Origin of the sequence: Haladaptatus caseinilyticus (assembly GCF_026248685.1) — an archaeon.
GTDB classification, from domain to species: domain Archaea; phylum Halobacteriota; class Halobacteria; order Halobacteriales; family Haladaptataceae; genus Haladaptatus; species Haladaptatus caseinilyticus.
This window is the reverse complement of record NZ_CP111036.1, coordinates 2343902-2452942: the sequence shown is the minus strand read 5'-3', so window position 1 is coordinate 2452942 and position 109041 is coordinate 2343902. Positions and strand designations below refer to the sequence as shown.

General features: G+C 58.3%; 123 protein-coding genes, 5 tRNA genes and 2 pseudogenes (2 of these 130 only partly in view). 80 read left to right on the top strand and 50 right to left on the bottom strand.

Annotation, left to right across the window (positions count from 1 at the left end; translation table 11 throughout):
• The 5 genes from OOF89_RS13280 to OOF89_RS13260 all read left to right on the top strand — a co-directional run.
• Positions 1–391, top strand: the final stretch of a protein-coding gene (locus tag OOF89_RS13280) for a Cdc6/Cdc18 family protein (RefSeq protein ID WP_266076976.1). Its footprint begins 824 nt before the window's first position; the window shows 391 of its 1215 coding nt (coding positions 825–1215); its start codon lies off the left edge, out of view; its stop codon occupies positions 389–391.
• A 77-nt stretch (positions 392–468) separates the two neighbouring features.
• Complete coding sequence (locus OOF89_RS13275) at positions 469–1257, top strand: sugar phosphate isomerase/epimerase family protein (protein ID WP_266076974.1); 789 nt, start codon at positions 469–471, stop codon at positions 1255–1257.
• A 185-nt stretch (positions 1258–1442) separates the two neighbouring features.
• Positions 1443–2402, top strand: a complete 960-nt coding sequence (locus tag OOF89_RS13270; protein WP_266076972.1) for a carbohydrate kinase family protein — start codon at positions 1443–1445, stop codon at positions 2400–2402.
• Positions 2403–2479: 77 nt separating this feature from the next.
• Complete coding sequence (locus OOF89_RS13265) at positions 2480–4039, top strand: uracil-xanthine permease family protein (RefSeq protein WP_266076970.1); 1560 nt, start codon at positions 2480–2482, stop codon at positions 4037–4039.
• A 94-nt stretch (positions 4040–4133) separates the two neighbouring features.
• On the top strand, positions 4134–4427 hold the full coding sequence (locus OOF89_RS13260; protein ID WP_266076967.1) for a hypothetical protein: 294 nt from the start codon (positions 4134–4136) through the stop codon (positions 4425–4427).
• Here OOF89_RS13260 and OOF89_RS13255 read toward each other — a convergent pair.
• Positions 4420–4794, bottom strand: coding sequence for a secondary thiamine-phosphate synthase enzyme YjbQ (locus OOF89_RS13255; protein WP_266076964.1), 375 nt, complete (start codon positions 4792–4794; stop codon positions 4420–4422). The two genes, OOF89_RS13260 and OOF89_RS13255, sit on opposite strands and share 8 nt — an antisense overlap.
• Positions 4795–5155: 361 nt before the next feature.
• Between OOF89_RS13255 and OOF89_RS13250 the strand changes: the two genes are divergently transcribed.
• The 8 genes and pseudogenes from OOF89_RS13250 (at position 5156) to OOF89_RS13215 (ending at position 14432) form a co-directional block, all read left to right on the top strand.
• Positions 5156–6394, top strand: a complete 1239-nt coding sequence (locus OOF89_RS13250; RefSeq protein ID WP_266076961.1) for an ABC transporter substrate-binding protein — start codon at positions 5156–5158, stop codon at positions 6392–6394.
• Positions 6394–8847, top strand: a complete 2454-nt coding sequence (locus tag OOF89_RS13245; RefSeq protein ID WP_266076959.1) for a methyl-accepting chemotaxis protein — start codon at positions 6394–6396, stop codon at positions 8845–8847. The genes OOF89_RS13250 and OOF89_RS13245 overlap by 1 nt, the downstream gene beginning before the upstream one ends.
• Before the next feature lie 88 nt (positions 8848–8935).
• Complete coding sequence (locus OOF89_RS13240; protein ID WP_266076956.1) at positions 8936–9415, top strand: YbaK/EbsC family protein; 480 nt, start codon at positions 8936–8938, stop codon at positions 9413–9415.
• Between the two features lie 48 nt (positions 9416–9463).
• Positions 9464–9700 carry a DUF4149 domain-containing protein gene (locus tag OOF89_RS13235; RefSeq protein WP_328517179.1) on the top strand — a complete coding sequence of 79 codons (237 nt, stop codon included), beginning with the start codon at positions 9464–9466 and terminating at the stop codon, positions 9698–9700.
• A pseudogene (locus tag OOF89_RS13230) lies at positions 9666–9905 on the top strand (DUF123 domain-containing protein); the annotation flags it as partial. The gene OOF89_RS13235 and the pseudogene OOF89_RS13230, both read left to right, overlap by 35 nt.
• A 60-nt stretch (positions 9906–9965) precedes the next feature.
• On the top strand, positions 9966–12068 hold the full coding sequence (locus OOF89_RS13225) for an acetate--CoA ligase family protein (RefSeq protein WP_266076954.1): 2103 nt from the start codon (positions 9966–9968) through the stop codon (positions 12066–12068).
• The gene (locus OOF89_RS13220; RefSeq protein ID WP_266076952.1) at positions 12065–13171 is read left to right on the top strand and encodes a phosphotransacetylase family protein; all 1107 of its coding nucleotides are present in this window, start codon (positions 12065–12067) and stop codon (positions 13169–13171) included. The genes OOF89_RS13225 and OOF89_RS13220 overlap by 4 nt, the downstream gene beginning before the upstream one ends.
• A gap of 1 nt (position 13172) precedes the next feature.
• On the top strand, positions 13173–14432 hold the full coding sequence (locus OOF89_RS13215; protein ID WP_266076949.1) for an FAD-dependent monooxygenase: 1260 nt from the start codon (positions 13173–13175) through the stop codon (positions 14430–14432).
• Here the strand turns inward: OOF89_RS13215 and OOF89_RS13210 are convergent.
• On the bottom strand, positions 14422–15444 hold the full coding sequence (locus tag OOF89_RS13210) for an NAD(P)-dependent alcohol dehydrogenase (RefSeq protein WP_266076947.1): 1023 nt from the start codon (positions 15442–15444) through the stop codon (positions 14422–14424). The genes OOF89_RS13215 and OOF89_RS13210 overlap by 11 nt on opposite strands.
• A 113-nt stretch (positions 15445–15557) precedes the next feature.
• Between OOF89_RS13210 and OOF89_RS13205 the strand changes: the two genes are divergently transcribed.
• On the top strand, positions 15558–16151 hold the full coding sequence (locus OOF89_RS13205) for a TetR/AcrR family transcriptional regulator (protein WP_266076944.1): 594 nt from the start codon (positions 15558–15560) through the stop codon (positions 16149–16151).
• Entirely contained in the window at positions 16148–17617 is a 1470-nt protein-coding gene (locus OOF89_RS13200; RefSeq protein ID WP_266076942.1) for an MATE family efflux transporter, read from the top strand. The genes OOF89_RS13205 and OOF89_RS13200 overlap by 4 nt, the downstream gene beginning before the upstream one ends.
• A gap of 22 nt (positions 17618–17639) precedes the next feature.
• Here OOF89_RS13200 and OOF89_RS13195 read toward each other — a convergent pair whose 3' ends face one another.
• Positions 17640–18590: a phytoene/squalene synthase family protein gene (locus OOF89_RS13195; RefSeq protein ID WP_266076940.1), complete on the bottom strand. Its 951-nt coding sequence runs from the start codon at positions 18588–18590 to the stop codon at positions 17640–17642.
• Positions 18591–18764: 174 nt separating this feature from the next.
• Here OOF89_RS13195 and OOF89_RS13190 point away from each other — a divergent pair, with 174 nt between their 5' ends.
• Positions 18765–19466: a rhodanese-like domain-containing protein gene (locus OOF89_RS13190; RefSeq protein ID WP_266076938.1), complete on the top strand. Its 702-nt coding sequence runs from the start codon at positions 18765–18767 to the stop codon at positions 19464–19466.
• A 64-nt stretch (positions 19467–19530) separates the two neighbouring features.
• Positions 19531–19746, top strand: a complete 216-nt coding sequence (locus tag OOF89_RS13185) for a hypothetical protein (protein ID WP_266076935.1) — start codon at positions 19531–19533, stop codon at positions 19744–19746.
• Here the strand turns inward: OOF89_RS13185 and OOF89_RS13180 are convergent.
• Positions 19734–20837, bottom strand: a complete 1104-nt coding sequence (locus OOF89_RS13180) for a CNNM domain-containing protein (RefSeq protein WP_266076933.1) — start codon at positions 20835–20837, stop codon at positions 19734–19736. The genes OOF89_RS13185 and OOF89_RS13180 overlap by 13 nt on opposite strands.
• A 169-nt stretch (positions 20838–21006) precedes the next feature.
• On the opposite strand from OOF89_RS13180, the gene OOF89_RS13175 reads away from it, so the two are divergent.
• From OOF89_RS13175 to OOF89_RS13150, 6 genes are all read left to right on the top strand, one after another.
• Complete coding sequence (locus OOF89_RS13175) at positions 21007–21264, top strand: hypothetical protein (protein ID WP_266076931.1); 258 nt, start codon at positions 21007–21009, stop codon at positions 21262–21264.
• Positions 21248–21757 (top strand): S8 family serine peptidase, encoded by a 510-nt coding sequence (locus OOF89_RS13170; RefSeq protein ID WP_266076929.1) that lies wholly within the window; start codon positions 21248–21250, stop codon positions 21755–21757. Before OOF89_RS13175 ends, OOF89_RS13170 begins: the two co-directional genes overlap by 17 nt.
• Before the next feature lie 204 nt (positions 21758–21961).
• Entirely contained in the window at positions 21962–25000 is a 3039-nt protein-coding gene (locus OOF89_RS13165; protein WP_266076927.1) for an MMPL family transporter, read from the top strand.
• A 1-nt stretch (position 25001) separates the two neighbouring features.
• The gene (locus tag OOF89_RS13160; RefSeq protein ID WP_266076926.1) at positions 25002–25739 is read left to right on the top strand and encodes a TrmB family transcriptional regulator; all 738 of its coding nucleotides are present in this window, start codon (positions 25002–25004) and stop codon (positions 25737–25739) included.
• A gap of 40 nt (positions 25740–25779) precedes the next feature.
• Positions 25780–26178 (top strand): hypothetical protein, encoded by a 399-nt coding sequence (locus OOF89_RS13155; RefSeq protein WP_266076924.1) that lies wholly within the window; start codon positions 25780–25782, stop codon positions 26176–26178.
• Between the two features lie 41 nt (positions 26179–26219).
• Positions 26220–27218: a DUF7544 domain-containing protein gene (locus OOF89_RS13150; protein WP_266076921.1), complete on the top strand. Its 999-nt coding sequence runs from the start codon at positions 26220–26222 to the stop codon at positions 27216–27218.
• Here OOF89_RS13150 and OOF89_RS13145 read toward each other — a convergent pair.
• From OOF89_RS13145 to OOF89_RS13135, 3 genes are read right to left on the bottom strand one after another with little or no spacing between them, the layout of a single operon-like run.
• Entirely contained in the window at positions 27215–27667 is a 453-nt protein-coding gene (locus tag OOF89_RS13145; RefSeq protein WP_266076918.1) for a DUF7552 domain-containing protein, read from the bottom strand. The two genes, OOF89_RS13150 and OOF89_RS13145, sit on opposite strands and share 4 nt — an antisense overlap.
• Before the next feature lie 49 nt (positions 27668–27716).
• A complete protein-coding gene (locus tag OOF89_RS13140) occupies positions 27717–30032 on the bottom strand; it encodes a DEAD/DEAH box helicase (RefSeq protein WP_266076915.1) in 2316 nt (771 codons plus the stop codon).
• Between the two features lie 38 nt (positions 30033–30070).
• Positions 30071–30448, bottom strand: a complete 378-nt coding sequence (locus tag OOF89_RS13135; RefSeq protein WP_266076914.1) for a DUF7344 domain-containing protein — start codon at positions 30446–30448, stop codon at positions 30071–30073.
• A gap of 244 nt (positions 30449–30692) precedes the next feature.
• Here OOF89_RS13135 and OOF89_RS13130 point away from each other — a divergent pair, with 244 nt between their 5' ends.
• The gene (locus OOF89_RS13130) at positions 30693–31643 is read left to right on the top strand and encodes a DUF7504 family protein (protein WP_266076911.1); all 951 of its coding nucleotides are present in this window, start codon (positions 30693–30695) and stop codon (positions 31641–31643) included.
• Positions 31644–31713: 70 nt separating this feature from the next.
• Entirely contained in the window at positions 31714–33789 is a 2076-nt protein-coding gene (locus OOF89_RS13125) for a hypothetical protein (protein WP_266076909.1), read from the top strand.
• A 3-nt stretch (positions 33790–33792) separates the two neighbouring features.
• Here OOF89_RS13125 and OOF89_RS13120 read toward each other — a convergent pair whose 3' ends face one another.
• Positions 33793–33927 carry a DUF7503 family protein gene (locus tag OOF89_RS13120; RefSeq protein WP_266076906.1) on the bottom strand — a complete coding sequence of 45 codons (135 nt, stop codon included), beginning with the start codon at positions 33925–33927 and terminating at the stop codon, positions 33793–33795.
• Between the two features lie 466 nt (positions 33928–34393).
• On the opposite strand from OOF89_RS13120, the gene OOF89_RS13115 reads away from it, so the two are divergent.
• Together OOF89_RS13115 and OOF89_RS13110 are read left to right on the top strand one after the other, a co-directional pair.
• A complete protein-coding gene (locus tag OOF89_RS13115) occupies positions 34394–35512 on the top strand; it encodes a pyridoxal phosphate-dependent aminotransferase (protein WP_266076903.1) in 1119 nt (372 codons plus the stop codon).
• Between the two features lie 61 nt (positions 35513–35573).
• Positions 35574–35864 (top strand): PRC-barrel domain-containing protein, encoded by a 291-nt coding sequence (locus tag OOF89_RS13110; protein WP_266076900.1) that lies wholly within the window; start codon positions 35574–35576, stop codon positions 35862–35864.
• Here OOF89_RS13110 and OOF89_RS13105 read toward each other — a convergent pair.
• Positions 35861–37306 carry a DHH family phosphoesterase gene (locus OOF89_RS13105; protein ID WP_266076897.1) on the bottom strand — a complete coding sequence of 482 codons (1446 nt, stop codon included), beginning with the start codon at positions 37304–37306 and terminating at the stop codon, positions 35861–35863. The two genes, OOF89_RS13110 and OOF89_RS13105, sit on opposite strands and share 4 nt — an antisense overlap.
• Before the next feature lie 393 nt (positions 37307–37699).
• On the opposite strand from OOF89_RS13105, the gene OOF89_RS13100 reads away from it, so the two are divergent.
• A tRNA-Lys gene (locus OOF89_RS13100) sits at positions 37700–37773 on the top strand.
• A 178-nt stretch (positions 37774–37951) separates the two neighbouring features.
• Here OOF89_RS13100 and OOF89_RS13095 read toward each other — a convergent pair.
• Complete coding sequence (locus tag OOF89_RS13095) at positions 37952–39550, bottom strand: M14 family metallopeptidase (RefSeq protein WP_266076895.1); 1599 nt, start codon at positions 39548–39550, stop codon at positions 37952–37954.
• 449 nt (positions 39551–39999) lie between these two features.
• Positions 40000–41493 (bottom strand): IMP dehydrogenase, encoded by a 1494-nt coding sequence (gene guaB / locus OOF89_RS13090; protein ID WP_266076893.1) that lies wholly within the window; start codon positions 41491–41493, stop codon positions 40000–40002.
• Positions 41494–41970: 477 nt separating this feature from the next.
• On the opposite strand from guaB, the gene OOF89_RS13085 reads away from it, so the two are divergent.
• The 5 genes from OOF89_RS13085 to OOF89_RS13065 all read left to right on the top strand — a co-directional run bounded on the left by OOF89_RS13085 (position 41971) and on the right by OOF89_RS13065 (position 45330).
• Positions 41971–42900 carry a DUF5794 domain-containing protein gene (locus OOF89_RS13085; protein WP_266076890.1) on the top strand — a complete coding sequence of 310 codons (930 nt, stop codon included), beginning with the start codon at positions 41971–41973 and terminating at the stop codon, positions 42898–42900.
• Between the two features lie 68 nt (positions 42901–42968).
• The gene (locus OOF89_RS13080; protein WP_266076887.1) at positions 42969–43193 is read left to right on the top strand and encodes a DUF5795 family protein; all 225 of its coding nucleotides are present in this window, start codon (positions 42969–42971) and stop codon (positions 43191–43193) included.
• 43 nt (positions 43194–43236) lie between these two features.
• Positions 43237–43411, top strand: a tRNA-Trp gene (locus OOF89_RS13075).
• Between the two features lie 141 nt (positions 43412–43552).
• Entirely contained in the window at positions 43553–43753 is a 201-nt protein-coding gene (locus tag OOF89_RS13070) for a hypothetical protein (RefSeq protein WP_266076884.1), read from the top strand.
• A gap of 251 nt (positions 43754–44004) precedes the next feature.
• Positions 44005–45330: an LVIVD repeat-containing protein gene (locus tag OOF89_RS13065; RefSeq protein WP_266076882.1), complete on the top strand. Its 1326-nt coding sequence runs from the start codon at positions 44005–44007 to the stop codon at positions 45328–45330.
• A 34-nt stretch (positions 45331–45364) separates the two neighbouring features.
• On the opposite strand, the gene OOF89_RS13060 is transcribed toward OOF89_RS13065, so the two are convergent.
• From OOF89_RS13060 to OOF89_RS13045, 4 genes are all read right to left on the bottom strand, one after another.
• Complete coding sequence (locus OOF89_RS13060; protein ID WP_266076880.1) at positions 45365–45937, bottom strand: metal-dependent hydrolase; 573 nt, start codon at positions 45935–45937, stop codon at positions 45365–45367.
• A gap of 170 nt (positions 45938–46107) precedes the next feature.
• A complete protein-coding gene (locus tag OOF89_RS13055; protein WP_266076878.1) occupies positions 46108–46323 on the bottom strand; it encodes a hypothetical protein in 216 nt (71 codons plus the stop codon).
• A gap of 418 nt (positions 46324–46741) precedes the next feature.
• The gene (locus OOF89_RS13050; protein WP_266076875.1) at positions 46742–47053 is read right to left on the bottom strand and encodes a HalOD1 output domain-containing protein; all 312 of its coding nucleotides are present in this window, start codon (positions 47051–47053) and stop codon (positions 46742–46744) included.
• 262 nt (positions 47054–47315) lie between these two features.
• The gene (locus OOF89_RS13045; RefSeq protein ID WP_266076873.1) at positions 47316–47648 is read right to left on the bottom strand and encodes a HalOD1 output domain-containing protein; all 333 of its coding nucleotides are present in this window, start codon (positions 47646–47648) and stop codon (positions 47316–47318) included.
• Between the two features lie 181 nt (positions 47649–47829).
• Here OOF89_RS13045 and OOF89_RS13040 point away from each other — a divergent pair, with 181 nt between their 5' ends.
• Together OOF89_RS13040 and OOF89_RS13035 are read left to right on the top strand one after the other, a co-directional pair.
• Positions 47830–49182 (top strand): DNA polymerase Y family protein, encoded by a 1353-nt coding sequence (locus tag OOF89_RS13040; protein ID WP_266076870.1) that lies wholly within the window; start codon positions 47830–47832, stop codon positions 49180–49182.
• A gap of 86 nt (positions 49183–49268) precedes the next feature.
• On the top strand, positions 49269–49544 hold the full coding sequence (locus OOF89_RS13035; protein ID WP_266076867.1) for a hypothetical protein: 276 nt from the start codon (positions 49269–49271) through the stop codon (positions 49542–49544).
• Here the strand turns inward: OOF89_RS13035 and tpiA are convergent.
• The 3 genes from tpiA to OOF89_RS13020 form a co-directional block, all read right to left on the bottom strand.
• Positions 49541–50185 carry a triose-phosphate isomerase gene (tpiA, locus tag OOF89_RS13030; protein WP_266076865.1) on the bottom strand — a complete coding sequence of 215 codons (645 nt, stop codon included), beginning with the start codon at positions 50183–50185 and terminating at the stop codon, positions 49541–49543. The genes OOF89_RS13035 and tpiA overlap by 4 nt on opposite strands.
• 374 nt (positions 50186–50559) lie before the next feature.
• Complete coding sequence (locus OOF89_RS13025; RefSeq protein WP_266076862.1) at positions 50560–51513, bottom strand: TIGR03557 family F420-dependent LLM class oxidoreductase; 954 nt, start codon at positions 51511–51513, stop codon at positions 50560–50562.
• Positions 51514–51638: 125 nt separating this feature from the next.
• A complete protein-coding gene (locus tag OOF89_RS13020) occupies positions 51639–51998 on the bottom strand; it encodes a hypothetical protein (protein ID WP_266076860.1) in 360 nt (119 codons plus the stop codon).
• Positions 51999–52093: 95 nt separating this feature from the next.
• Between OOF89_RS13020 and hisC the strand changes: the two genes are divergently transcribed.
• The 5 genes from hisC (at position 52094) to OOF89_RS12995 (ending at position 56047) form a co-directional block, all read left to right on the top strand.
• Positions 52094–53167: a histidinol-phosphate transaminase gene (hisC, locus tag OOF89_RS13015; RefSeq protein WP_266076858.1), complete on the top strand. Its 1074-nt coding sequence runs from the start codon at positions 52094–52096 to the stop codon at positions 53165–53167.
• The gene (locus OOF89_RS13010; protein WP_266076855.1) at positions 53164–53688 is read left to right on the top strand and encodes an adenylate kinase family protein; all 525 of its coding nucleotides are present in this window, start codon (positions 53164–53166) and stop codon (positions 53686–53688) included. The genes hisC and OOF89_RS13010 overlap by 4 nt, the downstream gene beginning before the upstream one ends.
• Complete coding sequence (locus OOF89_RS13005; protein WP_266076854.1) at positions 53685–54290, top strand: CDP-alcohol phosphatidyltransferase family protein; 606 nt, start codon at positions 53685–53687, stop codon at positions 54288–54290. The genes OOF89_RS13010 and OOF89_RS13005 overlap by 4 nt, the downstream gene beginning before the upstream one ends.
• A 51-nt stretch (positions 54291–54341) precedes the next feature.
• On the top strand, positions 54342–54872 hold the full coding sequence (locus OOF89_RS13000; RefSeq protein WP_266079793.1) for a multiprotein bridging factor aMBF1: 531 nt from the start codon (positions 54342–54344) through the stop codon (positions 54870–54872).
• A 236-nt stretch (positions 54873–55108) separates the two neighbouring features.
• Complete coding sequence (locus tag OOF89_RS12995) at positions 55109–56047, top strand: DUF4349 domain-containing protein (RefSeq protein WP_266076851.1); 939 nt, start codon at positions 55109–55111, stop codon at positions 56045–56047.
• Here the strand turns inward: OOF89_RS12995 and OOF89_RS12990 are convergent.
• The 5 genes from OOF89_RS12990 to OOF89_RS12970 form a co-directional block, all read right to left on the bottom strand.
• The gene (locus OOF89_RS12990) at positions 56044–57651 is read right to left on the bottom strand and encodes a GMC family oxidoreductase (protein WP_266076848.1); all 1608 of its coding nucleotides are present in this window, start codon (positions 57649–57651) and stop codon (positions 56044–56046) included. The two genes, OOF89_RS12995 and OOF89_RS12990, sit on opposite strands and share 4 nt — an antisense overlap.
• Entirely contained in the window at positions 57648–58181 is a 534-nt protein-coding gene (locus OOF89_RS12985; protein ID WP_266076846.1) for a gluconate 2-dehydrogenase subunit 3 family protein, read from the bottom strand. The genes OOF89_RS12990 and OOF89_RS12985 overlap by 4 nt, the downstream gene beginning before the upstream one ends.
• 130 nt (positions 58182–58311) lie before the next feature.
• Positions 58312–58746 carry a DUF7313 family protein gene (locus tag OOF89_RS12980; protein ID WP_266076843.1) on the bottom strand — a complete coding sequence of 145 codons (435 nt, stop codon included), beginning with the start codon at positions 58744–58746 and terminating at the stop codon, positions 58312–58314.
• 53 nt (positions 58747–58799) lie between these two features.
• Complete coding sequence (locus OOF89_RS12975) at positions 58800–59537, bottom strand: NAD(+)/NADH kinase (RefSeq protein WP_266076841.1); 738 nt, start codon at positions 59535–59537, stop codon at positions 58800–58802.
• Between the two features lie 115 nt (positions 59538–59652).
• Entirely contained in the window at positions 59653–60963 is a 1311-nt protein-coding gene (locus OOF89_RS12970) for a M28 family metallopeptidase (RefSeq protein WP_266076839.1), read from the bottom strand.
• Positions 60964–61174: 211 nt separating this feature from the next.
• On the opposite strand from OOF89_RS12970, the gene pdhA reads away from it, so the two are divergent.
• Both pdhA and OOF89_RS12960 read left to right on the top strand, forming a co-directional pair.
• Positions 61175–62236: a pyruvate dehydrogenase (acetyl-transferring) E1 component subunit alpha gene (gene pdhA, locus OOF89_RS12965; protein WP_266076836.1), complete on the top strand. Its 1062-nt coding sequence runs from the start codon at positions 61175–61177 to the stop codon at positions 62234–62236.
• An 84-nt stretch (positions 62237–62320) separates the two neighbouring features.
• Complete coding sequence (locus OOF89_RS12960) at positions 62321–62557, top strand: hypothetical protein (RefSeq protein ID WP_266076834.1); 237 nt, start codon at positions 62321–62323, stop codon at positions 62555–62557.
• On the opposite strand, the gene OOF89_RS12955 is transcribed toward OOF89_RS12960, so the two are convergent.
• The gene (locus OOF89_RS12955; protein WP_266076831.1) at positions 62558–62812 is read right to left on the bottom strand and encodes an MTH865 family protein; all 255 of its coding nucleotides are present in this window, start codon (positions 62810–62812) and stop codon (positions 62558–62560) included.
• 113 nt (positions 62813–62925) lie between these two features.
• On the opposite strand from OOF89_RS12955, the gene OOF89_RS12950 reads away from it, so the two are divergent.
• Both OOF89_RS12950 and OOF89_RS12945 read left to right on the top strand, forming a co-directional pair.
• Positions 62926–63972 carry a M42 family metallopeptidase gene (locus OOF89_RS12950; protein ID WP_266076829.1) on the top strand — a complete coding sequence of 349 codons (1047 nt, stop codon included), beginning with the start codon at positions 62926–62928 and terminating at the stop codon, positions 63970–63972.
• Positions 63973–64116: 144 nt separating this feature from the next.
• Entirely contained in the window at positions 64117–64722 is a 606-nt protein-coding gene (locus tag OOF89_RS12945) for a plastocyanin/azurin family copper-binding protein (RefSeq protein ID WP_266076826.1), read from the top strand.
• A gap of 73 nt (positions 64723–64795) precedes the next feature.
• On the opposite strand, the gene OOF89_RS12940 is transcribed toward OOF89_RS12945, so the two are convergent.
• Complete coding sequence (locus OOF89_RS12940; RefSeq protein ID WP_266079791.1) at positions 64796–65269, bottom strand: SRPBCC family protein; 474 nt, start codon at positions 65267–65269, stop codon at positions 64796–64798.
• An 85-nt stretch (positions 65270–65354) separates the two neighbouring features.
• On the opposite strand from OOF89_RS12940, the gene OOF89_RS12935 reads away from it, so the two are divergent.
• Positions 65355–65939, top strand: a complete 585-nt coding sequence (locus OOF89_RS12935; RefSeq protein ID WP_266076823.1) for an arsinothricin resistance N-acetyltransferase ArsN1 family B — start codon at positions 65355–65357, stop codon at positions 65937–65939.
• Here OOF89_RS12935 and lrpA1 read toward each other — a convergent pair.
• The 3 genes from lrpA1 to OOF89_RS12920 form a co-directional block, all read right to left on the bottom strand.
• Entirely contained in the window at positions 65932–66360 is a 429-nt protein-coding gene (lrpA1, locus tag OOF89_RS12930; protein WP_266076821.1) for an HTH-type transcriptional regulator LrpA1, read from the bottom strand. The two genes, OOF89_RS12935 and lrpA1, sit on opposite strands and share 8 nt — an antisense overlap.
• 104 nt (positions 66361–66464) lie before the next feature.
• Positions 66465–67400, bottom strand: a complete 936-nt coding sequence (locus OOF89_RS12925) for a thiamine pyrophosphate-dependent enzyme (RefSeq protein WP_266076819.1) — start codon at positions 67398–67400, stop codon at positions 66465–66467.
• 1 nt (position 67401) lies between these two features.
• Positions 67402–69291, bottom strand: coding sequence for a 2-oxoacid:acceptor oxidoreductase subunit alpha (locus tag OOF89_RS12920; RefSeq protein ID WP_266076817.1), 1890 nt, complete (start codon positions 69289–69291; stop codon positions 67402–67404).
• A gap of 297 nt (positions 69292–69588) precedes the next feature.
• On the opposite strand from OOF89_RS12920, the gene OOF89_RS12915 reads away from it, so the two are divergent.
• Together OOF89_RS12915 and OOF89_RS12910 are read left to right on the top strand one after the other, a co-directional pair.
• Entirely contained in the window at positions 69589–72948 is a 3360-nt protein-coding gene (locus OOF89_RS12915) for a PKD domain-containing protein (RefSeq protein ID WP_266076814.1), read from the top strand.
• Positions 72949–73451: 503 nt separating this feature from the next.
• Entirely contained in the window at positions 73452–73934 is a 483-nt protein-coding gene (locus OOF89_RS12910; protein WP_266076811.1) for a hypothetical protein, read from the top strand.
• A 23-nt stretch (positions 73935–73957) separates the two neighbouring features.
• Here OOF89_RS12910 and OOF89_RS12905 read toward each other — a convergent pair whose 3' ends face one another.
• Positions 73958–74185: a hypothetical protein gene (locus tag OOF89_RS12905; RefSeq protein ID WP_266076808.1), complete on the bottom strand. Its 228-nt coding sequence runs from the start codon at positions 74183–74185 to the stop codon at positions 73958–73960.
• 3 nt (positions 74186–74188) lie between these two features.
• Positions 74189–75229, bottom strand: coding sequence for an Mrp/NBP35 family ATP-binding protein (locus OOF89_RS12900; protein WP_266076805.1), 1041 nt, complete (start codon positions 75227–75229; stop codon positions 74189–74191).
• A gap of 191 nt (positions 75230–75420) precedes the next feature.
• Between OOF89_RS12900 and moaA the strand changes: the two genes are divergently transcribed.
• From moaA to OOF89_RS12810, 18 genes are all read left to right on the top strand, one after another.
• Positions 75421–76380, top strand: a complete 960-nt coding sequence (gene moaA / locus OOF89_RS12895; protein ID WP_266076803.1) for a GTP 3',8-cyclase MoaA — start codon at positions 75421–75423, stop codon at positions 76378–76380.
• A 73-nt stretch (positions 76381–76453) separates the two neighbouring features.
• On the top strand, positions 76454–77236 hold the full coding sequence (locus OOF89_RS12890) for a M99 family carboxypeptidase catalytic domain-containing protein (protein ID WP_266076801.1): 783 nt from the start codon (positions 76454–76456) through the stop codon (positions 77234–77236).
• A complete protein-coding gene (locus OOF89_RS12885) occupies positions 77233–77514 on the top strand; it encodes a hypothetical protein (RefSeq protein WP_266076798.1) in 282 nt (93 codons plus the stop codon). The genes OOF89_RS12890 and OOF89_RS12885 overlap by 4 nt, the downstream gene beginning before the upstream one ends.
• A 79-nt stretch (positions 77515–77593) precedes the next feature.
• Positions 77594–77678 (top strand) — tRNA-Ser (locus OOF89_RS12880).
• A gap of 16 nt (positions 77679–77694) precedes the next feature.
• Positions 77695–78198, top strand: a complete 504-nt coding sequence (locus OOF89_RS12875; protein WP_266076795.1) for a 30S ribosomal protein S13 — start codon at positions 77695–77697, stop codon at positions 78196–78198.
• On the top strand, positions 78198–78719 hold the full coding sequence (locus tag OOF89_RS12870) for a 30S ribosomal protein S4 (protein WP_266076792.1): 522 nt from the start codon (positions 78198–78200) through the stop codon (positions 78717–78719). Before OOF89_RS12875 ends, OOF89_RS12870 begins: the two co-directional genes overlap by 1 nt.
• Entirely contained in the window at positions 78716–79102 is a 387-nt protein-coding gene (locus tag OOF89_RS12865; RefSeq protein WP_266076789.1) for a 30S ribosomal protein S11, read from the top strand. The genes OOF89_RS12870 and OOF89_RS12865 overlap by 4 nt, the downstream gene beginning before the upstream one ends.
• A 3-nt stretch (positions 79103–79105) precedes the next feature.
• A complete protein-coding gene (locus OOF89_RS12860; RefSeq protein WP_266076786.1) occupies positions 79106–79852 on the top strand; it encodes a DNA-directed RNA polymerase subunit D in 747 nt (248 codons plus the stop codon).
• Between the two features lie 144 nt (positions 79853–79996).
• Positions 79997–80081: transfer RNA gene (locus OOF89_RS12855), tRNA-Leu, on the top strand.
• A 30-nt stretch (positions 80082–80111) separates the two neighbouring features.
• The gene (locus OOF89_RS12850; protein ID WP_266076784.1) at positions 80112–80465 is read left to right on the top strand and encodes a 50S ribosomal protein L18e; all 354 of its coding nucleotides are present in this window, start codon (positions 80112–80114) and stop codon (positions 80463–80465) included.
• Entirely contained in the window at positions 80462–80899 is a 438-nt protein-coding gene (locus OOF89_RS12845; protein ID WP_266076782.1) for a 50S ribosomal protein L13, read from the top strand. Before OOF89_RS12850 ends, OOF89_RS12845 begins: the two co-directional genes overlap by 4 nt.
• On the top strand, positions 80893–81288 hold the full coding sequence (locus OOF89_RS12840) for a 30S ribosomal protein S9 (RefSeq protein WP_266076779.1): 396 nt from the start codon (positions 80893–80895) through the stop codon (positions 81286–81288). Before OOF89_RS12845 ends, OOF89_RS12840 begins: the two co-directional genes overlap by 7 nt.
• 13 nt (positions 81289–81301) lie before the next feature.
• Complete coding sequence (locus OOF89_RS12835; RefSeq protein ID WP_266076776.1) at positions 81302–81502, top strand: DNA-directed RNA polymerase subunit N; 201 nt, start codon at positions 81302–81304, stop codon at positions 81500–81502.
• Positions 81502–81684 (top strand): DNA-directed RNA polymerase subunit K, encoded by a 183-nt coding sequence (locus OOF89_RS12830; RefSeq protein ID WP_266076773.1) that lies wholly within the window; start codon positions 81502–81504, stop codon positions 81682–81684. Before OOF89_RS12835 ends, OOF89_RS12830 begins: the two co-directional genes overlap by 1 nt.
• Complete coding sequence (gene eno / locus OOF89_RS12825; RefSeq protein WP_266076770.1) at positions 81681–82886, top strand: phosphopyruvate hydratase; 1206 nt, start codon at positions 81681–81683, stop codon at positions 82884–82886. The genes OOF89_RS12830 and eno overlap by 4 nt, the downstream gene beginning before the upstream one ends.
• A complete protein-coding gene (rpsB, locus tag OOF89_RS12820; protein ID WP_266076767.1) occupies positions 82883–83659 on the top strand; it encodes a 30S ribosomal protein S2 in 777 nt (258 codons plus the stop codon). Before eno ends, rpsB begins: the two co-directional genes overlap by 4 nt.
• A gap of 454 nt (positions 83660–84113) precedes the next feature.
• Positions 84114–85097, top strand: coding sequence for a mevalonate kinase (mvk, locus tag OOF89_RS12815; RefSeq protein ID WP_266076765.1), 984 nt, complete (start codon positions 84114–84116; stop codon positions 85095–85097).
• A complete protein-coding gene (locus OOF89_RS12810) occupies positions 85094–85834 on the top strand; it encodes an isopentenyl phosphate kinase (RefSeq protein WP_266076763.1) in 741 nt (246 codons plus the stop codon). The genes mvk and OOF89_RS12810 overlap by 4 nt, the downstream gene beginning before the upstream one ends.
• Before the next feature lie 41 nt (positions 85835–85875).
• On the opposite strand, the gene OOF89_RS12805 is transcribed toward OOF89_RS12810, so the two are convergent.
• From OOF89_RS12805 to OOF89_RS12770, 8 genes are all read right to left on the bottom strand, one after another.
• Positions 85876–86130: a DUF7314 family protein gene (locus OOF89_RS12805; RefSeq protein ID WP_266076761.1), complete on the bottom strand. Its 255-nt coding sequence runs from the start codon at positions 86128–86130 to the stop codon at positions 85876–85878.
• On the bottom strand, positions 86123–86506 hold the full coding sequence (locus OOF89_RS12800; protein ID WP_266076758.1) for a DUF7315 family membrane protein: 384 nt from the start codon (positions 86504–86506) through the stop codon (positions 86123–86125). The genes OOF89_RS12805 and OOF89_RS12800 overlap by 8 nt, the downstream gene beginning before the upstream one ends.
• Positions 86507–86522: 16 nt before the next feature.
• On the bottom strand, positions 86523–87281 hold the full coding sequence (locus OOF89_RS12795) for a cytochrome b family protein (protein WP_266076755.1): 759 nt from the start codon (positions 87279–87281) through the stop codon (positions 86523–86525).
• A gap of 4 nt (positions 87282–87285) precedes the next feature.
• Positions 87286–88080: a cytochrome b gene (locus OOF89_RS12790; protein ID WP_266076754.1), complete on the bottom strand. Its 795-nt coding sequence runs from the start codon at positions 88078–88080 to the stop codon at positions 87286–87288.
• Complete coding sequence (locus tag OOF89_RS12785) at positions 88081–88929, bottom strand: Rieske 2Fe-2S domain-containing protein (RefSeq protein ID WP_266076751.1); 849 nt, start codon at positions 88927–88929, stop codon at positions 88081–88083.
• A 3-nt stretch (positions 88930–88932) separates the two neighbouring features.
• Positions 88933–89319 (bottom strand): DUF7318 family protein, encoded by a 387-nt coding sequence (locus tag OOF89_RS12780; RefSeq protein ID WP_266076748.1) that lies wholly within the window; start codon positions 89317–89319, stop codon positions 88933–88935.
• Positions 89320–90006 (bottom strand): plastocyanin/azurin family copper-binding protein, encoded by a 687-nt coding sequence (locus OOF89_RS12775; RefSeq protein ID WP_266076745.1) that lies wholly within the window; start codon positions 90004–90006, stop codon positions 89320–89322.
• 88 nt (positions 90007–90094) lie between these two features.
• Positions 90095–90883: a DUF7319 domain-containing protein gene (locus tag OOF89_RS12770; RefSeq protein WP_266076743.1), complete on the bottom strand. Its 789-nt coding sequence runs from the start codon at positions 90881–90883 to the stop codon at positions 90095–90097.
• 89 nt (positions 90884–90972) lie between these two features.
• On the opposite strand from OOF89_RS12770, the gene OOF89_RS12765 reads away from it, so the two are divergent.
• On the top strand, positions 90973–91458 hold the full coding sequence (locus OOF89_RS12765; RefSeq protein ID WP_266076740.1) for a DUF7321 family protein: 486 nt from the start codon (positions 90973–90975) through the stop codon (positions 91456–91458).
• 13 nt (positions 91459–91471) lie between these two features.
• Here the strand turns inward: OOF89_RS12765 and nth are convergent, their stop codons facing one another.
• Positions 91472–92158: an endonuclease III gene (gene nth / locus OOF89_RS12760; RefSeq protein WP_266076738.1), complete on the bottom strand. Its 687-nt coding sequence runs from the start codon at positions 92156–92158 to the stop codon at positions 91472–91474.
• On the opposite strand from nth, the gene OOF89_RS12755 reads away from it, so the two are divergent.
• The 3 genes from OOF89_RS12755 to OOF89_RS12745 all read left to right on the top strand — a co-directional run bounded on the left by OOF89_RS12755 (position 92147) and on the right by OOF89_RS12745 (position 94679).
• Complete coding sequence (locus OOF89_RS12755; protein WP_266076735.1) at positions 92147–92461, top strand: hypothetical protein; 315 nt, start codon at positions 92147–92149, stop codon at positions 92459–92461. The two genes, nth and OOF89_RS12755, sit on opposite strands and share 12 nt — an antisense overlap.
• 71 nt (positions 92462–92532) lie before the next feature.
• Complete coding sequence (mvaD, locus tag OOF89_RS12750; RefSeq protein ID WP_266076733.1) at positions 92533–93507, top strand: phosphomevalonate decarboxylase MvaD; 975 nt, start codon at positions 92533–92535, stop codon at positions 93505–93507.
• Positions 93508–93548: 41 nt separating this feature from the next.
• Positions 93549–94679 (top strand): NAD(P)/FAD-dependent oxidoreductase, encoded by a 1131-nt coding sequence (locus tag OOF89_RS12745; protein WP_266076732.1) that lies wholly within the window; start codon positions 93549–93551, stop codon positions 94677–94679.
• On the opposite strand, the gene OOF89_RS12740 is transcribed toward OOF89_RS12745, so the two are convergent.
• Entirely contained in the window at positions 94676–95032 is a 357-nt protein-coding gene (locus OOF89_RS12740) for a hypothetical protein (RefSeq protein WP_266076730.1), read from the bottom strand. The two genes, OOF89_RS12745 and OOF89_RS12740, sit on opposite strands and share 4 nt — an antisense overlap.
• Positions 95033–95163: 131 nt before the next feature.
• Between OOF89_RS12740 and OOF89_RS12735 the strand changes: the two genes are divergently transcribed.
• Positions 95164–95379, top strand: coding sequence for a hypothetical protein (locus OOF89_RS12735; RefSeq protein ID WP_266076727.1), 216 nt, complete (start codon positions 95164–95166; stop codon positions 95377–95379).
• Positions 95380–95430: 51 nt separating this feature from the next.
• On the opposite strand, the gene OOF89_RS12730 is transcribed toward OOF89_RS12735, so the two are convergent.
• The 4 genes from OOF89_RS12730 to OOF89_RS12715 form a co-directional block, all read right to left on the bottom strand.
• Positions 95431–95787: a hypothetical protein gene (locus OOF89_RS12730; RefSeq protein ID WP_266076724.1), complete on the bottom strand. Its 357-nt coding sequence runs from the start codon at positions 95785–95787 to the stop codon at positions 95431–95433.
• Between the two features lie 102 nt (positions 95788–95889).
• Positions 95890–96177 carry a DUF6360 family protein gene (locus OOF89_RS12725; RefSeq protein WP_266076721.1) on the bottom strand — a complete coding sequence of 96 codons (288 nt, stop codon included), beginning with the start codon at positions 96175–96177 and terminating at the stop codon, positions 95890–95892.
• Between the two features lies 1 nt (position 96178).
• The gene (locus tag OOF89_RS12720) at positions 96179–97957 is read right to left on the bottom strand and encodes a nitrite/sulfite reductase (protein ID WP_266076718.1); all 1779 of its coding nucleotides are present in this window, start codon (positions 97955–97957) and stop codon (positions 96179–96181) included.
• Positions 97958–98082: 125 nt separating this feature from the next.
• On the bottom strand, positions 98083–98385 hold the full coding sequence (locus OOF89_RS12715; protein WP_266076716.1) for a hypothetical protein: 303 nt from the start codon (positions 98383–98385) through the stop codon (positions 98083–98085).
• Positions 98386–98698: 313 nt separating this feature from the next.
• Between OOF89_RS12715 and OOF89_RS12710 the strand changes: the two genes are divergently transcribed.
• From OOF89_RS12710 to OOF89_RS12685, 6 genes and pseudogenes are all read left to right on the top strand, one after another.
• Positions 98699–98824, top strand: a complete 126-nt coding sequence (locus OOF89_RS12710) for a hypothetical protein (RefSeq protein WP_266076714.1) — start codon at positions 98699–98701, stop codon at positions 98822–98824.
• Positions 98821–99588 (top strand): annotated as a pseudogene (locus OOF89_RS12705) (CbiX/SirB N-terminal domain-containing protein); the annotation flags it as partial. The gene OOF89_RS12710 and the pseudogene OOF89_RS12705, both read left to right, overlap by 4 nt.
• The gene (locus OOF89_RS12700) at positions 99571–100692 is read left to right on the top strand and encodes a DR2241 family protein (RefSeq protein ID WP_266079789.1); all 1122 of its coding nucleotides are present in this window, start codon (positions 99571–99573) and stop codon (positions 100690–100692) included. The pseudogene OOF89_RS12705 and the gene OOF89_RS12700, both read left to right, overlap by 18 nt.
• Positions 100664–101524 (top strand): uroporphyrinogen-III C-methyltransferase, encoded by an 861-nt coding sequence (cobA, locus tag OOF89_RS12695; protein ID WP_407661569.1) that lies wholly within the window; start codon positions 100664–100666, stop codon positions 101522–101524. Before OOF89_RS12700 ends, cobA begins: the two co-directional genes overlap by 29 nt.
• Positions 101521–102567 (top strand): anthranilate phosphoribosyltransferase, encoded by a 1047-nt coding sequence (locus OOF89_RS12690; RefSeq protein ID WP_266076710.1) that lies wholly within the window; start codon positions 101521–101523, stop codon positions 102565–102567. Before cobA ends, OOF89_RS12690 begins: the two co-directional genes overlap by 4 nt.
• Positions 102564–102860, top strand: coding sequence for a ferredoxin (locus tag OOF89_RS12685; RefSeq protein WP_266076708.1), 297 nt, complete (start codon positions 102564–102566; stop codon positions 102858–102860). Before OOF89_RS12690 ends, OOF89_RS12685 begins: the two co-directional genes overlap by 4 nt.
• Here OOF89_RS12685 and OOF89_RS12680 read toward each other — a convergent pair.
• From OOF89_RS12680 to OOF89_RS12670, 3 genes are read right to left on the bottom strand one after another with little or no spacing between them, the layout of a single operon-like run.
• A complete protein-coding gene (locus OOF89_RS12680; protein ID WP_266076707.1) occupies positions 102847–103512 on the bottom strand; it encodes a precorrin-2 dehydrogenase/sirohydrochlorin ferrochelatase family protein in 666 nt (221 codons plus the stop codon). The genes OOF89_RS12685 and OOF89_RS12680 overlap by 14 nt on opposite strands.
• Positions 103513–103570: 58 nt before the next feature.
• The gene (locus tag OOF89_RS12675) at positions 103571–104413 is read right to left on the bottom strand and encodes a BKACE family enzyme (RefSeq protein ID WP_266076704.1); all 843 of its coding nucleotides are present in this window, start codon (positions 104411–104413) and stop codon (positions 103571–103573) included.
• Positions 104410–104601 (bottom strand): hypothetical protein, encoded by a 192-nt coding sequence (locus OOF89_RS12670; protein ID WP_266076701.1) that lies wholly within the window; start codon positions 104599–104601, stop codon positions 104410–104412. The genes OOF89_RS12675 and OOF89_RS12670 overlap by 4 nt, the downstream gene beginning before the upstream one ends.
• 241 nt (positions 104602–104842) lie before the next feature.
• Between OOF89_RS12670 and OOF89_RS12665 the strand changes: the two genes are divergently transcribed.
• A complete protein-coding gene (locus tag OOF89_RS12665) occupies positions 104843–105358 on the top strand; it encodes a hypothetical protein (protein ID WP_266076699.1) in 516 nt (171 codons plus the stop codon).
• A gap of 137 nt (positions 105359–105495) precedes the next feature.
• Here the strand turns inward: OOF89_RS12665 and OOF89_RS12660 are convergent.
• Positions 105496–105570: transfer RNA gene (locus OOF89_RS12660), tRNA-Arg, on the bottom strand.
• Positions 105571–105673: 103 nt separating this feature from the next.
• Between OOF89_RS12660 and OOF89_RS12655 the strand changes: the two genes are divergently transcribed.
• The 3 genes from OOF89_RS12655 to OOF89_RS12645 all read left to right on the top strand — a co-directional run bounded on the left by OOF89_RS12655 (position 105674) and on the right by OOF89_RS12645 (position 107830).
• Positions 105674–106564, top strand: coding sequence for a geranylgeranylglycerol-phosphate geranylgeranyltransferase (locus OOF89_RS12655; RefSeq protein WP_266076696.1), 891 nt, complete (start codon positions 105674–105676; stop codon positions 106562–106564).
• Positions 106565–106701: 137 nt separating this feature from the next.
• A complete protein-coding gene (locus OOF89_RS12650) occupies positions 106702–107343 on the top strand; it encodes an RAD55 family ATPase (protein ID WP_266076694.1) in 642 nt (213 codons plus the stop codon).
• A gap of 76 nt (positions 107344–107419) precedes the next feature.
• Entirely contained in the window at positions 107420–107830 is a 411-nt protein-coding gene (locus OOF89_RS12645; protein WP_266076692.1) for a CoA-binding protein, read from the top strand.
• A gap of 32 nt (positions 107831–107862) precedes the next feature.
• Here OOF89_RS12645 and OOF89_RS12640 read toward each other — a convergent pair whose 3' ends face one another.
• Positions 107863–108843: a PLP-dependent cysteine synthase family protein gene (locus OOF89_RS12640; RefSeq protein WP_266076689.1), complete on the bottom strand. Its 981-nt coding sequence runs from the start codon at positions 108841–108843 to the stop codon at positions 107863–107865.
• 35 nt (positions 108844–108878) lie between these two features.
• Positions 108879–109041, bottom strand: the 3' portion of a protein-coding gene (locus tag OOF89_RS12635; protein ID WP_266076687.1) for a DUF5798 family protein. 131 nt of this gene lie beyond the right edge of the window; the window shows 163 of its 294 coding nt (coding positions 132–294); the start codon falls outside the window, past its right edge — the gene reads right to left on this strand; its stop codon occupies positions 108879–108881.

Below are 109041 nucleotides of genomic sequence, written 5' to 3'. Positions count from 1 at the left end.
ACACGTTCGTAGAGGTCGCGACCTCCTCGAGCGAGAGCAGGTCGCCCGCGGAATCGCCGACTTGAATGACCACGAACGTCTCGTCGTCTACGCGCTCGCAACGCTTGAGGCTGAGAGCGAAACACCAGCTCGCTCACGCGAAATCTACTCCCGATACAAAGCACTCTCGGAGGCAGCCCAGCGTGAAGCACTCACCGCCCGGTGGCTCCGGGAGCATCTCGATGACCTCTCGATGCTCGGTATCCTCTCGGTTTCCGAAATCAACGAAGGCTCCGCGGGTGGAAAGTACCGCGAATACGCTCTCCAGCAGGATTTGGCGGTCGTGCTCGATGCACTCGAAGAAACGCTCGAAGCAATGGGTGTTCACACGAGCGTCAAAGGCTACGTCTGACGTCGTATCGGACTCGATTGCTGCCACGAAATGTGAGCCTCCATCAGAGCTAACATGCCACCCGATGAGCAACGGATATGGACGCGAAGGTGGGATTCGTCACGCAGATCGGAATGGAGTATGAGGAAGCGTTCGACGTTGCGGCGGACCTTGGTTTTGATTACGTCGAACTGATGATGGATGGACCGACTGAGCGTCGACACCTCGACCCTGATGCAGTCAGGACACGTGCAAGCGAGTGTGACATCGAACTCGCGGTTCACCTACCGTTTACGCTCGATATCGGTTCGCCCTTCGAACACGTCCGGGAGGGAGCAATTCGAGAGATACAGCCCGCCATCGAAACGGCGAGCGAGTTCGGAGCGACGAAGGGTGTTCTCCACGCGAGTTCGAATGCGTGGAAGCCAGCATGGAACGCGGAAACCGTCGGGTCGAACATCGTCGAATCGATACGCATCCTCGATGAGTTCGCCCGCAAACGGGGATTCGAAATTTGTGTCGAGAACATTCCGCGTGGGTGGTTCACGATTCACGACTTCGACCGAATTTTTGACGAAACTGCGGCCTCGATGACGTTGGATACGGGCCACGCACGAATCGATGGGGTGGACTCAGAAGGAATGGCGACGTTCGTCGGCAGACACGGAGACCGGATTTCGCATTTCCACCTCAACGATACACGACGGGCGAAAGACGAACATCTTCCTTTCGGGTCGGGTACTATCGATTTCCGCACGATTTTCGCCGCCCTGCCGGACGACTGGGGAGGAACACTCTCACTCGAAGTATTCACACTCGATTACGGCTACATCGAGACGAGCAAAGCGAATTTGGATGAAGTGCTTCGAGGGATCGAAAGGAGGTAGGGTTCGTCACGGCTGAGATGGAGACCCTATTGTAACCACAGCGAGCTTACCGTAACACCACCCGCGAAATGCGAACAAAACCGGGTTTCTCTGCAATGTTCGCCGAATCGAGGGTTATTTCGAAACCGTGACAAACCACGTCGCGTAAGCAAATCCTTTCCTATTGGCCTCCCCACGAAGGAACTGTGACCGATACATCGACGCCGAAAATCCTTGTCTCGGGGGAAACGCTTGTAGATTTTCTGCCGGAACAACCTGGCTCTCTCTCCGACGTATCGACCTTCGAACGGAGACCGGGTGGCGCACCCGCGAACGTCGCAGTCGCGCTGTCGAAACTGGACGAAACACCGTGGTTCTGGACGCGTATCGCCACGGACCCCTTCGGTGACTTTCTCGCAGACACCATCACGAAGTCGCTCCCCGACCGGTTCATCGAACGCGACACGGACGCGAAAACGACCCTCGCGTTTGTGACCCACGATTCGACAGGCGACCGCGAATTTACGTTCTATCGTGACGAGACAGCGGACACTCGACTCCGCCCCGGTGGCGTGCCGGACGACGTGCTCGCCGACGTCGATTGGGTATACGTGGGTGGTGTGATGTTGGCCTCAAATCCCGGTCGTCGGGCCACGCTCGACCTCGCGGAACGCGCAAAAAGAGCGGGATGTTCGGTCGTCTTCGACCCGAATGCGCGGCCCGAACTCTGGCCGGAAAACGGATTTCCGAACATGATTGCGGAGATGCTGACACTCTCCGACGTGGTGAAAGCAACGCCCGACGACCTCGAAATGGCCGGATTCGACGCGGAAGACCCGGCTACCCTCGCCGAGGATGTCTGCGGTGCTGGACCACACACCTGTCTGATTACGCTCGGTGGAGACGGCGCGTACGCCCATGCGACTGAGAACGCGCCGTGGGGCGAACAGTCCGTACGCCACGATGCCTACGACGTTTCAGTTGCGGACACCACAGGTGCGGGAGACGCGTTCACTGCGGGTGCGTTGGCGGCGCTCGCTTCGGGGCGTCCGCTCGACGACGTTCTCGCGTTCGCCAATGCGGTTGCTGCTTTGACGACGACCGAACCGGGCGCGATGACCGCGCTTCCGACCCGGCCGGCAGTCACTCAGTTACGAGAATCGTAATATTCTCTGCGGAGTTCGTAACGGCACTTTTAAGGCTATTACGAGGTATCCGAACAACAGACCGCGACTGAGAAGGCATGACAGGAACGACAGGAGACACGAACGAGGAGGCGACGCTCGAGGAAGCGTCGTTCGTGGAGTACGGGATCGAAGACAAACCACCGATCGGGGAGTCGGTTCTACTCGGTTTTCAGCACTACCTGACGATGATCGGCGCGAACATCGCCGTTCCGTTGGCATTGGCGGGTGCGATGGGGATGCCGGAGGCGCAAACGGCGCGGTTCGTCGGCACGTTCTTCGTCGTCTCCGGCCTCGCCACATTGGCTCAGACGACGTTCGGAAACCGGTATCCGATCGTACAGGGGGCGACGTTTTCGATGCTCGCACCTGCGCTGGCCATCATCGGTGTCATCGGTGCTGGCTGGCAAACGACCCTTCTCGAACTACAAGGAGCCGTTATCGCGGCGGCTGCAGTCGAGGTGGTGGTCGGCTATTTGGGGTTGATGGGCCGATTGAAAAAGTACCTCTCACCGGTCGTCATCGCACCCACTATCGCGCTCATCGGGTTGTCACTGTTCGGTGTCCCACAGATTACCGATGTGAATCTCGCAACCCCTGCCCCCGAACAGAACTGGTGGCTCGTCGGTCTCACGCTTGGACTCATAATCCTCTTTTCGCAGTATCTCGACAACCACCGCGCGTTTCGTCTCTTTCCCGTTCTCATCGGCGTCGTTTCCGCGTGGACTATCGCCGCGGTACTGTCGGTGACGGGCTTTTACGCCCCCGGAACGCCGGGGTACGTGCCTCTCGGGCAGGTAGCGAGTGCGAAGCCGATTCAACCAGTGATGCCGCTGCAGTGGGGGATGCCGAAGTTCACGCTCCCGTACATCATCGGCATGTTTGCGGGGGTCGTCGCCTCGATGATAGAGAGTTTCGGGGACTATCACGCCGTCGCCCGGTTGTCGGGTGTCGGTGCGCCGAGCAGAAAACGAATCGATCACGGGATCGGAATGGAGGGAATCGCTAGCGTTTTCGCCGGAATCATGGGTACCGGAAACGGTTCGACATCCTATTCGGAGAACATCGGCGCGATCGGCCTGACGGGCGTGGCCTCGCGTTACGTCGTTCAAATCGGTGCTGGTCTCATGCTCGTCGTCGGCTTCGTCGGCTACTTCGGCCAACTCGTCGCAACTATTCCAACGCCGATCGTCGGCGGCCTGTTCATCGCTATGTTCGGACAGATCGCCGCCGTCGGTCTGTCAAACTTGAAATATATCGACTTGGATTCCCAGCGGAACCTCTTCATCGTCGGGTTCGCCCTGTTCGCGGGGCTCTCGATTCCGGCGTACATCGGCGGCGTCGATGCGGGTGCCTTCCAGCAGGGGATGGCGAACGTTGCCGTCCTCGGCCCGGTGCTGGGAACTGATCTCGTTTCACACACGCTGTACGTCGTCCTCGGAACCGGAATGGCCGTCGGTGGTCTCGTCGCGTTCGTCCTCGACAATACGGTGGCGGGTACTCGAAAGGAACGTGGTCTCGAAGCGTGGGATGCGATCACGGAAGACGAGGGCGACTTCAAAAGCGCAGTCGAACGATTCGGTTCCGGTAGCGGTTCCGACCCGACAAAGGCGGACTGACGGTCCGATTCACATCCGACTCGGGATTTTTGCCCACACGTTTTTGTTCTCCCCCGTATTGAGTAGAGATAGCACGAAACAAGGATAGATTTCTATGACGACAAACGAATCGGAGACCACGACGGATACCGCCGATGACCCACGCGCGAGCGACGATTTGCGAGAACTCCAATCGCAAGTCGAAGCACTCCGCGACGAACTCCAAGCGACGAAAGAACGCCTCCACAGCGCCGAAAAAAACCTGCGTTGGATGGCGCAGCATCAGGCGAGCGAGACCGGAAAGAGCGTCTGTCCGGAGTGTAACTCCGGCGGTTCGCTCTCGGTCGAGCGAACCGCCACAGGCAAAAAGAAAGTCGAGTGTCGGAACTGCGGCAAACGCCTCACCTAACGAGAACGCGGCGAGTTCGCGGTCCGTCACAGTCCACGAACAGAATCGATTGCCACGTCCCGAGCGCCAGCTCGCCGGATTCGACCGGAATCGAGACGTGGGACCCGAGTAACATCGCTCGGAGGTGTGCGTCGGCGTTGTCGTCCAGTTCGTCGTGTTGATACCCCTTTTCCTTCGGTACGAGCGTCGAAAGCGCGTCTTCGAGGTCGGTGAGCAGGCGGGATTCGTTTTCGTTGATAACCACGCCGGCAGTTGTGTGGGGGACGAAAACGGTACATGTTTCGGCGTTCGAGTACGTTCGTCTATTTACCTGTTCGGTGATGTCCACGACGTCCACGCGTTCTGTGGTACTGACTTCGAATTCCATACACTACCTTCGACCCGTAGGGTCTAAATCATCGGTTCGAAAGTACAACGATACGAGCGAACAACGAATCGTCGCACGGTTCCTCGCGGAACACGAAACGGACGCCCCGCCAGCTTCTCGATCGTTCGACCTCGCGGGGAAATCAGAGACGCAGGGTAAAACTGTGAATCGAGTTGTTCTCGATACCGATCGAGTCGGTTCGAAGCGGTTTTTTTGACAATATATATTTCACCTATCATTTACCACAGACAGCTATCGTCCTCGAGAAACGGGACAAAAATCCAACAAGCGTCCTGCTGATTATCACAATCGATAGGTGAATCGAAAGGATTAACCTCGATTTGCTTATCCATGAGTATATATGAATACTTATGTGTCGAGGCGCGGATATCTACGTCTCGCTAGCACGCTCCCAGCAACTGGTGCGCTCGCCGGTTGTCTCGGTGGCAGACTCGGTCGGTCACCGATTCAACTCGGTGCAGTCCTTCCGCTTTCGGTAGATGGTTTCCTCGGAACCGTCGCCGAACATCACCAACGAGCGGTCGAACAGGCAGTCGCCGACGTGAATCGAGCGGGTGGACCGCTCGGACGTGAAATCGAACTGATGGTCGAGGACACGGAACTCAACCCGAAGCGGGCACGGAAGGCGCTACAAACACTTTCCGATGCGGGAGCGATTGGATTCGTCGGCCCCGTCGTCACTGACATCTCGATGGTGCTTGCGGATGAACTTCCGAAAAAAGACATGTTCGCCGTCAGCCCGTCGAGCACGCATCCAGCGCTCGCGAGCGCGGGAATGTCCGGCGGGACGAAGTTTTTCGGTCGAACCGCGGCGAACGATATCCAGCAAGCACTCGTGATGGCGAAAGTACTCAATAGCGACCATTACGTGGGGGCAGATACGGTTGCCACCCTGTACGTGGACAACAGTTTCGGGAAGGGACTCGCGGACACCATCGAATCCAACGTTTCCGGCGATGTAGTTGCATCCGTACCGTTCCCGACGGACCGGGAAACGTATTCGATGCAAGTAGCAGAGATCGTAAACTCCGGAGCGGATGCGGTGGCGTTCGCCAGCGAACCCGGAAATACGACCGTACTCGAACGTCTGACGGAAAGTTCCTACGGAGGTGAGTACGTGCTGAGCGAGGGGCTTATTCCGACCGAGATACCCCCGCATCTCGACGGGATGTACAGTGCCTCGGTGGCCGCCACGAACACGACTGGTGCCATCGAACTTCGTCAGAAGCTCCGCGACATCGCGCCACTCGCACCCTACACGCAACACGCCTACGACGGGCTTTTCCTGATGGCACTCGCGATACATCAGGCCGGAACGGCGACCGCAACCGCGATTAGCGACAATCTCGTTTCCGTCTCGGGCGGCCGGGGACAGACCGTTTCGGTCGACGACTTCGAGCGAGCCACGACGCTCCTCGACGCTGGGCGGGACGTGAACTATCAAGGTGCATCGAGTTCGGTCGATCTGAACGCGAACCTCGAACCGCTCAATGCGTATCTCATCGGGCAAGTGGACGGGGCCACGATTGCCGAACTCGAACTCCTCAGAGCGTCCTTTTTCGAAGGGAGGATGGACTGATGTTCGAGCCGGACGGCTCCGGGGGCGATTCGTTCAGAGAACGCATCGAGGGATCGTTGCCGATGCGAATCAGGAGAAGCTATGCGGCGAAGTTCGGAGCGGTGTTGTTCACGATACTGGTCCTCATCTCGGCGATCGGCTTCTACATCCACTTCGACACCAAGCAACTCGTGCAGGACGAAAACCGGATGGAGATAAACAACGCCGCGAAGGGCGAGGCGGAGGCACTGCATAAATGGGTCACGAAGAAGCGTTCGACGACTCGCTTCCTTGCGGAGTCGCTATCCGCAAATCGGACCGACGCACAACGACAGGCACTCGTCGAACGGAAACTCATCGACCTTCCGAACGACGTGCAGGCGATTCACTACATTGATAAACGGAGCGGAACGGTGCTCGCCAGTACGACCGATGAATTGGTCGGAACGACACCTTCCGAAACCGACGCCGCGTGGGCGAACGAATCGCTGTCGTTCTCCGGCTCGGACTCCGTCCAACTGATGAAACCATACGAGGAGAACGGAGAACCGGTGACGGCGTTCGTCGCCCCGACCGACGAACCGAACCGGATCGTCGTCATGACGACTTCGTTGACACAGCGTTCGCACGCCCTCTCGTCCCCGATTGCGACCGGCGACATCACCGTCGTCGATGGAGACGGAACCGTGGTTCTCGACAATCAGAACGCCCGTGTCTTGACGGACTATGGCAACGTCGCGAGTGCGGCTATCGCGGATGGTCTCTCCGGAAATAGTGACATCAAGCGAGTGACCGGTGCGAACGACAAGTCGGCCGTTATGGCGTACACGCCCGTCATCGGGACGGACTGGGTACTGCTGTATCAGGTTCCGATCGATTCCGCGTTCGCACTGCAAACGCACGTCACACAGAACATCGGCGTGCTCGTGGCGATGGCGGTGCTCATGCTCGTCGTCGTTGGATTGTCCATCGGTCGGGGAACCGCACAGTCGCTTGCAACCGTCTCGAAGACGGCGGACGAGATTTCCGCCGGACGACTCGACGCCGAACTCCCGCAAACGAAACGCGAGGACGAAATGGGAACGCTGTTCGGTTCGTTCGAGTCGATGCACGAGTACCTGAACACGGTTGCCGATCAGGCGGACGCCCTTGCCAGAAAGGAGTTCGACGCACCGGTGTTCGAAAAGGAAGTCCCCGGCGAGTTTGGCGAGACGTTGGAGGAGATGCGCCACGACCTCCGGACGATGGTGACCGACATCGAACGGGCCCGCACCGAAGCCGAAACGGCGCAGAAGGAAGCGGAAGCGTCGCAGGCGAAGGCGGTTGAGGCACGGCAGGAGGCCGAGCAGCTCAACACTGCGCTTCAGCGAAAGGCGAACGAGTTCAGCACCGTGATGGGCGAGGCTGCCGACGGCGACCTCACTCGACGAATGGCGACCGAGAGCCCGACACAACCGATGACCGACATCGCCCGCGAGTTCAACCAGATGATGGACGAACTCGAAGCGACGATACACGACGTTCACGAGTTCGCGGAAACCGTCGCGGCAGCGAGTCAGGAAGTGACGGCGAGCACCGACGAGATAGAACGAGCGAGTCGCCAGGTGACGGAATCGACACAGTTGATGTCCGAAGGGGCAGTCGAACAATCCGAGCGTCTCGAACACACTGCCGGGGAGATGAGTGAACTGTCCGCAACGATAGAGGAAATCGCGGCATCCGCTGATCAGGTAGCCGAATCGGCGCGCCACTCCGAGACGCTCGGACAGGACGGCAGGGAAGCCGCTCAGGCGGCTATCGAGGAGATGGCGGCCATCGAATCGGGAACCGAAACGACGGTCGAACACATCGAAGAGTTGGAGTCGGAAATCGTGCGTATCGGTGACGTGGTCGAACTGATTCGGTCCATTGCCGATCAGACGAACATGCTCGCGCTGAACGCGAATATCGAGGCGGCGAGCGCGGATGGCTCCACCGAGGGCTTCGAAGTCGTTGCGAACGAAGTGAAGGAACTCGCCAACGAAACGAAAGAGGCGGTTGGCGATATCGAACAGCGCATCGAAACGGTTCGTACGCGGGCCGAAGTGACGGTCGAGGACATCCGGAAGACGCACGATGCCGTCGAAGATGGTGTCGTGACCGTTCACGAGGCGCTGGAGTCGCTGGAAGCGATCGTGAACAACGTAGAGGAGACGAGCGTTGGCGTCGAAGAAATCAACGAGGTGACGGACGAGCAGGCGGCGACGACCGAGGAGGTCGTCGCCATGGTAGACGACGTGAGCCGAATCGGCGACGAAACTGCGGAAGAGGCTGAGGATGTTGCGGCCGCGGCCGAGGAACAGACCGCTTCCCTCGGTGAGGTATCCCAGAGTGCCGAATCGCTCGCCCGACAAGCCGAGTCGCTTGCAGCAACGGTTGACGACTTCGAAGTCAGTCGTCGCGAGGATGCGGACGATTCGGACGATATGCTGTAGTACCGGCTCTTTACTCTTCTCCGACGCGACAGCGGTTTTGGATTACCGCCACCACCATCGATTTGAGGTTCCGAACGACACTTCTGTTATGCACGAACGAGCCAGCGAGTTCGAAGAGCGCGCCCAAAACGAGTTCGGCTTCGACGTGGACGTTCACGAGTTTCCCGAAGGGACGAAAACCGCAGAGGACGCCGCAAATGCGATCGGTTGTGACGTGGATCAAATCGCCAGCAGTCTCGTCTTTCGTACCGCTGAAGATGACCTCGTCGTGGTCGTCACCAGCGGCGGGAACCGAGTGAGCGAAGAAAAACTCGCGACGTTGCGCGACCTCCCTGAAACCAACGTCGGGATGGCCGACGCCGACGAGATTCGGAAAACAGTCGGGTGGTCGATTGGCGGCGTGCCGCCGTTCTGCCACGACACCGACCTGCCCGTCTATCTGGACGAGACGCTCACGGAGTTCGAAACGGTGTGGGCGGCGGCGGGAACGCCACAGGCCGTCTTCCCGATCATGCCCGAGAAGTTGGGCGAGTTGTCGGGAGCGACGGTTGCCGACGTGAGCGAGTGAGAAAGAGCAAGCGAAACACCGATTTTCACCCCGTCACAAATTTTCGCCATGACTCTCCTCGAAACCGGATTGCTGGTGGTTCTGGACGTTAGCCTCGGAATGTGGCTCGGGGCAATGGTGTTCTTCTCGTTCATCGGCGCGCCGACGACGTTCGACGTGTTGGACACCGATGCCGGACCGGTGGTGAACCGGGCAGGGCGGTTTCTCGCGCGTTGCACGCCACGCGCGAGTCGCGTCCGGGGAAAACGACGCTCGACACTGGCACATCGATTATCTGTTGGGTAGTTCCGAATCACGATTGGCTGACGACGTCCGAACCGCCAGGAACGACGTCGAGTGTAAGGTCGCTCAAACACTCGATACGGAAGTGCAGCGGATCTCGGGAATCGGGGCGTCGGACTGCGACTGTGCTACGCATCTCCATTTCGCACTCGAAAAAGACGCACTCGAATCGGCAGTTCGCGACGCGCATAAGATGGCAGAACACTGACCATCACGAGCGGGACGGCGGACACTACTTTTAATCCCGTTGCCGACGGATTCTCAAGCGATGGGTGACCGCGTACTTTCGAACCTTTTCTCGCCGTCGCGTGTCGCAGTCGTCGGCGCGACGGAAAGCGAGGGTTCCATCGGTCGTGCTATCGTGACGAACCTACGCGAGGACTTCGACGGGGAGACGGTGCCGGTGAACCCGAACTACGACGACGTGTTCGGGCTGGATTGCTACCCGGACCTCGCGTCCGCGCCGGACGTAGACCTCGCGGTGGTGGTCGTTCCGCCCCACATCGCGGTCGATGTAGTTCGCGACGCGGGCGAGGCGGGCGTGCAAAACGTCGTCGTCATCACCGCCGGGTTCGGCGAGACCGGGAGCGACGGTGCCGAGCGAGAACGGGAGTTACAGGAGGTGGCTGAGGAGTATACCATCAACCTCGTCGGCCCGAACAGCCTCGGGGTGATGAGCACCCCTCTCGGTTTGAACGCGACGTTCGGACCGGAGAACGCCCTGTCGGGGTCGATGTCGTTTATGAGCCAGTCGGGGGCGTTCATCACCGCCGTCCTCGACTGGGCCAACGACGAGGGACTCGGCTTCAAAGACGTCGTCTCGCTCGGCAACAAAGCCGTGTTGGACGAAACCGATTTCGTCCGGGCGTGGGGCGACGACCCCGACACGGACGTCATTCTGGCGTATCTCGAAGGCGTCGAGGACGGCGGTGAGTTCATCTCGTCCGCTCGCGAGGCGACCAGCAACACGCCGATCGTGATGGTCAAATCCGGACGAACCGACGCTGGAGCGCAGGCCGTTTCGTCGCACACCGGAACCTTGGCGGGAAGCGACCGGGCCTACGAAGCCGGACTCGAACAGGCGGGCGTCCTTCGGGTGGACAACGTCGAAGAACTGTTCGACTTCGCCCAGATTCTGGCGGGGCAACCGCTTCCCGAACGCGACGACGTGGCAATCGTCACGAACGCGGGGGGACCGGGCGTGATGACGACCGACGCGGTAGGCGATTCGAACCTCTCGCTCGCCTCCTTTTCGGAGGAAACGCTGTCCGAACTCTCCGACGCCATGCCCGAGGAGGCGAACATCTACAATCCGATCGACACGATTGGAGACGCTGACATCGACCGCTTCGCGGAGGCAATCGACCTCGCGCTTGCCGACGATACCGTCGGCTGCGCAGTCGTGCTGTCGGCACCAACCGCGGTGCTCGATTACCGGGAACTCGCCGAGGTAATCGCTGACCTGCAGGTGAAGCACGGAAAACCGGTCGCATCAGCGATGATGGGGGGCGAACGAACTGCGGACGCGAAGGAAATCCTGCGCGAGGACGGGATTCCGAACTACTTCGACCCGGCCCGTGCGGTGCGAAGCCTGGAGGCTCTTGCCACGTATCGGGACATCAGCGGACGCGAGTACGAGGAACCGACCCGGTTCGAAGTGGATACCGAGCGCGCAAATGAAATCCTTTCTCGTGCGAAGGAGCGTGGTGACAACCGACTCGGCGTGGAGGCGATGGATCTACTTTCAGCATACGGAATACCCACGCCCGAAGGTACCATCGCGGACGCACCGGAAGACGCGGTGGCTGCCGCACAGGATATCGATGGTGATGTCGTGATGAAAATCGTCAGCCCAGACATCCTCCACAAATCAGATATCGGCGGCGTAAAAGTGGGCGTTCCGAACGAGGAGGTGTACGACGCTTACGAAGACTTGGTGACCCGGGCGAGGAACTACCAACCGGACGCGACGATTCTCGGCGTGCAGGTGCAGGAGATGGTGGACCTCGATTCGGGTACGGAGACCATTATCGGGATGAACCGTGACCCGCAGTTCGGACCGCTCCTGCTGTTCGGTCTGGGTGGCATCTTCGTGGAAATCATCGAGGACACGACGTTCCGAGTCGCACCCGTGAGCGAACGCGAGGCCCGGGAGATGGTGAACGACATCGAAACCGCACCGCTGCTTCGCGGAGCGCGAGGACGTGACCCCGCGGACGTCGAGAGCATCGTCGAAAGCATCCAACGACTCTCACAACTGGTTACGGACTTTCCAGCGATTCTGGAACTGGACGTCAACCCCCTCGTTGCTACGCCCGACGGCGTGCAAGCTATCGACATTCGACTGACCGTGGACACCGACGAACTATGAACACGATACTCGTTACTGCAACCGAAGAAAGCACAGGCAAGACTGCCGTCGCCCTCGCTCTGGCGCGACTCGCACAGGAGCGGGGACTGTCGGTGGGCTACATGAAACCGAAGGGGACCCGGCTCCAGAGCAACGTCGGCAAGACATTGGACGAAGACCCGATGCTGGCCCGCGAACTACTCGGGTTGGATGCGGAGATGCACGAACTCGAACCCATCGTCTACTCGCCGACGTTCATTCAGCAAGCGATTCGAGGCCGCGAGGATCCGGACGAACTCCGCGAACAGATCCGCGAAAGTTTCGACTCGTTGGCCAAGGGGCACGATTTGATGGTGGTCGAAGGCGGCGGTGAACTCACCACCGGCGGAATCGTCGAACTCACCGACCCTGACGTGGCTGAACTACTGGATGCGTCGGTACTGCTCATCTCGCGATATCGAAATGGAAGCGACGTTGACGACCTGCTCGCCGCGGTTACCGACGTGGGCGACCGACTCGATGGCGTGCTGTTCAACGCCGTCGAGAACGCGAACTTCGACCCCTTGGATACCGACGTGATTCCGTTCCTCGAAGGACGGGGTATTCCGGTTCTCGGCGTCGTTCCGCGCCGACGGGAACTGGCGGGCGTGACGGTGGGGCAGTTAGCTACCGAACTGAACGCCGACGTGCTGACGGGGGCCGATACGGACGCCTTCGTGGAACGCTTCCTCGTCGGCGCAATGAGCGGCGACAAGGCGCTTCATCACCTCCGCCGGACGAAAGACGCAGCCCTGGTCACCGGCGGCGACCGTCCGGATTTGCAGACCGTCGCGCTGGAAGCACCCGGCGTAAAATGTCTGATTCTGACCGGTGGATTCCGCCCTCCCGGAGCGGTTATCGGAAAGGCGGAGGAGAAGGATGTCCCAATCCTGCTCGTGCAGGGCGACACGTTGACAGCCATCGAACGCGCGGAGGACGTGGTTCGCAGCGGCCGAACCCGTGACGAAGAGACGGTCGAACATATGCGGAGACTGCTTCACGACCACGCCGATGTGGATGCACTGCTCGACGACGCGGACAGCGATTCGACGGAACCCGAAGAAAGCGGAAAAAGCGGAGAGTAACATGCCCGGGGACGGGGATGGTGCGACCACTCGAGACACTGACGTGGTCATCGTCGGGGCCGGTCCGGGTGGTTGCGTGTTGAGCTATCTCCTTGCAAGAAGCGGCGTCGATACCGTCCTGTTGGAGCGTCATACCGACCTCGACCGCGAGTTTCGGGGGTACTTGTTTCAACCACTCGTCCTCCGACTGTTCGACCAGATGGGAGTTTTAGACGACGTTCGACTGCTCGACCACGACGAAGTCCGCCGACCCCTCCTGACGGTGTTCGGCCATCCCTACGAAGTCGTGGATTTTTCTCGACTACCGAAACCGTACGATTACGGCATTTTGATGGAACAACCGCCACTACTTCGTCTACTCATCGACCGGTCGAACGAGTTCGAAAACTTCGAATTCCATCCCGCGACGACCGTTACCGACCTCCTGACGGACGGTGGTGACGTGGTCGGCGTGACGGCGACCGACCGCGGACACGACGAAACGCTCGAACTGCACAGCAGCCTCGTCGTCGGTGCTGACGGGCGCTATTCGACGGTTCGAGAGGTTGCCGGAATCGACCCCGGTCTGTTCGACTCGCAGGTGGAACTGCTGTGGTTCAGGCTTCCTGCGGACGCCGTCCACTCGGCCGCACAGGGCCGTATCGAGAGCGACGGAATCGTACTCTACTTCGGACTGGGTGAGGAGGAGGCACAGGCCGGATGGTTCATCCAGAAGGGGGCGTACCCCGAAATTCGAGAGCGTGGAATCGACGACCTCCGCCGACGGATCGGTGCCGTCGAACCGACGCTCGCCCGTCATCTCGTAAGCTTCGACCAGTGCTCACTCCTCCACATCGAACCCGGACTGGCCGAGAGATGGGTGTCCGATGGCTTGCTACTGCTCGGCGACGCGGCACACGTCGCCTCGCCAGTCGGCGGACAGGGGAACGGACTGGCGATTCAGGACGCGGTCGTCGCCCATTCGACGATCGTGGGCGCACTAGATGGAGCCGACGGTGTTATTCCAGCGGCGCGACTTCGCCGGTTCGAATCGATTCGACGGCCGGCCGTCGAAGAAGTGGTGCGACTCCAGCGACGGGGTGAACGAGCGTTATCATGGTACGTCCTCAATCACGACTCGATTCCGGGGTGGGTCGCCGCGCCGTTCGCTCGGTTGCTGTTCGCGGTGGCCCCGAAAACACCCGGTTTCCGGCGGGCGTGGGAGACGTTCGCGCTCGGTGCAGAGGATGTTTCCGTGGAGGACGCGCCGTTCACGTCGTGATCATCCCTTTCACGGTGGTTGCTTCCCGTGCTCGCTCGAACGCCACGCCGATATCCTCCAACGCCCGTTCGAAATCGACGATGCCTTCGACATCGACGATGCCGTCGGCCAACAACTCGACAGCCGCGCGATACGTATTCCGGTAGCGAAACGAGCCGAACATATCGAGTTCGTTGTCGATGATTTTGCCCGTGTCCAGCGGCACTTCCGCGTCCTGCGCGAGGCCGATGAGGACGACGGTTCCACCGCGTCGAACCGCATCGATGGTCGAGCGAATCGCTGGCTCCGAACCGGAGGCTTCGATGACGATATCGACACCCTCTCCGTCGGTGTGTTCCGCGACTGCATCGATGAGGTCCGTCCCTCGAACGTCGAACGTTGCGTCCGCACCGCGCGACTCGGCTACCTGCAGCTTTTCGGGCACCACGTCGGAGATGAACACCTCGGTCGCTCCGGCAGCGCGCACTACCTCCATCGCCAGCAGACCGATTGGTCCACAGCCAGTGATGAGAACGGAATCGCCGACGCCGACGTTGCCACGGCGGGCGGCGTGAATCCCGACGCTCAGCGGTTCACAGAGCGCGCCTTCGCGCAGCGACACCGAATCGGGAAGCCGATAGGCGAAGTCGGCGGGCCACGCGACGAACTCGGCGAACGCGCCGTTGTCCGGTGGGGTCGCCATGAACGTCACGTCCGGGCAGAGGTTGTACTCCCCGCGTTTGCAGTGTTCGCAGCGACGGCAGGGGACGCCGGGTTCGAGGGCCACACGCTCACCCGGCTCGAAATCGGTGCTTTCGCCGACTGCGGCCACCTCGCCCGCGCTCTCGTGACCGAGGACGAGCGGGGATTCGACCACGTAGTCACCGATTTTCCCGTGCTCGTAGTAGTGGACATCCGACCCACAGATGCCGATTTCACGGATGTTGACCAGCAGTTCGTCCGGTTCGGGTTCGGGACGCTTGCGCTCTTCGACGCGGAGCGTTCCCGGCTCGTCGAGGACTGCGACTTGCATGGTAGTTCGATTGTAGCATTCGAAGGATACTGAACGTTGAGACTAATCCCCAGTTCCGGGCGTTTCTCCGTAAACGAAACCTACTTCCGACGTCCTGACTGACTAGTCAGTTAATGGGCCAGCGGAACGAATCGTCGGATACTCGTGAATCGATCATGCGTGCTACCTACTGCGCGCTTTGCAAACACGGGTACGCCGATTTGACGATGCAGGATATCGCGGCGGAGTTCGAAAAGAGCAAATCGCTCATCCACTACCACTACGAGACGAAAGAGGACCTCTTCGTCGCGTTTCTGGATTATCTGCTCAACCATTTCCGCGATCACATCGATTCCATCGAGAGTGATGATCCGGCGGAGCGCCTTCGCCGACTACTCGAACTCTTCCAGTCGGGGCCGTCCGACGACGAGAAGCGCGATTTCCACGTCGCGCTTCTCGAAATCCGGGCGCAGGCACCCTACAGCGATGCCTACCGCGAACAACTTCGACGGAACTCGGACGACCTTCACGAACTCGTCGCCGCCATCGTGCGAGAAGGTATCGAAAACGGCCGGTTCGACGAGATCGATCCCGACGAGGCCGCCACGGTTCTGCTGGCGGCGACAGACGGGACGCGGATTCGAAACGTGACACTTGGCGGGGATGACGACGGTGAAGCCATCGATGGGTTGCTCGCTCGGTATCTCGGCTGGGAGGACGCGGAATGAGCACGAAAAACTTCGACGTCGATCTGACCGAGGGTGAACTGCTTAAACCATTGCTCGTGCTCTCCTTCCCCATCGTCCTCTCGCAGTTGATGCAGGTCGCCTACAACCTCGCGGACACGTTTTGGGTCGGCCGTCTCGGACAGGACGCCGTGAGCGCGCTTTCGTTTTCGTGGCCGCTCGTCTTCCTCATGATCTCGGTCGGTGGCGGGTTCACGGTTGCCGGAACAGTGCTCGTCGCCCAGAACAAGGGTGCGGGCAATCACGACCGTGTGGACCACATCGCGGGGCAGACGATCGCGTTCGTCATCGCGATCGCAGTCGGCTTTTCCGTTCTCGGGTGGTTTCTCGCGCCGACGCTTCTGTCGCTCATCGGGACGACACCGGGCACGCGGATTCATACCTACTCGGTCGAGTACACGCGGACCATCTTCCTCGGCGTGTTTTTCATGTTCGGGTTCTTCATTTTTCAGGCGCTCCTGCGCGGGTGGGGCGACACGAAGACGCCGATGTATCTGATGGCGTTCGGTGTCGTCATCAACGTCGTCTTGGACCCGTTTTTCATCCTCGGATTTCAGGGCAACCCGCTGTTCGGGTATCTCGGGATGCGCGGACTCGAGACCGCGCTGTTCGATGCCACCGGTTTCACCGGGTTCGGCGTGCAGGGTGCGGCATTCGCCACCGTCCTCTCACGTGGTGTCGGTGCCGTGGTCGGGTTTGCCCTCCTGTTCTCCGGCAGAGTTGGCATTCATCTTTCACTGGACGATCTGCGACTGCGTACCGAGTCGGTTCGAAAGATCGTCGAAATCGGAGGACCCACGAGCATCGAACAGAGCACTCGTGCACTCGGTATCACGGCAATGACCGCTCTCGTCGCGCTAGCCGGAAGTGACGCGGTCGCGGCGTTCGGTATCGGCAACCGACTCACGTCGCTCGTCTTCCTACCCGCACTCGGACTCGCACAGGGAACCGAAACCGTGGTCGGCCAAAACCTCGGTGCCGAAAAGATCGAACGAGCGAAACGTGCGGTCTATCTCGCAACCGGAATCATCACCGCGGTTCTCGCCGTCATCGGCACGATAGCGTACGTCTTTGCGGAGCCTATTACGAGCGTTTTCATCACCGGTGAGGGATCGAGACGGGTCGTCGAAATCGGTGGCGACTATCTCCGAATCGTCGGTCCCACGTTTTTCGGTATCGGTGTGTTCAGAATAGTCTCCGGTGGGTTCCGGGGAAGTGGGAGCACGCGGGTGGCGATGATACTCTCCATCCTCTCGCTGTGGGTGTTCCGATTGCCGCCCGCTTACGCGTTCGTCGAGTGGTACGACAGGGGTGCGATGGGTATCTGGTACGGAATCGCGTTGTCGAACGTCTTGACCGCGGTCGTTGCCGTCGCGTGGTTCCTTCGTGGAACGTGGACCGATTCGGTCGTCGAACCGTCGAAGAAACCGACTGTCGCCGACGACTGACGTGAGCGTACTGATTTTTGTCCTACCGTGTTGGAAGGGTGTCCCGACGTTCGAAGTCAGCCTGTTTGTGCTCCGAAGGGGAAACGGAACTTACGGCCCGGAAGACGGTTTCCGGGTCGCGAGTCTTCCGCCAGTGCCAACGCGTCGTGGCGATGAGTGAGAGTTTTCGCAGGGTTCCGAGGGTCGGTTCCGTGGAGAGAACGTCGTATCCCTGTGTACGAATCACGCGATGATAATCGGCGTAGAGAACCGCCGAAACCAAGACGGCGAACTGGCAATCTTCGGGGAGGAACTGGATGCCAGCGACCCCATCACTGTATAGCGATTCCGCTCGATGGAGTTCGTCACGCATCGCGTCGGCGAACCCCTCGGAAAACTCGAAAGACCCGATTTCCCCGTCGGTGACGCCGTATCGGGAAAGCGTCGTTCGTGGCAGGTAGATTCGGTTGCGGTCTTCGATGTCTTCGCGCACGTCGCGGAGGAAGTTGGTCAGTTGGAACGCCTCCCCCAGCGCCGTCGCGTGTGGCAGGGCACGTTCGGCGTCTTTAGGATTCATTATCGTCGTCATCATCCGACCGACGGCGGCCGCGGACCCTCGCATGTACGTTTCGAGTTCGTCGTAGGTCTCGTATCGCGATTTGGTGATGTCCGATTCCATGGCGTCGATGAAGAGTGTAACCTCTTCGTCCGAGATGCCGTGGGATGTACGGAGTTGTTGAAATGCTTCGAGGACCGGGTCGTCAGGTTCGACGGTTCCGAGCGCTTGCGCCCGGAACGATTCGAGTTGCGCCTTCTGCTCTTTGGGTGGTATGTCCGCTGCGTCGTCGACTACTTCGTCGCAAATCCGGAAGAAACCGTACAATACGTACGTCGGGTGGCGTACTCGCTTCGGCAAGAGTCGCGTGGCGAGGTGGAACGTCTTTCCAGTCCGTTGTTGTATCGACTTTCCCGTCCGTACGTGTGTGTCCTTCATTGCATGTGCGCCCCGAGAATAGTAGATGGTACGTCGGTAGTCTGAAAAAAGACGATGCCAAACCAGTTCGGGTACCGACGGATTCAAATCATCAATCGACTTTTCTCCGTGAAATTTCGTGTGGAAATACCATGATAAAATTGATACGCTGCTGGTCACTACGGCTGTGTAACGATGAATCGACGAACGTTCCTCGCGGCGGGGGCAGTCTCGGTCGCTGGATTGAGTGGCTGTCTCGGACTAGGTGGGGGTTCGGGAAAGAACAGCGACGGATACGAGACGGTCGAAGAGTATGGACAACAGGTCCCACTCGCACCGCTTTCCGATACGTATCAGTGGTACAAGAACGACAGCGCGCGATTCGTGGACGCCCGCGGTAAGCGACAGTACGAAACATCACACATCAAGGGTGCGGTGCTCAGTCCCGCGCCTGATGGATTGAAACAGAACGACCCGGTCTCGTCCTGGTCGAAGGATCAGAAAATCGTTTGCTACTGTGGCTGTCCTCACCATCTCTCTTCGATGCGCGCGGGCAAACTGATCAAAAACGGGTACGAAAACGTCTACGTCATCGACGAGGGCTACTGGGCATGGCACGAGAAAGGGTATCCGATTCGTGGACAGAACACGGAAGCATCCCCCAATGCCTACATCATCGACGGAATCGCCGACCCGGCGTTCGTCGGCGAGACTGCATGGGCGCGTCATCTCGCATCCGGTCAAAAGGAGGCGACCGACATTCTCGGGGACGGGACCTACTCGCTCCGAATCAAGTTCCACGACGTAACGCCGGATAGCGTGCTCTCCGTCCAGACGCCGGAATACGAGGTTGAAGGAACCATCGGCGAACTATCCTCTCACGTCGTCACCGGATAACGTCACTTCCTGACGATGTCGTTTCTGAAGGTTTATATCCACTACGGCGAGTGAACGATACTCAATGATACGGTGCAGTCAGCGAGAGTGCGGTTGGGTTGCCGTCGCCCCCTCGGAGCAGGCGGCATGGAGACAGTACGAATCACACCTCTTGCGCGAACACGTCGAAACGGTCGAGATGGAGATGGATATTCCGGACGGCTACGTACAAGTGCGAACCGACGACGACGAATGGGAGACGATGACTCCCGAGGAAGCGCGACAGTTCTACGACGAGTGAACCGCGGATTCCCTGTCCGTCGGGTCCTCTAATTCGCCGAGGACGGCTTCGAAAGCGTCCGTCGCAGTCACCACCCCGACGACTTCCTCCCCATCCAGTACGAGCGCGAGTTCCTGGTTTTCAGCTTGGAACAGGTCGATTGCGTCGGCAACGCTGGTATCCCCCGCAATCGACATCGGTTCGTGGGCGATATCGGTGAGCGATATCTCTCCCGCTCTGAGTGCGTCGTACTGGCTCACAACGCTCGGTGTGTAGACGATTCCGCGATATTCGTCGAACGATTCGCCGATGACAGGGAACCGAACGAGTGGATTCGCTTCCATTCGTTCGAGGTTTTCTTCGATACTGTCGTTGGTCGACAGTGCGACGATGTCTTCCCGAGGGACCATGATATCCCGAATCGGAACCATTTCGATCTCCATGGCGGCTAAGATCTCCTCTTCCCGTTCCTCCGAGAGGTGGTCCACCTGGCTGAGCACGTCACCCATCTCACGGTGGAGGTCGGCACGACTGACGATTTCTCCACCTGCGCCGCCGTCCTCACCCTCTTCGGCCTCCGTCCACGACCGCGTGATTTTGACGCCGAACAGACCGAGCAGTGCTTTGGCGACTTTGTCGGCGACGACGATGACGGGGTACAGGAGCTTCGCCCACCAGTAAAGCAGCCCGGAACCGTGTCGTGCGACGAATTTCGTTCGCTCAATGCCGAGGTAGGTCGGCGCTTGCTCACCCACGATGACGTGGAGGAGGTTAATGAGGCCCAGCGCCAAAATGGCCGAAAGGGCATGTGTCGAACCCTGCCCCAGTCCGACGGCCTTCACGAGCGGCGTGAACAGTTTCGCAACTGCAGGCTCCGCAACGACACCCAGTCCGACGCTGGCGATGGTAATACCGAGCTGACAGCCGGACAGATAGATTTCGAGACGGTCGGTCATCTCCCACGCTCGTCGAAGACCGGATGATTCGCCGAACTCCTGTTCGTCGAACTGTCGAACCCGCGTCATGGCGAATTCGATAACGACGAAGTAAGCGTTCATCAACAGGAGAAACAGGCCACCGAAGGCACGAAGTATCGTTACGACATCTACCATTGGGTGGTTCTCTTCCGTGAACCGTCCTAACTCTGGTGGGCACCTGGATACCGGAAACGTTCTGCAATAATGACGCTATGATAACATAGGAGAGTAGAATCGTTTGCAAATGCAGGCATTTATAAATTAGAGAAGTAGAATAATAGAAATAATTATATCTGGTGAACACATGTTCCGTGTTGAGTCGCAACAAACACGGCGGTCATTTCTGAAGATTAGCGGAACAGTAATGGGTGGCATCGCGGTTGGGACCACGGTAACCGCGGCGAAATCCACGGACCGTTTTATCGTCAAATCGAACACGGTTTCCTCGGCCGATCTCGAATCGAACGGCGTCGAAGTCGTTCATGACCTGAGTGCTGTCGACCTGCTGGTCGTCAGCGGACTACGGCCGAACCCTCAACAAGACGATGGCCTACGCACGTAGAAACGGGATGCTCGTGGTCACGGCCGCAGGAAACGACGCTGCCGATCTCCAGCACGATGGGAACGTCATCAGCGTGCCCAACGAAGCGTCGAACGTCATGAGCATCAGCGCGACCGGTCCAATCGGATTCAACTGGGGCGACGAGGGTCTCGAAGCGCCGACGACGACCCCGGCAAAGTACACCAACTACGGAACGAACGCCATCGATATCAGCGCGCCCGGCGGAAACTACGCTGCCGGGTTCCCCGAAAACTACTATTACGACCTCGTCTTCAACACGATTCCAACGTGGATGGGAAGCTATGCGTGGCTCGCCGGAACGAGCATGGCGTCGCCGCAGGTCGCCGCCGCCGCCGCGATGGTCAAAAGCGTCAATCCGAACTACAACGCGAACCAGATCCGAAAGACGCTCCGCAACACTGCCGACCGCGTCGGTGAGAAAAAGTACCACGGGAAGGGCCATCTCAACACCGATGCAGCAGTGCGCGAATAAGTAACAAACGGTCATTTCGACTGCTTTTTTACTGCTTTGCTTTCGGTGATGTGTCCGATCGTTTCTCGTATGCGAAACCTGAGCGACCGCTCTCCGGACTTATGTCTCACCAGACAAAACAAACCACTATCTTTTTGCCAATGCTGTTAGTAGGATTCTAACAACAGCAATGGTTCGAACGTACTACAAACACGGAGGGCGGTTGTGAGCCGTCTGGACCGGATTTTTGCGAACGTAACGGCCCACTCGCGAGTGATAATCGCCGTACTACTCCTTCTGACCGTCCTCGTCGGAGCGGGCGCACCGATGATAGACCAATCGTCGTCCTTGGACCAGTTCCAGAGCGACAGTGAGGCGGCAGAGAAACTGGATTACATCGATTCCAACTTCACCACGGGGCGGGAGAATACGACGGCGGTGCAGGTGATCGTCCGCGGTGACGATGTGCTGTCGAAAGAAGCGTTGGTGAACTCGCTCCAGTTCCAACAGCGACTTCGTGAAAACCAAACGGTCAACGAGACGCTGGTGTCGGAAAACCCGACCAGCGGTGTGGCGAACGTTATCGCAATCAGCGCGATACAACAGGAGAAGGTATCCGAAATCCGTTCCGATGGTGCACGACTCCAACAGCGGAGTCAACGACTGAACCAGACTGCGGCACGATTGAGCGAGGCGCTGAACCGGACACGGGACCTCCAAGCGCAGTACGACCAGCTAAATGCCTCCCGGCAGGCCGGGGACATCGACAACGAAACGTATCGCCAGCGGGCGACCGAGATCGAATCCCAACTACAAAGCGTACAAGCGAACGCGACGACCGAACTCTCCGGGAATCAGTCCGAGACGTTCAACAAATCCGCACAGCAGGCTCGCGACTTGCAAGCACGACTCGATCAAGTGAACGCCTCCTACCAGCAGGGCAAAATCAACCAATCGACCTACCAGCGACGTGCTGGCGAGGTCCGGTCGCAGTTCGAACAGGTGTACAAACTCGGCACGCAAGGCGTGCTGGCGGAGGAGTACGAACAACTCCAAAAGCGGAGTGAGAACCTGCAAGCCAAGCAGGAAGGTCTCAAGAACGCCTCGCTTCCGTCGCTCTCCCGCCAAATCCAGCAGTTGGAGTCGATGAACCAGTCACAGGTCGATAGCCTGGCGAAGTCGGTGCTTTCCGCGAACTCCAGTTCCGGTGGGATGGACGGCCAAGCACTGGCATTCATGCCGACCTCCTACGAACCCGGTGTGACTGACGCAAACGCGACGATGCTCATCGTCTTCCAAGAACAGGGCGGCCAGTCGATGCAACAGGGACAAGCCTCCGATACGCTCGTCGCCTCACAGTCGGCTATCCAATCGGTCGCAAAGGAGGAATTCGACCGGGAAGCGGTCGTCTTCGGAAGCGGCATTATCAGCGAAGAGATCAACCAATCGATGGCGGACAGTCTGGCCATCGTCGGTCCGCTCGCCCTCCTGTTCGTCATCCTAACCCTGCTCGTGGCCTACCGCGATTTACTCGACATTCTGCTCGGCGTCGTCGGTATCGTCTTCGTGTTAGTGTGGACGTTCGGCTTCATGGGCTGGGTCGGTATCACCTTCAACCAGATGTTCATCGCGGTACCGGTCTTGCTCATCGGGTTGTCCATCGATTACGCGATTCACGTCTTCATGCGCCATCGCGAGGAGCGAGAGGAGAATCCCGACATGGGCGTTCGCGGTTCCATGCGCGTTGCCCTCGTGAGCGTCGGCGCGGCCCTGACGTGGGTGACTGCGACGACGGTTATCGGTTTCCTCTCGAATCTGGTCAGTCCGCTTCCACCGATTCAGGACTTCGGTATCGTCAGCTCTGTCGGTATACTCGCGGCCCTGCTCGTCTTCGGCGCGCTGATTCCCGCGCTGAAGGTCGAACTCGATTCTGTTCTCGAATCTCGTGGCTTCGACCGCGACAAGCGCGCGTTCGGTACCGGCGGTGGCGCACTGGCACGTGCCCTCGCTGTCGGTGCAGTCGCGGCACGAAAGGCTCCACTCGTCGTCATCCTCCTGACCGTGGTCGTGAGTGCTGGCGGTGCCTACGGCGCGACGAAAGTCGATACCAGTTTCTCACAGGAGGACTTCCTCGCAGAAGACCCACCGGGGTGGACGAAGGAACTCCCGGAGCCGTTCAAACCAGGCGACTATTCGGCGAAGAAGCATCTAGACTACGTGAACGATAACTTCGTTCGCGAGGACTCGCAGGCACAAATCCTGATACAAGGAAGTGTAACACGGGACGACGCGCTCGAACAGCTACAGCAGGCCCGTCAGAAGGCCGCGAAAAAGGAACCGACCCTCGTCCTTTCGAACGGCGAGCCCGAGGTTACGAGTCCGATTTCGGTGATGCAAGGGGTTGCAGCACAGAACCAATCGTTCAACCGAACGTTCGTTTCGGCGGATACGGACGGTAACGGCGTCCCCGACCGGAATCTGAAAGCCGTGTACGACAAACTGTACACGGTCGCGCCCGACCAAGCCGCGAGCGTCGTTCACCGCGAGGACGGCGAGTATCACGCACTCCGGATGTCGATTTCGACGAAGGGAGGCGCGTCGAGTGCCGCAGTTACCGAGCAGATGCGTGACGTGGCTGGCTCCTTCGACAATCTCGAAGCGACCGCAACCGGACAGCCAATCGTCTTCGAAATCGTCCAAAAGCAGCTGCTCGACACGGTTATCCAGAGTCTCGTCATCACGATGGTCGCAGTCTTCGTATTCTTGATGCTCATCTACCGCATCACGGAGGGCAGTGCGGCCCTCGGTGCCGTTACACTGCTCCCCGTCGTGTTCAGCGTGGCGTGGATTCTAGGAACGATGTACCTCATCGGGATGCCGTTCAACATCCTCACGGGCATGATCACGAGCCTCACCGTCGGGCTAGGTGTCGCCTACAGTATTCACCTGTCCGAGCGATACAACGTGGAACTGGAACGCCGTGGCTCCGTCTGGGAGGCGATGAACGTCGCACTCGCCGGTACCGGCGGTGCACTGCTCGGCAGTGCGGCGACGACGGTCGGTGGCTTCGGCGTCCTCGCGTTCGCCATCCTGCCCGCACTCCAGCAGTTCGGCATCATCACGGGACTGACGATCATCTACGCCTTCATCGCCAGCGTGCTGGTGCTTCCCAGCCTGCTCGTGGTCTGGACACGATACTTCGGACCCGGCGCTCGTGGGACCATGGAGACGAAACCGGCGACCACGACATCGGGGGAGGATTGAGATGGACGAATCAGACGCCATCAAGGCACTGTCGGACCTCGGCTTGTCGAACTACGAGGCCAAGGTGTTCGTCGCGCTCCAAAAATTAGGCACGGGAACTGCCCGAGATATCAACAGCGTCACTGATGTTCCACGGTCACAGGTGTACGGTGCGGCCGAGACGCTTCAGGAACGTGGTCTGGTGGAACTCCAGCAGTCGAAGCCAATCCAGTACCGCCCGGTGAGCCTAGAGGCTGCGAAATCGCTCCTGAAGGAGCGATTCGAACGAACGCAGGAACGGGCGTTCGAGTACTTGGAAACCGCACAGAACGAGTTCGTTGACGGTGACGAGGAACGGGAAGACGTATGGTCGGTCGATGGCCGTGACGCCGTCAGCAGTCGTATCGAGCAACTCATCGAAGCGGCCGAGTCGAGAATCGTTTTCGCCGTTCACGATGCCTCCCTGTTTACCCGTCCCCTCGCCGACGCGTTGCGAGAGCGTGCTGACGCCGGGGTCAGTATCCTCGTCGTCAGTGACGATGCGGACGTTCACGACCGGTTTGATGACGTTCCGGTTATCGAAATGCCCGACGGCCCGGCGGAACACCGAGCTGGACGAGTGTTGGTCATCGACGGCGATACGGTTCTCATCAGCGTTCTCGGTGACGAAGAGTCCGCCATCTGGAGTTCCGAGACCGGTTTCGCGGCGATTCTCAGTCAATTCATCGACGCGCGGCTCGAAGGTGCGACGCGGAACTGACGCCGATACACGTTTTTTGCTCCGGTAAAAATCGTCGAGTATGGGGCCGAATCGTCGTTTAGCCAGAAACTTGCTGTCAGAATCGCGTGCATATGGCTACACGCTCTCAGTCTGGGGAGGTGGCGGATTGTTGCTGTCACGGGTTGGAACGCCGTCCGCGCTCGAAGTGTTCGCCTACGTCGGCGGCGGGGTTGCGGCCTTCGGCGTGCTCGCACTCGGGGTATTTGGCCACCTATCCATCGTTCCTGATGAAGATCGGAAAACGAGGGCAACACCGCTAGTTCACGTCGTTGCGACATTGGGTAATTTACTGATCAGTTATCTTCTCCTGTTCGTTTTTCACGGGGGCGCTGCCTACCTCATCATCGGCGTACAGACGACGTTTACGTACAACGTTCTCCTTTTGTTCGAGGGCCACGTCGCGGAGTGGGCGAGCTGATTTGCACGACGGTTAACTATCACGACACCGAATCGTTCGGTATGCCGTGGTATGCCGTCGAAGCCCTGGACGATGCGATCGAGGCCACGAAGGAACTCTTGCTCCCCGTCGAGGTTCGAGCGTGGCTCAAACTCAGCATCATCGTTCTCTTCCTCGGTGGAACGAGCATCTCACCACCAACGGGTGGCAAAAACTATCAACTCTCGGGTGAATTCGGGGGGCCGTTTCCGGATATCCCGATTTCGATGGACACCCTCATTACGTTCACCGTTGCTATCGTCGCAGTAGCGATACTCCTCTGGGTAGTCTTCGCTGGTGTCGGGTCGCTGATGGAGTTCGCGTTCGTCGAGTCGCTTCGCTCGCAGGACGTTCACGTCCGTCCGTATCTCCGCCGATATTTCGGGCAGGGACTTCGTCTCTTCGGGTTTCGACTCGTCCTCTTCACGCTCGTTCTTCTCCCGATAGTCGGATTTCTACTCGTTTTTATCCCATCGATACTCGACGGTTCGAGTAGTCTTGCTCTCGGCGCCCTGTTCCTCTTCTTGCCGGTCGTGGTAGTACTCGGACTCTTCGTCGGGTTGGTGGACGGGTTGACGACGAACTTCGTCGTCCCGGTAATGGTGCTTCGCGGTGGCGGCGTCGTAGCTGGTTGGCGTACGTTTTGGCCGACGCTTCGACGAGAGTGGAAGCAGTATGGTGTGTACGTGTTGCTTCGGTTCGCTCTCAGCATCGCCGCAGGAATCGCCGTCTCCATCGTCGGTGGAATCCTCAGCTTCGTGGCTTTGATTCCGTTCGCAATCGTCGCTGTCGGGCTATACATGACCGCCGGGTTTCCCGTGCCGCCAGCAATCGTATCGAACACGCCACTGTTGGTTTCGTTCGGCCTGGTCGCTCTCCTCTACATCCTCCTACTGGTGTTCGCCTTCGCCGTCATTCGAGTACCAGTTCAGACGTATCTCCGGTATTTCGCGCTGCTCGTACTCGGCGATACGAACCATGAACTCGACCTCATACCCGAACTGCGAGAAGAGGTCCGCTAAAGCTTCGAGTCGAGTTGTCTACCGACTGCATCGTCGCCGACGGGACCACAATCACGTGCGAGGTGAACGAGCGGTGCATTCTCCATCCTGAGCCATTCCCCTTCGCCGTCGCTGGCTACCGTGACGGAGCGCTGCGTTTGCGGAAGCCCGTTGGCGCGCGTGCCATCGGTTCGTTCGCGGACGCCCGCCATCTGTAGCGGACGGGCAGGCTCCTCGGTAACGACGAATCGATAGTGGGGTATTTTCGGGTCGTGCTCGCGGAGTGCGTTCCGATATCCACGAGCGAGTTCGGCAGCGCGGGACGCATCGTCGTGACTTTCGAACTGATTTCCCGTTAGCGGCATCGGACACTCACCGGAGTCCGCACAAACGACCGAAAATCCACCCTGACCGCTTTCGACCGCTAATGCTTCGATTTTTCTGCGTGTCTGCCGGAGGATGTCGTCCATGTTTAGGCTAACCTAATTTAGGTTTAGGCTGTCCTAAAAAGGTTGCGACTCATTCCGTGAGCAGTGAGAGCAGATGGGAAGAAAGGCGTTTGTCGAGCGGTTCGTTGGCGTTTCCACAATGTGGCGATTGGATGCAAGACGGGCATCCGGAGTCGCAGTTGCAGTCGCGAATCATCTCGCACGTATTGCGCATGAGCGACTCGACCGTCTCGTAGCCTTCGCGGGTGAGACCGACACCGCCTGGATACCCGTCGTAGATGAAGATGGTACTCACACCGGTGTGTGGGTGTACCGGCGTGGAGAGGCCGCCGATGTCACGACGGTCACATAGCAGTTCCAGCGGAAAGAGCGAAATCATCCCGTGTTCCGCGGCGTGAATCGCGCCGTCGAACTCCCCGTCCATGGCGCGGAGTTCGCGCTCAACATCGTCCGGTATCGTGAAATAAAGCGCCTTTGTCCGGAGCGTGAGTTCCGGCAGGTCGAGTGATTCGCTTCCGAGCGTCTCACCGCGTTTCGCGTCCCGCCGCTCGAACCCGGTGATACGTTTTCTCATCGTCACGTCGGCGAATCGTACGATACAGTCGGACCGAGTCGAGAGTGTCTTTTCGTCTACATCTTCTTCGACCGTAATCCCCTTCTCGTGGAGCGTTTTCGTGTGGTAGTCCGCCCACGTGGGGGACAGTTCTGCCACGTCCTTCGTCAAATCCAGGTCGACCACCTCGTACGACTGCCCTTGGTGATGATAGATGGCACCGGGATGGGCATCGTTCAGTGCGTCGCTGAAGGGCAATGAGGAAATAACATCGTCACGGGAGCGGTCGAGCAGGTCGATTTCCCGCTCGTCGATCGTTCGCAGGCTCATTTCGTGCTGTGGGCTGCCATCGCCATCGAACACCCAACGAACGCCGGTATCCGTCCGTCGGCGTTTCAGTTCGCCATCCGATTCGAGATCGGCGACGAGACCGGGAAACTCCTCGCCAAAGTACCGCTCGTCGTCGGGCGAAAGCCACGATTCGCGAGCGGCGGATGTAACGTGGTCCGGTAGCAGTTCTTCGTTTCTCGGATTTGCCACCGCTCGTTCAGGCTCGCCCGAAAAGAATTCGTCGGGATTCCGCATCAGGAACTGGTCTAACTGATCTTCGCCGGCGACGAGGGTGACGAGGCAGGCGTCAGTTCCCCGACCTGCTCGCCCGGCCTGCTGGAACGCCGCCATCCGCGTCCCGGGATAGCTATCGAGCAAAACGGCATCGAGACCGCCGATATCCACGCCGAGTTCCAGCGCGTTCGTGCTCCACGCGCCGCGAACGTCGCCGGAGTGGAGTCCCGACTCCAGCTCCTGTCGCCGGTCGTTTCGAAGCGCGGCTTGATACGCCGATATTTCGGAGGCGGCATCCTGTTCCCCTCGCCGCCGGAGTTCGTCCGCACTCTCCATCGCGTAGCGTTCCGCGGCCTGTCTGGCTCGGGTGAACACCAACGTTTGATAGTCCTGAGTGACGAGGTCGGTGAACAGTCGCTTCGTCTCGCCGTGACTCGACTTTCTGCGTCCACTACCGCGATTTTCGTCCTCGTATTCCGGAGGATTCCACAGCACCCAGTGGGTCGGGCCCGTCCGACTCGTGTCGTCGTCCACGAGGTGAAACGTCGGTTCGGGGTGGCCGGTGACCGCACTGGCGTGTTCGACCGGATTACCGATAGTCGCCGAACAGCAGACGAACTGCGGGGATGAATCGAACCGGTCGCAGATCCGCGCGAGCCGTCCGAGGACGAGTGCCACGTGACTGCCGAAGACGCCGCGATATTCGTGTACTTCGTCGACGACGACCGTCTCCAACCCCTTGAAAAACCAATCCCAGAGACGATGGGCGTACGGCAGGAGGGCATAATGAAGCATATCGGGCGTCGTGAGTAGGACGGTTGGATGGCGGTCACGGACCGCTCGTTTCTCGTTTTTGTCGAGTCGTCCGGTGTACTGGTCTACCGAGACCCGACTGCCAAAGCCCAGGTCGCGAGCGAGTTCCGACAAGTTCTCCTCTTGGTCGTTGATGAGGGCATTCTGTGGAGCGATGTAGAGGGTTCTGCCCCCATGATCCATCGCCCGTTCGAACGCCGGAATCGTGTATGCGAGGCTCTTGCCACTCGCGGTTTGGGTGGCGATGACGATGTTTTTCCCCGCCCGGAACTCTTCGACGGCCTCGGCTTGATGCCGGTAGAGTCGGTCGATGCCGCGGTTCGCAAGGGCTGATTCGAGACGCGATTCGAGGGAAATTGCTCGAAACTCGCCATCGTGACCGGGAATCGTCTCGTGTCGAGCGATTTGCCCTTCGTAGTACGGTCGCCCGCGAAGCCAGTCGATTGTATCCTGCACTGAGGAGATGTTTGGGGTGGAAGTTCTAACCGGTTTCGTCACTCCTCCTCCGATGGGAGTGTCGCCGGTAGTGGATCCACCATCTCGTCACCGTATTTCCAGGAGAGAATGCCGTAATCAGCAAGCCGTGGGAGATGTTCCTGTTCAAGACGGATACGTGTTCGTTCCTGTTCGGAAGGAGTAACCTCGGTAAAGGGAGTAGCGTTACAACGGCTCGTGACCTCCATTGCGACCCGTGAAAGCGGTGTCGCGGTTTCCTGTTCCGTAAGATAGAGGATGAGATGCCGTCGTTGTTCTTTTTTCAGTAGCGTATACACCATCTCGGAAGTGGAAATGAGAACATCGGGATCAACGGTTTCCAAGAATTTCAGCAACTCTATGAGAACCTGCTCCCGGTCGTTCGGTGTATCGCTCATACACTATTATTGTCGTAGCAATGTATGAATCACGTGATTTTGCTATTTGGTCACTTTCACCGTCGTTTACTCACACTTTGTGAATTAAAAAGCGCCTTCCTATACTATATAAATTTTCTTATCACAAGTGTTCGGAATTAATAAGGATTCCATACGGCAGGAATTACTAAAAATAATGTTCTGTGATAGCATTTCAAAACAGCACATGGACTTTTGACCGTTGAGGTAGTAACGGTACAAGAGTATGAGTATTCAAGACGACGATGCCACCTCCCCGTTCATGTGTGGTGTGGAGGCACCCATAACGTTCCAATACGATTGGACGAGCGAGGATAGCTTAACTGCACTCATCATTCAACAAATGGCGGAGGAAGCCAAAGTCGGGTCTGCCGAGGTCCCCGAGTCGTTGTATCAATGTATTGACCCGGACGCGCTAGAGGATATATTCCAACCGCTTCAAGATGGAACGCCTCGCACGAGTGGGTGTGTCACCTTCCATCTCGCTGGTCACTACGTCACTGCAGACAGCGATGGCACCGTCGAGATCGAATCGGAACTCGGACGATTGAAACGATCCGGCGGAAATTTACTCCTCACTGGTGACGTGCCAACGGACGTTTTCGAGCAGTTGAGCGCACAGTTTTTGGGAGGTGTAGCTCGCGACCGAACCCACCTGTTCGCCCTCTACGGACGCGACATCGACGTTGCTCGGACGAGACTCTCACGGGCGAATGCGAACCTCGACCACGCACATCTCCTGACGTACGAAGCTGCGGTGCGGTCGGCCGCACAAGCACAGACCAGTGACAGCCCGAGTCAGCTATCGACATCGCCCGTGTATGGGTCTCTCGACGACTTCGAAGCGGAGATTCGAACGGAAATATTCGAACTGCAGCGCCGACAAATGGGATTCGAACCGGGAGAACTTCGTTTTTGTTTCGACTCACTACAAATACTCTCCAGCGAGGAAGATGACCGGACCGTAACCGATTTCTTGCAAACGGTCACCGAGACAGTGGAGGAAGTCTCCGGAATGGGTCAGTACATCCTCCCGCAAGCATACGAATCGTCCTCGGTTCAAGCGGTCGAATCACTGTTCGACGTGACTATCGAGCTGAAAATTGGCAAAGACGGGCCGGAACAGCGGTGGCATCTACACGATACGAACTACACCACGACGTGGTTCTCGATCTAACGACGTCGTTGAACGCGAGCATTCATCCTCCACGAAGGCAGAGCCAAAATCGTTGCACATCAATGAAACAATGAAACCGATATTTCGGCCCGATACCGACGCCCCCGGTATAACGGTCATCGACCCCATTCAGCGGCGGCAGTTCCCAATTCAGACTTCGACACCTGTCCAACCGACTTCGACCGGCGTCGATCAATTTTCGTTCCCCATCGACAACGCGGCCGAAATCGCGACCAACAAGCTCGTTTTACCGCACATCGTTATCGCATATGTCCGAAGTGCGGACGGGGATGTGTTGACAAAAGTCGAAGATTTTGCATACGAACAACTTCCGAAAGGGGACTATTTGATCGAACTCAACGCCCCGATCAAGATATATCTGAGAATGACTAGCGAAGCCACCATCGCTACGTCAGCGGATCGAATGGAGTTCGATTTTGGGGCGGAAACACGGGTTCGAATCGGGGCACGCTCGTATCACGAACAGCCAGGAGCGACGGTGACGACGACGGCAGACCCACGTGACGTGATGGCTGCTTTTTCGACGTTCGGTTCGGCACTCAAGACACGGAGTTGCGAGCGGTCGCTTCCCTCGCTCAGGGGACATCCTCCCAAAATCGAACTCGATGACCGATTTCACATCCCGAACGAAATTTCACGTCCGGAGACGGGTGTTCGAATCGAACTGCCTCCCGAACTGTCGATGATCTATCCGTCGAGCACCCTCGCATACTATTTGGGCGCGAATATCGTTCCGGGTGACGAACCGACGCTCGTCACGGATGATGGCTTCGCTCATTCCCTCACCCATCCAGAGAGAGGCTTCGAAGGCGAGATCGAACGCGTACTCAAACAGACTCTTTTCCTCGATTGTATCACACGAACTGAGGGGTTCTATCAGATACCGCTCCACGAACGGCAAATGATCGAGTCGGACCTCGATTTCGCCTTCGACGAGTTGTACGAACGGAGCCTCTCGGAGCAAATCGAAGCTTACCTCGACGTTCCGTTTGATACGATAAAAGAGCATGTTCCGACGTGGTTACTCTCGACGACCGTCTCCGAGGACGTGACGAACCTCGAAGCGATTCCGTATCTCGTGAATAACCTCTCCCTCATCTCGACGAAGGGCGAAAAACGTCGCAAACCGTCGCCCGAAACACCGGAGCCAATCGATAGCTTCTTCCGCGGGACGAAAGCAAAACACCGTGGACAGCAACAAGCGCACCACTCCTACGTTGCGCCGAATCGAACGGACTCCTTGGAACACGCGTGGCTCGGTGGCGGGATGCCCATCGGTGCGAACAAACTAATCAAACAGTCGTTCGAGAACAAACTCGGACGGTCATCATCGACGGGCGAAATCGATATCACCGTCGTCTGTAACGAGCAAGAAATGAGCCCGGAGTACGATGGTGGAAACAATCTCTATGGAAAACGTCAGGAGCTTCGATTCGATATCGACGTACATCGCAACCTTTCCGTCCGTGAATTGGAATCGGTTCTCACCGCTTCCACCGATTTTCTGCACTACATCGGCCACGTCAAGGATGGAAAATTCATCTGCCATGATGGCGAACTCGATGTTGGTACGATCGATGACGTTGGGGTCGAGACGTTCCTTTTGAACGGTTGTCGGTCCTACGAACAGGGATTGGAACTGATCGAATCCGGCAGCATCGGAGGAATAGTCACGTACAGTGAAATCGCTAACAAAAGCGCGATTCAAATCGGGCGTACCATCGCTCGGCTTCTCAATCGAGGATTCTCCCTCCGATCCGCCCTTACCATCGCCCGGAACCGACAGATAGTCGGTAATCAGTACATCGTCGTCGGGGATGGGAGCATCGAAATCGCGCAGAGTGAAAGCGGTACGCCGATTCTGTGTGATGTCACCACTGAAACGGATACCGACGACGAGTACGACGTTCAACTCATAACCTATCCGACGGTCGAGCGAGGGATGGGATCCATCATCACCCCGTTTATCGAAAACATCGAAACGTACTTTTTGAACGGTGGTTCGACGCCAAAGCTATCCGTCGATCGGGATACGCTAGTCCAGTTCTTCCGACTGGAACAGATTCCTGTAATCGTCGATGGTGAGTTCGGTTGGTCGACCGATATCGGCCTCGAAAAGTTGTAGCGATTATCCGATCGTTCCGCAGCACGCTGCCGTCGCGTTTCCGGTTTGTGTGAGTAGCAGACAGATGGTGAACAGGACGCCAGCCATTCGTGGATTCTCCGCGAGGTACGCCGTTAACGTGTCATTACTTTCCGTCATCGCATTCGAGACGTGGGAGGCATTGAGAATAGCTTTTTCTAAATGATGTCGATAGGAAATTAATTGGAATATTTGTTCATGTCCCAAGAGAAACCAGCCCTTGGCGGAAAAGGGGGTTGTAACGGACGAAATAATCGGCCATAGCGAACACCCCTTCGGGGGACTGACTTTGCGAGTAACACATTATCCCCGGTTCGTATTGAGTAACCACCGGTTACTCGCCCATTTGCCGTTGAGACTCGCTCGCTTGAATCAGCGAAGACCTCTGTTACGGTGTCCTTACCGGCGTCCCCTTTTCTACTTTTCGAGACTTCGCCGATAACTGAAACTGAGAGTATCCGTTTCAATATATGTGTGAATACCACACATGCAAACCGAGCAAACACCGTTCATGTGAAAAATACAAATATTGCTCCGTTTTGCAACCTTCCCGAACGTTAATACACTCGTTGTCGTAGCATCCAGCGTGTTCCCTGATATCGAATATCTCGACTGGCTTTCTGATCGCCCCGAGACGACGGTGCACGATCTCGGGTCGAGCGACCTTCGCCGAACGATGCCTAAACCGGACGGTGTTGTCCCGCCGGAACTCGCCGACCTTCCGGCACCGCCGGAAGATCTCGACCTCGAAACGATCATCGCCGAGGAATACGATGTCGAAACGGAGAACGTCCTCGTCACTGCGGGGGCAACACACGCGAATTTCATCGCAGTCGCCGCTACGATAAATGGTGTAGCCGGTGGGACGAAAACGGACGACGAGAACGATGAGAACGAGCCACGCGTCCTCGTCGAAAAGCCGGGCTACGAGCCCCTCGTCCAAACACCGAAGGGGCTGGGGGCCGTCGTCGACCGATTTCGACGACCGGCCGAAAACGACTACGCGCTCGATCCCGACCGAATCGAATCCGCGACGACCGATGATACGGAATGTATCGTCATCACGAACCGTCACAACCCCAGCGGAAGTCGTGCAACGAGAAACACAATCGCCGACGCCAGCCGAGTCGCCGCTGACCACGATGCACACCTTCTCGTCGACGAGGTGTACGCTCCGTTCTGTGATAGCAACGAGCCCTCAGTTTTCGGCGGGCCGACGGCGGTAGATCTTCCGAACACGATCATTACGAACTCGCTGACGAAGTTCCACGGGTTCGGGTCGGTTCGAGTCGGGTGGCTCGTCGCGGATGCCGAGTTCGTATCCCGTGCCAAATCCGTCATGTACCACGTGCCAGCTATTTCGGGGCCTGCGATGGCATTGGCCCGCCGAGCACTCTACAACGATGACCACCTCGCAAAGCAGTCACGCGAACGAATCATCGAAAATCGCGAACTGCTCGCGGAGTTCGTCTCGGGGCGGGACGATCTCACGGGTACCGCCTCACCGGGGTGTACCTACGGCTTCTTCCAGCACGAGTCGGCGGACGGTAACGAAGTATCCGAGGCCGCATGGGAGGAGGGCGTGCTCGTCGTTCCGGGGCGGTTTTTCGATGACAGGAGCCGGTTCCGCTTGAGTCTAGGTCTCGACTCCGAGACGGTTCGGGAGGGGTTGGACGTGTTCGGGTCCGTTCTGGATGAGTTGTAGTTTCGATTGGTCATAAAACGTCTACCAAGAGTTAAGACCCGCGCATACAATCGTCGTGCATATGGACGGTAACCCTGAAGAAATCACGACGCTTGTCGGACGGGAGGTGTACTCCAACAACGGTGTATTTGTCGGAGAGGTAGACGATGTACGCCTCAATCTGGACGAAACGGCCGTGACGGGTCTCGCACTTGGCGGCATCAACGACGAACTGTTCGGCAACCAAATCGAACCGGGACGGGGGGTCGTCGTCCCTTATCGCTGGGTACGCGCGGTCGGCGACGTCATCCTCGTCAACGACGTTGTCGAGCGGATGAAAGGTACTGAAGAGGAAGAAGAAGCGGCCGTTTAATTCCCGTTCGTCTCGCCATCGACGCCCATCGCGTCGAACAGCTTCTTTTTCACAGCTTCCTCGGTGAGCGACAGCAGGGTATCCCGGTTGTTTTCGTTCGATTCGATACCCGTGAAGATGCCGAGTGGAATTTCCGCACTCGCTTGGGTGGAATGGCCTGCCGCTTCGCCGATATCCTCGAAGGCATCCTGCAGAACGTTGCCGATGTTCATGCGAATGTCTTTCGAACGAGCGGCGAGGTAGATCGTATCGTCCGCGATTCCGAAGACAGCAGTCGTCGTGATGCCTTCCAGGTTGAGTAGATGCTGGGCGGCCTGTGTCAGCGCGTCCCGGTCACGAATGAATCCCGCGTTGGTGACGAGATGGCTCCCCTGAACGTCCCGACTGGTGATGGCTTCGGCCAATACGTCGAGCGTTTCGGGCGACATCGACGGCGATTCGACCTGTTCGAGCGTATCATGATTGGCGAACGGGTAAAGATAGGCCGCCGCAGTGAGGTCGGCAGGCGTGGTATCGCGTTTGAAATCCAGCGTCTCCGCACGGATTCCGTACAGGAGTGCCGTGGCAACTTCCTCGCTCAGGTTGATGTCGAACTCCTGAACGTACTTCGTCATGATGGTCGATGTGGAGCTGACATTCGGACGAACGTCCGAGAACTCGGCCTCGTACTCACCCTCGGGTTCGTAGTGGTCGATGAGGATATCGACCGGATGATCGAGTTCGGGTTCGCTCGCACGCATGTGGTCGACGAGCGCGAAGGTATCGTACTCGTCGATATCGACCTCGTCTCGCTGCAGCAGTTCGATACCGAGGAGATTGACGAACGCTCGGTTCTCCTGATGACCGATTTCACCGTGATAGAGGATATCGGCCTCGACACCGAGGCTTTCGGCAATCGACTGCAAGGCGGCGGCGCTGGCGATGGAGTCCGGGTCGGGGTTGTCGTGTGTGAGGATTGCGAGTTTATCGGGAGTGCCCTCGATAACCGTCGAAAGCTGTCTCGCATTGTATTCTAACTCGCCCGATTCGAGCGACCGGAGCGCGGAATTCGCGATGACCGTGGATGGATTGATAACGATGTCCGCGCCCATCTCGGTGAGCTCGTCCGCCGAAACGGGGTCGCTCGCCCGAACGACGATGAATCGCTCGCCACCACGGGCTTGGAGGTTCGATACTGCTTCCTTGTTCGCGGCAACGTCCGAAGAGAGGATGAGGACGACGTCTCGCCCGCCAACGACTTCCGCAACCGATTCGTCCCTGATATCCCCTGCCTGCGCGTTCAGGTCTTGGTCGCGAAGCGCCTCGACCCGATCGGTATCCCGGTCTACGATAAGGACTTCCTTACCCTGTTCTACGAGTTCCTCGGCGACGGCGTAGCCGACGCTTCCACAGCCGAGAATGGCGTACGAAGACATCGAAGAAATAGGTATCCCGGCGCTCATTACTATTGGTCCGTTATCTGGGCCGGTACTTAATCCTCCCGAAGCCACCGCGAAACCAGCCCATCGCCGTGTTTTCCTTACGATGTAGTTTTATGGATTCATCACAAATAGCTTTCGAATAATACTTGCCCGTTACGCAATCGGACATCGACGGTCAGCGAAAACGGTACCCAATCCTATCGAACTCGACGAATACGGGGGTTCGTCGGCACCGGGACGATATCTTTGGAAGCGGATAATCTCTGCTTTGCACCTGCCGACGTCACACCGGAGAATCGGTTTGCGTGACGGCTACCGGGACGCAGTTCGGGTATCTTTCCGGGGCGCAAACCGGCAGACTGCGTTCTGAAAGGAAACGTATTTACGTCACACCACGCATTTTCAAAATGCGTTGGGCCGGTAGCTCAGTTAGGCAGAGCGTCTGACTCTTAATCAGACGGTCGCGTGTTCAAATCGCGCCCGGCCCGCTTTTGTGACGAACTGATTGTAGGAGTGAAACGGCTATCGTGATTTTCGACGACCTTCCGACCAGCATTTCGAGCGCATCATCGTAGATGACGGGCAACTCGTGAGCGGGACCGCGGGAAAAGAGAAACCGGATTGAGCAGGTTGCAAGGGGCAAAACACTGGGTCGAGGCGAACTCCTTAGAGGGTAAGCGGAAGCGTTCGAGTGCCGCGACTGCCATCACCGAGCGTATAGTCGATGGTGATCGTTACCGTTTCGCCACTCATATCGACGGCCGTGCCGCCGGACTCGAATTGATACAGTGAGACGGTGGCCGACGAACCGGGAGACATGATGGCGTTGCAATCAGCACTATCGCTGTGGCCGTCGGCGTCGAGGTCGATGCTCCCCGGAAGGGTAAGGCCGTGATTTACGTCGGTGAGACCGTCTTGCACGTCGGCAGCGATGTGGAGTTCGCTGGTCCACAGTCCCTCGTCGTACGAATGGTCGGATAGTTCGTCGATGGCGTCGTTCGACGGGTCGATGGTGAGGTCGGTTATCGTCAACTCGTGGGCGGTATCGTTCGTCACACCGAACTGGACGCCCGACCGTTTTCCATTGGTATCGACCGAGGCATCGATGGCCACTGCATCGCCTTCGTATCCGAGTCCCGGTGGCGAGAGGGTGAACGATGTCGAGCCAGCTCGTCCGCTCGGTAATCGGTAATCGACGGTCACATCGACGCTTTCGCCGACCATATCGACGGGTGTGCCGCCGGACTCGAACTGGTACAGCGAGACGGTGGCCGACGAACCGGGGGACATGATGGCGTTACAATCGGCGCTGTCGCTGTGGCCGTCGGCGTCGAGGTCGATGCTTCCCGGGAGTGTGAGACCGCCGTTGACATCGGTGAGACCGTCTTGCACGTCGGCGGCGATGTGGAGTTCGCTGGTCCACCGACCCTCGTCATAGGAGTGATCGGACAGTTCGTCGATGGCGGCGTTCGACGGGTCGATGGTGAGACCGGTTATCGTCAACTCGTGGCCAGCATCGTTGGTGAAACCGAAGGTCAGACCCGACCGTTTCCCGTTGCTGTCCACTGAGGCATCGATAGCCGTCGCATCCCCGTCGTAGCGTATGCCACCCGTTTTTTCGGTCGCGAGTCGCGTTTCGAGGAGTCCAAATCGGTACATGAAACGTTCGACAGCGGCAGTCGTGTATTTCACCTGCCGGTCGAGGGACAGTTTCTCCGTCGCTTCGAAGATGATGGCAGGCGTGTCGAGTGATGCACCGACCTTGTGTTTCAGCATGTCGCGTGCGCCATCGTTGTCGTGGGTATGCTCCCTGAAATCGTACTTGCTATCGAGCGAGTCGTCGAGAACTTCTTGGTTCAGATAGTCGCGAATGGCTTTCGAGTGGACGCCCGCATCACCCGCATCGGTGGCGAACAAAGCCTGCCCGACACCACCGTCGCCGGATTCGTAAATCCCGTACGAACTGTGCAGGTCCCAGAGAAAGTCGATGTTTTCCTGTACCGCAACGTCCCAGATAGCACTTGCAAGGGCGGATTCTTCGTTACTTCCGTGCGGGAAATGTCGGTTTAGATCCCCGTCCGAAAACTGTCGGCTTCCTGCGTCGATGGCTGGCTTGCACGCTTTCGGAATGACGACGAGTTTCCCAGCATCGATGTCCCAGTCCTTTATCCGTCCGGCTGAGAGGTATCCACTTTGTTCGTCGCCGTGAACGCCTCCGGTTACCAGTAGCGTCGGCCCATCGGTGGATCCCTCGGTGACGTACACCGTGGTTTCCTCGTCTGTTCCACTCCTGATCGTATAACTCGACCTCGACGGTGTTGCAGTGGCGTGGCCCGATACCGAAGCGCCGAGAGCCGTCGCGGTAACCGCAGACACACCAAGTTTGAGATATTCACGTCTAGTTGTAGCAACTTCAGAGCTCGAATTGGAACCCTTATTTGATGTCATTTTTGCCTCTCATGAGAGTTATTCAAAAGGACATATCTGTTACCGATAGGTATCCATTTTGCTTCATATACGAATACATTATAAGTCTGCAAAGGATAAATGATATCGAACGCTATCTATCGGCTCCCCTCCAATGATTTCGTCACATCATCGTGATCTAGATGACAATATTATTATCTATATGCTAGTTGGTAGTGTGATTTGATAAATAGCGCTCTCAATGCGGCTTTATAGATCACAGATCAACGCGAAAAAATCGTGGTATTCTACTCGCCCGGGCTGTAATTTGGCGCTTCGTCCGTAATCATCACGTCGTGTGCGTGGCCTTCTGTCTGGCCCGCGGAGGAAACGCGAACGAACTCCGAGCGCTCTTTAAACGCTGGAATCGTCTCCGCACCGACGTAGCCCATGCCGGACTGCATTCCACCGACGAGCTGATGGAGTTCGCTTTCGAGCGTTCCTTTATACGGTTTTGCAGCCTCGACACCTTCCGGAACGTACTCCTCCTCGTCTTGTGGTTCGTCCTTCAGATAGCGGTCACCGTCGCCGCTCTTCATCGCCCCGACGCTTCCCATTCCACGGTACTGCTTGTACTTTTTCCCCTCGATGGTGATGACACGTCCAGGCGCCTCGTCGGTACCCGCGAAGTACGAACCGAGCATGACGGCGTCCGCACCCGCCGCGATCGACTTGATCGCGTCGCCGGAGTAACGAATCCCACCGTCTGCGATGACCGGCACGTCGTGTTTCGCTGCAACGTCGGCTACCTGTGAGATGGCCGTAATCTGGGGCATTCCCGACCCGCTGACGACACGAGTCGTACAGATACTCCCCGGGCCGATACCGACCTTCAGGCCGTCCGCGAAGTCTACCATCTCCTCTGCCGCCTCTCGCGTGCCGATATTTCCGACGACCACGTCCGCCTCGACTGATTCCTTGATTTCCCGTGCCCCGTCGATGACGTTCAGGTTGTGCGCGTGCGCACAGTCGATGAACAGTACGTCCGCGCCCGCTTCGTCGGCGGCAACCGCTCGGTCGGTTTCGAACGGACCGACAGCGACACCGACACGGAGGTGGTCATCCTCGTCGCGGACCGCTTCGCCGTACTCCCGTCGCTGAAGAACGCCCTGCATCGTGATGAGGCCGGTGAGGTGATTCTCGTCGTCCACGATGGGAACCCGCTCGATTTTGTGCTCGTACATGAGTTCGAGCGCTTCGCGGGCGGTCACCGATTCGTCGCCAGTGATGACTTCGTCGGTCATCGCCTCCCTGACCTCGTCCTTGTCTCCGACTTCGAGATACGGACGGATGTCGGTCCCTGAGATGATGCCCAGAACTTCACCATCGTCGTCCACGACGGGTGCACCACTAACGCCCTGCTGTTCCATCATTGCGTCTACCTCGCGGACCGTCTGCTCGGGGTTCGCGGTCACGACGTCGCGGATGATGAGTTCATCGGCGCGTTTCACGCGCTCGACTTCGTCCACCATTTCGTCGATATCCATGTTCCGGTGAAGCACACCGAGCCCACCCTGTCGAGCCATCTCGATCGCCATCCTGCTCTCGGTGACGGTATCCATCGCCGCCGAGAGGACGGGTACGTTGAGTTCGACGTTTTTCGAGACTCGTGACTGTACGTCGGCATCGTCGGGTTCGACACGGCTCTCTTTCGGACGCAATAAGACATCGTCGAAGGTAAGCGCCTCCGGAACGCGGAGTTTCTCGGAAAACGAACCGTCGTTATGAGAATCGTTCGCCATGTAATGCGAACGTAGCGGCCCCTGAAAAACGTTGCGAGATTGTGCTACTCTCGCGCTGAATGATTTCGATTTCTGTACATACTTGTGGTTATTTCCCGTCTCAACCGCCCCAAACTCATATCTCACTGAAAAACGGTCGCCTAATCCCCGAATCTGACGAAAATGTAAAGCCTCGGTGGCTATTTTCGCGTCTATTTCGCGACCCATGGGGGCATCTCTCACGCAACACTTAAGCAGAAAACAACAATAAGTCCATGTATGGACTCTACCAGTCTCATCGTAGAGCGCATTGCTGGTCGGACGAGCGACGACTCTTTTGCTCCGATTGCAATTTTTGCGAAACTGTGCTCCACACTTACACTGGTAGGGAAACGGCCTGCACGAAATTTTCGACCGAACCCACATCGTCGGTCGTATCGCAGGTATCACCACCCATCACCCACGTCACCCACGGGTCAGGGGTATCGTAGCTAGTCAATGAGTAGTTCACAACATCCAATCGCCTATCGTCTAGAGCGACAGGTGGGCGGTGCGACGAAGCTACTGGCAACCGTCATGGGTCTCCCCCTCGTGGACGGTATCTTCCCAGCGATGGTTCTCGCTGGCGCGATGGAAGACCCGGTGGGAATCCTCCAAGTCGGTCTTCTCGTCTTCGGCGGCAGTGCAACCGTCGCCGTAATCCTCGCGGAGATGGATGGTACGCCTCGTGAACAGGCGATGACCGTCCTCGCTGTCGGCGTCGGAATCATCTCCCTCGCGTCGGTCGAGGCCGCGTTCGCGCCAACCATCGAGAGCGCGCTGAACATGCACGTGTTCGAGCGCTTCGCTGCGCTGGTCATGGCGGCCATCGCTGCAAAGACTGCCAGTGCGCGAGTCGGGGAATATCTCCCGAGTCCCGGTGTCATCATCGGCTTCGGCATGCTCGCGAGCCTCCAACCCGCCGGATTCGAGCTGATAACGACCATCAACACGACGCGCGTCCTTCACGCCGCCGCGGCCGCTGGGAGCGGTGTCGGGTTTGCCCTCTCGATTGCCCTACTCGGTCCATGGCTTCGTGACGTCGTGGACATCGACCGCTTCCGGTTCGGGAGCGCGGTCGCACTGGGCGTCCTGCCACTGTCGATTCTCGGCCTCGCCCCTGGACGCGCGCCACTAGCCGTCCTCGCGGTGACGAGCCTACTGGCACTCGACCCCGGCGACGGTATGGACGCCACCGTCGATGTCGACGACGAACCGCACGGAACGACGGACGAAGCGAAGGCGTCGGAAAACAATCCTGCAGTGACCGACGGCGGCAAGAATGCCGAGGTCGGCGACGGTACCGATTCGGATGAAAACGCGGTCGATGAAGCCGCCTACGGTTACCCCGGTGAGGAAGACGGCGACGAACGCCGTCCGTGGCTGTAAGGGGTTCGTATCACCAAGTCCCCCGTCGTCCTGTAACGTTTTTCACTCTCCCCGTTCCTGTTTCTCTCATGAGTCAAAACCGCGTCGTGCAGGGACGAATGGTCACACCGAAAAAGCTCGCCGAGATCATTGAGGGGGAGTCGGTAATGGAAGCCGACAGTATCGAGGAGTCCGACCGCGGATGTCCCGATTGTGGTGGCGACGTTCTACAAGTGGGCTACATGCCGAGCGTGACGGCGTTCGTCACGGGATATAAATGCCAGGATTGTGATTGGAGCGCGCGCGAGGAGTAGAAATCGAAACCCCTTTAGGTGATTTCGACCTATCAAAGCCCGCGGGGTCGTGGCCAAGCCAGGGATGGCGACTGACTCCAGAGGCTACGCGCCCGGGACGAAACTCCAGCTGATATACCGAGCGAGTGACTGATCATCGCTCGCGTTGACGACCCTCTGGAGTTCCGAGGCGCACCGGAGATATCAGTCGATCGGGGGTTCAAATCCCTCCGACCCCATTTTTACTGCAATCATTCGAACATCGTGGCGTGTGCTCATCGCACGCATATTATCTTCATTATCTTCTAAATAGTAACGAATAAACCGAAATGTGACGAAATGATGATATGATCCCCTTGTTTGGACCCGTTCCCGGAGGAATGGAATTAGCCGTCATCGCTTTTTTACTCGTCCTCGTCGTCGCATCCGCTTATCACGTTTATCGGGACGCAAAAAATCGCGGGAGCGATTACGTCTATCCGTGGACGGTAGGCATGATTCTCGGCGGCGTCGTTGGCAACATCTTTGGAATCGTACTGGTCGGAGGGTTGTACTACGCGGTCGAGGTCCGCACCGCCTGAAAACCGACGGACTGTCGTAGTCAGTGTGGTATTTTACATCTTACAGACTCCGATCTTTGGTCAGCTCCATCCCATCGGTTGCACACAGTTTCAGTTCGAGAGTTCGACGTAGGAAGCATCTGTACTTGCATTGTTCCGTTCAGCCGGGTCATAACAAAGGGTCGATTCATCGTTCATTTAGCCAACTCGAGCGACCACCAATGACTCAGAAGTACGGTTCACGGACGCGTCGCCAACTCGAGCGACCACCAATGACTCAGAAGTACGGTTCACGGACGCGTCGCCAACTCCTCGCGAGTTCCAGCAGCGTCCTTGTCGGAACGATTCTCGCCGGCTGTTCCAGTTCGAAGAATACGGGGGAGGAGGGGGGAACGACGACCCAAAACAAAGCAGTCGACCCCAGTAAACTGTCACTGAAGAAGACGGGTCACATGCTCCCCTCCGGGCAGTCCAGCCCTAGCGGTGGATACTCCGAAGTGGACGTTCGAACGGATGGCACCTATGCCGTCGTTGGAACGAAGTGGGGGATACACGGTACGTATCTCGTTGACCTCTCCGACCCTGCGTCCCCGAAGCAAGCTCATTATATGGGTAATTCGAACGACGCGCCGAATCTGGACGTCAAGTTCGACCACCGTAACGGGCTATACTATCGGGCGATAGAACGTACTTGGGAGGGAAACTTCGAAATCGTCGATTATGGCTATTCCAACGGAACGGCAAAATCTCCCCAAGTCGTCGGTTCCGTCTCGGAGGGGAAGTCACACAACGTAACGCCACACCCGACGAAACCGGTCCTCTATACGGTGAACTACGGCCTGAAGACGAATGGGTTCGATGTCTACGATGTTTCTAACCCGTCGTCCCCACGTAAACTCGGTCAACACGGTCCACAAGGTGCGTGTCACGACATCACGGTAGACCCGGAACGTGAGTTGCTCTGTAGTGCGTTTCAGTCGGGGAAGTTCATCGGATGTATCATGTATGATGTGAGTGAACCACGGTCGCCGAAGGAGATCGGCCGCTTCGACTACGAACAGCAGAAACCGTACGACAACGCGCAAGTCGGCGAGGAAGCGTTCGGAAGGGCACATCACGGCCACTTCGACCCCCGCCGCGATTTGCTCGTCCTCGGAGATGAGCGACCAACGGGGGTTCCTGGTGGAAAGCACGTCTTCGACATCGGTTGGAAGGATGGGTCGCCATCGGATCCGATTCCGGTTGGTTTTACCGTTTCTCCCAACGCAAAACGGATGAGCGAGGATTATGCCGACCGGTTCGACTGGACGGGACACCACTTCGCCATCGTTCCACAGGGGAAACAGACGTTCATCGTCGCCGCCGATTGGCACGATGGCGTCGTCGTGTACAATATCACCGATCCCACGAATCCGCATCCGATCGACCAGTATTCGACCGATGACCGGATGAAATCCCTCACGCTGAACGACGAAGTTTCGCGACTCGGCGAGCCACCGATGGCGTGGAGAGCGGCGTACAACCCCGCACACGACGTCGTCGTCGTGACCGATACGTTCACCGGACTCTACACGTTCGAGTTGACGCAGTCGCAGTAGTTCGGGGGCCTCAAAGAACCGTTTCACCCCCTCGTTATCGCCCTGCAACTGCCTGCCGGAGTTCCGAAACGATCGGTGCGCCGTCCAACAGCCAGAGAACGAACACGAGGAGGTACGGCGCGAGGTAGATTCCGAGTACCATCAACTGCTTTTCCGTCGAGAGCGAGTACAGGAACGCGCCGATGATGCTGAACGCGCGTTCGAAGAGGGATACCTCGTGACCATACGGCGGAAGCGTCACGACTGGCCATAAAATGGGGGCGAACGGAGATTCGTCTCGCCCGAGAATTCTGATGAGGACGTCACCAGCCAGGTGCGACCAGTAGCCGACGGCGAAAGCAACGCCGACCGTGGACCGGTCTTTCAGCATCGCGATGGTGAGTACAATCATCCCGACGGGCACCGCGACGAACACCGAATGACCAATCGAGTAACCCTGCGGAAACAGATGGAGGCCCCACGAAAGGGGTTTGTCCACCAAATCCGGCAACTGGGTTCCAAAGAGGAGGGCAAGAACCGCCAGTCCGGAGGGAGGTGCACGCGTCCAAAGACGATGACCGAGCGAGTACACGACGTATCCGAACGCGGCGTGGCCCCACGGCATCATGGATGGTTCACCGCCGGAATCGCACGGACAGTGGAACGGGGAGGGAGGGAGTCGGCCGTTCGCGTCGTCCTCCGATACGGATAGCTCATCAACCGTTGTCTATCAGTTCGAAGGTTAAAAATCCGAAGAACTCGCCGTTTATTTCCGCATGACGTGTTTGGTTTGGGAGGTCATATGTCCACTCTACAATCTTTTTCCTGGCTCTCGCCAGTCGTTACCGACCCACGTATCGACTGGAAATGGTACTCATAGTAGTATTCGGTCATCGCTTTGGAGATGGTAAACGTCAGCGTCACTTTCTTCGCTTTTTCTTCCGCATCGTCGTTTTTGACGGCCTTTTCACCGTCCGGATCGACGATGGGGAGTTCGTGTTCTTTTCCGTCCATATTCCTCCGCACGGGTTCGTATTTTACACCGAAGTTCAGGGACCGTTTCGGGTTCGTGGTGCCTGCAATCGGATTCGGCTTGCGACCGACCCAACCGTTTTGCTTTGCTCCGAGGCGAACGGTCCTCGTCTTTCCATCTGCACCGCGATTCGTGTTGCTAGGTTTCCCATCCCTGAATCCCCCATCGTTCCCACCGAGACACCTCGAAAGCGTCGTTGCACCGAGGAAACTCTAGTGATCCGGTGGGCGGAACGTCTGAACAAATCGCTGCTGTCCGTCGTGGTCGGTGAATCCTTTTTCCCAGAAACGGTGGAAATTCCCATTCAATAACGTAACATATGGATAAAACAACGTTTCGGTACCGTGTGCAGTGTCCTATAGAAACGCGTCGCTGATGGTTCAACGGAAAAACGGGGTGTTACTCGGTTACGGCCACTTTGCCGCTTGCGTCGACCGTTACTTCGTACACGTCGTAATGGAAGGTGATCGAGACGTTGTCACGCGCCTCGCCGTACCGTCGGGTGCGAAAGAGTGCGTCGATGGCGTCGCAATTCACTACCGCGTGGAGCGGTCGCATCTCGTTCGGGTTCTCGTCCATTATTTTTGCGAGGATGCGTACGATTCCCGCACACGTGTGTCCGTTTGCCATTTCCGATTCGATATCGAAGACATACGTCGAAGTCGTCTCGGCAGGATTGTCGTCACTGACGTTCTCTATTTCTATTCCCATACGATTATCACTGGGCGGTTCTGCCACGGTTTCGCTACTACGTCTCCAGAGGCGGGATGAGTATATATCTATCGGCGATTTCCTGGTATTACTGGAAATTTACACTACAATTCGCCAATGTTGGTTCCTATTTCCAATTTCAGAGCGTTGTACATCTAGAGTATACGGTACGCAGCATGTTGCTATGGATACGCCTTCTCGCGAGGCACTCTACCACCTCCGGCAGACACACACACACACACACTTCGAAATACGATGTCGTTCAGTTATCGCCCGACGAGGAGTTAAACGTCGTGATCGCTGAATTAGACGATTCGTCGGATTGCCCGGGATAACTTTGGACAATCTCGACTCGACCATCACTGTAGACCGTCACCTCGCTTGAACCATACTGGAACGTAACGTGGCCGTCCGCCCGGGACTCGCCGTGTTGTGTCTCCGCAAACAGTGAGTCGAGCGCGTCAGGTTCGATGATGTCGTATAGAACCGGCCTGATTTCCGTAGGGGTCGTCCCTTCGTGCTCTGCGATGGCGTTAATTACCCGAATACTTGGTCGGTCATCGATGCTCGACTCGTGCTCGGCGGAATCATCCATCTCGCCCACTCCTACCACACGTCTGCCAATAAACGTGCCGAAAACCCACAGTAGAGGCCCATATGCCGGTATTTAGTGCTTTTGGCTTTTTTCCATTCAACCGTGGTGACTGTTGCCGTATTATTTCACTTTCGCCTCGGTTTGCACAGTTTAATTCCACTGGCGCACCAACTGCTCAGCGATGCCGAACCGCGGCGGTTCACGCTTACCCGGTGTCGAGGGCGAGTCCGAGGAGCGTATCGTTTTCCACGTAGATATGGATTGTTTTTATGCGGCCTGTGAACGTCTCCGCGAACCGCAACTCGAAGGAGTACCGGTCGTCGTCGGAATGGGATACGAGGACGGTGAATCGCACGGCGCCGTCGCCACCGCAAGCTACGAAGCCCGTGAACACGGCGTCGAGAGTGCACAAGCCATCGGGAAGGCGCTCGAGCGACTGCCGCGGAAGGCGGCCGAGAACCATTCCGAGAGCGATACGGGAACGTCCGACCCCGATGCGGAAGACAGGCCTGCGGCCGTAGGTTACTACCGCCCCGTGGATATCGAGTTCTATAAATCCGTCAGCGAGGACGTGCGGGCAATCCTCCACGACTGTGCGGACACCGTACGCGAGGTGAGCATCGACGAAGCCTACCTCGACGTAACCGACCGAACGGCGTGGAAAGTCGCCGAAGGGTTCGCCAGGCACGTCAAAAATCGAATCGAACGTGAGGTGGGTGTCCCCGCGAGTGTCGGTGTCGCCCCGAATATGAGCACAGCAAAGATCGCCAGCGATTACGATAAACCGAACGGACTGGTCGTGGTCGAACCGGGGACCGTCCGGGACTTCCTCGCGCCGTTAGACGTTTCCGAAATTCATGGGGTCGGCCCGGTCACCGCGCGAGACCTCCACGAGATGGATATCGAGACGGCGGGTGACTTGGCAGAGGCAGATCCGCGCGCGCTCGCGGACCGATTCGGCGAACGCGGGCGCGAACTCTACCACAGAGCACGGGGTGACGACGACCGGGAAGTCACGCCGACGGGTCGCCCCAAGAGCCTCTCCCGTGAATCCGCGTTTACCGGCGCGACGAGCGCTTCGACCGAAAAGCGGTCGCGCGTGAAAACGTTGGCAACCGCGGTTGCGGAACGGGCGCGCGACCGAAACGCCATGTACCGCACTATCGGTGTGAAAGTCGTGACACCCCCGTTCGACGTTCATACTCGCGAGCGGTCACTCCCCGGGCCAGTTGACGACCGCGAACTAGTTTCGGAAATCGCACTCGACTTACTGTCGGAGTTCGCAGACGAACGCGTTCGAAAAGTCGGGGTTCGTGTCTCGAACCTCCAGTTCACCGAAATCGACCAGACGAGTCTGGACGGGTTCGATGCCCCGAAGAGTACGGTATCGGAACCGGAAGACACTGACCCCGAGGAGGGGACGAAGCTGAATGGCGAAAAGCAGGACGAGGATAACCGAGAAGCGGATCGGAGAAGTGAAACGGAGGAAACACGAACGTCCCGATCCGGTCAAGTGTCGCTTTCCGACTTCTGAGCGGTTCGAATCACGATTTGGTTCATCCCCGGGGCATCCCCGGTAGTTTCGGACCGCTGATTACCATCGACGACGTAGTTTAAGATATGAACAAGCTGGCGCAGGTCGGCGAGGGGCGCTGGCATCTTCCACAACACGCCCATATCATCGTCTACGAGGCCGACAAGGGTGATGAACTTCTCACCATTTACGACTGTGGAGCGGCCCAAAAACCCCCATCTGCACAGGTTATCGGCCATCTCGTCCGCGTTCGAGCGGAGCACGAACTCGATCGGACGGTGACCGGTTACATCGTCAAAATGCGTGAACGGTCGGTACTGGTCGAGCAGGACCACGACCATTTCGTTATCGCTCCCGCTTAGAGCGGTTCGACGAGGTCTTCGAGCGCCGCAGTCGGGTCGTCGGCTTTCGCCACGCCGCTGGCCAGCAACACGCCTTCCGCACCCAACTCCCTCGCCGCGACGAGGTCTTCGCCGGTGCTGATTCCCGCGCCGCAGAAGACGCTCACGTCCTCGTCCACCGCCTCGGCGGCCGCTACCGCGTCGGTGACGATATCCGGGTCGGCTTTGCTGACCGGCGTACCGGTTCCGATGAGCTCGGGCGGTTCGACCGCGACGGCATCCGGACCGAGAGCCGCGACCGCACCGACCTGTTCGGGGTTGTTCGCGCAGACGGTCGTCCCGAGTCCGACGCGCTCCGCGGCGTCCAGTCCGGCGTCGATAGCCGCGAGCTTGAGGCGATTTTCGGAGTGGTTGAGCATGGTCCCGGTCGCGCCTGCGTCGGCGACTGCCTCCGCGAGGGTGCTCCCGGTGTGGCTTCCGTGCTCGACCGGACTGACGTGTTGTCCCCATGTCTCGACGCCGGTCTCCGCGACTCGCGACAGGTGGGCCGTCTGCGGTGCGACGGCGATGTCCACCCCGCTATCGTCGCTCACGTCGCGAACCGCTTCCGCGATTTCGATCGGGTCACAGGGATACGCTTTCAGGTTGACGAGTACGAACATACCCGGAGCGACTGTCGGCGCGCCCAAATAGGTTACGAGAGCGCGAGAAGAGGTTGGAAGACGAATCTGCCGATCGTGTTCTTTGATTTCCGGAGGTGCCGCACGTTCTACACGCAAGCCACACCTCCGAGAGGGCGAACCCACTTCACGGTCGAGGATACCTCCGATTTCCCCGGCCGACTTACTCGTTCCTCGATGGCGCTCCGCGCCGCATCCGATCAACTCATTCGTTCGCCCGTTCCCCAGCCAACTCAGCAGGGTGGGCGGCCCACCTGGTCCGCCCACCTAGTCCAAGGATGACCGGCCGTTTTTTCGGAACTCGTAGCGCAAGCGCGGCGTTCTTCGATAGTCACTGTCCCCATCATTATCTCACGTCACTGGAATTCCGGCAACACTTCACGCTCGTAAAAGTCGAAAAACGACTCCTGGTCGGGGCCGACTTGATGAACGTAAACGTGGTCGTATCCCGCTTCCACGAACTGTTGGATATTGTCGATATGTGTCTCGGGGTCGGGGTCGGTGACGATGCTCCCCTCGGCGATGTCCTCGCGTGAGACCATTTCGCAGGCCTGCTCGAAATGCGTCGGCGTCGGCAGCTGCGAGTTGAGTTCACCCGCGATTGCGCTGTTCGGCCACCACTCGTAGGCCGTATCGATGGCCTCCTCTTCGTCCTCGGCGTAACAGACCGTCATCTGGCTGTATCGCGGGCCGTCTCCGCCCGCTTCGTCGAATATTTCCACCTCGTCTTGTGGGCCGACGCTCCAAAACCCGTCGCCGAGTTCTGCAGCGGCCTTCGCCGTTCGTTCGCCGTACGCCGAAACGATGATGTCCGGCGGTTCTTCCGGCAGGGTGTACAGGCGTGCGTTTTCGACCGTGAAGTGGTCGCCGTAGTAGCTCTGCTGCCCACCCTGCCACAATGTTCGCATGATTTCGATGGCCTCTTCGAGCATTTCGAGTCGGATCGCGTGCTCGGGCCAGTGTTCGCCGGTCACGTGTTCGTTCAGTCGCTCCCCCGTGCCGACGCCGAGGAAGAACTCGCCGTCGAACATCGTCGCGGCAGTGGCTGCGGCCTGTGCGACGATTGCCGGATGGATTCGCATGATGGGACAGGTTACACCGACACCGACCGGAAGGCTCTCCGTGGCGTGTGCGACACCGCCCAACGTTGACCAGACGAAGGGACTGTGTCCCTGTTTGCTTACCCATGGATGATAGTGGTCCGAGATGGACGCGAACCCGAAGCCCACTTCCTCGGCGCGGACAGCGTGTTCGATGAGTTCGTTCGGGCCGTGTTCTTCGCTCGACAGGGTATAGCCGATCTGCGTCATCGTCGCCCTCCATCTGGAATTTCGAAGTGCATGTCATCCACGCTACAGCGGTTGCTGACATGAACACACTGGCTGAAAAAGCAAGGTCGCAACCGAATCGGCTACTGTCGGGGTTGTCGTCCTTCCTACGAACCCTGCTGGTGTCGATACCACCGCCGTTCCTGCTGCCGTCGTCGTCGGCCCTGCTGATGTTGTTCTTTCCGCTGTTGACCGTACCGACGCTGCTGGTTCCATCGTCGGGGCCGTGATTCCTGTTGGTGTCGTTGTTCCTGCTGACGTCGCTGGAATTCCTGTTCGTAATGCTCTCCGCTGGTGACTCCCTGGTCTCGTCCACGACCGTACCGCCGTCGGCTTCCTCGCTGTCGATGGTGGCCTCGTCGTCCTTGAAATCCCTCTCGGTCACTGCGGCGCGGCCCGCCGTACCGCTGCATTCCGGACTCCTGTTGGTGATCGTGACTCGGCTGGTCGTGTCGATGGTGTGTCATCCTTAGGACCTCCAACAGGGGGTCGCTACAGGATTGCTTAGGCGTATTGGCCTCAGGTGGCCATACTTAAGGCTAGTCGGTCACTTCCTCACGATATGGAACCACGAGACCTCTCCGCGCACGTAGCGTATCAGGCCGGGCGGGGCATCGAAGAGGTCGCTCGGGAACTCGGATTCGACCCCGACGACCTCGTGAAACTCGCGTCGAACGAGAACCCGTTCGGCCCGAGTCCGGCGGCAGTCGATGCCATTCGAACCGGGGCAGGGAACGCCAGTTCCTACCCGAAAGCGTCGCATACGGATCTCACCGCACGACTCGCCAAGCGATGGGCCGTCGAACCGGTGCAGGTGTGGCTGGCCAACGGCGGCGATGGTGCGCTCGATTACCTCTCCCGAGCGATGCTCGACCCCGGTGACGAAGTCCTGGTACCGTCACCGGGTTTCGCCTACTACGGCATGAGTGCACGCTACCACCACGGCGAGGTGAACGACTACTCCCTCTCGAAGTCGGACGGGTTCGGACTCACCGCGGACACCGTCCTTTCGGCCTACGACGGGGAACGAATCGTCTATCTCACCAGTCCGCACAACCCGTCCGGCGGGGTTTTCTCGCTGGACACGATCGAATCGATCGCGGACGAAACGGACGAACGAACTCTCGTCGTCGTGGACGAGGCGTATGGCGAATACGCCGAAACGGAGACCGCGATTTCCCTGCTCGACGAGCGCGACGACGTGGCCGTTCTCAGAACATTCTCCAAGGCGTTCGGGCTGGCTGGCGTCCGACTCGGCTACGCCGTCGTTCCCGACGATTGGGCCGACGCCTACGCCCGAGTCAACACGCCGTTCGCCGCGAGCGAACTCGCCTGTCGGGCCGGACTCGCCGCGCTCTCGGACGACGAGCATGTCGAGAAATCGGTCGAGACAGCGCGCTGGGCGCGCGAATACATCTACGAAACGCTCGACGCATCGACGTGGGAAAGCCACGGCAACTTCGTTCTCGCGGAGGTCGGATCCGCCACCGAGGTCGCCGACGCGGTTCAGGAGCGTGGCGTCATCCTCCGTGACTGTACGAGTTTCGGCCTCCCCGAATGCGTTCGAATAACCTGTGGGACGAAAGACGAAACCAAGCGGGCAGTCCGCGAACTCAACGAGGTGCTCTCGGCGTGAGGGTTGCCGTGACCGGAACCCCGGGGACTGGAAAAACGACCGTGACCGAAATGATCGAATCCGACCTCGAGGTGGTCCATCTGAACGATGTGATACGGGAGGAGGGGCTGGACGAGGGCACGGACGAAGAGCGGGACAGTCTCCTCGCGGATTTCGACGCGGTTCGAGAGTGGTTGACAGAGCGTGACCGGGAGAACGACGACGCTGGTCTCCTCGTAGATTCACATTTGGCACACCACTTCGATGCGGACAGGGTCGTCGTCCTTCGATGCCACCCAGCGCAACTGGAAGAACGACTAACGGACCGCGGCGAAACGCAAGCGAAAGCCGAGGAGAACGCGGATAGTGAAGCTCTCGACGTAATCCTCTCGGAAGCCGTTGCAGCACACGGCACCGAAACGGTGTACGAAATCGAGACGACCGACCGAACGCCGGCGGACGTGTCAGCCGACATCGAAGCGGTTATCCGAGGAGAGCGCGCGCCTTCCGCTGGAACTGTCGATTACATCGATTATCTATGACGCTCGACCAACTCCGCCCCGTCGCAAATCGTGCGCTCCGCCCGTTCGTTTCGGCGTCGAAGCAAGCCGGGTTGACCCCAGACGCCATCAGCGTTATCGCGTTCCTGCTCGCTGGCGGTGCGGGATGGGCGTTCTACCTCGGTGAAACGATGCCGATGTGGTATCTCGTCGGCGCGATACTCGTCTTCCTGAACGGCTGGCTCGACCTGCTCGACGGAGCACTGGCGCGCGAACTCGGCACGGACTCCAAAGCTGGAGATTTGCTCGACCACGTGCTCGACCGTTACGCGGACATCGTCCTCATCGCCGGACTCTCCGCGGGACTCGGCCAATATGCCCTCGGACTTGCGGCAGTAACCGGCGTCCTGATGACGTCGTACCTCGGTACGCAAGCCCAAGCAGTCGGTCTCGACCGCGTGTACGGTGGTTTGGTCGGACGGGCGGACAGGCTCGCCCTCATCGGACTCGTCGGTGGTATCGCCGCCTTCGTTGGGTCCGTCGGTGGCTACTCGCTCGTGGCGCTTCTGCTCGGATTTCTCGCCGTAATCGGGCATTTCACCGCGCTTCAGCGGTTCTATTACTCGTGGCACGCGCTGGCCTGAAAGGGGTCATGTGGCGTGCCATTTATGAGTCGAGACGGTAAACGTCAACACATGGTTCAGTGTGAGATGTGCGGTGCCGAAACGGCCTCGCCGAAGAAGATCAAGGTCGAAGGTGCGGAGTTGGATGTCTGTGACAACTGCGCTGACTTCGGGACGGAAGTGAAGACTCAGCAGACCTCTTCTACGTCCACGAAATACTCTACCTCCTCATCCTCGGGCAAGTCCAGCGGGAGTACCAGTACCTCGCGCTCGTCGTCGGGCGGCTCGCGCTCGCGCCCCTCGGACATGTTCGACGACATGGACGAAATCGCACAGGATTACGACGACCGAATACGCAACGCGCGCGAATCCGATGGGCTGAGTCAGGAAGACCTTGCCAAAGAACTCAACGAGAAGGCGAGCCTCATCCGAAAGCTCGAACGCGGTGACATGCTTCCAAGCGACAGCGTGCAGAAGAAGCTCGAGAAAAAGCTCGATATCAGTCTCAACGCCGGGAGTTCCGGAGCGGACGATGAGGAGTGGAGCGGCGGCAGTTCGACCGGCGGCACGACCCTCGGCGACGTGGTCAAGCGGAAGGACTGAGACGATACCCGACTCGTGTTCGCATCGAGACCGGGGTACGAGCCGGTCGAATTTGGCCCGGGCGGGAACCCGTGAACGTGCGATACGAGTGCCGAGGTGTATGGCTTGTGTGATCCGCCAACGATATTTCCACACACCTCTCCCGTCATTTCTCTTTTCCCGTGGCACTTTTCGAGAGTCAAACGGTTCTTTCACTCTACCGAACACCTTTGTTGATGCAATGAACAATAAAATTCATGACATCAAGGCGGAAATTCCTAGCACTCTCGCTTGTCGTCCTCGTTACGCTCGCCGGTTGCTCCGGTATGGGTGGAAACGACGCAGGAAAAGACGGGTCGGGGAGCCGAAAGGGTGACGCTGGGGGGAAATCGCAAGCTGACAGCACGGCGGCGACGGGCAATCAACGAAGCGCGCTCACCGTTCAACGGCGGGCACTCGTTCGAACCGGGAACGTCACGCTCCAGGTCGAGAGTTTCGACCGGACCAACACGAACCTCTCTCGGGTGGCCCGGGAACACGGCGGGTTCGTCAGCGATTCGACCCAGCGTGTCCACCGAAACGGAAACGAGACGTGGACGACGGGTAAAATCGTCTTCCGAATCCCAGCGGAAAAGTTCTCGACGTTCTTCCAGGAAGCGAGGCGGGTAGGACGAGTGGAAAAGGCCAGCACCGGGACGAAGGACGTGAGCGACCGACTCGTCGATATCGAAGCTCGATTGACAAACTTGCGGTCACAGCGCGGAAAACTTCGCGACCTGTATCAAAACGCCAGCGACACCGAAGGCGTACTCGCAGTCGAAAAACGACTCTCAAACGTCCAATCCGAAATCGAGCGATTGGAGGCGAAAAAGCAGTCACTCGAGGGGCGAGTTGCCTATTCGACGATAACGGTGAGGATAAACGAGCCGCGACCCCCTTCGGAGACGAGGACGGCGGGGCAGAAATCGTGGTACGACACGAGCGTACTGGCCGCCTTCCTCGAATCGGTGGATGGCTCGCTCGTCGTGCTTCGGGCTGTAATAGTCGGGGTCGCGTATCTCCTCCCGTATGTCGCCGTTCTGTCCCTCCCGGTCGGTGGGATGTTCGTCTGGCGGCGACGGAACTCGAAAAACCGGCAATTCACGGGCGATGAGGTCGTCGATGACGAAACCACGACCGACGAAAGCGACGATTAGAGTCGCTCGTGAATGTGGTCGCTCGCCTTCAGCGCGAGGGCCGCAATCGTGAGGGTCGGGTTCATCGCGCCGCTCGTGACGAACACACTACTCGACGCGATGGTACAGTTTTCGAAGTCGTGAGTTCTGAGCCGTAGATTTACTACGCTCTCGTTCGGATCGGTCCCCATCCGCGTCGTGCCCATGTGATGAAACGCGGGACCGGTGTTGTCGGGACCGACCTGCCACGTGATGTCTGCATCGAGTTCCCCCAGAATCGCGCGCTGAATCTCGTTTGCTCGGCGGAGGGTCGCTTTTGTTCGTCCGTCTACTTGCCAATGGATTTTCGGAACGGGGTTCCCGTGGTCGTCTTTCGTCCCGTGATCCAGCGTGATTCGGTTTTCCGCTCGAGGCCGTTGGCCAGCCAACGCACCCATTCCGATGTCGTTGCCGTACTGCTGACGAATCGACGAGAGCAGGTCGTCGCCCCATTCGTTCGCACCGAGCGCGATTTCGACCGGCGATGGCCCGGCGTAGTTCAGAAATTCGAGTTTGAGCGGCGTGAGTTCGTCGCCGGAGTCGGGAATGCCGTCCGTTCCTCGTCCCGGCTCGTCGTAAAACTGGTGGCACTCGCTGGTCATGAATCCGACGTGATTCTGCCGGGTTCGTCTCTCGATTCGTCCGCCCATTCCGGCGAACAGGTGTTCCATGAAGTAACGTCCGACTGCACCGCTGGAGTTGGCGAATCCCTGGGGATACTGTGCGCTTTTCGAGAGCAAAAGCAGTCGCGGCGTCTCGACGCCACCACCGGCCAGTACGAACTCGCGTGCTTCCTGTCGATGTTCACCGTTCGGCGTTGCGTACACCGCGGCCTCGATTCGCTCCCCCCCGTCGTCGTGTTCCAATCGGTGAACGCGGGCGCGGTCGATAATCCGCGCACCTTCAGCCTCGGCTTTTCGGACGTGCACGTCGGCACTGTACTTCGCGCCGGAGGGGCAGACGGGTTTGCAGGTACCATAGCTAACACACTGCCCGCGGTCGTCGTACGGTTCCGAGTTGCGGGCGCTTGGCACCGAGTGCATCGTAACGCCGAGTTTTTCGCACGCCTCGGCGAAGAGGGAGTCGCTGTAGGACGGTCGAAAGGCGGGCAGCGGAAACGGCGTTTCGCGCGGTGGGGCGAAGGGATTGTCGTCAGCACCGGCAACACCGAGGGCGGTTTCGGCACGGGCGTAGTACGGGCGCAGGTCGTCGTAGGAGATGGGCCACGATTCGAAGTCGCTTTCGTGCAGGCGCATCACCATTCCTTGCCAGTGGAGCGTCGTGCCGCCGACTCCCTTGACCCGCGCGTGATTCAGCGGATAGAACTGCTCCCCCGTGGACGTATAGGCGTCCCGTTGACCGCCCATGTCCCAGACGGAAAGGGCATCGTGACCGGGGCGAATCGAACGTTCCATTCGCTGCTTTCTGTCGTCGAAATCGAATCGGTCGCCGCCTTCGAGGACGACCACGTCGTGTCCCCGTCGAGCGAGCGAGTGTGCGACCAGCGCCCCCGCCGGGCCAGCGCCGACGACACACACGTCCGTTCGTTCCGACGGCGTTCGGTCGGGGTCGTCGCTTGCGTTCATTCCTTGGGCCCTCGTCGATAGCTTTCCAGTCCCCCGGGGTGACCCTGTGGATTCTCGATGCCCGCGAGTTTTCCACCCGTCGGCGAGGAAAAGAGCGCAAACAGTAGGTCGTTGACGAGGTAGTACCGAACCCGCTCTGCGTCAGTGCCATCGGCCGTCGGCGTTGCCTCTGCAACCCCCATCTGTCGAAGGAGTGTGTCCCTCGTCGCCGCGTTGAGGGTCGAATACCGACCGTCGTGCCACTCAGTGGCGTAGTCGGTTAGCGTAGCGACTGAGTCTATCAGCCCCTGCCGATACTCCTGGCGCCCCTCGGTACGCCCGACCGAGTACGTCGCTACGAACTCACGGACGCCGGACAGTTCGGAGGGATAGACGACCTCCGCAACCGCGACGAGGGTGTCGATATCGTCGTCGGATAGCGAATCGGCCGAATCACCCGATTCGAGGGAGTCCAACAGGGCCGCACCACCGGTGACTGCGATGCCCGTCGCTCCGAGCGCGGCGAGCGCGTCTCGGCGCGTCAGTTCCATTGTCGAACCGAATTAGGAATACCTAAAACTTGAGGTTTGCCCTTTCGCGCCCCCATCAGTCGAATCGCTATCGGCACTCGGGAGGAGTCGAAACGAGAGTACAGATTGGAAAATGATCGGCCGATACGCCTCAGATGATCGCGCTCCAGAACGGTTTGATGAGGAAGAAGACACTGAGGTATGCCGCGTAGAGGAACACGACGAACGATGCGGTAAGTGCCGCTTTCGGCTTGTCCAATGGAACACCCCGACGCATCTCGACGGAGCGCGCTTCGACCTCGAAGAAGTCCGTGAGGAACAGACCGAGGACGAGCGTCGAGAGGACGATACCGGCGTGGTGGTGGAGCGTCAGGAGATAGAACGACGCGAGCACCAGTAATACGTTCGAGATTTCGTGTGGAACCCAGCGACTGAGCGTCTCACGGTCATCGTCCCGCGCTTGCTTCTTGTAGTTCCGAAACGCGAGCATCCGTGTCCCCATGTTGACCAACACGAGTCCGAGCACGACGTATCTCGCGATAGGTTCGAGCACGTCGAGCGGCCCGAGCAACGATAGCGCTTGCATGCCCGAAACTCAGTAGGACAGCGTATTATATTCTTTCCAATTCGGTCGAACAGTCACTCGTCGAAGAAACTCCTGCTCGAATCGAGGGAAACGACTTCGAAACTGCCATCGACCGCCAGTTCGACGGCTTCGTGAGGTTCGATGGGGCAGATATCCCTGTCGTCGGCGAGAAGTTCCACTGCATCCTCGTCACGCTCGACGGAAAGCGTTACGGGGCCACTGAGTACCCAGTCGTCTACATGGATGGCAAACGGCGCGACTGGAACGACCGAAAGCACGCCCGAACCGGGTTGTACGACCGGACCCCCCGCGTCTCGTGCATAGCCCCTGCTACCGGCAGGCGTCGCAGTGACGACCGCATCGGCACGGAATTGGGCGACCGAGTCACCGTTCGCGCGAACGGCGTACTCGGAAATTCGCGCGGGTTCGCGCGTTACGAGTGTCGCATCGAACAGTGCATCTGCGACGTGTTCGCCCTCCACCGATGCCGAAAGCAACGGTCGTGCCGCTGTCGTCCAGTCGCCGGAGAGCATGTCTTCGATGGCCGACTCGACGTTTTCCCCTGGAACGCTCTCCAGACCCGCCCCGGCATCGACCGGCAGAACGGGAACCGACACGCCAGCACCGACGAGGTCGATGACGGCCGATTCGCCGACTGCAACGACGGCAGTCGGGTCCGCATCGAGGACGGCTTGTACGTCCTGGTCCACCGAACGGGTTGCATCGGAGAGTGCATCTTCGATTCGACGAACGGTCGAGGAATCTTCACCTGGTACGACACCTATCCGCATCGTGGCCGCCCTCCGTGGCTGTCGCCTGTTTCGGTCATTACCTGAACACTCTCGGTCTGTCTTGAAAAGGATACCGCGCTGGTCGTTGGGGGCCGTTTCTAGTCGATGTATGTCGTTACTCGTCGTACGGCCAGTCGCCGATGATTTTCATCCCTGCCGCTTGATCCTCGGCTTCGAGCGCGTCGGCAATTTCTCCGGGCTCCTTGTGGGGGACCTCGAACTCGTCGCTTGCGAGGCGGACGGTGAGTTCGGTGAGCAAAATCGCCTGCTCGCGGAGGTCACGGACTTCGACTTTGTCCAACGTGTCGGCGAAGGTGTGGCCCCACCCTCGTCCTTCGCTTCCGGTTTCGCTCATCACATGATAGCCCGGAACGCCCCACTGGACGAACGGCCAGTGGTCGCTGTGTGGCCCCTGTTTCGGAATCGTTTTGATCGGGTGCCCGAACTCGTCCGCGACTTCGTTCGCCGCTTCCTTTAGTTCGTCAAAGCCGTGGGTGAAGAACGAGAGTGTCCGACCGCGGACGACGCCGTCGTTGTTCACGATTGCTTTGATACTGTCGTGATCGATCTCTCCTGCCATGTAGCTTGACCCGACGAGACCGACCTCTTCAGCTCCGTACGCGACGAAATGTATGCGTGTATCGAGTTCGTCCTCGTGATCGGCCAGCGCACGGGCCATCTCGACGACCATGGCACTCCCGGCACCGTTGTCCATCGCTCCCTCCGCGACGTCGTGGGCGTCGATATGACTGGTGACGAGTATCTGCTCGTTCGTCTCCGGTCCGAGTTCGGCGTGGACGTTCTGGCTCGTTGCGTCGTGGATATCCGCCTCGACTTCGACGGTTACGTCGTCGCCCTCCCACCGACGAGCAAGCCGTGACCCGACTTCTTTGCTCACGCCGACGGACGGAATATCACCGATAGGGTCCGCTTCGGTACCGACGCTCCCCGTCGGAGGAAGACAGCCTTCGACGTGATTGCGGAAGACGAACGCCGCCGCCCCGCCTTCGACGGCGTAGTAGTACTTCTCCCGTCGGTGGATGAAGCGGTCGTAGTAGCCCGGAACGTTCGAAGCGACCATCACGACCTTCCCCTCGATGTCCGTCTCCACGAAATCCGACGGCAATCCGTATCCGAGGTCGACTAACTCGCCGTCGGCGCTCCCGGATGGACTGCGGGGAAGAGCAATGGATTCTTGCGTCGTCCCTCCTGCGTGAATCGAACTCGTTCCTCGGTCCCATCCTTGAATTTCGAACTCGTCCAGCCGCACGTTTCGCGCCCCGACCGATTCGAGCGCATCTCGGGTCGCTTTCGCACCGCGGCGTTCGCCGTCGCTCCCGGCCATGCGGTTTCCGATATCGACTATCGTTTCGAGAAAGTTCCATCCCGTATCGCTCGTGAACGTCCGTCCGATCCACTGTGTCATACGAAGACACGTCTCGTGGGTGCAGCCTAAGTGTTTCGAACCGTAATATCCTGATGATTCGTCGGTAATTTTGCTTCATCCGCCGACAATATCGGTGATTTATAATTTGGGTACTTAAACTACCTATGGATTGTTCCAGATATTCGTCTTGTGGCGATGTTTTATAATGAAAGACGTTGTCTCACCGATAGACGTTCGGAGTTACATACATATGGCTTCACAAGCACCTGATCTGACGCGCGTGGTGGGACTCGATGGAACTGTCGAAGGGAACGTGAATCTCTCGACAACGGACGTAGAGAACATGTACCGGCTACAGGTACTCGCACGCACGTTCGACCGGAAAGCCGTCTCGCTCCACCGACAGGGGCGCATCGGGACGTATGCGCCGTTGCATGGACAGGAGGCGGCACAGGTCGGTGCAGCGTATGCACTCTCGCCGGACGACTACTGTTTCCCGACCTATCGTGACCACGCGATGTATCTCACCCGTGGCCACGCGATGCGGGACATTCTGCTCAACCTCTCCGGTGCAGGGAACTACGTCGACCGCGAGGACGCGGAGGGACTTCGCACGTTCCCGCCGACGATTCCCATCGCCACACAACTGCCCCACGCAGTCGGTGTCGGTATGGCATCGAACTACAAAGACGACGATTGCGCCGTTCTGGCGAGCTTCGGAGATGGAGCCACCAGCGAGGGGGATTTCCACGAGGCGATGAACTTCGCGGGCGTGTTCGAGACGCCGACGGTCTTTTTCTGCCAGAACAACCAATGGGCGATTTCGGTCCCTCGAGAGCGTCAAACGGCGAGCACTACCATTGCCCAGAAGGCACAGGCCTACGGGTTCGATGGCGTCCGTGTGGACGGCAACGACGTGCTCGCTGTGTACCGGACAGTAACGGATGCACTCGAACGAGCGGACGACGGTGAACCGATACTCATCGAAGCGGTCACGTATCGGCAGGGTGCTCACACCACGACGGACGACCCGACGAAATACCGCGACGAGACGGAAGTCGAGGAATGGGCGAAAAAAGACCCGCTCGAACGAACCCGCGAGTATCTCGAATCCGAACACGGGTGGACAGACGAGGACGAAAAGCAACTTCGAGAGGAAGCGAAAGAACACGTCGCAGACGCCGTTGCGGCCGCCGAGTCACACGATGGCTACGATACCGACGCCATCTTCGATCACGTGTTCGCTGACGGCCATCCACGATACGCCCGTCAGCGAGCCTCCGTACCCGAAAATCCACAGGTAGAGCGGTAGGCGGTCGTAAATTCCACGGCACCACATCGTATCGTCGCCAGCACAGTTATGTGGGGTGCTGTGGTACCCCGTACGGGGTTACCGATGGAACGTCAAGATACACAACCGGGGGAGTACGGAGCCGAGACAGAGGAAATCGCGGACATCGCGGAGATGGATATTACTGACCCGACACTGACGTGGCTGGAAGTCTCGCGTCCCCAGCAGCCGATTCCGATCGGCGAAAACGACAGGGTGTTGGACAGCAAATTCAACGAACAACACGACGTTTGGGAGGTACTACTCATCGCGCTTCCCGAAGAAAAAGAGGACGAAGAGTAACTACAGCATATCCTTCTGTTTCAGCCCTTCGATGAGGTCATCGACGAGGGCGTCAACATCGTCGTACGGGAACTCCTGAGCGTCGTTCATTTTCGTCGCCAGTTCCATCGCGGTGAAACTCGTATCGCCCGATTCGAATCGCGTTCCCGGTCCGTTTGGGAGTGCTGGAACGAGGTCCATCGGACTGCTCACTGGGTAATCCGCGCCTTCGAATGCATCGTGGAACTGCTCTCGAAATTCTGCTTCGTCAGCCATATCCACTTCTGTGTGTCTAATTGGGAAAAACGTTCCGGAACCACGATAAACAAGTTGTGAGTTCCTTCTTCGGTTCACGGGAGTTTATACCACGATACGTCGGAGAGTCAGGCATGGCGTTCGACTTTGATTTCGAACTATTGCAGGAACTGACCGAAACGAGCGGGGCACCGGGCTACGAGGACCGAATCAGGGACATCGTTCGGCGCGAGTTGGACGGCGAAGTGAACGACATTCACACCGACGCGATGGGCAACGTCGTCGGAACCATAGAGGGGTCGAGCGACTACGAAGTGGCGATTGCGGCCCACATGGACGAGATCGGTTTCATGGTTACGCACGTGAACGAAGATGGATTCCTCTCCCTCGATTCGCTCGGTGGTTGGGACCCGCGTGTACTCCGTGCACAACGAGTTACAGTTCACACCGAAAACGAGGATTTGACGGGCATCATCGGGTCGATGCCCCCGCACATATTGGACGACGACGACGAACGGAAGGTCGAGGACGTGTACATCGACCTCGGCCTCCCTGCTGAGGAAGCGAGCGAACGTGTCTCCGCCGGCGACATCGTAACGATGGAACAGACGACGACACGTGTCGGGGAACACGTCACGGGGAAATCGCTGGACGACCGCATCTGCTTGTTCACCATGCTCGAAGCGGCAAAACGGATCGAAGACCCGGACGTGACGATTCATTTCTGTGCGACGGTACAGGAGGAGGTCGGTCTTCGTGGGGCGGAAGCCCTCGGTGTGGACATCGACCCCGACCTCGCCATCGCGCTCGACGTGACGGTTGCAAACGACATCCCCGGCGTCGAAAAGAAAAAGGATTACGTGACCTCTCTCGGCGATGGAACTGCGATAAAACTCAAGGACGGAAGCGTCGTGACGACGCCGAACGTTCATCGTCGACTGCGCTCGCTCGCCGAGGACCGTGATATCGAACACCAACTCGAAATCCTCCCGTCGGGCGGAACCGATACCGCCGGATTCCAGAACTCGTACGGCGCAAAACCGGTCGGTGCGATTTCGGTTCCGACGCGGTATCTCCACACCGTAACCGAGAGCGCCCACGGCGACGACGTATCGGCGACTATCGACCTGCTTACTGCCTTCCTCGAAACCGAGACTGGCAAGCACGACTATTCACTCTAACCCATTTTTCTGCGGTCGGCAGACCAAAATCCGCGCCACGTAGCGCGGGTTTTGGTCTGCCTGCGACCGTCGTAAAAGGAAGTGGTTGCAAGGTGGCGGTGCCAAACCAAAGTATTCAGTACCCACCGGAACTAAGCCCCGCACATGACAGATGGGGAAGCGGACGAATCAGTCACTCGACGCGGATTTCTCCTCGGTTCTGCGGGTGTCGCGGCTGTTGGTGCGACTGGAACGGCAGCGGCAGCTGAGGGCTCTCAAGGGACGACGACCAGCGGCGGTGGAAACGAGAGTTCCGGCGGCGGAGGCGGCGGTGGAACGGAGACGGTGAAGGTTGGCCCCGGTGGCGAACTCGTCTTCGAGCCGGCCGAACTCCAGATTTCGCCCGGCACCACGGTGAAATTCGTCTGGGAGTCGAACACCCACAACGTGGTTCCCGAAAGCCAACCCGACGGGGCTGGCTGGGAAGGTTCCGGCAGTGAAAGTGAAACGTTCGATTCAGGGCACACGTACGAGCACACCTTCGATACGGAAGGGTCGTACGAGTACTTCTGTGCGCCCCATAAAAGCGCCGGCATGACCGGGTCGATTACGGTCGGCTCGTCCGGTGGTGGCGGTGGCTCGACCGCACCGGCAATTCCCGCCGGCGCGAAGACGCTCGGTGTTGCTACCTCGGGTGCGCTGGCGTTCACCCTCGGACTGGCGTACTTCTTCATGAAGTTCGGCGGCGACTACGGCGAGTTCAACGAGTAACGACGCATCCTCCGACGCGTCGAGGACGTAACACGCATACCGAACAACGCGCATCCACCCGGGAGAAGGTTCGTCACTCCAGCAGTTCTTTCGTCTTTTCGTGACGATACCGGAACATCGGCTCGAATCCCACTTTGGCGAGCGGACTCCCAGTTTCGCCGAGCGCAGGGAACCGATATTCGACCCTATCACGTACTAACGTCTTTCCGTTCCCTGCATGGAACTGATGAGTGTGCGTCCATTCCGGAAACGGACCATCGTTCATCTCGTCTTGGAATATCGCCGACCCATCGTCCTCTTCGCGCCGTGTAATCGTCGAAACCCATCGCTGGCGCGGACCCACGCCGAGCGGTCGAAGCGACAGTCGAATCTGGGTCCCCGCTTCCAACACGTCCGGATTCGACTCCCCGCCCGGGCCTCGAACCTCCTCGACACGGAGGTTCATCCACTTCGGAGTAAGGGCTTCCAATCCGTCGGTGGTCGAATGAAATCGCCACACCTCGTCGAACGGCGCATCGACCCAGACCTCACGCTGATAGGTTGCCATCATCCGAGTTTCTCGCGCTGGCGTAAAGGTTCTTGTGCGCAACCAGTGGGACGATTTATTCCGGTTCGGAACCGATATCGTGTGAATGGTTACTGTTCGTTCCGTGACGGTGGAAGACGCTCCGCAGATCGCGGCTATCTACGACCCTATCGTTCGGGACACCGTCATCTCCTTCGAAACCGACCCACCCGACGATGCGGAGATGGCGGACCGAATTCGGAAGACACTCCCGACCTATCCATGGCTGGTCTGTGAGCACGACGACTCGATTCTCGGCTATGCGTATGCCGGTGCTCATCGGAGCCGGGATGCCTATCGGTGGTCGGTGGACGTTTCGGTGTACGTTCACGCCGATTATCGCCGCTCCGGAATCGGACGAGGATTGTACGAATCGTTGCTCGCGCTCCTTCGAAAACAGGGGTTTTACAACGCCTACGCAGGCATCGCGCTTCCAAACGCTGCGAGCGTCGGACTTCACGAATCACTCGGCTTCGAGCAGGTGGGTGTGTACGAAGCCGTGGGATACAAAAACGGGGCGTGGCACGACGTCGGGTGGTGGCATCGACGACTTCACCCCCTCGATGACGACCCCGAGCCACCGTCGGTATTCAGCGACTTGAAAGTAGATCCGGAGATACAGCGCGGCCAAAATTCGATTCGGATTACTTGAGGCGTTCCTGTAGGAACGACGGATGGGCCGCAGAGACGCCATCGATCGAAAGGATCTTATCGCTGATTACGTCGCCAACCGCACCACCGTTCGGTGCTCGAACTTCTGCCATCAGCATATGATCCCCACTGCATGTGTACAGGGTTTCGATGTCGTTCAATTCCTTCAACGCCCGAGTCGCTTCCACGTAGCGTTCGCTTTCGACGTCGATTCCGACGAGCGCGATGCTTTGGCTGGAGAGTTTTTTCGGGTCGATTTCCGCCGAATAGCCGACGATGACTCCCTCTTCTTCGAGTTTCTCGATGTACTTCCGAACGGTCGGTTTCGAGACACCCGCACGGTCCGCAATATCGGAGTAAGACGCCTGTGCATCGTCCTCTAACACGCTGAGAATACGATCTTCTGTCGATTCCATGCTCATGTTACCAGGATGTTTCACTCACAGGAAAAAATACCTTGCGAAGTGGAAAACACATTACCGAGCGAGAAAAGCTTGGACGAACCGTTGGAAGAACCGAAACGAGATTATTTGTGGCGGTCGAGCAGGTCGTAGCTTCGTTCCCACTCGTAATCGTCGTCGAAGTATCGCTCCGCGAGCGGCGTTTCCGGCATATCTCCGGTTGCCTGTTTCTCCTGTTGGTAGGACGGGCGCTCGTCGTCGATGTAGAACCGACCGGTGAGCACTTTGCCCTCGTAGAGCGCGTCCTCGGCCTCGTGCATCGCTTCGGCGGCTTCACGTCGGTCGCGAACGTCGAAGTCGTAATCGTCGCTATCCTGAACGTCGATGTATGGAACGTACTGTTTTGCGTCCTTGTTCCACGTCGGGCACTGCGTGAGGAAGTCCACGTGTGCGAACCCGTCGTGTGCCATCGCCTCGGCGAGGATTTCCTTCGCCTGGTTCGGATTGACTGCCGCGGTTCGGGCGACGTAGCTCGCACCCGATGTGAGTGCGAGCGACAGCGGTCGAATCGGACTTTTCGCACTGCCGTGCGGTTGCGTCTTCGACTTGTGACCCTTCGGCGACGTCGGCGAGGTTTGGCCTTTCGTCAGACCGAAGATTTCGTTGTCGAAAACGATGTACGTCATGTCGTGGTTCTCACGGGCGGTGTGCATGAAGTGGTTCCCACCGATACCGTACCCGTCACCGTCACCGCCTGCGGCGATGACTTCGAGATCCGGGTTGGCAAGTTTAGCCGCACGTGCGACCGGCAGGGAACGCCCGTGAATCGAGTGGAAGCCGTAGCTCTGGAAGTAGCTGGATAGCTTCCCGGAACAGCCGATACCGGTGACGAGAAGCGTCTCGTCCGGGGTTCGACCGACTTCAGGCATGGCCTGTTTCAGCGCCTTCAGGACGCCGAAGTCACCACAGCCTGGACACCACGTTGCCTGTGGTTCAAGGCTGGGCGTGAACTCGTTCACGTCGATGTCTCGTTCTTCGTCGATTGCGTTGAATACACTCATTTTAATCACCCGTTGCGGATTCGATGCGCGTGTTGTGCGCTGGCTCGGCACTGCCGTCGAGTCGTGCTTCGAAGCCATCCACGATGTCAGTCGGCTCGAACGGGTTACCGTCGTATTTCAGCAGGCTGTACAGTTTGTCGCCATGGCGACCGGTCTCGCCTTGAATGTGCCGACGGAACTGTGCCGTAGCGTTCATCTCGACGACTAGCGCCTCGTCCACGTCTTCGAGGAACGAGTTGACTTCGCCCTTCGGGAACGGGAGCATGTCGCTGACGTTCATCGCCTTGACCGAGTGACCATCGTCGTTCAGCATATCGACGGCTTCCTCGACAGCACCTTTCGTGCTCCCGAAGTTGAGGATGGCATAGTCGGCATCCTCGTCGCCGTACACCGTCTGATGGGACTTGTCCATCTCGTCGAGCTCGTCGCGGATGGCATCGAGTTTCGACATCCGGCGGTCCATCTGTGTAACACGGTTGTCCGGGTCCTCGCTGATGTGTCCGGCTTCGTTGTGTTCGTTACCGGACGCGAGGTAGTTGCCGCCCTTCTGCCCCGGAAGGGAGCGCGGGCTGACACCGTCTTCGCCGTCGTAGCGATAGCGCTTGAAACGACCGGCGAGACGTTCCCCTTCTTCGATATCTTCTTCGGTCACGACGCTTCCGATGTCCGGGTTCGGCTCCTTGTCGAAGACCGATTCAGGCACCGTTTCGTGGCCGCCGGAAAGCTTCTGGTCGTAGAGGATGATGGACGGGATCTGATAGTTGTACGCAAGCTCGAACGCCTTTCGCGTCTGAACGTACGACTCGCGTGCATCACCCGGCGCGAAGACGACGCGGTTCGAGTCGCCTTGGCTCGTATACAGAACGTGCTCCAGGTCACCCTGTTCCGGTTTCGTCGGCATCCCCGTCGAAGGACCCGCTCGCATCGATTCGACGAGTACGAGCGGCGTCTCGGTGATCTCCGCCAGTCCGAGCGGTTCCGACATCAGCGCAAATCCACCGCCGGACGAACCACTCATCGCCTTTGCACCGGCGTGACTCGCGCCGATTGCGAGCGCGGCGGCGGCGATTTCGTCCTCGACTTGCTCGGAGATTCCACCGAGGTCGGGGAGGTGCTGTGTCATGATGGTGAACACGTCGGTCCACGGGGTCATTGGGTACCCGGCGATGAACCGGCATCCTTCGTCCATGGCACCGTACGCGATACCGTGGCTGCCCGAGATGAGCACTGGCTCTTCCTCGTGTTCGCTGTCCGGAACCGTCACACCGACGTCGGTGTCGTAGTTCTCCTTGACGTCCTCGTAGGATTCGCGGAGAATTTCGAGGTTGGGTTCGAGGATTTTCTCCGGCATCGCGTTGGTCATGAGCTCTTCAACCACGTCGAGGTCGAGACCGATGATTGCACAGGTCGCGCCGATGCCGGCGGTGTTCCGCATGATTTCACGGCCGTACTCTTTAGCGAGACCGCGAAGGTCCAGGTCGAATACGTGCCAGTTGTTCGCTTCGACTCGCTCGTCGAAGTCCGGAATTTCATCGGTGTCGAGCAATCCGGAGTCGTAGATGATGACGCCGCCTTCGCGAAGTTCGTCCAAGTTCTCCGTCAGGGGCTTGATTTCTTCGTTCCCGTAGTAGGCTTCTTCCTGTGGGTTTCGAGCGAAGCTGTCACCGAGTGCGAGGAGGAAGTTGTAGTTGTCCCCTCGCGATTTTACTTCCTCATCTGCCGCGCGAATTTCCACATACGTGTGGCCACCGCGAATGCGCGACGGATAGTGTCGATGCGTGAATACGTTCAGCCCCGAGCGCATCAGGGCTTTTGCGAAGTTCTGGCTCGTCGAGTCGATTCCGTCCCCGGAACCCCCTGCGATTCGCCAGATGAGTTCGTCATCCGTCATAAGTGTAGCTCCTGGCCTCCCTGGCCTAGTGGATAACAGTTGCGCGGCAAGGTGGTAAAGCCTTTGCCATAGATTAGCAAGGAACTATTGTGATAGATCGCTTCTAACGCTGGATTTCAGGAGTTTCGGTGATGGGAATGATAATATTTTCAATAATAATTTAACAGTAAAGAAATCTTCAGAGGTGTTTTACAGGGGTTGTTCGTAGGTGGCCTCTTGTTTCCTCCTCTTTACAATCCATAAATAAACAAATCAGGTAATTTTTTAAAGTATAAGGATACAAAACTCGCCGAACCCATGACTCGAGCCGCTACTGGTATACTCATACTTCTGTTACTCACGCCTTCGTTTGTTCCGTCGTTAACGGCGGCGAACGAACCACCGCTTGTTGATGCTGGACTCGACCAAGAGGTTGCGCGAGGGGCGACTGTACTCCTCAATGCAAACGAATCGTACGATCCCAATGGGGAGATCGAGCATTTCGAATGGTCGATTACGACACCGGACGGGCAGACGATCGCTCCCGACTGTCCAACGTGTCCACGGACACAGTTTCGTCCGACTTCAGTTGGGACATACACGGTTTCTGTGACCGTAACCGACGAAGATGGTGCGAGCAGCCATGACTCGCTGTTCGTGTCCGTTTCACCAGGTGTGGAACCCTCGGTTAGCGTCTCCGGTTCTAAACAACCTCGAGTCAGTGAACAACGAGTCTACTCAGCAACTATCGAAGCCGGTGCGGCACCCTTGGACCGAATCGTTTGGAATATCGATGGTTCGAGGATTGCCACGCATCCGGTGTCGGGGGGGCACGCTTCGGATACGATTACTAGAACGTTCGCGAACGCGGGTTCACGAACTATTTCTGCCACCGTGTACGATTCGGATGGACAATCGGAAACCGATACGTTCGATATTTCGGTGCAACCGTTGCAAAATATCCCTCCTCGAAACATGCTCGCTGACCAATACGCTCCAAACATTGTTGGTGACGAGCTTATTACTGGATCTACTCCACTCCGAGGAACCTACAACTTGCAGTCCGCCGCTAGTTCGGGACAACTACGCTCTATTAGCTGGTTCGGTGACGCCAAACAACTCGGAAACGGACGTGAATTATCGATGAACTGGCAGCCAGGTGACCACTCACTCTATGCTGTCGTCACGTATTCCGACAACTCTCGTGATATTGCTCGTTTTTCTGGCGGATCGACGACGGTCACTGCGGATCCAAAACCCTCAGTCGAACTGTCATCACTCGATAACTATGGCTCCGTTTCCGGGCGTGCTACCGCGACTGATGGATATGAAAATCTACAGTCGATAACTGTCAGGCTTGGTGGTTCGGTTATCGGCCGCACACGGATGGATGGTGTTCCTGGAGAAATGCAGCGCCGCCAAGTTTCGACCTTCGATTACTCCGATTTCGAATCTGGAAAGTCGTATACTATATCGGTGATCGGCGTCGATGCTCGTGGACAAAAGACGGTCTTCGAGAGAAATATTACTCCCGCCAAAGAGCCGGAAATCATCGAATCAGGGTTTGTCAACGGTCCCGTGGACTCTTACCACGAACGAATCGATCCGGAGCGGTATACAGCACATCATGTTCTGAAAATTGATTTGAATGGTGTTGATGCAGAAAATATTGATATTATTAGTAGAAATATTAATAAGGAACATGATGTCCACATGATTGGATCATACGACAGATCCATTCAAAATGATACTCTGGTTTTGGATTCATACTGGACTGCAAAAAAGCCTAAAGAATACAGCATATCACACCAGATAATGATATCTAAATTTGCAAAAAATATACAGGAAACACGAAAATCTATTTTACGAGTGAAACCAAGCCCACCAGAACTCCGAGTTGACGTAACCAATGATGGAACAGGGTACCACTCACCGAGGAACTGGGGAATCGTCGTAGACGCAAGCGATTCCTTTGACCCCGATGGAACAAAGCTCAAGTACTATTGGGAACTGGGTGCGGAGCCCATTACACCGGACAACAAGACGGGGAAATTTAGCTCCGTTCACTTTGCGAGACTCCGACTCGAGGATGGCCACGATCTCACGACCTCGAAACAATTCAACTATCTTGAAAAGTACTCACCGCCGATACGCGATATCAAGGAGCTCTCGAGCGGTCCATACAAGCCAAATGATACGGTTCGCCTCCGAGTAACGACCGAGTGGTATGAGTTTACGAAGAATTCTTATCATAATCAATTTGGCTTAGGTATCACCACCAGTGGAGTGTCCAGTGACGTTGTCAAGTGGAAAAAACAAGTCAGTAAAGAGAATGATGACAAGAGTCAGCCAGGTAGCCCGAGAAGATACTCCGGTATCATTGAGATTAGGGCGTCGGAGTTAGCGAAGGCTACGGAAAATTCGAGGATTCGAGTATTTAACGAGCAGGATCCAACAACGTGGAAAGAGGCGGCAATCCCGAATCTCGAAGTGTATCGGCGGTATGGGACTATCTGGACAAATATTTCCATTGAAAACACGGAATATTTGATTAGGCGACCGACCTATGGTTGGAAGCTCGCGACTTCATCAAAAAAACGGGATCGGTTTCTTCGCAACGGCTATTCCATCGCAGACAAGACACGTGACGGCTTCGAGTACACGCTCGAAGAGCGAATCAAGGTTCGTGATGCGGAGTACGAAACGAGGTCAAAGACGTTCGCCACGAAGCTCGAACATTCCGCTTTTCTTCAAACACATCCCGATTGGTGGTCAGCAGGGCACGAAAGTAAAAAGCGGACGTGGACGACCATCGAAAAGGAGTGGCGTGATTCGAAACGAGGTAGTGGAACGTTCACTGGACAAACTCGCCGTGTCCAGACCGAACCACCACTGTACCGGACGGAAAAGCAGTATGCATACGAGTACGATGTTCAAAAAACCGGGACAAGATCCGTCACCAAGTCAAGGGATGTCGAGGTAACGAAAACGGATACGATGTACGTCACAAAGTGTGGCTTGTATGGCATCTGTTGGGAGGTTCCGAAAACCTATACATACACGACGACGGTCACAAAAACGTACACGACGACGGAAACGTACACTTATACAGTTACTCGCACTGAGACGTACTGGGCATATCAGAAACTCGGATGGGATCACAGGTTTACTGGAAACAGACGGAAAGTGAAAGTCCGCGGTGCAAAGTACCAGACACAGTATCTGTACAAGTATCAGCAAGAACACACTGCCATCGTTCGTGAATACGAAGTGAAAACACGGGAGAAAGTGCGCGATGCCGAATACGAATGGCAAAAACAGATGACAACGACTGACCGGCAGGTGGTGGAATCCCTCACCGCTGCCGACGATTGGCGAATCGGTCGTTATGGTGCGAACATCAAGTGGAGCATGCGGAAATCAACCGGTACGGAGACGACCACCGTTGACACCTATCTCGAAGGCGATACGGTCGTCACCACGTACGCAACTGCCGGTATAGACATTACCAAACAATACGTCAGTGATGATACCATCAAAAACGAAACCATCGGCTCTAAGACAGTAGACGTGTCGTATCAGAACCTTCTGAGTGAGTCAGAAATCAAAAATAGACTCAGAGACCGCAACAACGGTACAGAAAACAATTGTACGGGAAAGTTGCACTGTTATAATTAACACATTAATTTTATATATCATAAGTAGATATATGATGGTATGAGAAGAAAAATATATTCGACATGTATTGTCCTCATTATCTTATCTCTATCGGTCGTTCCTGGAAGCGCTAACGCTATTAATACTAACAATTCTGACTGTCCTATCTCTAAAAATGGCAAAGTTAGAGTGATTCAGTCATTTCAGGGTGTGTGTGTGTGGAGTCATATTTCGGAAATGGAAAAATGAATTTAGTCGTGAGTAATCCTACTCCAAAATATGTGAAAAACTCGGCGGTACTAATTTCAACGGATGATTATGAGGTTCATGAAAAACTATTCAACTTACACCCTGGAGAATCCTTCACACGAAAAATAAACATCACTAAAGACCTCTACGCCTTCCAAGACAACCACTCCGTTTACGTCTCGACGTTCGGGGACAATACGACCTACAATTTCACCAAGGAGATCGATGCATCGAAGTCACCGGAAGTTCTGACGCTATATATCAAAAATGTCAGCGTGGACAATGGAACGATAGATGGAGAGCAATCCGCGGTTGCCTACGTAACAGTGGCCAACCCATCGATTCAGACGTATCCGACGAAATTGTTCGTTCACACGATGGGTACGGACGGTAGCTTCTATCCAGCTTCCGCCCCACCGGGTGAGACGCGGACGATAGAAGTGGAACTTCTGGACCAGAACGGGACGAAAATAGCGGGTGAAGCACGGCTCTATACGGGAAACCTCACGAAACGGGAAACCGGCGTCGATCAAGTGGGATTCGTTGGGAAAGCGGGCGAGCGAACGAAGACATGGAACGAAACATTCGAGCCCGCTCGGCCAACCTGGATGGAGAACCATTATCAGTACAAAAACGACACGTACGCTCGAAGTTTTGGCGAGAAAATCAGTGGAGGGAACGAACTCATGGGGATTCCAATCGCGTACCCCCTGTTTTCCCTGCTCAGTGTACTCGCCATCGTTCGCCGACTACACTGAATCGGTGCTCTTGTTTCTCGTCTTTATTTTCCTTTCCCCCCGACCTCTTTCGTCCGAATAATCTCCCGCATATTGATATAGATATCCTTGGGAGAGGTGTCCTCGTCGGGATCGTAGAGGTCGCTGATTCGGTAGAGTATCGCGGCGACGAGTTTGCTCTCGCTACTCACCCCGCGGATGTCGTCCGCGATTTCGCGGAGGATTTCAACTCGCTCGGAGTTCGGTTCGAACGATTCGGTGTCGCTCGCCATCGCTTACTCCTGGCTTTGTCTGCGGCGGTTGATAATCCCGACGTTGTTGGCGACGTTTTCGGTCAGCACACGGAACGCGTCACCGGTTTCGCTTTCCTCATCGAGAACGATGGGTGTTCCTTCGTCACCGCCGGTTCGAACAGCAGGGTCGAGGGGGACCCCACCGAGGAACGGCATGTCCTGTTCTTCGGCGAATGCCGCACCACCGCCGTGTCCGAAGATGTCGTGCTCGTTGCCACAATCCGGACATCTGAACGAGCTCATGTTTTCGGCGATGCCAAGGACGGGGGTATCGTGTTTGCCGAACATTCGAAGTCCTTTCTGTGCGTCGTCGAGGGCGACCTGCTGTGGGGTCGTGACGATAACCGCGCCGGTAACCGGAACGCTTTGGAGGAGTGTGAGTTGTGTATCACCAGTTCCGGGTGGAAGGTCGACGACCATGTAATCGAGTTGCCCCCACTCCACGTCTTCCCAGAGTTGGGTGAGAACTTTGTGAACCATCGGACCGCGCCAAATAACGGGGTCGTCCTCGCCGACGAGGAACGCCATGCTCATCAGCTTCACGCCGAATTTCTCGGGTGGAACGAGGTTCCCGTCCTCGGTCGCTTGAGGGCGCTGGTCGGCGGCGACCATTCGTGGCACGTTCGGCCCGTACACGTCGGCATCGAATAGACCGACGCGGGCACCCAGCTTGGAGAGACCGGCAGCGAGATTGACGGCGACGGTACTTTTTCCGACGCCGCCCTTTCCGGAGGCGACAGCGATGATGTTTTTTACACCCGGAAGTACCTGTTCTTCGGGTGAATGCTGGCTATCGACACGGGCGGAGAGTTCGACGTCAATTCCTTCGCTACCGAGCACTTCGCGGACGCGATTTGCGATTTCGGTTTCGTGGGGTGCGTACGGCGCGCCGAGTGCAAGGGAGACTCGTGCTAGTCCGTCCTCGACCGTGATTTCGTTCACGATTCCGAGCGAAACGATGTCCTCGCCGAGGTCTGGGTCTTCGATCTCTCGAAGAAGGTCTCGAACGTCAGCTTCGTCCATAATGTCGGCTAGGGCGTGACCCGTCGATAAGGCTTATGAACTACGTGACTCGGTCGCGTTCCACTCCGGTTTCGGTTGTCGGATGAATACGACGAAACGTTTCTCGAACAGGTACGATGTAATTGAATGTGGTTACATCCGGGTTGCAGACTCCCACGAGTTTAATAATATTCGTCCGAAAGGTACGGTCGATGCTCGAGGATTCGTTCGGGCGCGAGGTCACGGGGGTACGTGTCTCTCTTACCGACCGGTGTAATTTCGACTGCGTTTATTGTCACAACGAAGGTCTCGGGGACACGCGAGGTCCGATGGACCCACAGGACGACGAAATGAGTGCAGACGACGTCGTTCGGTTTCTAGAAGTGGCTCGCGAATTCGACGTAGAGAAAGTAAAGTTCACGGGGGGAGAGCCGATGCTCCGACAGGATTTGGAGGAGATCATTCGTCGAACCCCCAACGAAATGGAAGTATCGTTGACTACGAACGGGACCTTTCTTCCCGGCCGAGCAGCGGGACTCCGAGAGGCTGGTTTGTCGCGGGTAAACGTTTCCCAGGACGCTCTCGACCCGAAAGCGTTCGCGGAAGTAACCAAGAGCGGAGCGTACGACAAGGTAATGGAAGGTGTCGAATCAGCTCTAGCTGCCGGACTCGACCCGGTAAAGCTCAACATGGTCGTCTTCGAGGCGACAGCGGGATACGTCCCAAAAATGGTCGATCACGTCGCCGAAAACAGCGGGCTCCAGCTACAACTCATCGAATACATGCCCGAATTGACCGGAAAACCGGAGTGGGCGATCGATATCGAGCGCGTTCACGGGTGGCTCGAAGAGCAAGCTGACGAGATCGAAATCCGCGAAATGCATGGACGAAAACGGTATTGGGTCAACGGTGGGATGGTCGAAATCGTCGACCCTGTCGAAAACCCGAGCTTCTGTACTAATTGTCATCGCGTACGTGTGACGCACGAAGGATACCTCAAGGGGTGTCTGAACCGCAACGACGACCTACGGCCGATGGGCGAAATGACGAAACACGAGATTCGCGAAGCATTCCGCGAAACGGTCGCAAACAGGGTCCCCTACTACGGGGAATACATGGTCCGAGATGGAGAAGGCGAGTGGGAAATAAACGACCGCTATATCGACGCTTGAACCTCCGAAACAGTGATCGCTGAAACGCGATTCGACAAAAAGCTTGATGGGGGCCCGCTACGCGACCTCCTCTATGCGACGACGGGCATTTCTCATGACAACTGGTGCACTCTCCGTCGGTCGAGCGAGCGTTTCGGTTGCCGATAGTGGGAAGGGAGTGCAGAGTGGATCCGATCCGGCGTACACGATTCGTTCCGGAACGAAGCAGGAAACGGAAGTGTTCGTCAAAAACGACGGGGACGGTCCGACAGCGCTGCTCGTCGGTGGGATGCATGGCGACGAAAAGAGTGGCTATCGCGCAGCGACGGCTATTACGAAGTGGCGAGTTTCGGGCGGGACGCTCGTTGTCTTGCCGCGAGCAAACCAGGTGGCGATTCGGTCGAACCGGCGAGAGGGGACAGACGGCGACTTGAATCGAAAATTCCCGACCGGGGAAAAACCGGAATCAGAATTGGCACGGGAAATCTGGGGCGTCGTTTCTCGCCACGATCCGGATGTAGTGCTCGATTTACACCGATCTATCGGGATTTATGGCTATCACGAATCGTCGGTCGGCCAGGTGATTTGGCCCACGAACGTGGGACGAGCGAACGAATATGCACGGCTGACAGCAGAACAGCTGAACGACACCGTGGTTCCGTGGTCGATGCCGTTTCACGAGTTTCGCCGTGGTGGTGAAATAACGGGATCGCGTCCGATGCTCGTTCACAAAGTAGCGGGCGATTTGGACCGCCCGGGATACATCTTCGAGACAACGGCGTTCCTCCTCGACCTCGGAACGAGAGTTCGGTGGACGAAGCGCGCTGCCGAAGAGTTACTTTCCCATCACGGGATCGAACGGCGGGGGAACTCATGAACGTCCGAAACGTGCTTTCGGGCCGCGCCGTATGGGGGTGGTATCTGCTGTTGGTCGTCCCACTGGTCATTGGTTCATTCGATACTCGTCTCATGACGCCGCTTGCACTGCCGGGGTATCTCGTGCTTACGCTCGGGAGCGCCTACGGAAGTCACCTCTTTCCAACGTTCGAACTGTGGGTGTTCTGGGCTCCGTTTTTCGTTGGAATGTACGTCATCTCGGTAGGGCTTGCAGTCCTGTCACATGCATTTCGAGAGGCATTCGTTGCGTTTAAATAGTAACCACCGGTAGGATGAGTTGCAGACACCTGTAGGGGCATGCGTCCCGAGTCCGGAAGGGCGAACATAATGAACGCGTGTCGAGGTAGCCTAGTCTGGCCCACGGCGCAGGGTTGCTAACTCTGTGGCGTCAAGCCTCGAGGGTTCGAATCCCTCCCTCGACGCTCCAAACTATCAACCATGAGTACGGAACAACCACAGGACGAAGACGACGACCTTCGGTACTTCGTCCGCATCGGGCAAACAGACCTCGATGGGACGAAGACCGTAGAGCGGTCGCTTTCCGATATGAACGGAATCGGTCGTCGCACGGCACGACTGCTCGCCGAAAAGGCGGGTATCGACCGAACTGCAACGTTCGGCCGACTCGACGAGGACGACATTCAGAGCGTCGTCGAGGCCGTGGAAAACTACGCCGACGAAGTTCCCGAGTGGCTCACGAACCACCGAGACGGATACTTCTCCGGCGAGACGACCCACGAAACCGGTAACGACCTGTCCATGACGCGACGGCAGGACATCAACCGGATGAAGATGATTAGCTCGTACAAAGGCCTTCGCCACAAACGTGGACAGAAAGTTCGCGGACAGCGAACCAAGTCCACGGGTCGTACCGAGGGTACGATCGGCGTGAACGTCGAGGCTATCAAGGAAGAAGCCGCCGCGGAGGGTGACGAAGAATAATGTCGCTCCCCGGTGAGAACACCAAATTCTACGAGACACCGAACCACCCGTTCCAGGGCGAGCGAATCGGTGAAGAACGCGGTCTGATGGACCGATACGGCCTGAAGAACAAGGAAGAACTCTGGCGTGCCCAGAGTGAACTCCGTAACTTCCGCCGTGAGGCCCGACGACTGCTCGGCGACATCACGGGCGACGAATCCGGAGAAGGCGAGGAGTTCCTCTCCCGTCTGAAACGAATCGGCGTCCTCGACGACGGTGACGAACTCGGCGACGTTCTGCTCCTCGAAATCACGGACGTACTGGAGCGACGTCTTCAGACCGTTGCCTACCGAAAAGGACTGGCGAACACGCCACAACAGGCACGACAGTTCATCACCCACGGCCACGTTACGGTGGACGATCGACGCGTGTCGATTCCATCGTACAAGGTCGAAATCGTCGAGGAAGGCAGTGTCGCCTTCGACGAGAACAGCCCGCTTGCAGACGAACTTCATCCAGAACGCGCGGAGGGTAACGAATGAGCGACAACGACGAAAAGTGGGGAATCGCCCACGTACACGCATCGTTCAACAACACGATCATCACCATCACGGACCTCACTGGTGCGGAGACGATTGCGAAGTCGTCCGGTGGGACGGTCGTGAAACAGAACCGTGACGAGTCCTCACCGTACGCGGCCATGCAGATGGCCGAAACGGTTGCGGACGAAGTCAAGGCTGCTGGCATCGAGGGACTCCACGTTCGTGTGCGAGGCCCCGGCGGCAACCTACAGCAGAACCCGGGTCCGGGTGCACAGGCGACGATCCGCGCACTCGCTCGTGCCGGAATCGAAATCGGTCGAATCGAAGACGTGACCCCGATTCCGCACGACGGTACCCGCGCACCGAAAGGTAGTGGATTCTAACACATGACCGAAGACTTCGACGTAGAGTTCATCGACGGCGACGAACGCAAGGCACGGTTCCTCGTTCGCAACGTTACCCCGGCGTTCGCCAACGGTATTCGCCGGGCCATGATCGCGGACGTGCCGACGCTGTCCATCGATACGCTTCGAGTCATCGAGAACTCCTCGGTGATGTTCGACGAGCAGATCGGACTGCGTCTCGGTTTGGTTCCGCTGACCACGCCACCCGGCGAGTTCGAGGAGGGCGACACCGTAACGCTCAGCCTCGACGTGTCGGGTCCGGGAACGGCGTTCTCCGGCGACCTCATCAGCTCCGACGAAATGGTGCAACCCGCCGAGGATAACGTTCCGATTATCGACCTGAAAGACGACCAGCGTCTCGAACTGGAGGCTGATGCCGTTATCGGGTCGGGCAAGGAACACGCCAAACATCAAGGTGGCGTCGCGGTCGGCTATCGCCACCTGCAACGCGTCGAAGTCGTCGGCGACCGGGACGAGTTCGGAGAGGAAGAACCCCAAATTCTCCGAGGCGTCATCGAAGACGATGGCGAACTCGTTCCGACGGAATCGTTCGACCACGACCTGACGAACCGGTTCCCCGGCAAGAAGGTCGAGGTCCAGGACGTCCCGAACGCGTTCGTCTTCGACGTCGAAAGCGACGGGTCGTTCACCGTCGAAGAGCTGGTCACGCAGGCCGTCGATTCGTTGGCGGACCGTGCGGACGAACTCGAACAGGCAATTCAACTATAACAATGACTGGCCCTTGGAACTCCCCTGACGTGTTCGCCGATTCGATGGAGAGTGTCGACTCTCGGAATCGGCCAACCGAAACTGGTTTTAAGGGCCACGGACAACAGTGTGTTGCCCACGAGGGTGCGCACGTATTCTCAGCGTGCAGGGATAGCCAAGTCTGGCCAACGGCGCAGCGTTCAGGGCGCTGTCTCGTAGGAGTCCGCAGGTTCAAATCCTGCTCCCTGCACTTCAGTTCTCAGTACTTGGAGGAAGTAGCATGAGTAAGACAAATCCGAGGCTCAGTAGTCTCATCGCCGAGCTCAAATCGGTTTCCCGCACGAAGGAAGCCGACGTGTGGAATGACGTTGCGACACGCCTCGAGAAACCACGGAGCACGCACGCGGAAGTCAACCTGGGCCGTATCGAACGGTACGCACAGGAAGATGAAACCGTCATCGTGCCCGGCAAGGTTCTCGGGAGCGGTGTCCTGCAAAAGAACGTCACTGTTGCTGCGGTCGATTTCTCTTCGACCGCGGAGACGAAGATCGAGCAGGCAGACGGCGAACCGATCAAACTCGAACAGGCAATCGAACAAAACCCCAATGGCGCTAACGTGCGAGTGATTCGATGAGTATCGCAGAATACGACGCCGATGTCATCGTTGACGCCCGCGACTGCATTCTCGGTCGTGTGGCGAGCAAGGTCGCACAGAAGGCGATGGACGGCGAGCGAGTCGCCGTCGTCAACGCCGAAGAAGCCATCATCACCGGCAGCAAGCAGGACGTACTGGACAAATACGAGACGAGGTTCAACCTCAGCTCCGACCAAGGTCCGTACTACCCAAAGCGACCGGACATGATCGCAAAGCGCTCCATCCGCGGCATGCTTCCGTATAAGAAGCCGCGCGGCCGCGAGGCCTTCGAGAACGTGCGCGTCTATGTCGGCAACCCGTACGACGAGGATGGCGAAATCCTCGACGGAACGTCGCTGGACCGACTCTCGAACATCCGCTTCGTCCAACTGGGCGAAGTCAGCGAATACCTAGGTGCTAACGTCACATGGTAACGAACACGAGCGGAAAGAAGAAAACGGCAATCGCCCGTGCCACGGTTACGGAAGGCGAGGGTCGTGTGCGAATCAACTCGAAACCAGTCGAATTGGTCGAGCCGGAAATGGCTCGACTCAAGATGCTCGAACCGTTCCGCATCGCGGACGACGAGCGCGAAGACGTGGACGTCGACGTTGACGTTTCGGGCGGTGGCATCACCGGACAGGCAGACGCAGTCCGCACTGCGATCGCGCGTGGACTCGTCCAGCATATGAACGACGCAGAACTCCGTGATGCGTTCATGGAGTTCGACCGTTCCTTGCTGGTCAACGACGTTCGCCAGTCCGAACCCAAGAAGTGGGGCGGCCCCGGTGCCCGTGCCCGCTACCAGAAGTCCTACCGTTGAGGTGGTTTAACCCATGATGATACCAGTCCGGTGTTTCACGTGCGGTAAAGTCGTCGGTGAGCACTGGCAGGAGTACAAATCGCGCGCCGAGACCCACATGGGGAACGAAGACCCCGGTAAGGTTCTCGACGACCTCGGCGTCGAACGTCACTGCTGCCGTCGAATGATCGTCTCACATAAAGACCTCGTGGACATCGTTGCCCCGTACCAGTAATGGCTCAACAACACTACTCCCGATACGAAAAAGCCCGCATCCTCGGTGCGAGAGCGCTGCAAGTGTCGTACGGCGCGCCGGTTCTCGTCGAAACCGAGGAGTCACAGCCGATTCTCATCGCGGCCGAAGAGTACGACGCCGGTGTGCTTCCGTTCACCGTTCGTCGTGAGGAGGAGCAATGACGCGCATCGAACACGTCAGACTCCGCCAAATTCTCGATTCGCGCGGGAACGCGACAGTCGAAGCTGACGTGTTAACCGAGAGTGGCGGGTTCGGCCGTGCCGCCGCTCCGAGCGGCGCAAGCACGGGCGAGTACGAAGCGATCGAACTCGACCCGAATGAGGCAATCGCCTCCGCTCGCGAACACGCGGTTCCTCGCCTCGAAGGTAACGTCTTCGTCGGCGATCAACGCGACGTTGACACCACCCTTCGAGCGGCTGATGGGACCGACAACTTCTCGGAAATCGGTGCGAACAGTGCCGTCGCAATCAGCATGGCCGCCGCGAAGGCCGCGGCTGATGTGCTTGGCATACCGCTCTACCAACATCTCGGTGGTGCGTTCCGTGGCGACACCTTTCCGGTGCCGCTCGGAAACGTCATCGGGGGTGGCGAACACGCCGCGGACGCGACTGCGATTCAGGAGTTCCTCGCGGCACCCGTCGGCGCACCGAGCGTCCAGGATGCCGTGTTCGCGAACGCCGCAGTCCACCAGGAAGCCGCGGACATCCTCGATGAGCGTGGCGTTCCCTCGGCCAAAGGTGACGAAGGTGCGTGGGCGCCGTCCATCGATGACGACGAAGCCTTCGAAGTGATGGAAGAAGCCGTTTCGACCGTCGCTAGCGACTTCGGCTTCGACGTTCGGTTCGGTCTCGATATGGCCGGTGCCGAACTGTATGAGGACGGCGAGTATCATTACCGCGACCAAACACGCTCGACCGACGAGCAGATCGATTACGTTGCGGACCTCGTGGACGAGTACGACCTCGTCTACGTCGAGGACCCACTCGACGAGGACGATTACGAAGGCTTTGCCGAACTCACCGACCGTGTCGGTGACCGAACGCTCATCTGTGGTGACGACCTGTTCGTCACGAACGTCGAGCGACTGTCGGACGGTATCGAACAGGATGCCGGAAACAGCATTCTCATCAAGCCAAACCAGATCGGAACGCTTTCCGATGCCTTCGACGCGATCGAACTCGCCGTCGAGAACGGCTACGACCCTGTCATCTCACACCGAAGCGGTGAAACCGAGGATACGACCATCGCACACCTCGCTGTCGCGACCGACGCTCCGTTCATCAAAACGGGCACGGTTGGTGGCGAGCGAACCGCCAAACTCAACGAACTCATCCGAATCGAGCAGAACGTATCACGATTATGAGCGACAACGATTCAGAACAGGTAGAAGAAGAAACGGACGGTCTCGAAGCCGCGGAAGGGGAAGTCGACGCGGAACCGACCGGCGAGTCCGGTGCGGAACCCGAGGTTGACCCCGACGAAGACGTCGGCGCACAGGCGGAAGAGACCGAAGAAGAAGAACCACAGTTCGACGAGGACGTGCTCGGCGACGAGGAAGCAGACCTCCTCATCCCTGTCGAGGACTACCTCGGTGCAGGTGTCCACATCGGTACGCAACAGAAAACCGAGGACATGGAACGATTCATCCACCGCGTTCGTACGGACGGCCTCTACGTCCTCGACGTGAGCAAGACCGACCAACGAATCCGCACGGCCGCGGATTTCCTCTCCAATTACAATCCGGAGCAGATGTTGGTCACGTCCTCGCGTCAGTACGGTCGCTTCCCGGCGGAGAAGTTCGCCGAAGCGGTTGGCGCACGCGCTCGCACGGGTCGATTCATTCCGGGGACACTGACGAACCCGAAATACGACGGCTACATCGAACCCGATGTCGTCGTCGTTACCGACCCGATCGGAGACGCACAGGCAGTCAAGGAGGCCATTACGGTTGGCATCCCCGTCATCGCCATGTGTGACTCCAACAACAACACGAGCAACGTCGATCTCGTCGTCCCGACGAACAACAAAGGTCGCAAAGCGCTGTCGGTCGTCTACTGGCTGCTTGCCAACGAAACGCTCGACCGCCGCGGTGCCGAACCTGCGTACTCGCTCGACGACTTCGAGAGCGAGATTTAATCGACGAATTTGGATTTGAGCTGTTTTCCGGAATACTTCGAATCATGGTGTAGAGCGTGTCGTATCGCCGTTCTTGTAGTCAAACCATCGTCCGACCGAATACTCGCCAGGTGATTCCAATAAAAGTACTTGATGATGCAACCAGTACAGTGACCAACGAGACGGTTTCATACACGATGATGGGTGGGGAACGGATTTTGGATTGTCAGATCTGTGAATGGGGCGTCGAAACAGTGGATGGTGAACGTGCGACGGCAAACCGGCAAGCGATATCTCATTTTTGTGAGACGGGGCATCCGATCGCGTATCGCGAACGAGACGATACTCATCATGCGGTTTTCATTCGATATTTTCTTCGGGACTGACTCACCAGTCGTGCGGTGATGGCTGATTCGGATCATCAACACGACTCCATTCGAAAAAAGTGATACCCTCCGCTTACCGAGAGTACGATATGACAGTTTCGAGCGCTCCGGGGAAAGTATACCTGTTCGGGGAGCACGCTGTGGTATACGGCGAACCCGCCGTCCCGTGTGCCATCGAGCGCCGGGCAACAGTATCGGTCGAGTCGCGCAGCGATGATCGCCTCCGTGTCGATGCGGAGGATCTGAGTCTCGATGGGTTCACTATCGAATACGGTCGCAACACCGATGAAACACCCGATGTGGACGTCTCCGAATCGCTCATTCGCGCGGCGACGGGCTATATCGATGCATCGGTCGAACAAGTCCGAGACGCGACGGGACGGCCGAGCGCCGGGTTCGACATTACCATAGAGAGCGACATCCCCCTGGGTGCCGGTCTCGGATCTTCAGCCGCGGTAACGGTCGCCGCAATCGACGCTGCGACGCGCGAACTTGACGTTTCGCTTTCGAGTGACGAACTCGCGGACAGAGCATATCGTGCGGAACTCGCGGTGCAGGACGGGGAAGCCTCACGTGCGGACACGTTCTGCTCTGCAACCGGCGGGGCGGTTCGAGTGGAGGGTGACGATTGCCGAGCTATCGAAGCACCAGAGTTGCCGATCGTCGTCGGCTTCGACGGCGGTGCTGGCGATACCGGGAAACTCGTCGCAGGCGTTCGAGCACTCCGGGACCGATACGAATTCGCCGGCGACACCGTCGAAAGCATCGGAGAGATCGTTCGACAGGGCGAACGCGCGCTGGCCGAGGGCAGCGTCGAGGAACTCGGCAAGCTGATGAATTTCAACCACGGCTTGTTGGAAGCGCTCGGCGTTTCTTCTCGCTCGTTGGACAACATGGTCTGGGCGGCCCGAGATGCTGGTGCGCTCGGTGCGAAACTGACGGGCGCTGGTGGTGGCGGGTGCATCGTCGCACTCGACCCGACGGACGAGACGGAGACGGCACTTCGATTTACGCCGGGGTGCGAAGACGCGTTCCGCGCCGAACTCGACACAGAGGGGGTACGCGAAGAATGAGTCTCACGGTGCTCAAACTCGGCGGGAGTGTCATCACGGACAAAGATCGCGCGGATACGCTCGATGGAGAAACACTTGGCCACGTCGCGGACGCACTCGGCGAAGCGAACGCGGACGACCTGGTATTGGTACACGGCGGCGGTAGTTTTGGCCACCACCACGCAAACGAGCACGGCGTCTCGACGACGACTGGAAGCCACGACATCGATGCTGTCACGGACATCCACGGCGCGATGAAAACGTTGAACGAGTTCGTCCTCTCGCGTCTCCACGATCGTGGCATTGCAGCGGTTCCCGTCCATCCGTTTTCCACCGCTGTTCGGGACGCGAACGCGTCCCTCACGCTCCCAACGGGGCACATCGAAACGATGGTCGCCGAAGGATTTGTCCCCGTCCTCCACGGAGATGTGATTGCCCACGAAAAAGAGGGTGTCACCGTCGTTAGCGGCGACGAACTCGTCGTCTCGGTGGCAAGCCACCTCGATGCCGACCGCGTCGGGTTCTGTTCGACGGTTCCTGGCGTCCTCGACGAAAACGCCGAAATCGTTCCCGAAATCACCGCCTACGAACAAGTCGCCGACGTGCTCGGCGAGAGCGAATCGACGGACGTCACCGGGGGCATGGCCGGAAAAGTTCGGTCACTGCTCGAACTGGGTGCACCGGCATCGATTTTCGGCCCGGACGACGTGTCGGCGTTTCTCGGTGGCGAAACGCCGGGAACGCGTATCGACGGCTAGCCAGCTATCGCGGATCGAGAGAAAATCCGGGTCTTTTCGACTTACGAGCGTGCCTGTCGCAGTTGGCGCATGCCAGGGATGAGGACCCAGAAGAACAGCATGGCGAGGATGGCGAACCAGAAGAACACTTCACGGAGCATGATTGCGAGGTTACCGTACATATCGAGGCCTCCCGGAATCTCACCGAGGAGTTGCGTCTCCTCGAAGCCGGGAGTCGTATACCAACCCGAAAGCACCATCCAAGCGAGACCCGCCGTCGTCGCGATTCCGAGTCCCTTTGCGAATTCGTCAGCCATTGTTTGACGGTTCGTCGGAGTCGTCTTTAGACTTTCCCATTCCCTCGGTCCGGAATCGCGTGGAGAAGGCGTACACTACGGTTCCGGACGCGATGAGGAGCAAGCCAAAAATTGCGACCGGATAATCGACCTGCGGCAGCGGTGCGGTCGCCCGGTCGGTCGCGTAGTCGAGCGCGATAAACCCGCCGACGACCGTGAAGACGGCGAACATCGTCGAGAAGACGGTCACGACTTTGTACATGCGAAGCGGGACGACCACTTCACGGGAAGCGATACCACCGGAGTCCCCTTCGGCCTTCGATTCGTCGTCGCCATCGCTCCCGTCATCGAAAACGGAGTAACTAGTCTCGGATTCGTCGTCGTCGCGTGAAGACATAGGAGAAAAAACCGAATTATTTCGGCGGCCGCAGGCGGTAGTACCGTCGATTGAGGCTGAACATGTACCCTTCACGCATGGACTTCAACACCGCGTAAGTGATGGTTCCGGCCACGATCGGCACGAGGAACGCCAAGTCGAACGTGAGGTGAGCGTCGATGGGAAGCAGGTTCTTGATCGACAGTGCGCTGATCGTGATCGCGAACCAGACGCCGAACATGCCGACTGCGCCCCAGAACGGTTCTTCGACCGGTCGTCGGGCGCTTCCCTTGTTCAGGAACGGGACGATGGCGATGATACTGACGACGACGACGTTCGCTACGACACCGTACGTTCGGTCCGCCATCAGTTTGTCGCCACCGAGGATGGCGAGTTCGGGGTTAAGGGGTCCGAGCTTCAACAGGCCGAACGACCAGTACAGATACCAGTCGGGTAGGATGATCGCCGGGGTCGAACTCGGGTCCGCCGGTGGGCCGAGGTGCGGCGGAAGCGTCGCGGCGAGGAACAGAATCATCCCGACGAAGAAGCTCGTAATCGAGAGATTACGAATCATCTCGTGGGGCCACGTCGGGAACGCCAGCACGTCACGTTCGACGTAGCTGGACTCCTGACGGAGGTCCTGGTCCTCCCTACGCGAGCGCTCGAAGTATTCGTACGTCAGCCGGGAGAGTCCCTGCGTGCGCTGCTTGCGTTCGAGCCACGTGGGGGTCTCGTCGTCCGGCGGGACGATGCCGGTACCACTTCCGTCGGTTCGGGGTTCGTTTTCGTCGGTCATTGTATCAGTGTGGTTCAGCGATGCCCTGCATCCAGACGATGCCGATGTGCACCGCGATGAGTGTGGTCACGACGAACGGCAGCAAGAACACGTGTAGGATGTACATCCGCTGCAGTGTCGCCTGGCTCAAACTGAAGCCGCCGAACAGGAGCTGTGCCACCCACTCGCCGATGAGCGGGACGGAGAGGCTCATTTCGACACCGATCTGTCCGGCCCAGAACGCCAGCTGGTCCCACGGGAGCAGGTACCCTGTGTATCCGAACACCATCGTCAAACTGATGAGGATGATGCCGAGAATCCAGTTGACCTCGCGGGGTTCCTTGTACGCGCCCGTGAAGTAGACACGGAGCATGTGGAGAAACACCGCGGCCACCATCACCTGTGCCGACCAGCGATGGATGCTTCGGAGCATGAACCCGAAGTTGAGGTCCGTCATGATGTATGTCAGCTGGGTGTACGCGGCCGTCGTTTCTCCTGCCGTCGACGGTGCGTAGTAGAACCCGAGTAACGCGCCACTGATGGCGGCTACCACGTACGCGATGGTCGAGAAACTTCCGAGTGCGTACAGCGGGTACCAGTACCAGAACTTGTTATCCAGCCCGTACTGTTCGGTGTGGCTTTTCGGCATCTGGAGGTTGACGCGGTAGTACAACGTCTCCAGTAGTTCGAGATAGTCCACGATGCGGAACCGCTTGTCCATCCAGATGAGCGTCGTGAGGAACGTGCTCTCGATGGGCGTCAGGTCCTTCTCGCGGAGCCACTCGCCGTGGTCGTGGTCGTCTTTGCGTTCGATACTCATTTAGTCGTCCTCCGGTCGTGGCAACGCCACGAACGATTTTTTGACGATGCTGAAAGGGTCGTACACCGACTGGTGGCACGGACAGTAGATTTTGTCCTGTGCACCGAACTTTGCCGCGCCAGCGATGCCTTTGAACGAAGGTACACAGCAGAAGTGCGTACATTTGTTCAGGTTGGCGATAAAGCCTTTTTCGGTGCTCTCTTTGAGCCACTTGCTCTCGCCCGATATTTCTTCGATCTTCGGGCTTCGGATGAGTTGGACGGTCATCGTCTGGCTCGGCGGAACGTCCTGCGAGCGCCAGGTCACCGTTGCGGGCTTTCCGAGCCCAGACTTTCCGATGCCGTTACCCCATGTCTTGTAGTCGGTGAAGTCGTCGATGTGGACTTTGTCACCGGCTTTGACTTCGCTCGCCTGCCAATCGTATCCCGCACCCTCCTTGTATCGGAAGTAGTTGTCCATGTCGGCATCGGGTTTGACGCCCTTGTAGGTCTGGACACCGCAGTACTGGAACCAGTTGGCCGAGTACGTAATGCCGCCGATTTTCGCCTCGGCGACCGTCACTTCACGGCCCTGTACTTTCTCCGTCGATGGCTTCGGGAAAAAGCCTTTGAGATACCCTTCTCCGTCGATTTCGACGGGTATCTGGGGCATCGCCCGCGGTGCGGGCCCGGCAATGTTTTCGACACCCATGAACTGAGTGATACCGCCACCTTCACCGGCCGAAGCCGTCGCGGATTTCAGCGATGCGGCTCCAGCGGTTCCGACGCCGGCAAGCGTCGCGCTTCCGACGACGCCCTTGACGAAGCGGCGGCGACCTGTGCTCTCTGGATATTTGTCATCTCCTGCCATTGTTTATCGTTTGTAGTAGGGATACACTGCTCGTTTGAACTGCTCCCATGCATCTCCGAACGATTCGGTTCCGTACTGTTCCTCCTCACGCACGTAGAGGTCTTCCCATTTGCGACGTCGTTTTTTCACGATCATCACGTCGGGGAGGAACTCCTTTCGGTACAGCATGAGAACGAACGCGAGGTCGATGAAGATGATCGCGAGAACGCCACCGAGGTACATGTTGCCGACTTCCGTCAGCCCCCATCCGTTGAGGAGGCCGTAGGTGAACAACCCGACGAACACGACTTCGATAATCGTCAATAGGACGATTGCGATAGCGGCAGTCGTGCTTTCGCGGGCCGGTTCGTATCGGTGGATATCGCCGTACGTGCTTCCTGACGAGGACATCTATCTGTTCCCTCCACTGGAGTGTGCGGACTCACCGTACTTCAGGAAGAAGAACGTGTAGATGAGTGAGACGACCATCATCAGAATCGTCGCGATTCCGACGTAGTGCGCCTGAAACGGCACGCCCATGTCTTCAGGGTCGACTTCAGCCGGAGCACCGCCGCCGCCACTGCTGCCGCCGACTTGAATCGACCCGGTCATGCCGGCGCTTTTGTGGGGCGCACAGAAGTACTCGTACGACCCTTCCGTATCGAAGGTGTGCTCGTACGTGTGCCCTGAATCGAACGTCTCGCTCTCGCTTCCCGATCCTTTCCAGCCAGCCCCGTCGGGTTGGCTTTCGGGAACCACGTTGTGGGTGTTCGACTCCCAGACCCACTTCACCGTGGTGCCGGGCGAAATCTGGAGTTCGGCTGGCTCGAAGACGAGCTCGCCACCGGGGCCGACTTTGACGGTTTTCGTCGCTCCGCCACCGCCGCCCCCGCCTTTGCTCTGATTGCCGCTAGACTGGTTTCCACTCGACTGGTTGCCACCGGCCGACCCGGTCGTCTGGTTACCGCCAGTTCCGTTGCCGCCGGACTGGTTGCCACCTCCCGACGTGGTCGTCTGCTGCGCACCAGCGGGTGCCGCCGCCGCGGCAGTTCCGCCAGCAACGCCGCTGGCCGCCAGTAGAAAGTCCCGCCTCTTCATACATGTGTTGGTCAGGATGGGACTTGCTTAAACCCACCGATGCCGCGGGAGTGCCGCTAGCGACCGTTATGGAACCCCTCTCGGCGGTTCAGTCATCTCGATCGCTTTCGTCCAGGGGCAGAAAATCGGGTCGGTCGCCGGATTCGACTCCGGTGGACCGGAGTCGGTTTCTGTACTCTTCCGAGCGGAACCTGTCGGAAAGACGGGCGTTCGCGACGATGAGCAGGACGAAAAATCCAAACACGAGGAATCCGCCGCCGACGAGTGCCAGCAGGGGCGCCCCCTGCCGAATATTTTGCGGCACGCCGATGATTCGAAAGTAGATGAGAACCCACGCGATCAGCATGCCGAATCCCGCAACGATGTGGATTCCGCCTATCGTCTGCATCAGTTTGTTGCCGAGTTCGCCGCTTCCCTCCGGTACTTCGTCGGGTTGCGGCAGTTGGTCACCTTCCGGCATCTCGGGTACGTCGTATTCCTCCATCGAGGCCAATGCAACCGTGGGCTTCACGTCGCGGAGGACAGTTCCACGTCCTTCGACGCTTCCGTCCGCGTAGACGACGGCGTACCCTTCGTCCGAGTAGGCGACCAGCAACGGTTCACCGTCGTGCGTGGTCCGTTCGACGACGGCGAACACTTCCCTGACGGCGATTCGGTGTTTCAAGTCAGCTTCCACCCGGTCGAGCAGTTCCTCGCCCGTTATCCAGGTGTCAGGGTCGAACGCCGCTTCCCACTCTTCGAGGGACATCTCCGCCATATCTTCGGGGCCGAAGTTCTCGAAATCGTACTTCTCATCGACCTCGCGGCGGAGTTCCTCGCGGGATTTCTCCGGCGCGTCCTCACCTGCGCCCTTCGTCCCACTGTCGGAGTCAGCCATTGTTCGGAAGTTACGCTTCGACGGCTAAACATCTTCTGACACGCCCGACGTTTCGGACGGTTTAACGCTCCCCAGGCTAACCACCGACTATGGTAAGCGACGCGGCGATTGCGACGGTGGTCGCACTAGTCGTGACTGCGAGTTTTCCGTTCTACCTCTACGGGGCGTGGATAATTATCGAAGCGGAAACAGTAACGTGGGGTGTTCTCACGCATCATCTGAAGTTCATCGTTACCGGCCTTCTGTTGACGACGATACCGGCAGTCACGTGGATGATTCCCCGCTTCTTCCGACAGTTCGGTGGCCTCGCGGCAGTTCACGCGTTTCTCGGACTCCAAGCGTACGCGTTGTTGGTTCTCGCGCTCACGGGCATCGTCAGAATCTTTCAAGTAAAACGTGCGCACGATTTGTACGGTTCTCCGAACCCCGAGATGGATATCAGTGAACTACACGAAAACATGGATTCGTGGCGGTGGCGACTACGCGTCGGCGTCGCGGGCTACATCGTGTTTTGGTTGCTGACGTGGATGCTCGGCGTCGCTCGGTTTTTCATCCTGCACACCGATTATCTCTGAAGCGAGCGTTCTTTCAGTTCCACGCCTCGCCGCTGGCGAGGTCGATGTCGTTGTCCACCTTCGATGACGGGCAGATATCTTCGAGCACGCACCCCTTGCAGTCCGGACTGCGGGCGGTACAGGTCGCGCGTCCGTGGCTGATGAACAGATGAGTCAACCACTGCCAGTCCGCCTCGGGGACGAACGTCATCAGGTCGGATTCGATGTTCTGCGGGCTCTGTTCGTCGGTCAATCCCAACCGTCGCGACAGTCGTTGGACGTGCGTATCGACCACGATTCCCTCGACCACGTCGTGGCCGTGCTGGAGCACCACGTTCGCCGTCTTTCGCCCGACTCCGGTCAGGTCGGTCAGCTCGCGCATCGTGTCCGGCACTTCCCCGTCGTGTTCCTCGATGATAGTTCGGCAGGCGCTGTTGATCCACTTCGCCTTGTTGTTGTAGTAGGTGATGGAGTTCAGATCTTCGGCGAGTTCGTCAACATCGGCGCTCGCGTAGTCCTCCGGGGACTGGTATTTCTCGAACAGGTGCGCGGTCTCCTTGTTTACGCGCTCGTCGGTACATTGCGCCGAGAGCATCACCGCGATAAGCAGTTCGAGCCGGTTTGAAAAGTTGAGCGAGATGGTCGCGTCGGGATATTCGTCGTACAACCTATCGAGGATTTCATCCAACTGTGCCTCTCGCGTATCGAGTTGGGCGCCCATGTCGATGAGGTTAGCGGGACGGGATTTCAGTCGTTCGATATTCGAGAATTCGAACTCGTCAATCGGGAGATAGAAACATCACTGCCGAATCTCGTAGGTGTAGCCATGGCCGCCGAACCCATCCGTATTTCGTGGACCGACCCGGACTACGTCGCTACCGTCGTTGGGGTACTCGCTATAGGCGCGCTTTACGTCTACAGCGCATCGACCGGAACCGGGCCAACGACCGACGAGATATCTCTCGTCCTCCTCTCCGTGACCCTTCCCATGACGATAGCATACCAAATCGCTCGACGGTTTTAGGGTGGACGACGTTCGATGAATCTCACCAGTATTCCAGAGAGTTTAAACGCCCGTCACACACCCATCGACGTATGAAAGCGACCGCGAAGGCCCACCCGATTCAAGGTCTCGTCAAATACCACGGAATGCGAGACGAGGAACAGCGATATCCGTACCACGACAGCATCAGCGTCTGTACCGCGCCGAGTCACACGAAGACGACCGCCGAGTTCGATGAAACCCTCGATTCCGACACCTTCGTCGTTGACGGCGAGGAACTGACGGGCCACGCGGCAGACCGCGTTAGAACAGTAGTCTCGCGTGTGCGGGAACTCTCGGAAATCGACACCCGCGTCCGCCTTGAAAGCGAGAACAGTTTCCCATCGAACGTCGGCCTCGGTTCCTCCTCGTCCGGGTTCGCCGCCGCCGCGATGGCCTGCACCGAAGCCGCGGGACTCGATCTATCACGCCCAGATATTTCGACCATCGCACGCCTCGGGTCGTCCTCGGCGGCGCGCGCCGTGACCGGCGGATTCTCGGACCTCCACACGGGATTGAACGACCACGACTGTCGCTCAGAGCGACTCGAATCGCCGCTCGAAGACGACGTGCGAATCGTCGCCGGATTGGTTCCCGCGTACAAGGAGACCGAAGCAGCTCACCGCGAGGCTGCCGACAGCCACATGTTCGAAGCGCGACTCGCCCACATTCACGACCAACTCGTGGAGATGCGTGACGCCCTGCGCGAAGGCGACTTCGACCGTGTCTTCGAGACGGCGGAACACGACTCGCTTTCGCTCGCCGCGACGACGATGACTGGGCCTGCAGGATGGGTGTACTGGAAGCCGGAAACGCTCGAAATCTTCAACGAGGTTCGGCGACTTCGCGAGAAAGAGGACATCCCCGTCTACTTCTCTACCGACACAGGTGCGAGCGTCTACGTCAACACGACGGCGGAACACGAGGGATACGTCGAGGAAGTCATCGCCGACTGTGGCGTCGAAACGATGCGCTGGAAGGTCGGCGGCCCTGCCGAAATCCTGCCGGAAAGCGAATCCCTGTTCTAGCGGGGAATACGCCTTTAGCCCTGCTTTTCCTATTTATCTTCATGCAGGTCGTTGTTCTCGGCGCTGGCTACGCCGGTCTCACTCTCGCCCGAAAACTCGAACGTTCCCTCCCGGACGATGCGAATCTCGTTCTCGTCGAGCAGACCGGCGAGCATCTGGTTCAGCACGAACTTCACCGAGTCATCCGAAGACCGTCGTTCGCGGACGATATTTCGATCCCACTCGAAGACGTTCTCGATTGCGAGATTCGGGTGGCACGGGTCGAATCCATCGACCCGACGGAAAATCGGGTGGTGTTCGAGAACGGTGAGTCGAAAGATGAACCGAACCTCGAGTACGACTACGCTGGCGTTTGCCTCGGCGCGGAAACCGCATTCTACGGACTGCCGGGCGTCGAAGAACACGCGACGCCGCTCAAACGACTCCATCACGCCGAAACGATTCGGAAGGGGTTTTTCACCCACGAGGGTGGTCGAATCGTCGTCGGTGGTGCGGGTTTGTCGGGAGTACAGGTCGCGGGTGAACTCTCGGCGCTCGCTCGCGAGGAGGAGATGGATGCAGAAATAATCCTGCTGGAGCAGTTCGACCATATCGCACCGTCGTTTCCCAGCAATTTCCAGCAGGCGGTGACGAAGGAACTCGAAAAGCGGGATATCAAAATTCGAACCGGAACCGCTGTCGAGCGTGCGGACGACGAGGAGATCACGATAGCTGACGGGACGGCGCTTCCCTACGACCAGTTCATTTGGACCGGTGGTATCCGCGGGCCGGACGCGCTGAGCGGTGACCGCCCGACCGTCGATAGCACGCTCAGACTCGGCGACGGAACGTTCGTCGTCGGCGATGCTGCTCGTGTCGTGGATGGCGATGGAGAAACCGTTCCTGCGAGCGCCCAATCCGCGGTGCGTGAAGCGAGGGTCGTCGCGACAAATATCGTCCGACTCGTCACGGGCCAGGACGACGTGTTCGACCCTCGACTCGACCAATTCACGTTCGATTCGCCGGGGTGGCTCGTCTCGATCGGGGACGGTGCAGTCGCCCAGATCGGTCCAACGGTAGTTACTGGTACGCCAGCGAAGGCGCTAAAAGCGACGGTCGGGGCGGGCTATCTGTCCTCAGTCGGTGCTGTTCGGAACGCGGTAGAGTTGCTCGGAGAAGAGTTGGATGATTAGATACCTGGAATGCCGAGCGCCTCGAACGTCAGAACTCCCAAGATTGCCAGTACGTACGTGATGGCGACGACGGAAAGCCATCCGATGAGTGCGATTCCGATCGCGTTGCCCCAACCGCCGGGATAGCGGAAGTTGATGACCCAAACCCATGCGATAAGGACGACGACCCAGCCAAACAGCCACCCGAGCAAGAATGCGACGACGACGCCGACGATCGACCCGACGATGGCTGTGATGAGTGCGTATCCGTAATCGTCAGTCTTCGTCACGACTCTCGCGCCGATGTAAATGCCGAGTGCGCCGATGAGCAGGCTCACGACGAACCCGACGACTGACCCAGTGAGGGATATCATACGAACTGTTCTACGACGAACCTATTTTTATATGAACCGCTTGCGACTCGGAAGGGTCCGCTATGGCAGCAAGAGTTATGTTGGATGAATTCAGCAGTAGCTTTAAGGTACTGGCCCATCCTTGCCTCACCATGGCACGCGAAAACACACTTGACACGGTTTTGATGGGGGCAGTCGGAGCCGGTGCTGCAGCATTGATTGGAGTACAGGCGGTCGAATATTATCGGGAACAACGCCGACGGTCGGAGCCACATATCATTTGCACAGATTGTGGCGAGGCGATGCCGGTCGATGAACTATTCGACCCGGTCGTCACCTGCGGCTGTGCGACCGTTCGAATGGATTGAGAATACAGCGTGCCAGACGTTCACTTCTGAACAAAATCGAGCCGGGGAGCGTTAGACGCGGCGAAGAGTGCCACGAAGTCCCCGCTCAGCTACTCCGATGAGGAGCAGGGCGAAGAGCGCGACGACGAGCCAGCGTCCCGTCTGGGAACTGACCGCTTCAGCGAACAGTCCCAGCAGGTCGAAACCGACGGCCTGGCCGAGCGCGAACAACAGCAACACGAAGCCGATGACTGCGAGGCCCGACATCAAGCCGGTCTTCGCGAGCCAGTTCGACGACCCATCGTTCTTCCGACGCGTGTTCTGCGCTTGTGGTTGCTGGTTCGCACTGCCCTGTCCAGTAGTTTCTTTCTGTGTGGACCGTTGACTACTGTCGTTACGATCTCGTTCGCCGTTTTGTGATTGGGGCATAGTAAATCATCCCCGATGGGGTAGAGTACCCCGACTCCTAAAGTTATAGACCAGTTAAACGACTCCTTACGCGGTGGTTATGAGGAGTTCCGTTTCCATCCACTACGACCGTTCTTCCGCCACCGAATCGGCGTACCGCTCCAACTCCCCCGCCAACTCCCGTGCCTGCTCCGGTGACAGGGAAACCGTTTCGGCGTGTGCTGGCAGATGCTCCAACTCGGTGTTGTCCAGTTCGAGCTGCAGTAACACTTCGTCGGGTGAACCCTCACTGCGCGGGGTTTTGACGTTCAGAACGCCGACCGCTTCCTCCGTCCACCCATGACCCTCCGCAACGGCGTCTACGAGGTCAAACGTGGTGAAAGCGGTGACCGAGAGGACTCGGTCAGCCATCTCAGTCGTCCCCTGAAATCGCGTCGTCCGGGCTGTTCGGTGCCGGACTGGCCTCCATCGCGTCGTCGTCGGCGTAGGGGTACCACGTCTTCTTCGTGTTGTGCATGTACGGATCGTCGTAGGAGGTTTCCTCGGGTTCCGCGAACTCGGCCAGTTTCTCCTCGTCGTGGGACTGTACGAACTCCCGGAACGTTTGCCCGTCCTCGCGCCGTTCATCGAACGCATCGATGAGGTTTCGAATCGCGCCAGGTACCTCGTCGGCGGCGATTCGCTCCCGAATCCACGATGCGAAGCTAGGATTCTCGCCGAGGCCGCCACCGAGGCCGATATCGAGTGCTTCGACCGCCTCGCCGTCCTTGCGGGTTTTCATCCCGCGCAGGCTGATGTCCGCGATTTGCGGCTGGGCACAGGAGGCGGTGCAACCGGACAAGTGGATGTGGAAGTTCGCCACGTCGTCCGGCAGTTCGACGTTGTCACGAAGCCAGCGCGAGAGGCGAACTTGCCGGTTCTTCGTCTCCACGATGGAGAGCGAACAGAACTCGGTTCCGGTACACGCAATCGACCCGCGCTGGAACGGATGCGGGTCGGGGCTGTACTGGTCGAACAACGGTTCGTCCAGCATGGCATCGAGGTTCTCCTCGGGAACGTCGGTGAGGATGATGTTCTGGCGTTGCGTGAGTCGGGCTTCGCCGGAACCGTACTCCTCCGCGATGTCCGCCATCTCTATCATGTCCTCCGCACCGACGCGACCCACAAGGACGTTCAGGCCGATGTAGTAGTTCCCGTCGGGTTGTTTGTGAACCCCGACGTGGTCGGCGTGGCCGTGGTCGTCCGGAACCCCGGCGTTGTACGAATACTCCTCACGAAGGTCATCTCCGGCGGTTTTCAGTTCGAAATCGACGTACTCGTCCTGCAGGACACGGCGGACCTTTTCGGGACCCCACTCGTCCACGAGGAACTTGATGCGTGCGCGACGGCGGTTGTCCCGGTTGCCGTAATCGCGGAAGAGACCCGAGAGCCCGCCCAGCACCGGGACCACCTCGTTTGGTTCCGCGAACACGTCGATGTCGCGGGCGAATCGCGGTTCGCGACCGGCGAGGCCACCGCCGACGCGGACGTTGAACCCACGAACCGATTCGCCGTCGATTTTCTTCTCGGCGGGTTCGATGCCGATATCGTTGATGTCGCCCTGTCCACAGCCTTCCCTACATCCGGTCACCGACACCTTCCATTTTCGTGGTAGGTTCGCGTACTCGGGGTTCCCTTTGAAGTTCTCCTGTAAATCCTCGACTACGGGGAGGGCATCGACGAACTCCGCCTCGTCCTTGCCTGCGACTGGACAACCGACGATGTTACGCCATGAATCGCCACAGGCCTGCATGGTCGAAAGCCCCGCCTCTTCGAGACGGTCCCAGATTTTGGGCACGTCCTCGATGTTTACCCAGTGGAGCTGTATCGCCTGCCGGGTCGTCACGTCCGCGTAACCATTTCCGAACTCGGGGTTCGCGGCGGGACCGACGGCGAAGTCGCGCGCGATTTCGCCGATGACTCGGAGCTGTCCGGGCTCGAGCACGCCACTTGGTGGCCCGATCCGCATCATGAAGTAGCTCTCCTGTCCGTCGCGCTGGTGGTACAGCCCCCACCATTTGAACCGTTCGAACCACGCATCGTGTTCGTCGTCCGGAATGGCGTCCCACCCCTCTTCGGCGAATCGGAGCATGTGCTCGCGAATCTCCTTTCCGTACACCTCGTCCTTCCATTTCTCCACGTCGGTCGGCATGGGCCATCGTACAGAACCGACCCGTAAACAGTCGCGCTCCGCGTCAATGTCCGCCGGGGATCGGAAATCCCGGCAAATATCGCGGGGAGGTGTGACGGTCCGTTTTCCGAGGACCGACAGAGCAGTTATCCAGGCGAATGAACGCCCTCGACGGCAATGGGGCGGAAGCGGTCGGTACCCATCTTCCCGACTCGGAGCCAGTCAGTCGTTCCGTGCTCGCCACAGCCGATGCACTGTCCACCGGCACGGGCTTCGACCCACTTGCCATCGACCCCCACGTCGGTGAACACTTCGACGACGAAAAAGGCGACTTCACAGCCGCAGATGTCGTGGTGTGCAAGCTTCCAGACGTTGCTTACGCCGACGATCCGGGTGTTGTTCACGTTCACCCACGCACCTTCGTCCAGCGTGCGAACCGCTATAGCCATGCCAGCACATCGGCGCCCCCTGACCTGAACACGTCGGCAGTCGCAATCCACGCCGCGTTGGATGACGCGTCACGAGCGAGAAAATCGGGTGTGTCTGCCCAAAGAGGGAGAATACACCGAAAACACCCCGCTCGTGACTGTCGGAGATACCCACGAATGTTACCGAAACGTAGGAGCATCGGCTGGAATTACGCCAAGACGCACCGTTTAGGAGCCGTACCGTAAATCGAGGGGTGATGACAGGAACCGACAACGCCGAACGACGATATCTCCACGACGAACGTTCCGTCGAATCGACGAGGGGTGACGAGACGTGAATAAGGGACGGGAAGACGACCACTTGGAAGACGTGCCCGACGGAAGCGGCTGTACGGAAATCTGGGAACACCTCTCGGAGCGCCGAGGGAGGGACGAAGACGAGGAAACGGTCGAAGAATGAGCGATGTTGCACTCGTCCTGGTCGGGCACGGGTCGCATCTCGACCCCCAGTCAGCCCGACCGCTCTACGACCACGCGGACGAAATCCGCTCACGCGACGTCTTCGATGCGGTGTACGAGGCGTTTTGGAAGGAATCCCCATCGCCCCGCGACGTACTCCGAACCGTCGAGCAGGACGACGTGTACGTCGTTCCGCTGTTCACCAGCGAGGGATATTTCACCGACGAGGTGATCCCGCGCGAACTTCGAATTGCGGACGGATGGGACCTCGACGTGGACAAATCGGTACAGTACACCGACCCAGTCGGCACGCACGAGGCGATGACGGACGTTATCGCCCGCCGTGCCGAGCGCGTGACCGGAAATCCGGACGTCGGTTCGGGCGTCGGACTCGCAGTCGTCGGTCATGGTACCGAGCGTAACGAGAACAGCGCGAGGGCGACACGAACACATGCAGAACAGCTCCGAAACCGGGAACGATTCGACGAGGTTCGAGCGCTGTTCATGGATCAAGACCCGCGAATCGAAGACCTCACCGACCACTTCGAGAGCGACGAACTCGTCGTGGTTCCGCTGTTCATCGCCGACGGCTACCACACGCAGGAGGACATCCCCGAAGACATCGGTTTGACCGACGACGCGAACGCCGGTTACGACGTTCCTGCCGAAGTCGATGCCAAAACCGTCTGGTACGCGGGTGCGGTCGGAACGGAACCGCTGGTTGCGGACGTGGTTCTCGAACGCGTGATGGACTCCGATGGGGAGCGAGTGAAGTCGGACCCCGCGACTGGGACCGCTTCCCAACCGAACCGATCGGCAGTCGCACACTGCACCCGCATCGATGAACTCGTCCGGTCGGCGAGTGATGGCATCGATTTCGACGGTCTCTCGGTCGAGCACGACGAGCGGTTCACCTTCGAAACCCGGTCCACGCGACACAAGGGGTTGACCGAATCGGCGTTCCGAACTGCTGCTCGAGACCATCCTCGATACGTCTCGAACTGGTATCACTGGGAGCACGAGGTCGGGGGGCACGGCACTCACCGCCGGGAGTTTTTGCGGTGGTTGGAAGGCGCACGTCGCCCCGTTTCGGAACGCTACGATGCGCTCCAAACTGAAACCGGATTCTCCCGGACGTGGGGTGAACTCGCCCTTTCCGTCCGACTAACCGAGGGTTTCGAACGGGAATATACCGTTCGCCACATCGAGGATCGTGACGAAGATGCTTCGGCCCTCCACACGCCCGACGACCCGAGCGCGATACGCGACCTGTCACGATCGACCGACGATGGCACCTATCGACCGTTGCGGACCGCCCCAACTCTGCCAACCGGATGGTCGTTCGAAACGAACGACCCGGACGACCTCTACCGAGTCGTGGAGTGGGTGTACCCTGCGACGGTTGCCAACTGGAACGAGGAGCGGTCCGGAAACCTCGACGTCACCCATTTCGAGGAGACGGCCGACCGCCAGACGGGAATCTACGCCGAAATCGGTGCCCTCGACGGAGACGCGCTGGAAAACGCGGTCGTCGCTTGTTGTGCCGACTCGGTGTGTTGCAAACGCCGTGAATGGGATGCGACCGATGCCGAAGATATTGCCGTTCCCCGCGGCGACGGCGAATTTCCTTGCCGAGAGCCATGCTCGCTGTTCGTGGCCGCGGCGCGGGAGTTTCTAGCAGTCGAGCGAGAGGACGCCGACGACGGATCGAGATTCGAACGAGCGACGGAGCGCGGGACCGACGGGAAACAGGCGTTCGTCGATGCCATCGTGGTTGACTCGTCGGTCCGCGATGGCGAACTGAGCGATTCCGGAAACCGCTACCGAGTGCGGTACCGGCATGCGAAGCAATTCGAAGAGGTGCGGTGATTCGATGCATACAGGAACAGTCTATTTGGTCGGTGCAGGACCGGGTGACCCGGAACTGCTGACGGTAAAGGCACGCAAGTTACTCGACTCGGCGGACGCGGTCCTCCACGACAGGTTGGCTGACGACCGAATCGTGGATTCCTGTTCGGACGCCGCGGAAATCATCTCGGTCGGGAAGCGGCCCGGGCCGAACGGCGAACGCACTACGCAGGAGGAGATTCACCACCTGCTGGTTCGAAAAGCACGCGAAGGGAAGGACGTCGTTCGTCTGAAAGGCGGCGACCCGACGGTGTTCGGCCGCGGCGGCGAGGAGGCGGAGCACCTCGCTGCCGCCGGTATCGACTTCGAAATCGTTCCCGGCATCTCCAGTGCGGTTGCGGGGCCGGGAGTCGCAGGTATTCCAGTCACCCATCGCGACCACGCTTCGTGTGTAACGGTCGTCACTGGTCACGAAGATCCGACGAAACCGGAGAGCGCGCTCGACTGGGATGCACTCTCCGCGACCGTCCAGGCGGGGGGAACGCTCGTCATTCTGATGGGTGTCGGCAAACTGCCCGAAAACATGGCTGCGCTTCGTGCGGGCGGCGTGTCCGACGATACCCCAGTCGCGATGGTCGAACGGGCAACCCGCGACGACGAGTTCACCGTCACTGGGACGCTCGAAACCATCGTCGAGCGGCGGGACGAAGTCGGCATCGAACCGCCCGCCGTCACCGTCGTCGGTGACGTGGTGTCCGTCCGGGATAACGTCATCGAGTATCTCCAGGGTGCGCCGTCGGTCGGGTTCGCCCCGGCACCCGAAACCGCCGTCTCCGATAGAGGTGTCGAATGATGGAGCTACGAGAGCTGATGTCGCAGGTAGGGTCCGGGCCGAAATCAGCAGAGGACATGAGCTACGAGCAGGCCTCTTCGGCCTTCGAACGAATCCTCTCGGGGGACGCCGACCCGACTGCACTCGGTGGGTTTTGGGTTGCAAACCGCTGGAAGCGTAACACACCGGAAGAGTTGGCAGGATTTCTCGATGCCATGCGGGATACCTCCGTGAAAGTCGCTTCTCCCGATGTAGAGCCAGTAGACTGCGGCGCGAACTACGACGGAAAGAGCGAAACCGCGCTGCTCGGCGTGGCCTCGGGACTGGTTTCCGCGGCCTCGGGAACACCCGTGGTCGTTCACAGCGCCGACCGCGTTCCGATGACCGAGGGCTGTGCGTATCGCCACGTCCTTTCGGAACTCGGCGTCGAAACCGACCTCGAGCCTGCAGAAAGTGCAGCGATGACCGATTCGGTCGGCTTCGGTTTCTACGACCAGTCCCGATTCAACCCCCACGTAGATGCACTCCACGGTCGTCGTTCGGCAGTCGGCGTCCGAACGTTCATCAATACGGTCGAAACGTTGGCGAATCCCGCCGACGCGGCGGTTCATCTCGGTAGTTTCTACCACCTTTCCTTCGCGAAACGAATTATCGACACGCTTCGGGAGAGTCGAACTTCGTCGGTCGAACGCGCCATCCTGTTTCAGGGCTTGGAAGGCTACGACGACATCCGACCGGGGTACACGAAAGTCGCCGAGTGGAACGACGATTCGGGTGAGTTGACGGATTACGAAATCGAGACCGCGAACTACAGTATGTCGTTCGAACGCGACCACCTCGAAGTCGAGGCCGTCGCCGCCGATTCCGCTCGAATCACGGAATCGGTGCTATCGGGCGAGTGCGACGACGAGTTCGTCGATGCGGTCGCGCTCAACGCGGCGTTCCGCATCTACGCTGGCGGCGGCGCGGCGTCGCTCGACGCCGGATTGGAGAAAGCCAACGCGACGATTGCCGATGGGAATGCCCTCGAAACGCTCACCAAATTGCGGAGGTTTACCTCGTGACGAACACGCCGCCGGTCGAGGAAAAGCCGTACAAAATCGTCTTCGAGGGCGGTCGCTGTTTCGGCGCGGGGAAATGTGCCGAGGTCGCGGACAACTGGGAGATGGATTTTTCGACCGGACTCGGTTCCCCGAAGACGTACTTCCTCGGTGCGGACGAACTCGACGAAAACGTCCGTGCCGCGGATATCTGTCCCGCGAAAAAGGATGCTGGCGTCATTCACGTCATCGACCGAAAAACCGGGAAGGAGATCGCACCGAACCCATACGGCGACGGGACGCTCAGTCTCGATTGAGCACTTTGCTGACGGCTCTCTCTGCTTCCGCGCGTGCGTCAGTTCCGCCGGAATCACCGTTCCCAATTCGCTCGTCTTCGATAGCGTTCCACACCGATTCCGATTCGAGGACCGCGTGAATCGCCCGTCGGCGTTTCCCCGTTGGGATTCCCCGTTCCTTCAACTCTTCGCGGAGAACAGCGGTCAACTCGGCCATCGAGTCCGCACCGCAAAGCAGCGGCTCGATTTGCTGGCGCAGCTGTTTGCTTAGCGCGGGACTTCGCCCGCCGGTTCCGATCGCCGTAACGACATCACCATTCCGAACCGTCGCGGGGACGACGACACTACCGATTTCACGGCCACCGTGTTGATCAGCACGATTGACGAGGATGCTTCGCTCCCGTGCGCTCCGTTCGATTGCTTCGTTGAGTGCGCCGTCGTTGGTCGCGGCGACGACGAGTGCGGGGTCGGTTCGGTCGAGCCAGTTCGAAAGGGAGTCCGGAGTGACGTGTGCCCTGATTTGTGATGCCGCGTGGAGTTCATCCGAAAACTCCGCGCTGACGACGATGACGTTCGCTTCTTGGGCGAAAAATCGCGCTTTCCGTAGCCCGACGTGTCCCCCGCCGAAGACGAGCACGGTTTCGTCACTGAAATCGTGAAACAGCGGCAGCATTCGACGTATAAATCGGGAGCAAGTGGTTTGAATCCCGTGATTTCGAAACCGGTCGAAATTACAGTTCGAGGATTTCTCGTGCCTGCGCAGGCGATGCGACTTCGCGCTCGAGTTCGCCAGCGAGTCGTACGACCCGGCGAACGAGTTGCGCGTTGCTCTCCGCGAGTTCACCTCGTCGGTAGTAGACGTTGTCCTCCAATCCGACCCGCACGTGGCCACCGAAGACGATTCCCATCGAGGAAAACGGGAGTTGGTGCTTGCCGAATCCGAGTGTGTTGAACAGCGCTCCGTCGGGCAAACCCTCGATTGCGGTGAGAAAATTCCTCGGTGTCGGGGGCGTGAGCGTCCCCGGCCCGAAAATGAGCGTGGCGTACACCGGGTCGGCGAGGTCACGACGCTCCAGAAGCCCGAACACCTCGTTTCGGTGGCCGTCGTTGAACACCTCCAGTTCCGGTTTGATACCGCGTTCTTCCATCTCGTCGTGGAGGCTGTCGACCAGTCCCCGCGTATTCTCGCTCGTGAGATGGTCGTATCGATTCAGCGGCCCCATATCGAGCGAGGCCATCTCCGGCGGCGGGTCGGTTCGCAGGGGGAGATGTCGGTCTTCGTCCGGTGCCCCCGTCCCGCCAGTCGAATGCTGAATGATGATGTTCTCCGTGTGTTCCCTGACGGCGTCGTCTATCTCCTGAAACCGCTCGGTAGAGAAGGTACGCTCGCCGTTCGGTTTCCGGGCATGCAGATGAACGACCGCGGCACCCGCTTCCTCGACAGCAGCAGCGGCATGCCCGATTTCTTCGGCTGTCTCCGGAATGTTCGGGTTGGCTTCTTTGCCGTGGACGCCGCCAGTTACCGCCGCCGTGACGATGAGGGGGTCGCCACTGAGGTATGCTTCATAGCTCATTTGCCGTCTCCATCGACGTGTTCGCGATATATTTCGCAGTCGCGCTCGTGGTTCAGTTCATACCGGTCGTTACAGATGTCGGCGCGCATCGGTTGGACGAATTCGTCGATGACGGTACAGAAGGCTCGTGGTTCATCGAACGCCGTCCCATCGGTTCCGTCCGAGTATTCGAGATACGGACACACCATGGTATGGCGAATGGTAACTGATGGCATAATCGTTCGCTAACATGGTTATCAGGTGGTAACCCGTGAGTCGTCGGATGGCTGGACGATGACGTATTGGAGGTGTACTGTATCGAGGTAAATGCGTGATAAATACCCTATATTTGAAAATTATCCTAATTTTCTGTAGGTCCCACAAAATATCGTCCAATTGATTAGAAGGAACCGCATAACAAAGATACCCGTGTGCATGTTCCGAGGTAGCATGTCGAATTCCAATCCGCCTTCCCGACCGACACGCAGGACAGTGCTTCGTTCCGCCGCCATCGGTGTCACCGGACTCGGTGTGCTTGGGGAGCAAGCCGTCGGAGCGACGACCGATACCGACCAAACACCACGAGTCATTACGAAGGGCGCCGAGGCAGGGAATCGGCGAGTCACCCTCTTCGGCAACATGACTGGGTTTGGTGGACATGAGCACGTCTGGGTCGGATTTACGTACAAAAAGAAAGGGACGATGTCGGGAAGTTATGGTGAGGAAATCAAACTGTGGCATCCGGATGCGCCGCCGAATCGGTTGCAGTCCGGCGACCAACGCGGTCCGGCGTTCTCACTGACGTTCGAGTACGGGAACGAGGGCGTGAGCGACCAAAACGAGGAATGGCGTCTCAGGCCGGGAACCACCTATGTCTATCAGGCACAGGCACGACTTCCCCGTGACATCGGGTCGGTACCGCTCTTCGGAAAACCCCGAGAGTTCACGATTCCATGCAACGATTAGCGCCGCTCGTGACGGGACGACGCCGGTAACTTCGGCGGCAGTACATACGCGTTCGTCAACCAATACTCCCGACCGAAGCGGGTCGCGGCCGGAAGCCGTCATCGATTCACTCCCCTACTTCGTTCGTCGCAAAAACATGGGCGCTACAGGATTTGAACCCGTGGCAGCTTGGTCCGAAGCCAAGCACTCTGTCCAGACTGAGCTAAGCGCCCTGTACCTCATTCTATTGCGTGGCACCTTTTAAACGTCGTGGTTTCGACTCGGGGAAATCGATATCCAGTCCATTTATACCGGGTGGACCGAGTACGTCGCCGTATGGCTATTGACGGACGCGCGAAGGGATTGTTCGAACTCACGCGTCCGGGCAACGCGTTCGCGGCAGGAATGCTCACGTTCATCGGAGCGTTCGTCGCGGGTGGTGTCTTTACCGACCCAAAGCCGATACGAGTCGTCGCTGCAGTGGCTGCGACGTGGTTTGCGACCGGTGCAGGGAACGCGATCAATGACTACTTCGACCGGGATATAGACCGTATCAACGCGCCGGAACGACCGATTCCGCGTGGCGCGGTCTCTCCGAGAGGAGCACTGCTGTTCAGCGGCGCACTGTTCGGTGGGGCAGTGGTCGCCGCCCTCGTGCTCCCCGTGCTCGCAATCGCTATCGCCGCGGTCAATCTCATCGCGCTCGTCGCCTACACGAAACTGTTCAAGGGGCTCCCTGGCGTCGGGAACGCCGTCGTCGCGTATCTCGGCGGAAGCACGTTCCTGTTTGGGAGCGTGGCCGTGGCAGTCGGTGCTCGAGGGGCTGTTCTGCCGCAGGGAGTGAACACCGGGATTCGTGCCGCGTTTATTCTCTTCCTGCTGGCGGCTCTTTCGACGTTCACGCGCGAAATCATCAAGGACGTAGAGGACATGGCGGGTGACCGAGAAGAGGGACTAAACACGCTCCCACTGGCGATCGGTGCGGATCCCGCACTGGCGATCGGTGCGGTCCTTCTCGTCATTGCAGTGGCGGCGAGCCCGCTGCCGTATATCTGGGGAACGTTCGGATTACCATATCTCGTCGTTCTCGTACCTGCAGACTTCGTCATGCTCTATGCCGTCTACGAGAGCTTCGACGACCCGACGGCTGGGCAAAACCACTTGAAATATGGTATGTTTTTCGCCGCGATCGCCTTCGTCGTGGGTCGAATCGCCGTGTTGCTGTGACCGGTCAAACGGGTTAATCAGCAATCAAAAAGAATATAAGTAAAATCCAAGATATTAATCTCAGATGAAACAGGGGGAGAAAATCGGCACAGTATTTGTGTCGCTTTTTATCCGCTACTCGACAGTGTGGTGCCAGTATGTACAACTTAGGTGATATGGTCTCGGATATCGAAGTCGGTCCGGGGACAAACCTGCTTATTTCGGGTCCGTCGATGACCGGTAAGCGAAATCTGGCGCTCGATATCCTCGCACACGGAGGGACCGGTGGCGAGGGCGCAATTATCGTGGCGACGAAGGATGGCGGTAAACAGATGCTCACGGAGTACAAATCTCGTATCGATAGGTCGAGGACACCCATCGGCGTCGTCGATTGCGTGTCGAAACAACAGGGAATGAACCCTCGTGGCATCGACGGTATCGAGTTTGCGTCCTCGCCGGTCGATATGACTGGCATCGGTATCAAACTCTCCGAGCTCCTTCAGGAGTTTTACGACGCTGGCGTTCGAACGAATCGAATCGCGTTCGATTCGCTTTCCACGCTTCTTATGTACTCGAACGTACAGACCGTTTTTCGATTCCTCCACGTTTTTACCGGTCGTATCCAGAGTGCGGAAGCATTCGGGCTGTTCATCATCGATTCGACGGCGCACGACGACCAGACGATGAGCACGCTCCGACAGCTGTTCGACGGTGAGATCGAAGTCAGGGAAGCCGATGGAAACGAATCCGAGATTCGGATAAAGGGCGTCGGTTCCACGGCTGGTTGGCAACCGTTGTAGAGCACGACGGTGTCGGCCGACACACGACACCACAGCCAGCCGAATCCTTTTGCGCGCCCATCGCGTCAGTTCTTCTATGCCAGTGGAAAACGACGACGAACTTCGTGAGATTCTCGAACACGACACCGTCGCAGTCGTCGGATGCTCCTCGACGCCAGGCAAGGATGCGCACGAGATTCCGAAATATCTCCGTGAACACGGCTACGAGGTCATCCCGATCAATCCGTTCGCGGACGAGATCTTCGGGCGAAAAACGTACGACTCGCTCTCCGACGTGGAAGAGGACATCGACATCGTGGACATATTCCGTCCGAGCGAGGAAGTCGACGAAATCGTGGATAACGCCATCGAGCGCGACGACGTAGCTGTCGTGTGGACGCAGTTAGGGATTCGAGACGAAGATGCAGCGAAACGTGCCGAAGACGCCGGAAAACGAGTCGTTCACGACCACTGTATGAAAGTCGAGCATCAGCGGTTGATGGGGTAGTTCCGCACGATCGAAACAAAAAATCTGCCGACCTATCCGTCCCACTCCGCGAAGGAGCGATAGATCCCCTTCGAGAGGTACCGCTCGCTGGAGTCTGGGAAGACTGTGACGACGGAATCAAAGGGAGCATCGACTTCCCCTGTCTGAATTTTCTCCGCTATCTTTCGGGCCGCGATACTTGCGGCACCCGCGCTGGAGGCGACTAAATGGCCTTCTTCGTGTGCGAGTCGTTTCAGTTCGTCGTGGGCGGTTCGGTCGGGAACCTGCACGATTTCGTCCACGAGGTCGGGGTCGAACAGTTCGTTCGTCGCCGGGTTGTGGGTTCCGATACCCTCGATTTTGTACTCCGCTTCGTCCACGTCAGCACCAACCGTCCGTGAATAAAGCGACCCTTCGGGTTCGACGGCGGCGACGTACGTATCCGGATTCTGGTCACGTGCGTATTTTGCCATCCCCATCAGGGTTCCCGCGGTACCACACCCGGCGACGACTGCGCCGACCTGTCCGTCCAACGCCTCGTAGATTTCCGGCCCGGTCGTTTCGTAGTGGGCTTCGACGTTCAGCGGATTCCCGAACTGCTGTGGCACCACCGCGTTTTCCGTCTCCTCAGCGAGTTGGTGGGCACGGTCGATTGCGCCACCCATTCCGTCTTCAGTCGGCGTATTGATGACTTCGGCACCGAGTGCACGCATGAGTTGCTGTTTCTCGACACTGAACCGTTCGGGAACGACGAAGACGGCATTCACACCGAGCTGTCCGGCCGCGAGTGCGAAGCCGATTCCGGTGTTTCCGGCGGTCGGTTCGATAACCGTTCCACCGGGGGCGAGTTCGCCGGATTCGAGCATCTGCTCGAGCATGTATTTCCCGATGCGGTCTTTGACGCTCGCGCCGGGGTTGAACGACTCCAACTTCGCGTACACTGGCACCTCGTCGGGTGCATCTTGAACGCGGACGAGCGGCGTTTGCCCGATGGTGTCCAACACCGAATCGAGCGGTTCCCGATGTGTCGTCATGCGCGTAAAAACGAAGGCCGGGCTGTTAGTCGTTGTTATGTGGTTGCTTCTGCGGATTCGTCCGCCTCTCCCTCCTCATCGACGGGTTCCGGGGGCTCTACATCGGCCAGTACTGATTCGACGTCGATTCCTTGTTCACTGGCCAACGCCTCGATGAGTGCTCTCTGTTCTGCGTTCTCTACTTCGAGTTGCTGAACG

What these genes read in the sequence shown, in the direction of transcription:
- OOF89_RS13275 (WP_266076974.1), top strand. Translation starts at nt 469, where the DNA reads ATGGACGCGAAGGTGGGATTCGTCACGCAGATCGGAATGGAGTATGAG.
- OOF89_RS13265 (WP_266076970.1), top strand. Translation starts at nt 2,480, where the DNA reads ATGACAGGAACGACAGGAGACACGAACGAGGAGGCGACGCTCGAGGAA.
- OOF89_RS13260 (WP_266076967.1), top strand. Translation starts at nt 4,134, where the DNA reads ATGACGACAAACGAATCGGAGACCACGACGGATACCGCCGATGACCCA.
- OOF89_RS13255 (WP_266076964.1), bottom strand. Translation starts at nt 4,794, where the DNA reads ATGGAATTCGAAGTCAGTACCACAGAACGCGTGGACGTCGTGGACATC.
- OOF89_RS13250 (WP_266076961.1), top strand. Translation starts at nt 5,156, where the DNA reads ATGAATACTTATGTGTCGAGGCGCGGATATCTACGTCTCGCTAGCACG.
- OOF89_RS13245 (WP_266076959.1), top strand. Translation starts at nt 6,394, where the DNA reads ATGTTCGAGCCGGACGGCTCCGGGGGCGATTCGTTCAGAGAACGCATC.
- OOF89_RS13240 (WP_266076956.1), top strand. Translation starts at nt 8,936, where the DNA reads ATGCACGAACGAGCCAGCGAGTTCGAAGAGCGCGCCCAAAACGAGTTC.
- OOF89_RS13235 (WP_328517179.1), top strand. Translation starts at nt 9,464, where the DNA reads ATGACTCTCCTCGAAACCGGATTGCTGGTGGTTCTGGACGTTAGCCTC.
- OOF89_RS13225 (WP_266076954.1), top strand. Translation starts at nt 9,966, where the DNA reads ATGGGTGACCGCGTACTTTCGAACCTTTTCTCGCCGTCGCGTGTCGCA.
- OOF89_RS13220 (WP_266076952.1), top strand. Translation starts at nt 12,065, where the DNA reads ATGAACACGATACTCGTTACTGCAACCGAAGAAAGCACAGGCAAGACT.
- OOF89_RS13215 (WP_266076949.1), top strand. Translation starts at nt 13,173, where the DNA reads ATGCCCGGGGACGGGGATGGTGCGACCACTCGAGACACTGACGTGGTC.
- OOF89_RS13210 (WP_266076947.1), bottom strand. Translation starts at nt 15,444, where the DNA reads ATGCAAGTCGCAGTCCTCGACGAGCCGGGAACGCTCCGCGTCGAAGAG.
- OOF89_RS13205 (WP_266076944.1), top strand. Translation starts at nt 15,558, where the DNA reads ATGGGCCAGCGGAACGAATCGTCGGATACTCGTGAATCGATCATGCGT.
- OOF89_RS13200 (WP_266076942.1), top strand. Translation starts at nt 16,148, where the DNA reads ATGAGCACGAAAAACTTCGACGTCGATCTGACCGAGGGTGAACTGCTT.
- OOF89_RS13195 (WP_266076940.1), bottom strand. Translation starts at nt 18,590, where the DNA reads ATGAAGGACACACACGTACGGACGGGAAAGTCGATACAACAACGGACT.
- OOF89_RS13190 (WP_266076938.1), top strand. Translation starts at nt 18,765, where the DNA reads ATGAATCGACGAACGTTCCTCGCGGCGGGGGCAGTCTCGGTCGCTGGA.
- OOF89_RS13185 (WP_266076935.1), top strand. Translation starts at nt 19,531, where the DNA reads ATGATACGGTGCAGTCAGCGAGAGTGCGGTTGGGTTGCCGTCGCCCCC.
- OOF89_RS13180 (WP_266076933.1), bottom strand. Translation starts at nt 20,837, where the DNA reads ATGGTAGATGTCGTAACGATACTTCGTGCCTTCGGTGGCCTGTTTCTC.
- OOF89_RS13175 (WP_266076931.1), top strand. Translation starts at nt 21,007, where the DNA reads ATGTTCCGTGTTGAGTCGCAACAAACACGGCGGTCATTTCTGAAGATT.
- OOF89_RS13170 (WP_266076929.1), top strand. Translation starts at nt 21,248, where the DNA reads ATGGCCTACGCACGTAGAAACGGGATGCTCGTGGTCACGGCCGCAGGA.
- OOF89_RS13160 (WP_266076926.1), top strand. Translation starts at nt 25,002, where the DNA reads ATGGACGAATCAGACGCCATCAAGGCACTGTCGGACCTCGGCTTGTCG.
- OOF89_RS13155 (WP_266076924.1), top strand. Translation starts at nt 25,780, where the DNA reads ATGGGGCCGAATCGTCGTTTAGCCAGAAACTTGCTGTCAGAATCGCGT.
- OOF89_RS13150 (WP_266076921.1), top strand. Translation starts at nt 26,220, where the DNA reads ATGCCGTGGTATGCCGTCGAAGCCCTGGACGATGCGATCGAGGCCACG.
- OOF89_RS13145 (WP_266076918.1), bottom strand. Translation starts at nt 27,667, where the DNA reads ATGGACGACATCCTCCGGCAGACACGCAGAAAAATCGAAGCATTAGCG.
- OOF89_RS13135 (WP_266076914.1), bottom strand. Translation starts at nt 30,448, where the DNA reads ATGAGCGATACACCGAACGACCGGGAGCAGGTTCTCATAGAGTTGCTG.
- OOF89_RS13130 (WP_266076911.1), top strand. Translation starts at nt 30,693, where the DNA reads ATGAGTATTCAAGACGACGATGCCACCTCCCCGTTCATGTGTGGTGTG.
- OOF89_RS13125 (WP_266076909.1), top strand. Translation starts at nt 31,714, where the DNA reads ATGAAACCGATATTTCGGCCCGATACCGACGCCCCCGGTATAACGGTC.
- OOF89_RS13120 (WP_266076906.1), bottom strand. Translation starts at nt 33,927, where the DNA reads ATGACGGAAAGTAATGACACGTTAACGGCGTACCTCGCGGAGAATCCA.
- OOF89_RS13110 (WP_266076900.1), top strand. Translation starts at nt 35,574, where the DNA reads ATGGACGGTAACCCTGAAGAAATCACGACGCTTGTCGGACGGGAGGTG.
- OOF89_RS13105 (WP_266076897.1), bottom strand. Translation starts at nt 37,306, where the DNA reads ATGAGCGCCGGGATACCTATTTCTTCGATGTCTTCGTACGCCATTCTC.
- guaB (WP_266076893.1), bottom strand. Translation starts at nt 41,493, where the DNA reads ATGGCGAACGATTCTCATAACGACGGTTCGTTTTCCGAGAAACTCCGC.
- OOF89_RS13085 (WP_266076890.1), top strand. Translation starts at nt 41,971, where the DNA reads ATGAGTAGTTCACAACATCCAATCGCCTATCGTCTAGAGCGACAGGTG.
- OOF89_RS13080 (WP_266076887.1), top strand. Translation starts at nt 42,969, where the DNA reads ATGAGTCAAAACCGCGTCGTGCAGGGACGAATGGTCACACCGAAAAAG.
- OOF89_RS13070 (WP_266076884.1), top strand. Translation starts at nt 43,553, where the DNA reads ATGGAATTAGCCGTCATCGCTTTTTTACTCGTCCTCGTCGTCGCATCC.
- OOF89_RS13065 (WP_266076882.1), top strand. Translation starts at nt 44,005, where the DNA reads ATGACTCAGAAGTACGGTTCACGGACGCGTCGCCAACTCCTCGCGAGT.
- OOF89_RS13060 (WP_266076880.1), bottom strand. Translation starts at nt 45,937, where the DNA reads ATGATGCCGTGGGGCCACGCCGCGTTCGGATACGTCGTGTACTCGCTC.
- OOF89_RS13055 (WP_266076878.1), bottom strand. Translation starts at nt 46,323, where the DNA reads ATGGACGGAAAAGAACACGAACTCCCCATCGTCGATCCGGACGGTGAA.
- OOF89_RS13050 (WP_266076875.1), bottom strand. Translation starts at nt 47,053, where the DNA reads ATGGGAATAGAAATAGAGAACGTCAGTGACGACAATCCTGCCGAGACG.
- OOF89_RS13045 (WP_266076873.1), bottom strand. Translation starts at nt 47,648, where the DNA reads ATGGATGATTCCGCCGAGCACGAGTCGAGCATCGATGACCGACCAAGT.
- OOF89_RS13040 (WP_266076870.1), top strand. Translation starts at nt 47,830, where the DNA reads ATGCCGAACCGCGGCGGTTCACGCTTACCCGGTGTCGAGGGCGAGTCC.
- OOF89_RS13035 (WP_266076867.1), top strand. Translation starts at nt 49,269, where the DNA reads ATGAACAAGCTGGCGCAGGTCGGCGAGGGGCGCTGGCATCTTCCACAA.
- tpiA (WP_266076865.1), bottom strand. Translation starts at nt 50,185, where the DNA reads ATGTTCGTACTCGTCAACCTGAAAGCGTATCCCTGTGACCCGATCGAA.
- OOF89_RS13025 (WP_266076862.1), bottom strand. Translation starts at nt 51,513, where the DNA reads ATGACGCAGATCGGCTATACCCTGTCGAGCGAAGAACACGGCCCGAAC.
- OOF89_RS13020 (WP_266076860.1), bottom strand. Translation starts at nt 51,998, where the DNA reads ATGACACACCATCGACACGACCAGCCGAGTCACGATCACCAACAGGAG.
- hisC (WP_266076858.1), top strand. Translation starts at nt 52,094, where the DNA reads ATGGAACCACGAGACCTCTCCGCGCACGTAGCGTATCAGGCCGGGCGG.
- OOF89_RS13005 (WP_266076854.1), top strand. Translation starts at nt 53,685, where the DNA reads ATGACGCTCGACCAACTCCGCCCCGTCGCAAATCGTGCGCTCCGCCCG.
- OOF89_RS13000 (WP_266079793.1), top strand. Translation starts at nt 54,342, where the DNA reads ATGGTTCAGTGTGAGATGTGCGGTGCCGAAACGGCCTCGCCGAAGAAG.
- OOF89_RS12995 (WP_266076851.1), top strand. Translation starts at nt 55,109, where the DNA reads ATGACATCAAGGCGGAAATTCCTAGCACTCTCGCTTGTCGTCCTCGTT.
- OOF89_RS12990 (WP_266076848.1), bottom strand. Translation starts at nt 57,651, where the DNA reads ATGAACGCAAGCGACGACCCCGACCGAACGCCGTCGGAACGAACGGAC.
- OOF89_RS12985 (WP_266076846.1), bottom strand. Translation starts at nt 58,181, where the DNA reads ATGGAACTGACGCGCCGAGACGCGCTCGCCGCGCTCGGAGCGACGGGC.
- OOF89_RS12980 (WP_266076843.1), bottom strand. Translation starts at nt 58,746, where the DNA reads ATGCAAGCGCTATCGTTGCTCGGGCCGCTCGACGTGCTCGAACCTATC.
- OOF89_RS12975 (WP_266076841.1), bottom strand. Translation starts at nt 59,537, where the DNA reads ATGCGGATAGGTGTCGTACCAGGTGAAGATTCCTCGACCGTTCGTCGA.
- OOF89_RS12970 (WP_266076839.1), bottom strand. Translation starts at nt 60,963, where the DNA reads ATGACACAGTGGATCGGACGGACGTTCACGAGCGATACGGGATGGAAC.
- pdhA (WP_266076836.1), top strand. Translation starts at nt 61,175, where the DNA reads ATGGCTTCACAAGCACCTGATCTGACGCGCGTGGTGGGACTCGATGGA.
- OOF89_RS12960 (WP_266076834.1), top strand. Translation starts at nt 62,321, where the DNA reads ATGGAACGTCAAGATACACAACCGGGGGAGTACGGAGCCGAGACAGAG.
- OOF89_RS12955 (WP_266076831.1), bottom strand. Translation starts at nt 62,812, where the DNA reads ATGGCTGACGAAGCAGAATTTCGAGAGCAGTTCCACGATGCATTCGAA.
- OOF89_RS12950 (WP_266076829.1), top strand. Translation starts at nt 62,926, where the DNA reads ATGGCGTTCGACTTTGATTTCGAACTATTGCAGGAACTGACCGAAACG.
- OOF89_RS12945 (WP_266076826.1), top strand. Translation starts at nt 64,117, where the DNA reads ATGACAGATGGGGAAGCGGACGAATCAGTCACTCGACGCGGATTTCTC.
- OOF89_RS12940 (WP_266079791.1), bottom strand. Translation starts at nt 65,269, where the DNA reads ATGGCAACCTATCAGCGTGAGGTCTGGGTCGATGCGCCGTTCGACGAG.
- OOF89_RS12935 (WP_266076823.1), top strand. Translation starts at nt 65,355, where the DNA reads ATGGTTACTGTTCGTTCCGTGACGGTGGAAGACGCTCCGCAGATCGCG.
- lrpA1 (WP_266076821.1), bottom strand. Translation starts at nt 66,360, where the DNA reads ATGAGCATGGAATCGACAGAAGATCGTATTCTCAGCGTGTTAGAGGAC.
- OOF89_RS12925 (WP_266076819.1), bottom strand. Translation starts at nt 67,400, where the DNA reads ATGAGTGTATTCAACGCAATCGACGAAGAACGAGACATCGACGTGAAC.
- OOF89_RS12920 (WP_266076817.1), bottom strand. Translation starts at nt 69,291, where the DNA reads ATGACGGATGACGAACTCATCTGGCGAATCGCAGGGGGTTCCGGGGAC.
- OOF89_RS12915 (WP_266076814.1), top strand. Translation starts at nt 69,589, where the DNA reads ATGACTCGAGCCGCTACTGGTATACTCATACTTCTGTTACTCACGCCT.
- OOF89_RS12905 (WP_266076808.1), bottom strand. Translation starts at nt 74,185, where the DNA reads ATGGCGAGCGACACCGAATCGTTCGAACCGAACTCCGAGCGAGTTGAA.
- OOF89_RS12900 (WP_266076805.1), bottom strand. Translation starts at nt 75,229, where the DNA reads ATGGACGAAGCTGACGTTCGAGACCTTCTTCGAGAGATCGAAGACCCA.
- moaA (WP_266076803.1), top strand. Translation starts at nt 75,421, where the DNA reads ATGCTCGAGGATTCGTTCGGGCGCGAGGTCACGGGGGTACGTGTCTCT.
- OOF89_RS12890 (WP_266076801.1), top strand. Translation starts at nt 76,454, where the DNA reads ATGCGACGACGGGCATTTCTCATGACAACTGGTGCACTCTCCGTCGGT.
- OOF89_RS12885 (WP_266076798.1), top strand. Translation starts at nt 77,233, where the DNA reads ATGAACGTCCGAAACGTGCTTTCGGGCCGCGCCGTATGGGGGTGGTAT.
- OOF89_RS12875 (WP_266076795.1), top strand. Translation starts at nt 77,695, where the DNA reads ATGAGTACGGAACAACCACAGGACGAAGACGACGACCTTCGGTACTTC.
- OOF89_RS12870 (WP_266076792.1), top strand. Translation starts at nt 78,198, where the DNA reads ATGTCGCTCCCCGGTGAGAACACCAAATTCTACGAGACACCGAACCAC.
- OOF89_RS12865 (WP_266076789.1), top strand. Translation starts at nt 78,716, where the DNA reads ATGAGCGACAACGACGAAAAGTGGGGAATCGCCCACGTACACGCATCG.
- OOF89_RS12860 (WP_266076786.1), top strand. Translation starts at nt 79,106, where the DNA reads ATGACCGAAGACTTCGACGTAGAGTTCATCGACGGCGACGAACGCAAG.
- OOF89_RS12850 (WP_266076784.1), top strand. Translation starts at nt 80,112, where the DNA reads ATGAGTAAGACAAATCCGAGGCTCAGTAGTCTCATCGCCGAGCTCAAA.
- OOF89_RS12845 (WP_266076782.1), top strand. Translation starts at nt 80,462, where the DNA reads ATGAGTATCGCAGAATACGACGCCGATGTCATCGTTGACGCCCGCGAC.
- OOF89_RS12840 (WP_266076779.1), top strand. Translation starts at nt 80,893, where the DNA reads ATGGTAACGAACACGAGCGGAAAGAAGAAAACGGCAATCGCCCGTGCC.
- OOF89_RS12835 (WP_266076776.1), top strand. Translation starts at nt 81,302, where the DNA reads ATGATGATACCAGTCCGGTGTTTCACGTGCGGTAAAGTCGTCGGTGAG.
- OOF89_RS12830 (WP_266076773.1), top strand. Translation starts at nt 81,502, where the DNA reads ATGGCTCAACAACACTACTCCCGATACGAAAAAGCCCGCATCCTCGGT.
- eno (WP_266076770.1), top strand. Translation starts at nt 81,681, where the DNA reads ATGACGCGCATCGAACACGTCAGACTCCGCCAAATTCTCGATTCGCGC.
- rpsB (WP_266076767.1), top strand. Translation starts at nt 82,883, where the DNA reads ATGAGCGACAACGATTCAGAACAGGTAGAAGAAGAAACGGACGGTCTC.
- mvk (WP_266076765.1), top strand. Translation starts at nt 84,114, where the DNA reads ATGACAGTTTCGAGCGCTCCGGGGAAAGTATACCTGTTCGGGGAGCAC.
- OOF89_RS12810 (WP_266076763.1), top strand. Translation starts at nt 85,094, where the DNA reads ATGAGTCTCACGGTGCTCAAACTCGGCGGGAGTGTCATCACGGACAAA.
- OOF89_RS12805 (WP_266076761.1), bottom strand. Translation starts at nt 86,130, where the DNA reads ATGGCTGACGAATTCGCAAAGGGACTCGGAATCGCGACGACGGCGGGT.
- OOF89_RS12800 (WP_266076758.1), bottom strand. Translation starts at nt 86,506, where the DNA reads ATGTCTTCACGCGACGACGACGAATCCGAGACTAGTTACTCCGTTTTC.
- OOF89_RS12795 (WP_266076755.1), bottom strand. Translation starts at nt 87,281, where the DNA reads ATGACCGACGAAAACGAACCCCGAACCGACGGAAGTGGTACCGGCATC.
- OOF89_RS12790 (WP_266076754.1), bottom strand. Translation starts at nt 88,080, where the DNA reads ATGAGTATCGAACGCAAAGACGACCACGACCACGGCGAGTGGCTCCGC.
- OOF89_RS12785 (WP_266076751.1), bottom strand. Translation starts at nt 88,929, where the DNA reads ATGGCAGGAGATGACAAATATCCAGAGAGCACAGGTCGCCGCCGCTTC.
- OOF89_RS12780 (WP_266076748.1), bottom strand. Translation starts at nt 89,319, where the DNA reads ATGTCCTCGTCAGGAAGCACGTACGGCGATATCCACCGATACGAACCG.
- OOF89_RS12775 (WP_266076745.1), bottom strand. Translation starts at nt 90,006, where the DNA reads ATGAAGAGGCGGGACTTTCTACTGGCGGCCAGCGGCGTTGCTGGCGGA.
- OOF89_RS12770 (WP_266076743.1), bottom strand. Translation starts at nt 90,883, where the DNA reads ATGGCTGACTCCGACAGTGGGACGAAGGGCGCAGGTGAGGACGCGCCG.
- OOF89_RS12765 (WP_266076740.1), top strand. Translation starts at nt 90,973, where the DNA reads ATGGTAAGCGACGCGGCGATTGCGACGGTGGTCGCACTAGTCGTGACT.
- nth (WP_266076738.1), bottom strand. Translation starts at nt 92,158, where the DNA reads ATGGGCGCCCAACTCGATACGCGAGAGGCACAGTTGGATGAAATCCTC.
- mvaD (WP_266076733.1), top strand. Translation starts at nt 92,533, where the DNA reads ATGAAAGCGACCGCGAAGGCCCACCCGATTCAAGGTCTCGTCAAATAC.
- OOF89_RS12745 (WP_266076732.1), top strand. Translation starts at nt 93,549, where the DNA reads ATGCAGGTCGTTGTTCTCGGCGCTGGCTACGCCGGTCTCACTCTCGCC.
- OOF89_RS12740 (WP_266076730.1), bottom strand. Translation starts at nt 95,032, where the DNA reads ATGATATCCCTCACTGGGTCAGTCGTCGGGTTCGTCGTGAGCCTGCTC.
- OOF89_RS12735 (WP_266076727.1), top strand. Translation starts at nt 95,164, where the DNA reads ATGGCACGCGAAAACACACTTGACACGGTTTTGATGGGGGCAGTCGGA.
- OOF89_RS12730 (WP_266076724.1), bottom strand. Translation starts at nt 95,787, where the DNA reads ATGCCCCAATCACAAAACGGCGAACGAGATCGTAACGACAGTAGTCAA.
- OOF89_RS12725 (WP_266076721.1), bottom strand. Translation starts at nt 96,177, where the DNA reads ATGGCTGACCGAGTCCTCTCGGTCACCGCTTTCACCACGTTTGACCTC.
- OOF89_RS12720 (WP_266076718.1), bottom strand. Translation starts at nt 97,957, where the DNA reads ATGCCGACCGACGTGGAGAAATGGAAGGACGAGGTGTACGGAAAGGAG.
- OOF89_RS12715 (WP_266076716.1), bottom strand. Translation starts at nt 98,385, where the DNA reads ATGGCTATAGCGGTTCGCACGCTGGACGAAGGTGCGTGGGTGAACGTG.
- OOF89_RS12700 (WP_266079789.1), top strand. Translation starts at nt 99,571, where the DNA reads ATGGACTCCGATGGGGAGCGAGTGAAGTCGGACCCCGCGACTGGGACC.
- cobA (WP_407661569.1), top strand. Translation starts at nt 100,664, where the DNA reads ATGCGAAGCAATTCGAAGAGGTGCGGTGATTCGATGCATACAGGAACA.
- OOF89_RS12690 (WP_266076710.1), top strand. Translation starts at nt 101,521, where the DNA reads ATGATGGAGCTACGAGAGCTGATGTCGCAGGTAGGGTCCGGGCCGAAA.
- OOF89_RS12680 (WP_266076707.1), bottom strand. Translation starts at nt 103,512, where the DNA reads ATGCTGCCGCTGTTTCACGATTTCAGTGACGAAACCGTGCTCGTCTTC.
- OOF89_RS12675 (WP_266076704.1), bottom strand. Translation starts at nt 104,413, where the DNA reads ATGAGCTATGAAGCATACCTCAGTGGCGACCCCCTCATCGTCACGGCG.
- OOF89_RS12670 (WP_266076701.1), bottom strand. Translation starts at nt 104,601, where the DNA reads ATGGTGTGTCCGTATCTCGAATACTCGGACGGAACCGATGGGACGGCG.
- OOF89_RS12665 (WP_266076699.1), top strand. Translation starts at nt 104,843, where the DNA reads ATGTCGAATTCCAATCCGCCTTCCCGACCGACACGCAGGACAGTGCTT.
- OOF89_RS12655 (WP_266076696.1), top strand. Translation starts at nt 105,674, where the DNA reads ATGGCTATTGACGGACGCGCGAAGGGATTGTTCGAACTCACGCGTCCG.
- OOF89_RS12650 (WP_266076694.1), top strand. Translation starts at nt 106,702, where the DNA reads ATGTACAACTTAGGTGATATGGTCTCGGATATCGAAGTCGGTCCGGGG.
- OOF89_RS12645 (WP_266076692.1), top strand. Translation starts at nt 107,420, where the DNA reads ATGCCAGTGGAAAACGACGACGAACTTCGTGAGATTCTCGAACACGAC.
- OOF89_RS12640 (WP_266076689.1), bottom strand. Translation starts at nt 108,843, where the DNA reads ATGACGACACATCGGGAACCGCTCGATTCGGTGTTGGACACCATCGGG.